At 57.9% G+C, this 115,343-nt stretch carries 104 protein-coding genes (1 of these 104 running past the window's edge); 72 read left to right on the forward strand and 32 right to left on the reverse strand.

The window, feature by feature from the left end; translation table 11 throughout:
- Positions 1–14: 14 nt before the first annotated feature.
- From ACN0TS_RS13835 to ACN0TS_RS13845, 3 genes are all read right to left on the reverse strand, one after another.
- Positions 15–1,541 carry an ABC transporter substrate-binding protein gene (locus ACN0TS_RS13835; RefSeq protein ID WP_417259952.1) on the reverse strand — a complete coding sequence of 509 codons (1,527 nt, stop codon included), beginning with the start codon at positions 1,539–1,541 and terminating at the stop codon, positions 15–17.
- A 409-nt stretch (positions 1,542–1,950) separates the two neighbouring features.
- The gene (locus tag ACN0TS_RS13840) at positions 1,951–3,411 is read right to left on the reverse strand and encodes an aminotransferase class V-fold PLP-dependent enzyme (RefSeq protein WP_417259953.1); all 1,461 of its coding nucleotides are present in this window, start codon (positions 3,409–3,411) and stop codon (positions 1,951–1,953) included.
- A gap of 179 nt (positions 3,412–3,590) precedes the next feature.
- Complete coding sequence (locus tag ACN0TS_RS13845) at positions 3,591–4,061, reverse strand: Lrp/AsnC family transcriptional regulator (protein WP_417259954.1); 471 nt, start codon at positions 4,059–4,061, stop codon at positions 3,591–3,593.
- 609 nt (positions 4,062–4,670) lie between these two features.
- Here ACN0TS_RS13845 and ACN0TS_RS13850 point away from each other — a divergent pair.
- The 9 genes from ACN0TS_RS13850 (at position 4,671) to ACN0TS_RS13890 (ending at position 17,097) form a co-directional block, all read left to right on the forward strand.
- Positions 4,671–5,255, forward strand: coding sequence for an ANTAR domain-containing response regulator (locus tag ACN0TS_RS13850; RefSeq protein ID WP_417259955.1), 585 nt, complete (start codon positions 4,671–4,673; stop codon positions 5,253–5,255).
- Complete coding sequence (locus tag ACN0TS_RS13855; protein ID WP_417259956.1) at positions 5,252–6,388, forward strand: CmpA/NrtA family ABC transporter substrate-binding protein; 1,137 nt, start codon at positions 5,252–5,254, stop codon at positions 6,386–6,388. Before ACN0TS_RS13850 ends, ACN0TS_RS13855 begins: the two co-directional genes overlap by 4 nt.
- A 256-nt stretch (positions 6,389–6,644) precedes the next feature.
- Complete coding sequence (locus ACN0TS_RS13860; protein WP_417259957.1) at positions 6,645–8,015, forward strand: CmpA/NrtA family ABC transporter substrate-binding protein; 1,371 nt, start codon at positions 6,645–6,647, stop codon at positions 8,013–8,015.
- A 76-nt stretch (positions 8,016–8,091) separates the two neighbouring features.
- Positions 8,092–9,165, forward strand: a complete 1,074-nt coding sequence (locus tag ACN0TS_RS13865) for an ABC transporter permease (protein WP_417259958.1) — start codon at positions 8,092–8,094, stop codon at positions 9,163–9,165.
- Positions 9,166–9,170: 5 nt separating this feature from the next.
- Positions 9,171–10,829 (forward strand): ABC transporter ATP-binding protein, encoded by a 1,659-nt coding sequence (locus tag ACN0TS_RS13870; RefSeq protein WP_417259959.1) that lies wholly within the window; start codon positions 9,171–9,173, stop codon positions 10,827–10,829.
- Between the two features lie 4 nt (positions 10,830–10,833).
- Entirely contained in the window at positions 10,834–13,260 is a 2,427-nt protein-coding gene (gene nirB / locus ACN0TS_RS13875) for a nitrite reductase large subunit NirB (protein WP_417259960.1), read from the forward strand.
- Entirely contained in the window at positions 13,257–13,592 is a 336-nt protein-coding gene (gene nirD, locus ACN0TS_RS13880; RefSeq protein WP_417259961.1) for a nitrite reductase small subunit NirD, read from the forward strand. The genes nirB and nirD overlap by 4 nt, the downstream gene beginning before the upstream one ends.
- Positions 13,589–16,165, forward strand: coding sequence for a molybdopterin-dependent oxidoreductase (locus tag ACN0TS_RS13885; protein ID WP_417259962.1), 2,577 nt, complete (start codon positions 13,589–13,591; stop codon positions 16,163–16,165). Before nirD ends, ACN0TS_RS13885 begins: the two co-directional genes overlap by 4 nt.
- The gene (locus ACN0TS_RS13890) at positions 16,162–17,097 is read left to right on the forward strand and encodes a glycosyl transferase family protein (RefSeq protein ID WP_417259963.1); all 936 of its coding nucleotides are present in this window, start codon (positions 16,162–16,164) and stop codon (positions 17,095–17,097) included. The genes ACN0TS_RS13885 and ACN0TS_RS13890 overlap by 4 nt, the downstream gene beginning before the upstream one ends.
- Before the next feature lie 177 nt (positions 17,098–17,274).
- On the opposite strand, the gene ACN0TS_RS13895 is transcribed toward ACN0TS_RS13890, so the two are convergent.
- Positions 17,275–18,144 carry a hypothetical protein gene (locus ACN0TS_RS13895; RefSeq protein WP_417259964.1) on the reverse strand — a complete coding sequence of 290 codons (870 nt, stop codon included), beginning with the start codon at positions 18,142–18,144 and terminating at the stop codon, positions 17,275–17,277.
- Positions 18,145–19,130: 986 nt separating this feature from the next.
- Here ACN0TS_RS13895 and ACN0TS_RS13900 point away from each other — a divergent pair.
- On the forward strand, positions 19,131–19,628 hold the full coding sequence (locus ACN0TS_RS13900) for a helix-turn-helix transcriptional regulator (protein ID WP_417259965.1): 498 nt from the start codon (positions 19,131–19,133) through the stop codon (positions 19,626–19,628).
- Between the two features lie 652 nt (positions 19,629–20,280).
- Positions 20,281–20,889 (forward strand): hypothetical protein, encoded by a 609-nt coding sequence (locus ACN0TS_RS13905; RefSeq protein ID WP_417259966.1) that lies wholly within the window; start codon positions 20,281–20,283, stop codon positions 20,887–20,889.
- 195 nt (positions 20,890–21,084) lie between these two features.
- Here ACN0TS_RS13905 and ACN0TS_RS13910 read toward each other — a convergent pair whose 3' ends face one another.
- Entirely contained in the window at positions 21,085–22,059 is a 975-nt protein-coding gene (locus ACN0TS_RS13910) for a sugar-binding transcriptional regulator (RefSeq protein ID WP_417259967.1), read from the reverse strand.
- Positions 22,060–22,217: 158 nt separating this feature from the next.
- Here ACN0TS_RS13910 and ACN0TS_RS13915 point away from each other — a divergent pair, with 158 nt between their 5' ends.
- The 16 genes from ACN0TS_RS13915 (at position 22,218) to ACN0TS_RS13990 (ending at position 41,661) form a co-directional block, all read left to right on the forward strand.
- Positions 22,218–23,174, forward strand: coding sequence for a sugar ABC transporter substrate-binding protein (locus ACN0TS_RS13915; RefSeq protein WP_417259968.1), 957 nt, complete (start codon positions 22,218–22,220; stop codon positions 23,172–23,174).
- A 104-nt stretch (positions 23,175–23,278) separates the two neighbouring features.
- Positions 23,279–24,799 (forward strand): sugar ABC transporter ATP-binding protein, encoded by a 1,521-nt coding sequence (locus tag ACN0TS_RS13920; RefSeq protein WP_417259969.1) that lies wholly within the window; start codon positions 23,279–23,281, stop codon positions 24,797–24,799.
- Positions 24,796–25,791 (forward strand): ABC transporter permease, encoded by a 996-nt coding sequence (locus ACN0TS_RS13925; RefSeq protein WP_417259970.1) that lies wholly within the window; start codon positions 24,796–24,798, stop codon positions 25,789–25,791. Before ACN0TS_RS13920 ends, ACN0TS_RS13925 begins: the two co-directional genes overlap by 4 nt.
- Positions 25,792–25,802: 11 nt before the next feature.
- A complete protein-coding gene (locus ACN0TS_RS13930; protein WP_417259971.1) occupies positions 25,803–26,858 on the forward strand; it encodes a thiamine pyrophosphate-dependent dehydrogenase E1 component subunit alpha in 1,056 nt (351 codons plus the stop codon).
- A gap of 4 nt (positions 26,859–26,862) precedes the next feature.
- Positions 26,863–27,852, forward strand: coding sequence for an alpha-ketoacid dehydrogenase subunit beta (locus ACN0TS_RS13935; RefSeq protein WP_417259972.1), 990 nt, complete (start codon positions 26,863–26,865; stop codon positions 27,850–27,852).
- A complete protein-coding gene (locus ACN0TS_RS13940; protein ID WP_417259973.1) occupies positions 27,849–29,396 on the forward strand; it encodes an alpha/beta fold hydrolase in 1,548 nt (515 codons plus the stop codon). Before ACN0TS_RS13935 ends, ACN0TS_RS13940 begins: the two co-directional genes overlap by 4 nt.
- Positions 29,389–29,727, forward strand: coding sequence for a carboxymuconolactone decarboxylase family protein (locus ACN0TS_RS13945; RefSeq protein WP_417259974.1), 339 nt, complete (start codon positions 29,389–29,391; stop codon positions 29,725–29,727). Before ACN0TS_RS13940 ends, ACN0TS_RS13945 begins: the two co-directional genes overlap by 8 nt.
- 45 nt (positions 29,728–29,772) lie before the next feature.
- Positions 29,773–31,260, forward strand: coding sequence for an FGGY-family carbohydrate kinase (locus ACN0TS_RS13950; protein WP_417259975.1), 1,488 nt, complete (start codon positions 29,773–29,775; stop codon positions 31,258–31,260).
- The gene (locus ACN0TS_RS13955) at positions 31,257–32,000 is read left to right on the forward strand and encodes an SDR family NAD(P)-dependent oxidoreductase (RefSeq protein ID WP_417259976.1); all 744 of its coding nucleotides are present in this window, start codon (positions 31,257–31,259) and stop codon (positions 31,998–32,000) included. The genes ACN0TS_RS13950 and ACN0TS_RS13955 overlap by 4 nt, the downstream gene beginning before the upstream one ends.
- Positions 32,001–32,014: 14 nt before the next feature.
- Positions 32,015–32,767 carry an SDR family NAD(P)-dependent oxidoreductase gene (locus ACN0TS_RS13960; protein WP_417259977.1) on the forward strand — a complete coding sequence of 251 codons (753 nt, stop codon included), beginning with the start codon at positions 32,015–32,017 and terminating at the stop codon, positions 32,765–32,767.
- Positions 32,768–32,988: 221 nt separating this feature from the next.
- Positions 32,989–34,653, forward strand: a complete 1,665-nt coding sequence (cydD, locus tag ACN0TS_RS13965) for a thiol reductant ABC exporter subunit CydD (RefSeq protein ID WP_417259978.1) — start codon at positions 32,989–32,991, stop codon at positions 34,651–34,653.
- Positions 34,650–36,293 carry an amino acid ABC transporter ATP-binding/permease protein gene (locus ACN0TS_RS13970; RefSeq protein WP_417259979.1) on the forward strand — a complete coding sequence of 548 codons (1,644 nt, stop codon included), beginning with the start codon at positions 34,650–34,652 and terminating at the stop codon, positions 36,291–36,293. The genes cydD and ACN0TS_RS13970 overlap by 4 nt, the downstream gene beginning before the upstream one ends.
- Before the next feature lie 136 nt (positions 36,294–36,429).
- Positions 36,430–38,040 carry a cytochrome ubiquinol oxidase subunit I gene (locus tag ACN0TS_RS13975; protein WP_417259980.1) on the forward strand — a complete coding sequence of 537 codons (1,611 nt, stop codon included), beginning with the start codon at positions 36,430–36,432 and terminating at the stop codon, positions 38,038–38,040.
- A 5-nt stretch (positions 38,041–38,045) separates the two neighbouring features.
- Positions 38,046–39,209 (forward strand): cytochrome d ubiquinol oxidase subunit II, encoded by a 1,164-nt coding sequence (gene cydB / locus ACN0TS_RS13980; protein ID WP_417259981.1) that lies wholly within the window; start codon positions 38,046–38,048, stop codon positions 39,207–39,209.
- A 14-nt stretch (positions 39,210–39,223) separates the two neighbouring features.
- The gene (gene cydX, locus ACN0TS_RS13985) at positions 39,224–39,343 is read left to right on the forward strand and encodes a cytochrome bd-I oxidase subunit CydX (RefSeq protein ID WP_417259982.1); all 120 of its coding nucleotides are present in this window, start codon (positions 39,224–39,226) and stop codon (positions 39,341–39,343) included.
- Between the two features lie 167 nt (positions 39,344–39,510).
- Complete coding sequence (locus tag ACN0TS_RS13990) at positions 39,511–41,661, forward strand: esterase-like activity of phytase family protein (protein ID WP_417259983.1); 2,151 nt, start codon at positions 39,511–39,513, stop codon at positions 41,659–41,661.
- Positions 41,662–41,732: 71 nt separating this feature from the next.
- On the opposite strand, the gene ACN0TS_RS13995 is transcribed toward ACN0TS_RS13990, so the two are convergent.
- A complete protein-coding gene (locus ACN0TS_RS13995; RefSeq protein WP_417259984.1) occupies positions 41,733–42,668 on the reverse strand; it encodes a LysR family transcriptional regulator in 936 nt (311 codons plus the stop codon).
- Positions 42,669–42,763: 95 nt separating this feature from the next.
- On the opposite strand from ACN0TS_RS13995, the gene ACN0TS_RS14000 reads away from it, so the two are divergent.
- Positions 42,764–43,141 (forward strand): DUF4260 domain-containing protein, encoded by a 378-nt coding sequence (locus ACN0TS_RS14000; RefSeq protein WP_417259985.1) that lies wholly within the window; start codon positions 42,764–42,766, stop codon positions 43,139–43,141.
- Positions 43,142–43,198: 57 nt separating this feature from the next.
- On the forward strand, positions 43,199–43,744 hold the full coding sequence (locus ACN0TS_RS14005) for a hypothetical protein (RefSeq protein ID WP_417259986.1): 546 nt from the start codon (positions 43,199–43,201) through the stop codon (positions 43,742–43,744).
- A 31-nt stretch (positions 43,745–43,775) separates the two neighbouring features.
- Here the strand turns inward: ACN0TS_RS14005 and ACN0TS_RS14010 are convergent, their stop codons facing one another.
- From ACN0TS_RS14010 to choX, 5 genes are all read right to left on the reverse strand, one after another.
- On the reverse strand, positions 43,776–47,507 hold the full coding sequence (locus tag ACN0TS_RS14010) for an AAA family ATPase (RefSeq protein WP_417259987.1): 3,732 nt from the start codon (positions 47,505–47,507) through the stop codon (positions 43,776–43,778).
- Positions 47,508–47,509: 2 nt separating this feature from the next.
- Positions 47,510–48,730 carry an exonuclease SbcCD subunit D gene (locus tag ACN0TS_RS14015; RefSeq protein ID WP_417259988.1) on the reverse strand — a complete coding sequence of 407 codons (1,221 nt, stop codon included), beginning with the start codon at positions 48,728–48,730 and terminating at the stop codon, positions 47,510–47,512.
- Between the two features lie 129 nt (positions 48,731–48,859).
- The gene (gene choV, locus ACN0TS_RS14020) at positions 48,860–49,879 is read right to left on the reverse strand and encodes a choline ABC transporter ATP-binding protein (protein WP_417259989.1); all 1,020 of its coding nucleotides are present in this window, start codon (positions 49,877–49,879) and stop codon (positions 48,860–48,862) included.
- On the reverse strand, positions 49,876–50,712 hold the full coding sequence (gene choW, locus ACN0TS_RS14025; protein WP_417259990.1) for a choline ABC transporter permease subunit: 837 nt from the start codon (positions 50,710–50,712) through the stop codon (positions 49,876–49,878). The genes choV and choW overlap by 4 nt, the downstream gene beginning before the upstream one ends.
- A gap of 80 nt (positions 50,713–50,792) precedes the next feature.
- Positions 50,793–51,713 carry a choline ABC transporter substrate-binding protein gene (gene choX / locus ACN0TS_RS14030; protein WP_417259991.1) on the reverse strand — a complete coding sequence of 307 codons (921 nt, stop codon included), beginning with the start codon at positions 51,711–51,713 and terminating at the stop codon, positions 50,793–50,795.
- 107 nt (positions 51,714–51,820) lie between these two features.
- Here choX and betI point away from each other — a divergent pair, with 107 nt between their 5' ends.
- The 4 genes from betI to ACN0TS_RS14050 all read left to right on the forward strand — a co-directional run bounded on the left by betI (position 51,821) and on the right by ACN0TS_RS14050 (position 56,383).
- On the forward strand, positions 51,821–52,498 hold the full coding sequence (gene betI / locus ACN0TS_RS14035) for a transcriptional regulator BetI (RefSeq protein ID WP_417259992.1): 678 nt from the start codon (positions 51,821–51,823) through the stop codon (positions 52,496–52,498).
- A 2-nt stretch (positions 52,499–52,500) separates the two neighbouring features.
- On the forward strand, positions 52,501–53,961 hold the full coding sequence (betB, locus tag ACN0TS_RS14040) for a betaine-aldehyde dehydrogenase (RefSeq protein ID WP_417259993.1): 1,461 nt from the start codon (positions 52,501–52,503) through the stop codon (positions 53,959–53,961).
- A 10-nt stretch (positions 53,962–53,971) separates the two neighbouring features.
- A complete protein-coding gene (gene betA / locus ACN0TS_RS14045) occupies positions 53,972–55,630 on the forward strand; it encodes a choline dehydrogenase (protein WP_417259994.1) in 1,659 nt (552 codons plus the stop codon).
- A 69-nt stretch (positions 55,631–55,699) separates the two neighbouring features.
- A complete protein-coding gene (locus ACN0TS_RS14050) occupies positions 55,700–56,383 on the forward strand; it encodes a haloacid dehalogenase type II (RefSeq protein WP_417259995.1) in 684 nt (227 codons plus the stop codon).
- Between the two features lie 54 nt (positions 56,384–56,437).
- Here the strand turns inward: ACN0TS_RS14050 and ACN0TS_RS14055 are convergent, their stop codons facing one another.
- Entirely contained in the window at positions 56,438–57,184 is a 747-nt protein-coding gene (locus ACN0TS_RS14055; RefSeq protein WP_417259996.1) for a ribonuclease activity regulator RraA, read from the reverse strand.
- 121 nt (positions 57,185–57,305) lie between these two features.
- On the opposite strand from ACN0TS_RS14055, the gene ACN0TS_RS14060 reads away from it, so the two are divergent.
- Positions 57,306–57,617, forward strand: coding sequence for a cupin domain-containing protein (locus ACN0TS_RS14060; RefSeq protein ID WP_417259997.1), 312 nt, complete (start codon positions 57,306–57,308; stop codon positions 57,615–57,617).
- Between the two features lie 61 nt (positions 57,618–57,678).
- Here ACN0TS_RS14060 and ACN0TS_RS14065 read toward each other — a convergent pair whose 3' ends face one another.
- A complete protein-coding gene (locus ACN0TS_RS14065; protein WP_417259998.1) occupies positions 57,679–58,422 on the reverse strand; it encodes an SDR family NAD(P)-dependent oxidoreductase in 744 nt (247 codons plus the stop codon).
- Positions 58,423–58,910: 488 nt separating this feature from the next.
- On the opposite strand from ACN0TS_RS14065, the gene ACN0TS_RS14070 reads away from it, so the two are divergent.
- The 12 genes from ACN0TS_RS14070 to ACN0TS_RS14125 all read left to right on the forward strand — a co-directional run bounded on the left by ACN0TS_RS14070 (position 58,911) and on the right by ACN0TS_RS14125 (position 70,530).
- Complete coding sequence (locus ACN0TS_RS14070; RefSeq protein ID WP_417259999.1) at positions 58,911–59,594, forward strand: GntR family transcriptional regulator; 684 nt, start codon at positions 58,911–58,913, stop codon at positions 59,592–59,594.
- Positions 59,595–59,950: 356 nt separating this feature from the next.
- Positions 59,951–60,937: a TRAP transporter substrate-binding protein gene (locus ACN0TS_RS14075; protein ID WP_417260000.1), complete on the forward strand. Its 987-nt coding sequence runs from the start codon at positions 59,951–59,953 to the stop codon at positions 60,935–60,937.
- 93 nt (positions 60,938–61,030) lie between these two features.
- Positions 61,031–61,561, forward strand: coding sequence for a TRAP transporter small permease (locus ACN0TS_RS14080; RefSeq protein ID WP_417260001.1), 531 nt, complete (start codon positions 61,031–61,033; stop codon positions 61,559–61,561).
- 1 nt (position 61,562) lies between these two features.
- A complete protein-coding gene (locus ACN0TS_RS14085; protein WP_417260002.1) occupies positions 61,563–62,843 on the forward strand; it encodes a TRAP transporter large permease in 1,281 nt (426 codons plus the stop codon).
- A 216-nt stretch (positions 62,844–63,059) separates the two neighbouring features.
- A complete protein-coding gene (locus tag ACN0TS_RS14090; protein ID WP_417260003.1) occupies positions 63,060–63,614 on the forward strand; it encodes a carboxymuconolactone decarboxylase family protein in 555 nt (184 codons plus the stop codon).
- Positions 63,615–63,729: 115 nt separating this feature from the next.
- A complete protein-coding gene (locus tag ACN0TS_RS14095; protein ID WP_417260004.1) occupies positions 63,730–64,395 on the forward strand; it encodes a DsbA family oxidoreductase in 666 nt (221 codons plus the stop codon).
- Positions 64,396–64,426: 31 nt separating this feature from the next.
- Positions 64,427–65,035 carry a TetR/AcrR family transcriptional regulator gene (locus tag ACN0TS_RS14100; protein WP_417260005.1) on the forward strand — a complete coding sequence of 203 codons (609 nt, stop codon included), beginning with the start codon at positions 64,427–64,429 and terminating at the stop codon, positions 65,033–65,035.
- A gap of 93 nt (positions 65,036–65,128) precedes the next feature.
- Complete coding sequence (locus tag ACN0TS_RS14105; RefSeq protein ID WP_417260006.1) at positions 65,129–66,112, forward strand: hypothetical protein; 984 nt, start codon at positions 65,129–65,131, stop codon at positions 66,110–66,112.
- Positions 66,113–66,261: 149 nt separating this feature from the next.
- Positions 66,262–67,392, forward strand: a complete 1,131-nt coding sequence (locus ACN0TS_RS14110) for a cytochrome-c peroxidase (protein WP_417260007.1) — start codon at positions 66,262–66,264, stop codon at positions 67,390–67,392.
- 169 nt (positions 67,393–67,561) lie between these two features.
- Positions 67,562–68,731 carry a pyridoxal phosphate-dependent aminotransferase gene (locus ACN0TS_RS14115; protein ID WP_417260008.1) on the forward strand — a complete coding sequence of 390 codons (1,170 nt, stop codon included), beginning with the start codon at positions 67,562–67,564 and terminating at the stop codon, positions 68,729–68,731.
- Positions 68,732–68,788: 57 nt separating this feature from the next.
- The gene (locus tag ACN0TS_RS14120) at positions 68,789–69,736 is read left to right on the forward strand and encodes a 2-hydroxyacid dehydrogenase (protein WP_417260009.1); all 948 of its coding nucleotides are present in this window, start codon (positions 68,789–68,791) and stop codon (positions 69,734–69,736) included.
- 11 nt (positions 69,737–69,747) lie between these two features.
- The gene (locus ACN0TS_RS14125; protein ID WP_417260010.1) at positions 69,748–70,530 is read left to right on the forward strand and encodes an HpcH/HpaI aldolase family protein; all 783 of its coding nucleotides are present in this window, start codon (positions 69,748–69,750) and stop codon (positions 70,528–70,530) included.
- Between the two features lie 58 nt (positions 70,531–70,588).
- On the opposite strand, the gene denD is transcribed toward ACN0TS_RS14125, so the two are convergent.
- The 4 genes from denD to ACN0TS_RS14145 form a co-directional block, all read right to left on the reverse strand.
- Positions 70,589–71,554, reverse strand: coding sequence for a D-erythronate dehydrogenase (gene denD / locus ACN0TS_RS14130; protein WP_417260011.1), 966 nt, complete (start codon positions 71,552–71,554; stop codon positions 70,589–70,591).
- Between the two features lie 79 nt (positions 71,555–71,633).
- Positions 71,634–72,785 carry a fumarylacetoacetate hydrolase family protein gene (locus tag ACN0TS_RS14135; protein ID WP_417260012.1) on the reverse strand — a complete coding sequence of 384 codons (1,152 nt, stop codon included), beginning with the start codon at positions 72,783–72,785 and terminating at the stop codon, positions 71,634–71,636.
- 9 nt (positions 72,786–72,794) lie between these two features.
- Positions 72,795–73,394 (reverse strand): LysE family translocator, encoded by a 600-nt coding sequence (locus tag ACN0TS_RS14140; RefSeq protein WP_417260013.1) that lies wholly within the window; start codon positions 73,392–73,394, stop codon positions 72,795–72,797.
- Entirely contained in the window at positions 73,394–74,425 is a 1,032-nt protein-coding gene (locus ACN0TS_RS14145) for an L-idonate 5-dehydrogenase (protein WP_417260014.1), read from the reverse strand. The genes ACN0TS_RS14140 and ACN0TS_RS14145 overlap by 1 nt, the downstream gene beginning before the upstream one ends.
- A 126-nt stretch (positions 74,426–74,551) precedes the next feature.
- Between ACN0TS_RS14145 and ACN0TS_RS14150 the strand changes: the two genes are divergently transcribed.
- Both ACN0TS_RS14150 and ACN0TS_RS14155 read left to right on the forward strand, forming a co-directional pair.
- On the forward strand, positions 74,552–75,313 hold the full coding sequence (locus tag ACN0TS_RS14150; protein WP_417260015.1) for an SDR family oxidoreductase: 762 nt from the start codon (positions 74,552–74,554) through the stop codon (positions 75,311–75,313).
- A gap of 24 nt (positions 75,314–75,337) precedes the next feature.
- Positions 75,338–76,261 (forward strand): NAD(P)-dependent oxidoreductase, encoded by a 924-nt coding sequence (locus ACN0TS_RS14155; protein ID WP_417260016.1) that lies wholly within the window; start codon positions 75,338–75,340, stop codon positions 76,259–76,261.
- 203 nt (positions 76,262–76,464) lie between these two features.
- On the opposite strand, the gene ACN0TS_RS14160 is transcribed toward ACN0TS_RS14155, so the two are convergent.
- Together ACN0TS_RS14160 and ACN0TS_RS14165 are read right to left on the reverse strand one after the other, a co-directional pair.
- Positions 76,465–77,166, reverse strand: coding sequence for an RraA family protein (locus ACN0TS_RS14160; RefSeq protein WP_417260017.1), 702 nt, complete (start codon positions 77,164–77,166; stop codon positions 76,465–76,467).
- 55 nt (positions 77,167–77,221) lie between these two features.
- Positions 77,222–77,704, reverse strand: a complete 483-nt coding sequence (locus ACN0TS_RS14165; protein ID WP_417260018.1) for a hypothetical protein — start codon at positions 77,702–77,704, stop codon at positions 77,222–77,224.
- Between the two features lie 173 nt (positions 77,705–77,877).
- Here ACN0TS_RS14165 and ACN0TS_RS14170 point away from each other — a divergent pair, with 173 nt between their 5' ends.
- Complete coding sequence (locus ACN0TS_RS14170; protein ID WP_417260019.1) at positions 77,878–79,650, forward strand: IlvD/Edd family dehydratase; 1,773 nt, start codon at positions 77,878–77,880, stop codon at positions 79,648–79,650.
- Complete coding sequence (locus tag ACN0TS_RS14175) at positions 79,650–80,387, forward strand: SDR family oxidoreductase (protein ID WP_417260020.1); 738 nt, start codon at positions 79,650–79,652, stop codon at positions 80,385–80,387. The genes ACN0TS_RS14170 and ACN0TS_RS14175 overlap by 1 nt, the downstream gene beginning before the upstream one ends.
- Positions 80,388–80,428: 41 nt before the next feature.
- Here the strand turns inward: ACN0TS_RS14175 and ACN0TS_RS14180 are convergent, their stop codons facing one another.
- The 5 genes from ACN0TS_RS14180 to ACN0TS_RS14200 form a co-directional block, all read right to left on the reverse strand.
- Positions 80,429–81,325, reverse strand: coding sequence for a DMT family transporter (locus ACN0TS_RS14180; RefSeq protein ID WP_417260021.1), 897 nt, complete (start codon positions 81,323–81,325; stop codon positions 80,429–80,431).
- Positions 81,326–81,353: 28 nt separating this feature from the next.
- Positions 81,354–82,844 carry a UxaA family hydrolase gene (locus ACN0TS_RS14185; protein WP_417260022.1) on the reverse strand — a complete coding sequence of 497 codons (1,491 nt, stop codon included), beginning with the start codon at positions 82,842–82,844 and terminating at the stop codon, positions 81,354–81,356.
- A 238-nt stretch (positions 82,845–83,082) separates the two neighbouring features.
- Positions 83,083–84,678 (reverse strand): TRAP transporter large permease, encoded by a 1,596-nt coding sequence (locus ACN0TS_RS14190; protein WP_417260023.1) that lies wholly within the window; start codon positions 84,676–84,678, stop codon positions 83,083–83,085.
- Positions 84,679–85,491, reverse strand: coding sequence for a TRAP transporter small permease subunit (locus tag ACN0TS_RS14195; RefSeq protein ID WP_417260024.1), 813 nt, complete (start codon positions 85,489–85,491; stop codon positions 84,679–84,681). It lies immediately after the preceding gene.
- A 118-nt stretch (positions 85,492–85,609) separates the two neighbouring features.
- Positions 85,610–86,635 carry a TRAP transporter substrate-binding protein gene (locus tag ACN0TS_RS14200; RefSeq protein WP_417260025.1) on the reverse strand — a complete coding sequence of 342 codons (1,026 nt, stop codon included), beginning with the start codon at positions 86,633–86,635 and terminating at the stop codon, positions 85,610–85,612.
- 262 nt (positions 86,636–86,897) lie between these two features.
- On the opposite strand from ACN0TS_RS14200, the gene ACN0TS_RS14205 reads away from it, so the two are divergent.
- Positions 86,898–87,626: a GntR family transcriptional regulator gene (locus tag ACN0TS_RS14205; protein WP_417260026.1), complete on the forward strand. Its 729-nt coding sequence runs from the start codon at positions 86,898–86,900 to the stop codon at positions 87,624–87,626.
- Between the two features lie 11 nt (positions 87,627–87,637).
- Complete coding sequence (locus tag ACN0TS_RS14210) at positions 87,638–88,624, forward strand: LysR substrate-binding domain-containing protein (protein WP_417260027.1); 987 nt, start codon at positions 87,638–87,640, stop codon at positions 88,622–88,624.
- Between the two features lie 87 nt (positions 88,625–88,711).
- On the opposite strand, the gene ACN0TS_RS14215 is transcribed toward ACN0TS_RS14210, so the two are convergent.
- From ACN0TS_RS14215 to ACN0TS_RS14225, 3 genes are read right to left on the reverse strand one after another with little or no spacing between them, the layout of a single operon-like run.
- The gene (locus ACN0TS_RS14215; RefSeq protein WP_417260028.1) at positions 88,712–89,464 is read right to left on the reverse strand and encodes an SDR family NAD(P)-dependent oxidoreductase; all 753 of its coding nucleotides are present in this window, start codon (positions 89,462–89,464) and stop codon (positions 88,712–88,714) included.
- An 8-nt stretch (positions 89,465–89,472) separates the two neighbouring features.
- Entirely contained in the window at positions 89,473–90,540 is a 1,068-nt protein-coding gene (locus ACN0TS_RS14220) for a transketolase family protein (protein WP_417260029.1), read from the reverse strand.
- Positions 90,537–91,409 (reverse strand): transketolase, encoded by an 873-nt coding sequence (locus tag ACN0TS_RS14225; RefSeq protein ID WP_417260030.1) that lies wholly within the window; start codon positions 91,407–91,409, stop codon positions 90,537–90,539. Before ACN0TS_RS14225 ends, ACN0TS_RS14220 begins: the two co-directional genes overlap by 4 nt.
- Positions 91,410–91,596: 187 nt before the next feature.
- On the opposite strand from ACN0TS_RS14225, the gene ACN0TS_RS14230 reads away from it, so the two are divergent.
- The 15 genes from ACN0TS_RS14230 (at position 91,597) to ACN0TS_RS14300 (ending at position 105,156) form a co-directional block, all read left to right on the forward strand.
- Positions 91,597–92,298: a TetR/AcrR family transcriptional regulator gene (locus tag ACN0TS_RS14230; RefSeq protein WP_417260031.1), complete on the forward strand. Its 702-nt coding sequence runs from the start codon at positions 91,597–91,599 to the stop codon at positions 92,296–92,298.
- Positions 92,291–93,256: an HlyD family secretion protein gene (locus ACN0TS_RS14235; protein ID WP_417260032.1), complete on the forward strand. Its 966-nt coding sequence runs from the start codon at positions 92,291–92,293 to the stop codon at positions 93,254–93,256. The genes ACN0TS_RS14230 and ACN0TS_RS14235 overlap by 8 nt, the downstream gene beginning before the upstream one ends.
- Before the next feature lies 1 nt (position 93,257).
- Entirely contained in the window at positions 93,258–94,214 is a 957-nt protein-coding gene (locus ACN0TS_RS14240) for an ABC transporter ATP-binding protein (RefSeq protein ID WP_417260033.1), read from the forward strand.
- Positions 94,211–95,356 (forward strand): ABC transporter permease, encoded by a 1,146-nt coding sequence (locus ACN0TS_RS14245; protein WP_417260034.1) that lies wholly within the window; start codon positions 94,211–94,213, stop codon positions 95,354–95,356. Before ACN0TS_RS14240 ends, ACN0TS_RS14245 begins: the two co-directional genes overlap by 4 nt.
- Before the next feature lie 166 nt (positions 95,357–95,522).
- Positions 95,523–96,788 carry an imelysin family protein gene (locus tag ACN0TS_RS14250; protein WP_417260035.1) on the forward strand — a complete coding sequence of 422 codons (1,266 nt, stop codon included), beginning with the start codon at positions 95,523–95,525 and terminating at the stop codon, positions 96,786–96,788.
- 10 nt (positions 96,789–96,798) lie between these two features.
- Entirely contained in the window at positions 96,799–98,364 is a 1,566-nt protein-coding gene (locus ACN0TS_RS14255; RefSeq protein WP_417260036.1) for a di-heme oxidoredictase family protein, read from the forward strand.
- A 16-nt stretch (positions 98,365–98,380) separates the two neighbouring features.
- Complete coding sequence (locus ACN0TS_RS14260) at positions 98,381–99,403, forward strand: imelysin family protein (RefSeq protein ID WP_417260037.1); 1,023 nt, start codon at positions 98,381–98,383, stop codon at positions 99,401–99,403.
- A 4-nt stretch (positions 99,404–99,407) separates the two neighbouring features.
- Entirely contained in the window at positions 99,408–100,496 is a 1,089-nt protein-coding gene (locus tag ACN0TS_RS14265; protein ID WP_417260038.1) for a DUF1513 domain-containing protein, read from the forward strand.
- A 10-nt stretch (positions 100,497–100,506) separates the two neighbouring features.
- Complete coding sequence (locus ACN0TS_RS14270) at positions 100,507–100,791, forward strand: hypothetical protein (RefSeq protein ID WP_417260039.1); 285 nt, start codon at positions 100,507–100,509, stop codon at positions 100,789–100,791.
- A 120-nt stretch (positions 100,792–100,911) separates the two neighbouring features.
- The gene (locus ACN0TS_RS14275; RefSeq protein ID WP_417260040.1) at positions 100,912–101,535 is read left to right on the forward strand and encodes an ATP-dependent Clp protease proteolytic subunit; all 624 of its coding nucleotides are present in this window, start codon (positions 100,912–100,914) and stop codon (positions 101,533–101,535) included.
- A 171-nt stretch (positions 101,536–101,706) separates the two neighbouring features.
- The gene (gene clpX, locus ACN0TS_RS14280; RefSeq protein ID WP_417260041.1) at positions 101,707–102,972 is read left to right on the forward strand and encodes an ATP-dependent Clp protease ATP-binding subunit ClpX; all 1,266 of its coding nucleotides are present in this window, start codon (positions 101,707–101,709) and stop codon (positions 102,970–102,972) included.
- 211 nt (positions 102,973–103,183) lie between these two features.
- Positions 103,184–103,576, forward strand: a complete 393-nt coding sequence (locus ACN0TS_RS14285; protein ID WP_417260042.1) for a RidA family protein — start codon at positions 103,184–103,186, stop codon at positions 103,574–103,576.
- A 166-nt stretch (positions 103,577–103,742) separates the two neighbouring features.
- On the forward strand, positions 103,743–104,126 hold the full coding sequence (locus ACN0TS_RS14290; RefSeq protein ID WP_417260043.1) for an NADH:ubiquinone oxidoreductase subunit NDUFA12: 384 nt from the start codon (positions 103,743–103,745) through the stop codon (positions 104,124–104,126).
- Between the two features lie 50 nt (positions 104,127–104,176).
- Positions 104,177–104,632 (forward strand): outer membrane lipid asymmetry maintenance protein MlaD, encoded by a 456-nt coding sequence (gene mlaD, locus ACN0TS_RS14295; protein ID WP_417260044.1) that lies wholly within the window; start codon positions 104,177–104,179, stop codon positions 104,630–104,632.
- Positions 104,629–105,156 (forward strand): DUF2155 domain-containing protein, encoded by a 528-nt coding sequence (locus ACN0TS_RS14300; protein WP_417260045.1) that lies wholly within the window; start codon positions 104,629–104,631, stop codon positions 105,154–105,156. Before mlaD ends, ACN0TS_RS14300 begins: the two co-directional genes overlap by 4 nt.
- On the opposite strand, the gene aat is transcribed toward ACN0TS_RS14300, so the two are convergent.
- The 3 genes from aat to accB all read right to left on the reverse strand — a co-directional run bounded on the left by aat (position 105,120) and on the right by accB (position 107,707).
- Positions 105,120–105,764 carry a leucyl/phenylalanyl-tRNA--protein transferase gene (aat, locus tag ACN0TS_RS14305; RefSeq protein WP_417260046.1) on the reverse strand — a complete coding sequence of 215 codons (645 nt, stop codon included), beginning with the start codon at positions 105,762–105,764 and terminating at the stop codon, positions 105,120–105,122. The two genes, ACN0TS_RS14300 and aat, sit on opposite strands and share 37 nt — an antisense overlap.
- A gap of 85 nt (positions 105,765–105,849) precedes the next feature.
- Positions 105,850–107,199 (reverse strand): acetyl-CoA carboxylase biotin carboxylase subunit, encoded by a 1,350-nt coding sequence (gene accC / locus ACN0TS_RS14310; RefSeq protein WP_417260047.1) that lies wholly within the window; start codon positions 107,197–107,199, stop codon positions 105,850–105,852.
- 16 nt (positions 107,200–107,215) lie between these two features.
- Positions 107,216–107,707 (reverse strand): acetyl-CoA carboxylase biotin carboxyl carrier protein, encoded by a 492-nt coding sequence (gene accB / locus ACN0TS_RS14315; protein ID WP_417260048.1) that lies wholly within the window; start codon positions 107,705–107,707, stop codon positions 107,216–107,218.
- 308 nt (positions 107,708–108,015) lie between these two features.
- Here accB and ACN0TS_RS14320 point away from each other — a divergent pair, with 308 nt between their 5' ends.
- Positions 108,016–109,356: an NAD(P)-dependent oxidoreductase gene (locus ACN0TS_RS14320; protein WP_417260049.1), complete on the forward strand. Its 1,341-nt coding sequence runs from the start codon at positions 108,016–108,018 to the stop codon at positions 109,354–109,356.
- Between the two features lie 3 nt (positions 109,357–109,359).
- Positions 109,360–110,658 carry an NAD-dependent dihydropyrimidine dehydrogenase subunit PreA gene (gene preA / locus ACN0TS_RS14325; protein WP_417260050.1) on the forward strand — a complete coding sequence of 433 codons (1,299 nt, stop codon included), beginning with the start codon at positions 109,360–109,362 and terminating at the stop codon, positions 110,656–110,658.
- A 214-nt stretch (positions 110,659–110,872) separates the two neighbouring features.
- Here preA and ACN0TS_RS14330 read toward each other — a convergent pair whose 3' ends face one another.
- Positions 110,873–111,451: a hypothetical protein gene (locus ACN0TS_RS14330; protein WP_417260051.1), complete on the reverse strand. Its 579-nt coding sequence runs from the start codon at positions 111,449–111,451 to the stop codon at positions 110,873–110,875.
- 136 nt (positions 111,452–111,587) lie between these two features.
- Positions 111,588–112,202: a TetR family transcriptional regulator C-terminal domain-containing protein gene (locus ACN0TS_RS14335; RefSeq protein ID WP_417260052.1), complete on the reverse strand. Its 615-nt coding sequence runs from the start codon at positions 112,200–112,202 to the stop codon at positions 111,588–111,590.
- Positions 112,203–112,468: 266 nt separating this feature from the next.
- Here ACN0TS_RS14335 and ACN0TS_RS14340 point away from each other — a divergent pair, with 266 nt between their 5' ends.
- The 3 genes from ACN0TS_RS14340 to hydA all read left to right on the forward strand — a co-directional run.
- Complete coding sequence (locus ACN0TS_RS14340; RefSeq protein ID WP_417260053.1) at positions 112,469–113,797, forward strand: aspartate aminotransferase family protein; 1,329 nt, start codon at positions 112,469–112,471, stop codon at positions 113,795–113,797.
- Between the two features lie 57 nt (positions 113,798–113,854).
- The gene (locus tag ACN0TS_RS14345) at positions 113,855–115,117 is read left to right on the forward strand and encodes a Zn-dependent hydrolase (RefSeq protein WP_417260054.1); all 1,263 of its coding nucleotides are present in this window, start codon (positions 113,855–113,857) and stop codon (positions 115,115–115,117) included.
- A gap of 64 nt (positions 115,118–115,181) precedes the next feature.
- On the forward strand, positions 115,182–115,343 hold the 5' portion of the coding sequence (hydA, locus tag ACN0TS_RS14350; protein WP_417260055.1) for a dihydropyrimidinase. 1,293 nt of this gene lie beyond the right edge of the window; 162 of the gene's 1,455 nt are visible here — the first part of the coding sequence; the start codon lies at positions 115,182–115,184; its stop codon lies beyond the right edge, outside the window.

A 115,343-nucleotide genomic window follows, 5' to 3' on the forward strand; every position in this document is an offset into this window, starting at 1 on the left:
CATGACAACCGACCTTAGTCGGCTTTCTTGATGTCGGAGACGAAGAACTGTGCGTTCAGCCCGTTCAGGGGATAGCCCGTCACGTTCGACTTGGACACGACGATCTGCGGGTAGAGGTAGAGCCACATGCTTGCAGCATCCTCGGCGATGATTTTGTTCGCCTCGGTCAGCATCGCGGTTTGCTCCTCAATCGAACTCGCACGTTCGGAGCCTGCGATCAGGTCTACAACCTCGGGGTTGTTGTAGCCCCAGTAGAAGTTGGGGTTGCCGTAGAAAACGATGTCGCGGTGGTTCACGTGTTCCTGCAAGGTCGCGTCAAAATCCTGAGACTTGTAGATTTTCGTGTACCACTCGTTGGCCGTGATGATGTTGATCTTCACGTCGACGCCGATCTTGGCCAGCTCGTTTTGAACGAATTGCGCAACCACGGGGTGGGGGTCGTAATCGGGCGTGTCGAGGGTGAAGGAGAACCCGTCGGGATATCCGGCATTCGCCAGCATTTCCTTTGCACTTTCAGGATCGTAGGCGTTCACATCCGTCAGATCGACATACCATGGGTCGGTGGGCGGAACGAAGGAGCCGATCAGGGTGCCGTAGTCGCCCCAGATCGCTTTCAGTAGCTTCTCATTGTCCACAGCACGCGCCAGAGCGGCACGCACTTCGACCTTGTTGAAGGGTTCGATGCGGTCGTTATAGGCCAACAGTTCCTTGGTCGTGGAGGCGCCTTCGGACACGGTAAAGTCGGGGTTGTCGGTGAACAGCGACAGGGCGTCGGGGCTTTGAACCGAAGTGATGATGTCGACAGCGCCAGTCAGAAGCGCGTTGTTCTGTGCGGTTGCGTCGGTGAAATACTGGAACATTACGCCGCCATTGCTGGGCGCCTCGTCCCAATAGTCCTCAAAGGGAACCATCGCGAGTGCGGAGCCGCGACGCCATTCCTGCAAGGTATAGGGGCCGGTGCCATCTTCGCTCGCCGTGATGTCGCCCGCTTCGTCGTTGACGATCCAGACATAGGAGAGGTTGTAGGGCAGGGAGATCGACGGCGTTGAGAGCGTGATCACAACCGTTTTGTCGTCGGGGGTCTCAATGCTTTCGATGTTGGCGAGCGTCCGCTTGCGCGAGCTGGCAGAGTCTTCAGCCGTAACACGCTCGATCGAGGTTTTGACATCAGCGGCCGTGAGCGGATCGCCCGAGTGGAAGGTCACACCATCCTTGAGCGTGAAGGTGTAGGTCAGTTTGTCGTCGCTGATCTCGTAGCCTTCGACGAGTTTCGGCTCGACGTCACCTGCATCGGTGAGCACGAACAGCCCTTCATAGACGTTGCCGTTGAAGGCTTCGTTGATGCCCTGACCAGCACCTGCGGTGTTGTCGAGGTTTTGAGGCTCGTAGAGCGAGCCGATATTGATGACCGCGTTCGGGTTGTAATCCTGCGCCAGAGCGGCAGAGGCCGAGAAGGTGAGAGCCGATGTAATGGTCAGCGCGGCAATGGCGGCACGCGAGCGCGAGGCGCGGCGGGGAAGAGTGCTGGTTTTGGAGTGCATGGGGGTCCCTATTCGTTTTTGTTGTTGATCCTGCCAATACGAAACAAGCGGGCAGCAATGGTGCAAACGCGTTTATCAAATCACGAGGTTAGTGTGAAAACAATGTGAGTAACAGCTGATAACCGTAGAGATTTTGGGTCAATCGCTCGCTAATTGGTTACTTTTCCGTGATTTTCTTTGCGACTGAGTTTGATGGTTCAAGCACAATGACATTAGGGCCGCAAGGGCGTGCCATTGTAATCGGGAATGTGACGTAGAAATCGTTGTAAAACAGGAATAGCCATTCGTTCTTTCCTCCATTGTCGGGGCGGATTTTCTGCCACTGTGCCGCCTTATCCTTTGTTTTGTCGCGGGGCAGGGCGGCTGTGTGCGAGAGGCAGGCCCGCCCCGTGCTGACACGAGAGTCGTGCTACACGACTTTATGTGAGAATCGCGCGGTGGCGGGGTCCACGTTGTAGTGACAGGCTGTGGGTTGCGGGTTTCTAGCCAACGCATCGACCGCGTGAATGATTTTTTCCACCTTTGCGTCGTCCATCAGCACGGAGAAGCCGAGGCGCGTCCAGCCCGGTTTTTCGATCTCGTGCCCGTTGCGGATCGCCGTGCGCATCCGCTCGGACTCCGATTGAGAGATTTCGAGCAGGCGGTGGCCGTAGGGGCCTGCGCAGGCGCATCCGCCGCGCGCCTGAATGCCGTAGTAGTCCGACAGCATCCGCGTGAACAATTGCTGGTGGACGGGTCGCCCCTGAGGATCGGTCACGAGGAAGGAGAAGATCGGTAGGACATGCGTGGCTTTGGGATTGCCCAAAATGCGCAGCCCCGGTGTTTCCTCCCATGTGCCTAGGGCCAGACGGCGCATGGATTGAAGGCGGTTGTGCATCCGCTCCTGTCCAATAGCTTCTTTCACCAGAAGGCAAAGCGCTGCGCGGATGTCGCCGACGACATTGGGCGTCCCCGCTTCCTCACGCGCCTCGACATTGCCCGAATAATCATGCCCCCAAGGCGAGACGAAGCTCACGGTCCCGCCACCCGGAGCCGTCGGGCGCGTCATCGCCACGGCTTCGCGCCGCACGAGCAAAAGCCCCGAAGCCCCAGGTCCGCCGATGAACTTGTGCGGCGAGACGACGATGGCGTCAATTTCTGCATCGGGCGCTGGGGTCATGTTGATCGGCAGGTAGGGGCCGCCCCCCGCATAGTCCCAGACACTGCGTGCGCCATAGGCATTGAGCAGCTTTGTTACCGCCACCACATCGCTCACAATGCCCGTCACATTCGAGGCCGCAGAGAAGGCGCCGACGACCAAGCGCCCTTTGGCAGCCTCAAGCATCCGTTCCAGTTCCGACAGATCGGGACCACCTGTCGCGGCCTCGGGCACTTCGACCACCTCGGCACCGGATTCGCGCCACGGCAGGATGTTGGAATGGTGTTCGTAGGGGCCGATGAGCACCAACGGGTTCTTGCCCGCCTGTGCGGCATCGCTCACACCGAGAAGTCGCGTCAGGCGGTTCAGGCCCGCCGTTGCTCCGGACCCCGTGAAAATCGCGGCATGTCGCGCGTCTCCGCCACAGATACGCAGTACCTCCCGACGTGCGGCGTTGCGTAATCGGGTTATGGTCTGGCCGCAAAAGGAGGCTTCGGTGTGGCTGTTGGCGTAATAGGGCAAGACCTCATTGGCGATGAAATCCTCGACCTGACGCAGGGCGCGTCCCGAGGCGACGTAGTCCGCGTAGATCATTTTATTCGGGCCGTTCGGACCGGGAACATCGGCATTCTCTCCGATCAGCCCTGCACGCAGGTGGTCAATCGGATCATCCTGACCCAACAGTGCGCGAAAATGGTCGAAAGCTGAAAGGTCGGGCAGGTGCTGATTCATCGTGATCTCCGGTAGGGTGTGGAGATAAATTAACTCGCCTGTGTTGCGATATTCTCCCAATCTCCTCCGAAATTGAGGAAGATATTGGGTCATATGACACATTGAAACGTCGAATTATGAGGTTTTTTAATTTGGTCTGACCGCAACGCGCGCGTATCTATCCATGCAAGGCCCCGTGGTCAGTAGATTTTTAACGGGCGCTGCTCGGCGATGGCTTCCATCGAGAAATATGAGGTCACGGAATCCAGTTCGACCGAGGCAATGAGGCGCTGATACACGGCGTCATAGGTGGTCATATTCTCGGTGATGACCTTGATCATGTAATCGTAATCGCCACCGATGCGAAAGAAATCGACGACATCGGGGATATTCAACACCGCCGCGCGGAAGGCCTTGAGCCATTCGGCCGAGTGGTGACGTGTCTTGACCATCATGAAAACGACAAGGCCGAGATCAAGCTTTTCGCGGTCCAGAAGGACAGTTGAGCCTTTGATAACGCCACTCTCGTTGAGCTTTTGCAGCCGCCGCCAACAGGCGTTTTGGGACAGGTTGACCTTCTCCGCGAGTTGCCGCTGCGAAAGCGAGCTGTCTTCCTGAAGGGCGGCGATAATCTTTTTGTCTCTCAGATCCATCTTTTTACCTTCTGTCATTCATATGCTCCGCTTACACGCAAAAATCGCGCAAAAACCCGGATTGTGAAACACAAAACTTGGAAAAGCGGTGTTGATTGCCATTCCACTGTAATCGGTTTGCTGTATCGCCAGATCTAGATGAGCCACAATCGCCTTTAAAATGGTGTGGTATGAAGATTGGTGTTTTTGATTTTTCTTTTTTTAAATTATTTATAATCGATACTTTACTTAAATATTTTGGTGACTGAGCTTCTGCCATTCCCGAACGAAAATGGGCCCCATTTGGGACAGGTGTTCCCTGAAGCTGATTTAGGGGTGCAGGATCGTTTGGCGGTTCTGGAGTTGTCGCATTTGTGTCCCGATCTCTTTCGAGCAGTGTTTGTTATGAAGGAGATAGAGACTGGTAAAGAGAGGCGCGGAGGAGTTCCGGCGTTTTGCCGTGTTCGTTTCCTTCAATGGTTGGGGCTAAATTCTATCCTGCTTTCCAGTTACCCGGGATCACATCTGCGCAGAAAAGATGGGCAGCTGTGCACTATGTGCTCAATTTGGTTGCAGGTTGCATAGGGAGGAGGCTCAAGCTGTGTTCCGGGAATTGACATTCCTTGGAGCGGCGCAAATGACGAGCCTATGAACCGTGACTTGCGCATCCTTGTTGTAGAGCCTGACCCCGAGCGCGTGCTGGGCATCATCAACGCTTTGACGGATGCGGGGTGGTCGGATGTGAAAGCCCTGGCTCAGATTTCAGGGCTGGATCGCATGGTAAAGGAGTTTATGCCGGACATTGTTCTGATTGATCTTGCCAACCCCGATCGAGACACGCTGGAACATATCTCTTTTGCGACAGAAACCACCAAGCGAGCTGTGGCGTTGTTTGTGGATCAGACCGATGAAAACCTGACGCAGGCGGCGTTGAACGCAGGCGTCAGTGCCTATGTCGTTAACGGCCTCAAGATGGAGCGGATCAAGGCGGTTCTTGAGACGGCAATTGCGCGTTTTAAAATCGTGAAGCAGATGCAATCGGAACTGGACGCGGCGAAACAGGCGCTAGAGGACCGCAAAACAATAGATCGCGCAAAGGGTATCCTAATGCGCCAACGCAATATATCCGAGGACGATGCCTATACGCTGCTGCGCAAGACGGCGATGGGGCAAAATCGCAAGGTTATTGACGTGGCTCATGCACTGGTCACTGCGGCGGACCTTTTGTCATGAGCGATATTGTCCTGAATTGCGGCTACGTTCCGCTGGTCGATTGCGCGCCCTTGGTGATTGCCAAAGACCTCGGATTTGCTGCCGAAGAGGGGCTTGCTCTCAATCTTGTGGCGCAGCCGTCATGGTCGGCGCTGCGCGATATGCTCGCTTTGGGCCATCTGGATGCGGCGCATATGCTGTCTCCTATGCCTGTTGCCATGTCGATCGGGCTGGGTGGATTGCCGGCGCGGATCGATACGCTGATGGTTTTGTCCGTGAATGGTACAGTTTTCGGGGTTTCAAATGCTGTAGCAGCCGAGTTGGGCGATCTGCCATTTGGTGATGCGCAGACATTGTTGGCGGCGCTTGCTGCGCGCCGGTCCGGCCCATTGCGCATTGGCGTTCCTTTTCATTATTCCATGCACCGCTTGCTGCTGAATTATTGGATATCGAGCGCCAAGGGCCTCGATGTCGAGGAAATCACCGTGCCGCCACCGCGCATGGCTGATGCGGTTGCTGACGGGTTCGTAGATGCGTTTTGGGTCGGAGAGCCTTGGGGCAGTGTGGCGGTTCAGCAAAACGTCGGCCAGTTGATGATGACGGGCAACGATGTTTGGCAATTCGCACCCGAAAAGGTGCTGGCCGTGCGGCATGATTGGGCCGAGACCAAAGATGATGCGGCGCGCAGGCTGATGCGGGCGATTTTTCGCGCCTCGGCATGGCTTGATGCGCTCAAAAACCGGACGCTTGCCGTTGAGATCCTTGCGCGTAGCGAGCATTTGAGCATGTCGCCCGATCTTATTGATCCCGCCTTGTCAGGTCAGATCACGCCCCGTCCGAACCATGCGCCCGAACAAGTGGCGCGTTTTGTGCAGTTCCACAAACATGCCGCATCTTTTCCGTGGCGCAGTCAGGCGGCATGGATCGCTCAACAACTGGGCGCAGACGCCTCAGGTATTCACAAGGCGAAGGCTTGCTTTCGTTCTGATTTGTACCGCCAGAACCTCAGTGGTATCGGGGCCGACTTGCCGGGAGCCTCCGAGAAAGTGGAAGGCGCGTTGCAGGCCGATACCGAAGTGGCCTCAAGCGAGGGCCATGTGATTCTTGCACAAGATGCTTTCTTTAACGGCAAAACCTTCGAATTTCCCGACTAAAAGCGATGAAATTTTACGCGCCTTCTGCATTGCAGCAAGAAAGAGCGCGGCAATGCAGCACTTCCATTGCAAAGGGCGCGGTGGTCTCGCCATCATGACAGCAAGGGGCAACGACGCCCATTAAAACGCGCAGGCCGATGTAGGTCGCGCAACATTCAAGAGCAAAGCCGCTCGTAGGGACCACGGACCTCCTCCCCGTGATCTTTACGTGCGGCTTTTTTGTTTTTGCCCTTCGTGGCCGTGAAAGGAACGGAATATGAAGAATACTCTCGCAATGCTATTGGCCTCTACTGGCCTATTGGCAACTTCGGCAACCGCCCAGTCCCTTGATCTGGAAAAAGAAGACCTGACTATTGGCTTTATCAAGCTGACGGATATGGCACCTTTAGCCGTGGCATATGAAATGGGCTTTTTCGAGGATGAGGGGCTTTTCGTGACGCTTGAGGCGCAGGCCAACTGGAAGGTCTTGCTCGATGGCGTCATTAGCGGCGAGCTTGACGGTGCGCATATGCTGGCAGGTCAGCCTCTGGCCGCGACAATCGGTTATGGCACAAAAGCCCATATCGTCACGCCCTTCTCTATGGACCTGAACGGCAATGCCATCACTGTTTCCAATGAGATCTGGGAAGAGATGAAACCAAACGTTCCGATGATGGAGGACGGGCGTCCTCAGCATCCGATCAGCGCCAGCGCGCTGGCCCCAGTGGTTGAGGACTATCTTGACCGTGGAGAGCCATTCAATATGGGCATGGTCTTTCCAGTCTCCACGCATAACTACGAAATCCGCTACTGGCTGGCCGCAGGTGGGTTGGAGCCGGGCTACTACAGCGCGCAAGACATCTCGGGCCAGATCGGTGCGGATGTACTCTTGTCGGTGACGCCACCGCCCCAGATGCCCGCAACAATGGAGGCCGGCACAATCTTTGGCTATGCCGTGGGCGAGCCGTGGAACCAACAGGCGGTGTTTAAGGACATCGGCGTTCCCGTCATCACCGATTATGACATGTGGAAAAACAACCCCGAGAAAGTCTTTGGCATCACTGCCGAATTCGCAGAGGAAAATCCCAACACAACATTGGCCCTCACCAAAGCCTTGATCCGCGCGGCTATCTGGCTGGACGAAAATGACAACGCCAACCGCCCTGAAGCGGTCGAGATTCTGTCGCGCTCGGAATATGTCGGTGCGGATTATGAGGTCATCGCCAACTCGATGACGGGGTTCTTTGAATTCGAGAAGGGGGATGTGCGCCCCGCGCCGGACTTCAACGTCTTCTTCCGTTACAACGCGACCTATCCCTTCTACTCCGATGCGATCTGGTATCTCACGCAGATGCGCCGCTGGGGGCAGATCACCGAAACCATGTCGGACGAGTGGTATTTCGAAACAGCCGCAGATGTCTATCGCCCCGACATCTACCTTGAGGCTGCACGCCTACTGGTTGATGAGGGCTTGGCGGATAAGGCAGGCTTCCCGTGGGAGAGCGATGGCTTCAAAGCCGCGACCCCAGCAGCGGATATCATCGATGGCATTCCCTTCGATGGACGCACGCCCAACGCCTACATCGATAGCCTGCCGATTGGCCTGAAGTCAGGACAGACCGTCATCGACGGCGAAATCCAAGGCTAAGCACTCCCCGCCCGCAAAAACATGCAGCGGGCGGCTCATTTCCCTTCTTTTCAAAAGCAGCAGTTGGACCCCCGATATGACCGCGATTGACCCCATCACACTTGACACAGAGGCCCGCCGCCAACGCCGGTTTGCCCGCATCAATAAGGCCGACGCATGGTTTCGCGTCTTCGGGCTGGCCTGGATGACGCCAATTCTCAAAGCTGCGGCAGGTGACAATCCGCGCGCGCAGGCAGGGGACATCTGGCGTCTTCTGGGTGTGCCGCTATTGGCTATTGCTTTGTTTATTGGTCTGTGGGCCTCGTTGGCGCCGAAGGTGCAGACCTCTCTTGGTGCGGTCCCCGGGCCGGCGCAGGTCTGGAAGCAGGTTGGCGAATTGCGTGCGGATGCTGTGCGCGAAGGGGAGCGCGAAATGGCGTTTTATGAGCGCCAGAGCGAGCGCAACGCCGAGCACATCGCCAATGGCGAGCCCGACAAGGTCCGTGACCGCGTCTACACTGGCAAGCCGACCTATTACGATCAGATTTGGACATCGATCAAAACCGTCTTTTTCGGGTTTCTGATCGCCTCCATCGTGGCCATTCCTCTCGGCATCGCCGCAGGTCTTTCTGTCACGGCCAATGCTGCCCTGAATCCGCTGATCCAGATTTTCAAACCCGTCTCGCCGCTGGCGTGGTTGCCGATTGTCACAATGATCGTTTCGGCCACCTATACCAACAGCGATGGGATGTTCTCAAAATCCTTCCTGATTTCGGCCATCACGGTGACGCTCTGCTCGCTTTGGCCCACGCTGATCAATACTGCCCTTGGCGTGGCCAGTATCGACAAAGACCTCGTCAGCGTCAGCCGCGTGTTGAAAATGAACACCTATACCAAGATCACCAAACTGGTGCTGCCTTCTGCCTTGCCGCTCATTTTCACCGGTTTGCGCCTGTCTCTTGGTGTTGGCTGGATGGTACTGATTGCCGCAGAAATGCTGGCCCAGAACCCCGGTCTTGGCAAATTCGTCTGGGATGAATTCCAGAACGGCAGCTCGCAATCGCTCGCACGCATCATGGTCGCGGTGTTCACCATCGGCATCATCGGCTTCCTTCTGGATCGCGTGATGTTTGCGCTCCAGTCCATGTTCACCTTTTCAAACAACCGGTGACCGATATGGGAATTCTTCAATTCAAAAACGTCTCGAAAAACTATGGCGAAACTTCGGTTCTCAAAGACATCACTCTTGATGTTGCTGAGGGTGAGTTCGTTGTCATCCTCGGCTTTTCGGGGACGGGAAAAACCACGCTGATCAATTTGATGGCGGGTCTGGAGCAGCCGACCTCGGGCGCTGTGACCTTTAAAGGCACGCCCGTGACCGAGCCGGGCCGTGAACGCGGTGTGATCTTTCAGAGTTATTCGCTGATGCCGTGGCTGACGGTGCAAGGCAATGTCGCACTTGCTGTCGACACAATGTTTCCCGAGCTCTCTAAAGTGGAGCGGGCTGCGAAGGTGGCTCATTACGTTGAAATGGTCGGCCTATCCCATGCCGCCACGCGCCGCCCTGCGGAGCTTTCTGGCGGGATGCGTCAACGGGTTAATGTGGCGCGTGCCTTGGCGATGGACCCTGAAATGCTGCTGCTTGATGAGCCGCTTTCGGCGCTCGATGCTTTGACCCGCGCCAATCTGGCAGATGAAATCGAGGCAATCTGGGACGAAGACAAAAAGACCTGTGTGCTGATCACCAATGATGTGGATGAGGCAATTATTCTTGCCGATCGCATTATTGCGCTTAATCCGGATGGTACGCTTGGCGATGAATTCAAGGTCGATATTGCGCGCCCGCGCGACCGTGTGGCCATGAACAACAATCCCGCATTCAAGTCCCTGCGTGCGCAGGTCACAACCTATCTGATGGATGTGGGTATTGCCGCCAATGTCGAAAAGTCGCGCCTATTGCCCAATGTGACGCCGATCCATTCCGTGCCTGCTGCGGTTGCCAAGGCGCAAGAGGGCGCGATTGAAGAGAAATTCCTGAATTTCTCGCAGCTCGATAAAGTCTATCCGACGCCGAAGGGGCCGCTGACCGTCGTCGAAAACTTCGATTTGAAAGTGAACAAAGGCGAATTTATCTCGCTCATCGGGCATTCCGGTTGCGGCAAATCCACCGTGCTGACGATGGCTGCGGGGCTGAACCCGATTTCCAAAGGCGCCATCCGTTTGGATGGTTGGAACGTCGAGGGCGCAGATCCCGAACGCGCCGTTGTCTTTCAATCTCCCAACTTGTTTCCGTGGCTTTCGGCCAAAGAGAATGTCGCAATCGGGGTGGACAAGGTTTACCCCAAAGCCTCTCAGGCCGAACGGCAGGATGTGGTAGAATACTATCTCGAACGGGTCGGGTTGGCCGATAGTATGGATAAGAATGCCGCCAGCCTGTCCAACGGGATGAAGCAACGCGTGGGCATTGCCCGCGCCTTTGCCCTCTCGCCCAAATTGCTGCTTTTGGATGAGCCTTTCGGGATGCTCGACAGCCTGACGCGCTGGGAGTTGCAGGACGTTCTGATGGAGGTCTGGTCGCGCACCAAGGTGACGGCGATTTGCGTCACCCATGACGTCGATGAGGCGATCCTGCTCGCGGATCGCGTGGTGATGATGACAAACGGACCACAGGCCACCATCGGCAAGATCACAGATGTGAAATTACCGCGCCCACGCACCCGCAAGGCGCTGCTCGAACACCCCGACTATTACACCTACCGCCAAGAGGTGCTCGATTTCCTTGAGGAATACGAGCACGGCGCGAAACCGAAACCCAAAGCAATGGCTGCGGAGTGAGATCATGAAAAAGAAACTTGTCGTTATCGGTGCCGGAATGGCGTCCGGGCGGGTGTTGGAACACCTTCTGGACCTAAATCGTGATGCATATGATATTGCCCTTTTCAATGCAGAGGCGCGCGGAAACTACAATCGCATCATGCTTTCGCCGGTGCTTTCCGGTGAAAAGACCTACGCTGACATCGTGACCCATGATGACAACTGGTATGCGGAAAATGGTATCACCTGCCGCTTTGGCGAACATGTGGTTGGGATTGATCGCGCGGCAAAGACGGTGACGGGACAGAACGGCAAGGTGTCGTACGACAAGCTGTTAATCGCCACGGGCTCCGCGCCCTTCATCATTCCGGTGCCGGGTAAGGATTTGAAGGGTGTCATCACCTATCGCGACCTTGATGACACCAATGCGATGATCAATGCAGCCGCCAAAGGGGGCAAGGCTGTCGTCATCGGTGGCGGGCTTTTAGGGTTGGAGGCCGCCGCAGGGCTGGCCGAACGCGGGATGGAGGTGACCGTTCTGCATCTGATGGGCCACCTGATGGAACGTCAGTTGGATGAAAGCGCAGGATTTCTTCTGCGCCGCGATTTGCAGAACAAGGGCGTCAATGTCATCTGCCAAGCCTCCACCGCTGCCATCCTCGGCGAGACCCATGTCGAGGCCGTATTGCTGGAAGATAAAACCGTGTTGGAGGCCGACTTGGTCGTCATGGCCGTTGGTATCCGTCCTGAAACACGACTGGCTATGGATGCAGGACTGGACGTTGCACGGGGGATAGAGGTGAACGCTCAATTGCAAACCTCGGACCCCGATATCTTTGCTGTTGGTGAGTGCGTTGAGTTTGATGGGCTGTTGTTCGGCCTAGTTGCACCGCTTTACGATCAGGCCAAAGTGGTGGCGAAATCGTTGCTGGGGATTGGTGATGCCTTCGTCGCGAAAGAACTGGCAACAAAGCTGAAGGTGACGGGCTGTGATCTGTTCAGCGCCGGAGATTTCTCCGAAGGGGAAGGGCGCGAGGATATCGTTTTCCGCGATCCCGCGCGCGGTGTTTATCGCCGTCTGGTGATTGAGGAAAATATGGTCGTCGGTGCGGTCATGTATGGCGATACCGCCGACAGCAATTGGTTCTTTGGCCTGATCCGCGACAAGACCGACATTTCGGATATGCGCGATACGCTGATCTTTGGCCCTGCTTTCCAAGGGGGGACCCCTCTCGACCCTTTAGCGGCTGTTGCAGCCTTACCGCGTGACGCGGAGATCTGTGGTTGCAACGGTATCTGCAAAGGTCAAATCGAAGACGCCATCGCGGCGGGCGCCTCTGATCTGGGCGCGATCAAAGCCACAACCAAGGCAAGCGCCTCTTGCGGAAGCTGCACGGGGTTGGTCGAGCAAGTGTTGGCCGTCACCTTGGGCGATGACTTCGTTATGCCGGCGGCCGCTTCGATCTGTGGCTGCACAGATATGAGCCATGAAGATGTGCGGCGAATGATCAAATCGCGAAAGCTGACATCCATGCCTGCGGTTTGGCAGGAATGCGGATGGAAGACACCCGATGGCTGCCATGTCTGTCGCCCCGCGCTGAATTTCTACCTGCTTGCGGATTGGCCACTGGAATATCGCGATGATCCGCAATCGCGCTTCATCAACGAGCGCAAACACGCCAACATCCAGAAAGACGGCACCTATAGCGTCGTGCCGCGCATGTGGGGCGGGATCACAACACCGCAAGAGCTGCGTGCCATAGCCGATGCTGCGGAGAAATATATGGTTCCGACCGTCAAGGTCACGGGCGGTCAGCGGATTGATCTGCTCGGCGTAAAAGGCGAAGACCTGCCCAACATCTGGGCCGATCTCAATGCCGCAGGCATGGTCTCGGGCTTTGCCTATTCCAAGGGCCTGCGCACAGTAAAAACCTGCGTTGGCACCGAACATTGCCGATTTGGCACGCAAGACAGCACGGGCCTCGGCATCAAGCTCGAGCAGACGCTACACGGCTCATGGACACCGCATAAACTGAAGCTTGCCGTATCGGGCTGCCCGCGCAATTGCGCCGAAGCGACCTGCAAGGACATCGGCGTTGTCTGCGTCGACTCTGGTTATCAAATCAGTATCGGCGGGGCTGCCGGCATGGATGTCAGGGAAACTGAATTTCTGATGCAGGTTGCCACGGAAGACGAGGCCATTCTTGTGATCAAGGCGATTACGCAGCTTTATCGCGAAAACGCCAAATACCTCGACCGTATCTACAAATGGATGGCCAAGGTCGGGTTGGATTGGATCAAGGAGCGCGTGGAAACCGAGCGAGATGCTCTGGTTGAACGGTTTGAGCTGAGCCAGACGATCTATCGCAAAGACCCTTGGGCCGAACATGCCACGACGCAAGCCGATCGTTACCGACCCCTCGCAAACCTGTCACTGGAGGCCGCAGAATGAACGACTGGATCGATATTGCCGCCCTCGATGACGTGCCTCGGCGCGGGGCGCGGGTCATCAAAACCGGCCTTGGCTGCGTCGCGGTTTTTCGCACGGCGCAGGATGAGGTCTTTGCGCTCGACAATGCGTGCCCGCATAAAGCGGGGCCGCTGGCGGAGGGGATTGTGCATGGAAAATCTGTTACCTGCCCGCTGCACAACTGGGTGATCTCGCTGGAAACAGGCGAGGCGCAAGGTGCGGACGAAGGGCGCGTTGCAACATTTCCTGCACGTATCGACGCCGGGCGCATCTTGTTGGAACGTGCCGTCTTGCAGGCTCGGAGCGCCGCATGAGCGCGATCCGCACAACTTGTCCATACTGCGGCGTGGGCTGCGGTGTGCTGGCCGATGCGGATGGCACCATCAAGGGCGATCCAGATCATCCTGCAAACTTCGGTCGGCTATGCTCCAAAGGGGCGGCTTTGGGCGAAACGATTGATCTTGAGGGTCGTTTGCTGCGCCCGATGGTACATGGCGAGGCGACCGATTGGGATACGGCTCTCGATCTGGTCGCTGAGAAGTTCAGCGCGGCCATAGCCGAGCACGGGCCGGATAGCGTTGCGTTTTATGCCTCGGGGCAACTTCTGACCGAAGACTATTATGTGGCGAACAAGCTGATGAAAGGCTTTATCGGCTCCGCCAATATCGACACCAATTCGCGCCTATGCATGGCCTCTTCCGTGGCGGGCCACAAACGCGCTTTCGGTACAGACACGGTGCCGGGGACGTATGAGGATCTCGAGCAAGCTGACCTGATTGTGCTCGTCGGCTCGAACCTTGCGTGGTGCCATCCCGTGCTCCACCAACGTATCGCCGCCGCGAAAGAGGCGCGGTCCTCCATGCGTATCGTCAATATCGATCCGCGCCGAACGGCCACTAGCGATCTGGCCGATCTGCATCTTTCCATCGCACCCGACGGGGATGTGGCGCTGTTCAATGGGGTGCTGGCGCATCTCGCAAAAACGGGACGGATAGATGCTGCTTATACATCCGCGCATGTAAACGGTTTGGCTGCCGCGCTTGAAACCGCGCAGGCCACAAACCTTGACGACACAGGCTTGAAGGCGCACGACCTCGCCGCTTTCTTCGAGCTTTGGGCAAGCACCGAGAAGGTCGTCACCGTTTATTCGCAAGGCGTAAATCAATCGCAAAGCGGCACTGATAAGGTCAACGCGATCCTGAATTGCCACCTCGCAACGGGGCGTATCGGGAAGGTCGGCATGGGGCCATTTTCCGTCACAGGACAGCCGAATGCCATGGGCGGGCGCGAAGTGGGCGGGCTGGCTAATATGCTGGCCAACCATCTCGATATTGAGAACGCGGGACACCGCGCCGCGGTACAGGGCTTTTGGGCCAGTCCCACGATCTGCACCAAACCTGGGCTCAAGGCTGTTGACCTTTTTCAGGCCTGCGCCGAAGGGAAAATCAAGGCGCTCTGGGTGATGTCCACAAACCCTGCTGTCTCTTTGCCCGATGCGGGCAGCGTGGCTGAGGCCATTGCGAGAGTGCCTTTTGTCGTTACCTCGGATATGATCGAAAAGACCGATACAAATGCCCTTGCCGATGTGCTGTTACCCGCGGCAGGATGGGGCGAGAAAAACGGCACTGTCACCAATTCCGAGCGTCGCATTTCCCGCCAGCGGGCGTTTTTGGAAGCGCCCGGAGAGGCGCGCCCCGATTGGCAGATCGTCAGTGATGTGGCCTCGCGGATGGGATTTGGCGAGGCCTTTGATTACCAATCCCCTGCCGAGATTTTTGCAGAATACGTGGCGCTTGATGGTGCTTTGTCACCCACTGGGCGTGACCTCGATTTGAGCATTTTTGCTGATGCGGATTATGCCGAAATGATCCCGACCCAATGGCCGCGTAATGGCCATCGTTTCTTTGCCGATGGGCGGTTCTATCATGCCGATGGCAAGGCGCGGATGATTGCCGTCAGCGCACCCAAGTTACCAAGATCACGTTTTGCGTTGAATACCGGCCGCAACCGCGATCAATGGCACACCATGACACGCACAGGAAAATCACGGCGGTTGGGCGCGCATCTGGCGGAGCCTTATGTTGAAGTTCACCCTGTTGATGCGGCCGAACTTGGCGCGGAGCATGGGGCGATCATTGAGGTCGAAAACGCGCATGGAACAGCGCTTTTGCGCGCCTTGATAACCGATCGCGGCCCTCAAGGGCAGCTTTTCGCGCCAATGCACTGGACGCGCCAGCGCACGCGAAACGGCGCGGTCAATGCCCTGACAGCACCTGTGGTCGATCCTGTTTCGGGCCAACCTGCGCTTAAATCAGGAGCCGTCACCGCGCAGGTGTACCGCGCGAAGTGGTATGGCTTTCTGGCCTGCCGCAGCGAGCCTGCGCCAAGCGCTCCCTATGCTGCTGTGGCCCGTACGGCCACTGGTTGGCAGATGGAATTGGCAGGGCGCAAACCGTCCGCCGATTGGGCTGCCGAGGCGCAGGATATCACCGGATTTCAACACGCAGATGTGTCAATTCAAACCGACCCGTCGAGCGGCACCACCCGTGTCGCCATCGCGGTGGACGGCGTGATCGAAGCGCTATTGTTTGTTGCGCCGCGCCCCGTCGTCGTTGCCCGAAACGCAATCATCAGCCTGATCGGAACCGAAGCATCGTCTCTTGAGGCGCTCGCAGGGCGTAGCGCCGCAAATCAGCCTGATGCCGGCGCGACGGTTTGCGCGTGTTTTAATGTCGGGCGTAACACGCTATTGTCGGCCATCGAGGGGGGCGCAACGTCTGTCGCGGCTCTCGGAGAGAAGACTTGTGCGGGCACGAATTGCGGCTCTTGCAAGCCCGAACTTAAGGCACTCATTTCGGAGGCTTCGATACGGATGGCAGCAGAATGAGCCTCGCGCCCTACGTGCGTATTGTTGCTCGCGGCAATAGCCGTGCGCGCCCGCTGTCTGTGCAAGAGGCACAAGAGGCGATGACGGTGATCCTGCGAGGAGACGCGGCACCTGAAGCCATTGGTGCGCTTTTGATGGTGTTGCGTTTGCGCGGCGAGACGCCGCAAGAGATCGCAGGATTTACCGCCGCCATGCGTACCCACATCTCGGGTAAAGTGCCCGAAGCGGACCTCGATTGGCCGTCCTATGCCGCAGGACGCAGTCGCGGGGCGCCGTTGTTCGTCTTGGCCGCGCGGCTCGTGTCTCATGCCGGATACCGAGTGTCGATGCACGGCTGGAACTCACATCAGGCGGAAGGCGCGTCGGTGCGCGAGGTCACTGATCTTGCAGGATCGGGCGTGACCTATACACCACTTGAGACGCTTAGCCCCGTGGGGTTTGAGTTGTTGAACCTGCGCGACACCTTCGGCCTGCGGTCTTGTATAAACACGGTGTTGCGCATGTGGAATCCCTCGCAAGCGCCGGTCAGCGTGCAAGGTGTATTCCACCCGTCTTACCGCAGTTTGCAGGCACAGGCCGCAGCACTATTGGGGCAACGTGATCTTGCGATTATCAAAGGCGGTGGGGGAGAGTTTGAACGCCACCCCTCAAAGGAGATTACCATTTTCGGGTTGCGCGACGGTGAGCATATTAAGCAATCCGCTGGCGCTTTGTTGGACGAGACCCGCCGCTTACACGAAGCGGGTGAGGACGTAGACCTACGCGGCCTCTGGAATGGGGCGGTGAAGGACGAATTTGCCGTATCGACAGTAACGGGTACCGCGGCTCTTGCGCTCTTTGCTCTTAAGGCTGTGCCGACCCTGAACGACGCCAATCACATGGCCCGCACTCTTTGGGATGCCCGCCATCAAGCTGAGACCCTTCCGCAGTGAAACCCTTGCTGCGGGTTAGCGGGGGGAGGCTATGGAGTTCTCAGGGACGGTAGGGGCGCAGAGAAGTATAGGTCTGGTCCGTCGAAGATGGGGCTCGCATGTAAGGCCCAACTAAAAATGCGCCCCGAGAAGGGCGCATTAGGTGTTTCATCCAGCAGGGAGCTAGGCTGGATCAGATTAGTTTGTGCTGCTGAAAATACGAGCTTGATCAACGGGCAGGATGATCGCGCCATTGGACGCCGTAATCGTGCCGCCGCGCAAGGTCAGGCAGCGACGCTTACCATTGACCTTTGCAGCGGTTTCAAAACGGACGGCCTGAATTTTCAGGTCGTTCGAAATTTGAGCGCCAACAACTCGACCAACGACGACGCTGTTGCTGTCGACTGCACTCAGGCCAGTGTAATTTGCCGAGTTACCGAACGTTTTACAGTTGCCAGAAAGGGTTCCGGCAGCACCGTTTGCCCAACCGTCGACGCCATTGCCGCCATTGGTTCCGTTATTGCCGTCGCCGTCGCCGTTGTTATTGTTGTTATTGTTGTTGCCGTTGTTGCCGTTGTTATTGTTGTTGCCGTTGTTGCCGTTGTTGCCGTTGTTGTTGTTGTTGTTGTTGTTGTTGTTGTTGTTGTTGTTGTTGTTGTTGTTGTTGTTGTTGTTGTCGTCGTCGCCATTGCCGCCGCTAGTGCCACCCAGCACATCGCCGACACTCGCTACGGCACCACCAACAGTGCTGCCGACTGTGTTGTCACCCGATTGACCTGTGACACTATCCACAACGCCACCGACTGCTCCGCCGACGCTGCCGACTGCGTCACCGGCTGTATCTGCGACATCGTCGACGGCTGACCCTACGGATGATACGGCGCCACCAACGGCACCACCAACGGCTCCGCCAACAGCTCCGGTCACGCCTTCGACCAAGTTACCTAGACCACCAGCACGTGCCGGGGTGGATAGGGCTGCAATTGAGGTTGCGCCGACCAGTAGCAGAAGGGCGGTTTTTTTTGTGAACAGGGATTGGGTTTTTTTGGGTTTTGTAAAATCAAGCATCTTGTGAATGACTCCATATTCGAACGCGATATTTTGCGCCCCATTTTGTTAAGAAGATCCATCACATTGCCGACCAAAAATACATCGAACACACTTTGATTAACAAACAAGCCAAAACGTTGCCCCCACAGACAATTTGGCAGTCAAAATGTATTTGATGCGATTCGGTTTGCGTGCATACGACCCTCGCTACCGCACCCACGCAACTGGAGGGTGCGTGTTGAGGTTCTTCCGCAACGTAAGGTAATGGCAATCGTACGACAGTGCGAAAAGACCAAGGTCTCAGTGGTGTAGTTCTAAAGTAGTATTTAATTTGCATCTTTTTTAGAGTTAGGTGCTGCTGTAGTTCGAGCGTAATTTCGGGGCGACGTCAGCCGGCCAACTTTCCGCAAAAAAGTGCTGGGTTTGGATTTAAGCATAGGGCGACAAGCGACCGGTTTGGTCCCTTAGTGCTATGGTTCCAATCTTTGATCGGTGGGTTTTAGACGTTCGGGGCGCTCACCCCCGATTGCTTCGCGCAACCAAAGCCCACAATTCTTTTGGGTTAATATAAGTAGTAGAAGCAATGTGTCAGATATCACTCAGGTTGAACCTCAAAACGCTGCGCACAACTGTGCGTGGAAATTTTATGTCTGGACAAAGTCAGTCATTCATAAGACGTTGCGCGTGTTTAATGTTGGTAATGACAGTTGCTATTTTCGCAGGCTCAACCGTTACCGCCGAACCCCTGCAATATGAGACGATCATCGTTGGAGACGGGGGTGAGCTTTATGGATTTTCTGAAGTTATTCACTCTCTTAGTGTAAGTGGTTTTTCAATTACGCTTATCGAGAACACGTTTTTGAATAGGGTGCGAATTCGTTCTCAAAAGGACGACCTGATTAGAGAAACCATTATCTCCAAGTCGACAGGTCTTATTCTACGAGACAGGACTTGGTCGAAGTAGGCCAGACCTAATCGGAAAGTGAGTTGGAATGAGGACGCGTATGAAGATTCCAGTGAAGTTCATTTTAACTGCGCAAGTCATTTTCACCTTTCTTTTTCTGTTCAAAATATTTGCAGATTATTTTGCTATCCCTCTTTGGTTCGTGCCTTGGACCGTTATGGAGGTCATTGAAGTCACTGCCAGTATCGGGATGCTTTTCGGCGTGTTTTCAACGTTTGCACTGGTCTCTCAGGAACAAGCCCGCATGAAAAACGTCGAGATGAAAGTCGACGCGGCCTCCGGCGAATTTAGCAAGTATCTCAAAAGCCAGTTTGAGGAGTGGGAGCTGAGCCCGACAGAAAAGAACATCACCATGTTGGTGATCAAAGGGTTCAGTAACCAGGAAATTGCAGACCTCCGCGGCACATCTGAATCCACGGTCAAATCCCAGATGTCGAATATTTTCCGCAAGTCCAACACGTCCAGTCGAAACCAGCTTGTGACTTGGATGTTGGAAGATGTGATTGACCGACTGTCCGCCGATCCCGCAGATATGTGATTTCAGGCGGTAACCTTGTTGGTCTGACGATCCGTTGGCAAAAGTGCAGTTGCGGTGCGCGAGCTGCGGCATAGTAACAAAACCTCAATACACGTTGCGCCTATCCTGTCTCATGCATTTTGTGTGTTGCGTTGATCCCATGGTCGCACGCGGAAGTGGCTTGGCAAGAAGCGCATATACTATGCTAGCACGCATGCGATTCTTTGGCGCATCTCCAAGTCTGACTTTTAATACCGGAGATGTGGCATGACTTGTTCCCGGTTGTGCGCCCCAAACAAGGGGAGCGGGCAGGGGAGTCCCTTTCGATCTGGTATCATTTTTAGAAGAGGGCGCAGGGTTGGTGGCATAGCTCATTTGCCCTGCGATGTTCTCTCAAGAGTGATCCGACTTGGGTTGTAAATCGCTCCCCCTAAGGGACTACAGAGGCAGAATTACGACCTTTCTCCGATATGGTGCGCGGTCTCGATGGGGCAAATTCAGTTTGTGATTGGCTTGGTTCAAGTAGTTCACAGTCTCGATCGCCCCCCAGGCTTTGGTTGAGATGACGCGCAAACCACGCTACCAGCAGATTTGAACCAAGCCAGTCGCATTTAATTCATCCTGTTTAAGAGGCGTTGCCTTTTAAGCCACAGGTTTTGCGAAAGGACACGAGATGTTTTATGAGCCCATGGACGCGACACAGCTCGACAACACAGTTGAGAAGTCCAAGGTATCTGTGTCCCGTATTCTGACAAAAGTGTTTGCAGGCAACACATCACGTGATGTCTCCGCGAAGCCCGTTCGGCGCGCCGCCCTTTTTGAAAGAGCCGACATGGAGGTGGATACACTTGCCAGAGATTTTGATCTCTTCAATACGCGTTCTCTCGAAGGCAGCGACATCATTCTCTATGGCAAGGAACGCGACGGGGGTATCGAGCGCTCAACCACCCAGTTCGTCTTCTCGCGGAAGGTCGTCTTGACCGAGGATCAAAGTATCGCTGAAAAGTTCTTGTTCGAAAGCGATGCGAAGGTGCGTCTTCTCGTTGTTGCGATTTCCGACATTGATGACGCCGTGGAGTGGTTGATCGAGTTGCGTCAAAAAGATCCCGAGATCGTCATTATCGTCACATCACCAGACTTCGCCAAAAGCGATTTGTCGATTGAGCGCGCCTGCATCTGTGATGCCTCCATTCGCGAGCCCGTCACACCGATTTCGGTGTCCATGGGGCTTCGGGCGGCACTCAACAATCGTCGCGAGGTTCTGCTGCGTCAGCTGAATTAGGTCGTGGCGTGAGCGGCCAATTGGGCCGTGCCCCGAAGTGGGCGTCGACGATACCAGATACACGCCGTAAGCATACCGCCCACCGTGCTCGTGTGTGTTGAAAGGCCCGTTTTCCGTGATCATGTGTTGTGCAGCCATGTCACGAAAAGCGGGTCTTTTTCTGTCCTTACCGAGCTGCCAAGCCAGATCAGACATTTAGCTCATCGCGTTGACAGCGCGGGCGGTGTCGCCGTCGATGATGAGCGTTTTGACCAGACCGTTTTTCAACAATGCAAAGGTCGCCTCTGCCTTTTCCACACCGCCGGCTAAAAGCACCGTATGGGTCTCGCGCAGGGCGTCAAAATCCACAGCGAGCGTGCGGCGGTTCAAGTCGTGGGAGACGGGACGGCCTTCGGCGTCGAAGAAAATGCCGTTGGTGTCCCCGACCGCGCCCACCGCATGAAGCTCCTCAAGCTCACGTTCCGAGATCATGCCCGAGCGTCGCAGCAGGGAGTTTTGCGTCAGCTCGCCAACCGAGATGATGGCCATGTCGGGTTTGCGTGCCATATCAAGAACGGCGCTGACTGTTGTTTGGGACAACAGGATGTCGCGATCTTCCGGCGAGTTGGCGATGAAGGGCACCGCGAGGAAATAGCCTTCCGCTTCTGTGGTGCTGGCCAGCGCCTGAACCACCTCGAACGGGTTGAAAGCACTGTTGGCGGTTAGCGATCCCATAAGGCTGACGAAGCGGGCTTTCGGCGCGGTTACGGAGGCCATGTTTTTTGTGATCTGGTCGAGCGTGCGCCCCCATCCCGTGCCGATGATCGATTCGGGGTTACGGGCCAACTGGTCGCGCAGTAGGGTCGCGGCCAGTGAGCCGACAGCGCGGCGCGGGTAATCGGCGAGATGTCCGGGAAGGGTGTCTTTTGCAGAGAGGCCAAGCTCGGGCGAGCAGATACAACGCTCCAGTCCGAAGCGGCTGCGCAGGGCGTCTTCGACATCTAAGAGACCGTTGCCACGGGCGTCGATGGAGATCGACACGATCCCTGCATCTTTTGCCAATTGTAACAGTTTGTTAACGCGCGCCCGGGTGGTTCCGAGACGGTTCGCGGTCTCTTCCTGATTGAGGCCGCCGACATAGTAGAGCCATGCGGCGCGGCTCATCAATTGCTGATCATCATTCTCTTTCATGGTCCGACCATATCCTTTGTGATGCGGTCTGACAATTGTATTGAAGTAGAAAAATTACAAATGTAATGAAGCTTGACAAAAGTAACAGACTCGCGCAACGTTCGGTGGTGGACGCGGTTCGGAGGACCGCCAGACGTTATTTGAATGGGAGGAAAGAAATGACAAATATGACAGTAAAATTCCGCACCAGCGTTATGGCTGCTGCACTTGTGGCGGGCTCTGCGTCGGCAGCATTTGCACAGGATGCACTCGACATCGCTTGGGTTCACTCCAACGCGGCGGCACAATCGGAGCAACGCGTGAAGGCGGGCTTTGAAGCGTGGTTGGACGAGACAGGTCACGATTGGAACGTGAGCTTCTTGGACAGCCAGGGGTCGGGCGAAGCAACAGCATCGAACTTGCAAGACGCTGTATCGCGCGGAGTAGATGCCATCATCATCACCATGTCGGACCTGCGGGCTTCGAAAGCAGCCATCGACGTCGCTTTGGATGCAGGCGTGCCTGTGTTCTCCGTCGATAGTGGCTTTGTCGAAGGTATTCAGGTTGACGTGACCACCAACAACTGGGCCATGTCCGCAGATGTGTCACCGTACCTGCTCGACCAGATCGGCGGTTCGGGCAATCTCGTCTTTTTCCGTATGGCTGAACACCACGGCACACGTAAGCGTGGCGACGTGATGGAGAAGGTGCTTCAGGAATACGGCGACGTGAACGTATTGGCCGAGCACAACATCGACTACACGGCCTTCTTCGAGGATACGACCTCGACGATGCAGGACTACGTGGCTCGCTTTGGCGAGGATATCGACGCGGTTTGGGCTCCTTGGGATGAGCCTGCTCAAGCCACGATTAACGTGATGAAGGCCGCAGGCCTGACCGACGTTAAAGTGATCGGTATTGACGGACACCCACAGGCTGTTGCGGAAGTCTGCAAACAGGACAGCATGATGATCGCAACGGTGAGCCAGCCGTTCGAAGGCATGGGCGCGCAGGTTGGTGACTGGATCCAGCAGATTGTGGGCGAGGGCATGGAGCGTGACTCCGTGATCCCGAGCGACATTGTCTACATGGATGCACCTCTGGTGACCAAGCAGAACTGCAAAGACTTCATGTAACGGACAAATCGCGTTCTCCCGCGGTGCGCGGGCCGCATTTTCGAACTCTGCGGCCCGCAATCCTTACATCTTTTCCGACAGCCACTCAAAAAGGGGGGTCACGAATGTCCGTGCAGCTCTCAGATATTATTATGGAATTCCCTGGTACGCGGGCTCTGGATCGGGTGAGCGTGTCCTTTCGTTTCGACGAAGTGCATGGCCTTGTCGGGGAGAATGGCGCGGGAAAAAGTACCTTCGTCAACGTCCTCGGTGGATCATTGCAGCCGACAGGTGGCACAATCCGCGTTGAGGGCAAGGATGTGGTTCTCTCGACACCGCGTGCCGCTCTTGGCTACGGAATTGCCCATGTGAGTCAGGAAGGAAGCCTTGTTCCCTCATTGACAGGGGCCGAGAATATTATGTTGGGGGCGGAACCGCGTCTGCCCTTCGGTATCATGCGGCGCGGTGCGCTGCGTAAGGCGGCGGAAGACTTGCTGGTCCAGTGGTTTCCGGGCCTTGAAATCGACCTTGATCGGCCTGTCATCGACCTACCGATGGCGGATCAAAAGGTCATTGAAATTGTACGCGCCTTGCGCGGGGATATCCGTTTGTTGATCCTCGACGAACCAACGGCAACGTTGGAAGCGCGCGAAAAGAAACAACTGTGGGACATCATCAGCCTCTTGCCTACGAAAGGCGTGGGGGTCGTTTTGATTTCCCACTTCCTGTCTGAGGTTGTGGTGCTATCCGACTGTATTACGGTCCTGCGGGACGGTCAGCATGTCGATACCTTGGCCCGCAAGGATGTGACGGAAGCGAAACTCACCGATCTGATGCTGCGCCGCGATGCGGTTGGCGGTGGTACGACGGCGGAAGCCGATGCGGGTGTGCGTCATGTCGAGGCGAGCGCGCCCGTCGTGCTTTCGGTTGAGAATTGGGCCGCTGGTGCTGTCTCGATGGACCATTTCCAATTGCGTGCTGGCGAGATCGTCGGCCTCATCGGCCTGACTGGCGCAGGGCATTTCGGCTTCGCACGCTCGCTCTACACACGCCAAGGCGTCACCTCTGGCAAGATCGAGATCGCTGGAACTCCCGTGACCGCCAAAGGGGTGCGTGCGATGCAACGTGCGGGCGTTGGCCTCGTGCCTGATCATCGAATGGAAAACGCATTGGCAGGGGACGGCACAGTCGTCGAGAACCTGACGATGGTGCATCCCGATTTCGCCGCCCGCGGCGGGATACTCGGTCTGCGTCGCGAGGCCCGAGAGGCCGATCGGGTGATCCAACTGCTCAACGTCAAAACACCAAGCCAACGCCAACTCATCCGCAATCTTTCGGGGGGTAACAAGCAAAAAGTCTCCATCGGAAAATGGCTGTATGGGGCGGGTGAGCGCTACAAGGTGTTGATCTTTATCGAACCGACCGAAGGCGTAGATATCGGCGCGAAAATGGAAATTTACGCCCATATGCGCCGCCTCGCAAAAGCGGGGGCCGCCATTCTGATCGCGTCTTCCGATCTGGGCGAAATCGCGCAGGTCTGTCACCGAGCTATTCCTTTTGTCCATGGTCTTCCTGGCGCCGAAATTCAGGCCGCTGATTTTTCCGAAGGCCATTTCATCCAAGCCATCACTGGAGATGCCGCATGAACACTCAATCCGCATCACCGTCCGGAACGGCAGCCGTCCCGCAGGGAAAGCCCGTCCGTTCGGACTTCATCCAACGCTATTCGACATTGGGTGTTTTGATCCTGATGTTTGTCGGCTTCTCTCTGTTCGTTGATCGTTTCCTGACACCGTTCAACCTGACGAATATCCTGCAACAAATTTCCATTCTGACCATCGTGGGCTCAGGCCTCACCTTTGGGTTTGCGGCCAAGGAAATTGACCTCTCTGTGGGATATAGCGTGGGTCTTGCGGGCATACTTGTTCCGACACTTCTGACATCGGGGACGCCGCTTGGCCTCGCGCTCTTGGCGGCATTGGCGGCGGGCATTGTCGTTGGTCTGATCAACGGTCTTCTCATCACGAAGGTCGGTATTCCCTCGCTTATCGCGACACTCGCGATGGGGTCGATCCTGTTCGGGGTGAACTTCCTGATGACTGGCGGGCGGGCGATCTATGGCGGCTTGCCTGATAGTTTCCTTGCTCTGGGGCAGGGGCGTATGCTGGGCATTCCCAATCTCGCCTACTTCATGATCATCTCCGTTGCCATTGCATGGTTCGTGATGGAGCGCACTCTCTTCGGGCGCTACGTCTACGCGGTGGGCGGCAATCAGAAGGCCGCCGAGCTGTCTGGCGTGCGCATCACCTTTTACCGTATGGCCGCGATTGTTCTGGTCTCTGTCTTCGCGGTCATCGCTGGCGCTTTGCTGTCCTCCCGTCTCGGATCGGGGCAACCCAATGTCGGGGAACGCTACCTTCTGGACGGTCTCGCAACGGTGTTCATCGGCATGACCATGTTCCGCCCCGGGACTGCGACGGTTCTGGGCACCTTCTGCGGCGCACTCTTTATCGGGGTGATCAATAACGGCCTCAACCTGATCGGGATGGATACCTACATCCAGAACATCGTGAAGGGCGTCATCATTCTGGTCGCGGTCGCCATCGTGTCGCGCACCACCAAACTCAATCTGCTCTAAGGATGCCAACCATGACCACATCTCAAGCGACAGCCGTGGCAGACACGGCACCCCGTACCAACACCGCTCTTTTGGAACTTTACCGCGATATGCGCCGTGTGCGCACCTTCGAAGAGCGGGTCGGCGAGCTTTTCGTGCGCGGCCAGTCCGCAGGCTCCATGTTGCACCTGTCCATCGGTGAGGAAAGTGCTGCCGTTGGTGTTGCCTCCCTTATGAAAGACGGCGACACCTTTACCACCCACCACCGCGGCCACGGTATCTTTCTGGCCCGTGGCGCCGATCCAAAACGGATGATGGCTGAAATCGGCGGCAAGGAAGAGGGCTATTGCCACGGTAAGGGCGGCTCCATGCACATCGCGGATATGGGCCTTGGCCACCTTGGCGCAAACGCCATTGTCGGGGGCGGCATTCCCGCAGTCGTCGGCGCAGGGCTCGCCTCAAAGCGCGAGGGCAAAGGCTCGATTTCCGTGGCCTTCTTCGGGGACGGCGCCATGCAGCAGGGCATCCTGTACGAGAGTATGAATATGGCCGCGCTCTGGGATCTTCCGGTTCTGTTTGTGTGCATCAATAACCAATACGGGATGGGCACACGGATCGAGCAGGCCACCAAGGGCCGCGCGCTCCATGAACGTGCTTTGGCCTTTGGGTTGAATGCGGAAACCGTGGACGGGCTTGATGTGCGCGAGGTGCGCGACACCGCGACGCGTTTGATTGATGCAGCGCGAGGCGGAAAGCCCGGCTTCCTGGCCATCGAATGCTATCGCTTTTTCGGCCACGCCCGCATGGACAAAAGCCCGTACCGTTCCGAAGAGGACGAGGCACAAGGTCGCGCAAAAGACCCTGTTTTGTTTGCCCGCACTGCCTTGATCGAAAGCGGCGAGAGTGCCGAGACCGAGCTTGACGGGATCGACGCAGATATCGGGGCTGAAATGGATGCGACCATTGATTTCGCTATTGCATCTAAAGAGCCCCAATTGGGTTCCATGTTCCGCGATGTCTACGCCCCCGACCAACCAGAACCCGAAGCGGTCGCCACGCGAATTGACCGAATTTTGGCAGGAGAATAATCCCATGACCGAGATGACTTACAGAGATGCGCTCAAACAGGCGCTGCGTGATTCAATGACCGAAGACGACAGCGTCGTGGTGATTGGTGAGGAAGTGGGCCGCTACGGTGGGGCCTACGGGGTCACGAAGGGCCTTTACGAGGAATTCGGTGCCGAGCGTATGATCGACACGCCGATTTCCGAACCTGCGATTGTGGGTGCGGCTGTCGGCGCGGCGATGTCCGGTCTGCGGCCAGTGGCCGAGCTGATGTATGTCGATTTTATCGGCATGACGATGGACCAGTTGGGCAACCAAGCCGCGAAAATCCGCTATATGTTCGGAGGCCAGATCGGTGTGCCAATGATCCTGCGCACCCAAGGTGGCACAGGGCGTTCCGCAGGGGCGCAACACTCGCAATCGCTTGAGGCCTATGTCATGCATACGCCGGGTTTGCGCCTTGTGATGCCTGCGACCGTATCGGACGCCTATCACCTGCTGCGTCAATCGCTCAAACAGCCTGATCCCGTTGTCTTTATCGAACATAAATCCCTCTACACGATGAAAGAGGACGTGGACCTGTCGGCTCCCGCTCCCGAATGGGGCAAGGCGGCAGTGCGTCGGACGGGCGATGATCTTGTGATCGTGACCTACTCGCGTCAGGTGCATAATGCACTCGCCGCAGCCGAAGAGATGTCAAAGGCGGGTATCGAGGCGACGGTGATTGATCTTCGCTCTCTCAACCCGCTCGACTTTGACACGGTGCGTGAGCATGTTGAACGGGTCGGGCGCGTTATGGTTGTCTCCGAAGGCGTGATGACGGCAGGCGTCGGCGCGGAACTGTCCGCCCGTATCCATGAGGAATGTTTTGATTTTCTTCAGGAACCTGTCATCCGCGTGTGCGGTGAGGACATTCCGATCTCTGTTTCGGTTGAGCTTGAGAAAAACTCCGTGCCGACAACGCCCTTCATCCGCGACGTCGCAGAACGCCTCGCGCGACTGGGGAGCGCGGCATGAGCGAGGTCAAGGACACCGTTATCCTGAAAATGCCCCGTCTCGGGGAGACGATGGAGGAGGGGACTGTCTCGGATTGGCTTTTGGCTGAGGGAGAGAGTTTCGAGCGCGGTGCGCCTCTGATCGAATTCGAGACGGATAAAACGGCTGTTGAATACCCTGCTTTGGGGCGCGGAAAACTTGTGCGCACTCTTGTGTCCAAGGGCGATATCGTCCGTCTGGGAGAGCCGATCGCTCAGATCGACCTTTTGGGTGGAGAGGACTGGGTGTCTGGCGAGGACGATAGCGCCGAACCCGCCGTTGACGAACCGCAGCAAAGCGATACCGTTGTGATCGACCTTCTCATGCCGCGTCTCGGTGAGACGATGGAAGAGGGCAAGATCATGGGCTGGATGGTCGAGGTCGGCGCACAGTATGAGCGCGGCGCTGCCATTCTCGAAGTGGAAACGGATAAGACCGTGGCCGAATTCCCGGCGCTTGTTGCGGGGCGGTTGGTTGAAACTTTGGTGGCATCCGGGGAGACGGTTAAGGTCGACACCCCGATTGCGCGTGTCGAAGTGGCGCGTGCAGATGCGCCGGACCTCGCGCCCGACACGCAAGAGGAACAGAGCACAACCGCGCAGATAGCCGCCGCCAAGGATCATGCGCCTGCGGTCGCGCGCGTAGGCTCCAATGTTCGTGCAACGCCTTTGGCCCGTCGTGCTGCACGCCGAGCCGGACTTGCCATCGAAAGCCTGAACGGCTCTGGGCGGCGTGGTCGGATCGAGCTTGTGGATGTGGAACGGGCGATTGCGCGGGGCGGCGTTGGCCTGCCTGCGCAAACATGGGGCCCAGCTGATGGCACTCCTGTGCTGCTCGTTCACGGCTTCGCAGGCGATAGCGTCACCTTCGATCAACTGGGCAAGGGGCTTGCTCGGGCAGGCTTGTCGGTGCGGGCTGTGGACCTTCCCGGACATGGTGCGAACACCGCGGAGGCGCAAAGGTTTGACGATCTGGTCGATGCGCTCGCCGCCGAACTTGATCCCGCGCGACCTGTTCATCTGGTCGGGCATTCCCTTGGGGCTGCTGCCGTAATCGCGGCGGTAGCGAAACAGGGCGGGGCGTTGTCCCTGTCGCTGATCGCGCCCGCGGGGCTTGGGCTGTCTATCGACGCCGAGTTTATCACGGGGATGGCCCATGCGGATAGTCGCGCGACGATCGGGCATCTTTTGCGCCGACTGTCGCGCCGTGCAGAGAGCTTTTCCGAGGACATCGTCAGCGAAATTTATGCGAGCCTGTCGACGGGACGTCTGGTGTCTTTGGCCGATGATATATGTCGGAACGGACATCAGACGGTAAACCTGCGGTCCGCGGTGATGCGTTTGGCCAGTGAGCTGCCTGTGCGTATCCTTCTGGGGCAACAGGATCAGATTCTCGATTGGCGCGATGCCATTGATGTGTCACCCGAGATTGCCCTGCATGTCTTCCCCGAGGCGGGCCACATGCCCCATTGGGACGAACCTGAGGTGGTTAAGGATATCTTGCAAAGAGGATTTAACAATGAGTGATGGAACCCCGAGCGATCAGTTGAAAGCTGCGAAAATGCGGATGGGGGCCTTTGCCAAATCCGCCCCTGATTTGATGAAAGGGTTTGCCGCTGTGTCCGCTGCTGCGACGAAGGCGGGACATTTCTCTGCTGCGGATCGCGAATTGCTTGCGGTCTCGATTGCGGTTGCAACCCGCTGCGAAGACTGCATTCTCTATCATGTTGAAGCGGCAAAGCGCCACGGCGCTGACGAGGCGTCTCTCATCGAAGCATTGGAAGTTGCTGTTGAAATGGGAGGCGGACCCGCAGTGATGTATGCGGGCAAGGCCCTTGAGGCATTTCGCGCCCTGTGAGTGACTGCTTTTTTCCGTGTTTCCCTATGATCTGAGGAGAGGATTATGGCCTATTTTCTAACCGCAGATGGCGGCACCGAGAGCCTGCGTGCGCGGGTTTATGATCTTGCAGGCGGCTGTCTCGGCACCTGTGCAGTGCCCTACAAAACGGATTTCAAACCCGGACGCGTTGAGCAAAACCCTGAGGATTGGTGGAGCAATTTCATCACTGCCGCTCGTGGTGCGATCCGCGAGGCGGGTGTCGATCCCGCGCAGATCGAGGCGATTTGCTATGCGACGACCTGTTGCACCGTGGTGGCGCTTGACGATAACGGACGGCCTTTGCGCCCTGCGATCATGTGGATGGACGTGCGTGCCCACGACGAAGCACAGGCGGTTCTGGACACGGGGGACGCTGCCCTCAAACTGAACGGTGCAGGGCAGGGGCCAGTGTCCGCGGAGTGGATGATCCCCAAGGCGCTCTGGCTCAAACGCAACGAGCCTGAGGTCTTTGCCAAGGCACACCGTATTTGCGAATATCAGGATTTCATTACTCATCGCCTGACGGGCGAATGGGCGGCAAGCCTCGATAATGCGGGGCTGCGGTGGCATTACCGCTCACGCGAAGGCGGATGGGCCAGTTCGCTTTTGGCGGCGCTTGATCTCTCCGAGCTTGAGGAAAAGTGGCCAGACCGCGTTGTGGCTCCCGGAGATGTTGTGGGTACGCTGACGGCGGCTGCGGCGAATGAACTGGGCCTATCAACCAAGGTTAAGGTCGTTCAGGGCGGTGCGGATGCTCTCATCGGAATGATCGGGCTCGGGGTATATAAACCCGGCCAACTCGCGATGATCACAGGCTCGTCGCATTTACAATTCGGTGTGACCAAAGCGCCGATTCATGCGCCGGGTGTCTGGGGCAGCTATGCCGATATCGTCTACCCCGACCGCTATATTGTCGAAGGCGGTCAGACATCGACAGGCTCCATCATCAACTGGTTGTCGCGCCTGACGGGCGGCCCGCTTGATTTCGACGAGTTGAATCGCAAGGCCCTCGCCCTTGAACCAGGATGCGAGGGGCTGATCGTTCAGGACCATTTCCAAGGGAACCGCACCCCCCATACCGACCCGCTGTCGCGTGGCGCATTGGTGGGACTGACGCTTGGGCATGAGTTGCACCATATTTTCCGCGCCGTGATGGAAGGGATCGGTTTTGGCACACGCTCCATTCTCGAGGCCTTCAAATCGGCGGGCTATGAGGGCACGGAAATGACTGTCGGGGGCGGGGCCACGGCATCCGACCTCTGGCTGCAAATCCATGCGGATACGGCGGGCATTCCCGTGCGGGTTCCTGCTTCCCCCGATGCGCCGTCGACCGGATCGGCCGTTCTGGCAGGTGTGGGTGCAGGGCATTTCGCGACCATCGACGAAGGGATTGGCGAAATGGTCCACGAGGGCCGTTTGATCGAACCGATTGCGGCGAATGTTGCGCAGTATGACGAGATTTATACCCGCTACGCAGCACTTTACCCTGCGCTCAAAAAGGTGCTGTCATGAGTGTCGCTGAGCGCTTTCGTCTCGACGGCAAGAGCGCCCTCATCACGGGGGGCGCCAAGGGGATCGGGGCTGCAATCGCCACAACGCTTGCCGAAGCAGGGGCCAAGGTGACGCTCGCGGATCTCGATCAGGATGCGGCGCAGACCTTGGCCGACAAGATTGGCGGGACGGCTGAAGTTCTCGATGTGACCGACTTTGCCGCCTGTGCAGCGCTTGCGGAAAAGATGACACCCGATGTGTTGATCGCGAATGCGGGGATCGTTCACAACGGTCCTACGGCCGAAATTGATCCAGCCGACTGGAACCGTGTGATTGATGTAAATCTTTCTGGCGTGTTCCACACCCTGCGTGCGTTCGGGCCTGGGATGGTGGCGCGTGGATCAGGCGCATGTGTCTGCACGTCGTCGATGTGTGGCGAGGTGCCTGTCTGGCCGCAACCACAAGCGGCCTATAACGCCGCCAAGGCTGGGGTGAACCTGTTGACCAAAAGCTGCGCCCTCGAATGGGCGACGTCAGGCGTGCGGGTCAATGCCGTGGCACCGGGTTACACCGCCACAGAACTCACGCTTGCAGGTCGGTCAAAGCCCGAGTGGTTCGATGTCTGGATGGACCGCACTCCGATGGGCCGATTGGGAGAGCCGCGCGAGATCGCGGACAGCGTTCTGTTTCTGGCCTCCGAGGCCGCCAGTTTCATCACCGGCACCGTGTTGACGGTCGATGGTGGATATACCGCAGTTTGAATGGGAGGACGGATATGAGCGACACAAGAACAGCATTGGTGACAGGGGCGAGCCGTGGCATCGGCGCGGCCATCGCCTTGGGATTGGCAAAGCGCGGCTATGACGTGGCGCTCAATGACATCGAACGTCAGAAAGACGATCTGGACGCCGTCGCGGCGCAAATCCGCGAGATGGGACAGCGCGCAGAGGTTCTCTTTGCCGATGTGAGTGACAAGGCGCAGGTCGAGGCAATGGCCCAACAGGCGCTTGAGGCCTTCGGTCAGATTGACGCGGTGGTGAACAATGCGGGCATATTGATCGCGGGAACTGTTGACGGTTTGCCTGAGACGACATGGGACGCCGTTATGGACGTGAATGCCAAAGGCTCTTTCATGGTCATTCAGGCGCTTTTGCCCGCTATGAAGGCCCGCGGCTACGGGCGAATTGTCAATATCGCCTCCATTGGCGGCAAGCACGGAGCGCCCGAACAGGCGCATTACTCCGCGTCCAAGGCTGCGGTTATGGGCTTCTCCCGTGTTCTTGCACAGGAAGTTGGCCCGTTGGGCATCACCGTTAACTGCGTCTGTCCCGGTATCATTATGACCGATATGGGACGGGTGAACCTTGAAGATCCACAGGTGAGCAATGCGTGGAAGGCCAAGACAGCAATGGCGCGGATCGGTGATCCCGAAGACGTTGTCGGCCCTGTCGCCTTTTTCGCCTCTGACGATTCCGCTTTTGTGACAGGACAAACCCTCAACGTGGATGGGGGAATAGTTTTCTCGTAAACGCATCCCACCGATAAAATCTATTCCCCCAACTTTGCCGCCCTAACGGGCGGCATTTTTTTGTTTGAGAGAGGTCAATGAAACGGGAGGGGTTTAGACCGTGGCCAATGGCCGCGTTGCCAAGCCTCGCGTGTCGCGTCATGTGATCCCTATTAGGTCGAAGCGCAGTCGGCCCTTATAAATCCTCTAAGAGGTCATGCGACTCATATTCAGAGGTTTTGATGGTGAGATCAAAACAACAGACCACGCCTAAGCCACGAAAGGCTTTGGACCTGTGGACCGCCCCCGAGCCGCGCCGCCGTAGACGTGCCAGTGCGCTATCTGTGGTTGCGAGTTTGATCTGGCCGCTGCAAGCCGCAATCGTCGCGTCCGCCTTGGGCGGCTTGTTGACGGGCGCGGATGTGTCGGCGTGGATGACGGGGGCCAGTTTTATTGCACTCGGGGCGCTGCGGGCGCTTTTGAGCCTGCTGTCCGAACAACAATCTGATGCGGCGGCGGAGGCGGTTTTGCGGGAGGCGCGGGCGCGGATTGTCGAGGCGGAAGCGCATCGTGCGGTCGAGAGCCCGTTTGGCGGCGCGGGCAGCATTTCGGCCTTGGCGAGCGAGAAACTGGACCTGCTTGCGCCCTATGTAACCCGCTACGCCCCCGCACAGGCGCGGGTTATGGTGTTGCCCATCGTGATCTTCGCCTTGGCCCTGTGGCAGTCATGGGCCGTGGCGATTGTGTTGCTCATTACAGGGCCGCTCATTCCCGTGTTCATGGCCTTGGTCGGCTTCGCGGCCAAAGAGGCCAGTGAACGCCAGATGTCAGAAATAGGCACGCTTAACGATGCCTTGGTCGACCGTCTGTCGGCTTTGGTTGATATCCGTCTTTTGGGCGCGCGCGACACTGTGATGACAGAGTTCGCGACCCAAGCGGGGGATTTGAGACAGCGCACGATGGCCGTTCTGCGCGTCGCTTTTCTATCCTCAACGGTGCTTGAGCTTTTCGCCGCAATCGGCGTTGCAATGGTGGCCGTTTATGTCGGGTTCTCCTTGCTCGGTGTTCTCGAGTTCGGGACGTGGGGGACGGCACTCACGCCGCAGGCGGGTATCTTCCTGCTGTTGCTTGCGCCTGAGTATTTCCAACCGCTGCGTGACCTGTCGGGGGCGTGGCATGACAAAGCCTCCGCCGATGCCGTGGCCAAAGAGCTGACAGAGTGGGAGGCGGGCGACACGCCCAGACTTCTTGGCGCGGGCGGTCCTGCGGTGGCGATGACTGGACCAGTCGATATCCGTTTGAAAGGATGCAGCCTCGCCAATGGACGCGCCCTTCCCGATATGACCATTACACAGGGCGAAACCATCGCTTTGGTGGGGCCAAGCGGCGCGGGAAAAACCACAACCTTGCGCCTCATCGCTGGACTTCTGACGCCGCCAACAGGTGAGGTGACGGTCGCGGGTGCGCCCTTGTCGTCGGACACCGCAGATGCGTGGCGTGCGCGGATCGGTTGGATGCCACAGGCTCCGCATTTTCTGAACGCGAGCCTGCGCCAGAACCTGACACTTGGCCGTGAAGGCGACCTAGATACGGCACTGGAGCAAGCCGCCGTGTCGCAAGTCGTGGCCGCTCTGCCGCAGGGGCTAAACACCCGTTTGGGCGAAACAGGTGGCGGGCTATCAGGCGGTGAAGCGCGGCGGCTCACCTTGGCGCGGGCCATTTATGGTGCGCCCGATGTGATCCTTGCGGACGAGCCGACCGCCGATCTGGATGCCGCCACCGCGCAAATTGTGACGGAGGGGTTGTTGGCGCAGGCCGAACGCGGTGCCACCCTGATCGTGGCGACCCATGACAGCCAACTGGCGGCACGGATGGACAGGATCATCACAATCGGAGAAGCCCTATGAAACCGCTGTGGCAAATATTCGTGATGATCGCGCGAGAACATCCCGTTGCCTTTTGGCGTGGGGCCGCGCTCAGCGTTATCGTTCTGATCATGGGCGTTGCCTTGCTGGGGCTGTCGGGGTGGTTCATCACCGCCGCCGCTGCCGCTGGGCTTGCGGGTTTGGGCACTGTTTTTGATGTGTTCCGCCCCTCCGCGATGGTGCGGTTTCTCGCACTTGGTCGCGCTGCGGCCCGTTATGGCGAGCGGATATTGACGCATGACGCCACACTGAAAGCCCTCGAAGCCTTACGCACACGCCTTTTGGGCGGGCTGCTGCGAGCGCCCTATGGGCGCATGGTGCGGCTGAGAGGGGCGCAGGCGGTGAACCGTTTGACTGCCGATGTGGATGCGCTTGACGGGGTTCCATTGCGTCTGGTGCTGCCTGTCTTGGCCGGTGTGGCGACACAGATCGTGGCCTTCGTGGCGTTGTGGGCGTTGGTTGGCCTGCCTGTCGCACTATGGGTTTTGCTCGGCTATCTGCTTGGTATGGCTGCGATCTTTTGGCAAACCATGCGCAAGGCTGCGCCGCTATCGCGCCGCGCAGAGGTCGCCGCACAGGCGTTTCGCGCTCGTTTGATCGATCTGATCCGCGCCCGTTCCGACCTGACGATCTATGGGCGTTTGAGCGCTCAGGCGCAAACTACACTGGCCGCCGAGACGCGCCGCATTGATCTGCGCCGCCAACAGGATCACGCCGAACGCTTTGCGGGTTTGGCGATCCAGATGCTTGGCGCCGTTGTGGCAGGGGGCAGTTTGTGGATCGGTATCTTGATGGTGCAGGCAGGGACCATCGCGCCTGCCTTTGCCGCCTTGGGCTTTTTTGCCACTCTGGCCTTGTCCGAGACCATCGCGCCGTTGCGCCGCGCCGCGAGCGAGATCGGGCGTATGACTGAGGCCGCGCGGCGCGTGTCGCGGGATTTGATTGTGCCTGAGGGGGGTGTGTCCACTGCGCCAGCCACCTCCGCTTTGCCCTTGGCTCTGGATCGCGTGACGTTACACCGTCCGCTGAGTGATACGCCAATCGTGTCGGACCTGAGCCTTCGCGTGGCGGCGGGCGAGACTGTTGCCCTGACGGGGCCAAGCGGTGTGGGTAAGTCGACGCTTCTATTGGCCGTCGCACAGCTACATCCCGTGGCGCAGGGGCAACTTACCTTAGGCGGGCAGGGCGTCGAGACATGGGACGAAGACGCACTGCGCCAGAAGGTGACGCTTCTGCCGCAACGCTCTGCGCTGATGTCCGGGACCGTGCGCGCGGCCTTACAACTTGTCGCGCCCAATAGTGACGATGCCGCGCTGTGGCAGGTTTTGGACAGTGTGCAACTGGCCGAAACGTTCAAAGCGCGTGACGGCCTCGACACGCAACTTGGTTTGCGCGGGGAAGGGGTGTCAGGCGGCGAAGCCCGCAGGCTCACCTTGGCCCGTGCCCTGCTCAAACGCCCACATGTGTTACTCTTGGATGAGCCGACGGAAGGATTGGACACCGAGACGGCACAGCGTGTTTTGCTCGGTATTCGTGATGCTCTTCCCGATGCGGCCATCGTGATTGCTGCGCATAGAACGGTGGAAATCACATTTGCCGATACATCGGTGTCGTTAGGATAGGAGGGAAAGAATTAAGGTATATCTTGGATGTATATTTATGACCTAGATCAAATCGTGGCCCCTGCTTTCAGGATATATGCAACTGTATGAATTTAATTAGAAGGGATTCACACCTTCTGTAAACGGAGCTGTAGATATGGAATTCGGTATTGTCGAACTGTCGCGCCTGCAATTTGCGACGACAGCCATGTATCACTTCCTCTTTGTGCCGCTAACGTTGGGTCTGTCGATCCTCGTGGCCATCATGGAGACGGTCTATGTCATGACCAACCGCCCGATCTGGCGGCAAATGACCAAGTTTTGGGGCATGTTATTCGGCATCAACTTTGCCCTCGGTGTCGCAACAGGCGTCACGATGGAGTTCCAGTTCGGGATGAACTGGAGCTATTATAGTCACTACGTTGGCGATATTTTCGGCGCCCCATTGGCACTCGAAGGGCTGATGGCCTTCTTCCTTGAGGCAACCTTTGTCGGGCTGTTCTTCTTTGGATGGGACAAGCTCAGCAAAGTCGCTCACTTGGTCGTCGCGTGGCTGGTAGCCATCGGCTCCAACTTCTCCGCACTCTGGATTTTGATCGCCAACGGCTGGATGCAAAACCCCGTTGGGGCCGAATTCAACCCGATGACCATGCGCATGGAGATGACGGACTTCTTTGAGGTGTTGTTCAACGAGGTGGCTCAAGCGAAATTCGTTCATACCGTGTCTGCGGGCTATGTGACCGCCTCGGTCTTCGTTTTGGGCGTGTCGGCATGGTATTTGCTGCGCGGACGTCATATCGAGTTGGCGCGTCGCTCGATCACCGTTGCCGCCGCATTTGGTCTGGCTTCGGCGTTTTCCGTTGTCCTGCTCGGCGATGAATCAGGCTATTCTGCAACCCACAGCCAGAAAATGAAACTCGCCGCAATCGAGGCGATGTGGGAAACACATGATGCGCCTGCACCGTTCAACTTGATCGGTTTTCCCGACCAGGAAGCGCGTGAAACCCATTACGCCATTGAAATTCCTTGGGTGATGGGGCTCATCGGCACGCGGTCGTTGACCACCGATATTCCGGGGATCAATGAGCTCGTCGCCACGGCAGAAGATCGTATCCGTTCGGGCCAGATCGCCTATGAGGCGCTGCTTGAGGTGCGCGAAAAACGTGAGGCCGTCGACCCCGCCATGACTGCGCAGTTCGAGGCGCATTCGGCGGATCTGGGCTTTGCCTATCTGCTGAAAAAATACGTCGATAACCCGCTTGATGCCACTGAGGAGCAGATCAAAGCCGCCGCGAATGATACCGTGCCGACCGTCTGGCCGTTGTTTTGGGCGTTCCGCTTTATGGTTGCGCTTGGCTTCGGGTTTATCGCGACGATGGGGTATTTCTTCTACCGCGCGTCCTTCAAAGGCATGAACTTCCCCCGTCCTGCTCTGCATTTGGCGGTCTGGATGATCCCTGCGCCGTGGATTGCAGCCGAACTGGGCTGGTTCGTTGCCGAATTTGGTCGCCAACCTTGGACGGTAGATGGCGTTCTGCCTACGGCAATGTCGGTGTCGGCGTTGTCGATGACTGAGGTCGCCATGACACTCGCGGGTTTCGTCATCTTCTACACCATCCTGTTCATCGTCGAGATGGGCTTGATGCTCAAATACATCCGTAAAGGCCCGTATCAGGATGTCGACGAAACCGATGCGTGGAACAAGCGTCACCAAGACCGATTGGCCGGACGGCGCAATGCCGACGCCATCGCAACACCTGCGGAGTAAAGCACATGATTTTGCATGAACTTATGAGTTATGAACTGCTGCGCGTGATCTGGTGGGGTCTGCTCGGCGTCCTGTTGATCGGCTTCGCGCTGACCGACGGGTTTGACATGGGCGTCGGGGCCTTGCTTCCCTTCGTCGGTAAAACCGATAGCGAACGCCGCGTGGCGATCAACACGGTCGGCCCCGTTTGGGAAGGCAACCAAGTCTGGTTTATCCTTGGCGGCGGGGCGATCTTTGCCGCCTGGCCGCCGCTGTATGCGGTGAGCTTCTCGGGGTTCTACCTCGCGATGTTTGTCATCCTGGCCGCCTTCATTGTGCGCCCTGTGGCCTTCAAATACCGCTCCAAGCGTGACGATGCGCGTTGGCGGGCCGCGTGGGACTGGTCGCTGTGCATCAGCGGTGCTGTGCCTGCGCTGCTCTTTGGTGTGGCCGTTGGCAACGTGATCCAAGGGGTGCCCTTCCACTTCACCGACGACCTACACACCATCTATGAGGGGGCGTGGTATATGAAGTTCATCGGCTTGCTTGATCCCTTCTCGATCCTTGCGGGTGTCGTGTCCTTGTCGATGTTGTTGATGCATGGCGCGGCGTGGCTGACGCTGAAGGCCGAAGGTGCGGTGCAATTGCGTGCGCGCGCTATTGGATCGGTCGCCGCACTGGTGGCTATGGGCGCTTATGCCTTGGCCGGTGTCTGGCTCGCTGTCGGGATCGAAGGTTACCGCATCGTGGGCGACTACGTCACGAACGGCCCCTCCAATCCGCTGCACTTTGACGTTGAACGCAGCGCCAGTTGGTTGTCGGCCTATGGTGAGCGCCCATGGATCACGATTGCGCCAATCATGGCCTTCCTCGGGGGTATCCTGACCTTCTTCGGCCTGCGGGCGGGTCGCGAAGTCTCGACATTGCTGTTTTCCAAAATGGCGATCTTCGGCGTTATCTCCTCGGTCGGGCTGACAATGTTCCCGTTCATCATGCCCTCGTCGAGTGATCCGCAATCGTCTCTGACGGTCTGGAATAGCTCCTCGTCGCATCTGACATTGTTCGTGATGTTGGTGGCCACCGTGATCTTTATGCCGCTGATCCTGATGTACACCGCTTGGGTCTACAAAGTGCTTTGGGGCAAGGTCACCGAGGCCGACGTCTCTGAAAACTCCCACTCTGTTTATTAAAGAAAGGACATCTAATGTGGTATTTCGCATGGATACTTGGTCTGCCGTTGGCCGCCATTTTCGCCGTGATGAACGCGATGTGGCTTGAGCTGAAAGAAGACGAACGCACCATCGCTCAAAATCAGGACAAATGACCTGACCCTCAGGCGCGGCGGACATTAAATCCGCCGCGCCTTTTTCGTTGTCTGGGCACGCGTGTCGATTAACGCACCGTGTCACAAAGCCATAATAGAACTGTCACAAAACCATCACTGCTCAAGGCATAGGGTCCGCGAAAGTACAACACTGAGGGACTCAAATAATGTCGGTAAAGCTACTTAGCATGACATCCGTGATCGCAATTGCGGCCACATCAGCCACCGCGGAGATGAATTTCAACAGGAGCAGCAGCTTTGCGACCTTCGCAAATAACGTCGATCCGAGCGCTGAATCCTCTTCGGAAATCATCAGCGCCTCCGCCGATGGTATGACGTTGGCATATTCCGACAGCCCTTTGGGCGTGGTCGGCTTTATTGACATCACAGACCCCACGGCTCCTGCCGCCAAAGGAAATATCAACGTGGGCGGCGAACCGACTGCGGTTTCGATTTGGGGTGACGTTGCTATGGTGGGTGTGAACACCTCCGAGAGCTATACCGCACCATCGGGCATGTTGAAGGCCTATGACATCAAGAGCATGTCAGAGGTCGCCTCATGCGATCTGGGTGGTCAGCCCGATAGCACCGCCATCGCGCCCGATGGTAGCTTCATCACCATCGCGATTGAGAACGAGCGTGACGAGGATGCAGGCGACGGGCGCACAGGGCAGTTGCCCGCGGGCTATGTCGTGACATTGGAGATTGCGGACGGTCTGCCGGTATGTGACAGCATGGTTAAAGTCGACGTCACAGGCTTGGCGGACATCTCTCCCGAAGATCCCGAACCAGAATTCGTTGATGTGAATGCGGCGGGCGAAATCGTTGTGACCTTGCAGGAAAACAACCACATCGTTGTGCTGAATAAAGACGGCGATATCCTCAATCACTTCTCTGCGGGAGCCGTCGATCTGGACGGGATTGATGCCACAGACGAGCGTGCTGCGTTGGTTTTCAACGAGTCCCAAATGGGTCGCCTGCGCGAACCTGACGGGGTGCAATGGATCGACGGGGACCACTTCGCAATTGCCAACGAAGGCGATATGGATGGTGGCGCCCGTGGGTGGACCATTTTCAATAAGGACGGCAGCGAAGTGTTCGAGGCAGGCAACAGCTTTGAATATGCGATCATCCAGTCGGGTCACTATCCCGACAAACGCTCCGACGCCAAAGGCGCAGAGCCCGAAGGCATGGAGTTTGCGACCTTCAATGGCACGCCATATGTGTTCATTCTGGCCGAGCGCGCGTCAATGGTCGGCGTCTATGATGTGACCGATCCGAGCGCGCCCGTTCTCAAACAGATGCTGCCCTCCGGTATTGCTCCCGAAGGTGCTATCGCGATCCCGTCACGCGGCTTGTTCGTCACCGCGAACGAGGCAGATCTGGTCGAAGATGGCGGCGTGCGCAGCCATGTGATGATCTACGAATACCAAGATGCACCTGCCAGCTATCCACAACTGACATCGGCTGGTGCAGACCAGTTGATCGGATGGGGCGCAATCTCAGGCATGGTCGCGGGTGATGACGGCATGGTCTACGCGGTCAACGACAGCTTTTATGGCTATCAGCCTACGATCTTTGCCATCGACACGAACGTTCAGCCCGCACAGATTACGTCCGCTTTGCCCGTCACACGTGGTGGTCATGCGGCGCAAAAACTGGACATGGAAGGTATCACACGGGACGGCGAAGGCGGTTTCTGGGTGGCATCCGAAGGGCGCACTGACCGTATGGTGCCGCACGGGTTGTACCATGTGAACAGCATGGGCGAGATCACCGAGGAAGTCGCGCTGCCCGCAGAGTTGCTTGCGGTCGAGAAGCGCTTCGGCTTTGAGGGTGTCACCCTGATCGGTAATACGCTGTGGATGGCGGTTCAGCGCGAATGGGGCGACGATCCTGAAAATCACGTCAAACTGGTTGCCTATAGCCTTGAGAGCAAAGAATGGGGCGCAGTGCTTTACCCCAAGGCGTCGCCAGATACGGGATGGGTTGGTCTGTCCGAAATCGTAGCGCATGACGGGTTTGTCTATGTGGTCGAGCGTGACAACCAGATTGGCGAAGCAGCCAAGATCAAGATGGTCTATCGTATTCCTGCCGATCAAATGGTGCCTGCGGCTCTTGGCTCTGAATTGCCTGTTGTCACCAAAGAGGCTGTGCGCGATTTGATCCCCGACCTGAAATCGAACAACGGTTATGTTGTTGATAAGGTCGAAGGATTGGCCATCTTTGACGATGGCACCGCTTGGGTCAGCACAGACAACGACGGTGTTGATGATAGCTCTGGCGAGACCTTCTTCTGGTCTATCGGTCAACTCTAAGACCTGCGAAAGAGTTGGAAAGATGCGCGGCGATTGCTGCGCATCTTTTGCGTTTTGTGGTCAGTATTGGATTAGATTTGGTGGATCGCGGCTTTGTCGGTATCGCTCGGCATCTGTCCCGTGCGCAGCAGGGTTGGAAGAATTGCCGACAGGTGGCCCGCCACCAGACGCACCATCGGCAATCTGCGCAGGTCGTCATGCAGCACAAGCCATGCTTCAAGGGTCCAGTGGACGTCTTCGGGCAGAACCGCCTCAAGGCTTTGATCCCGTGCCGCGATCCCTGCCTGCAACGGACCGATGCCAAGCCCCGCCCGTATACTGGCGATCTGGGCCGCCTCGCTGTCAGTGCGCAAACGAAGGTGCTGCCGTCCGAGTGCTTCCCCAAAAATGCCAAAGCCTGCAAGGGCGGCTTGATCTGTGTCGGGCCCGATCAATACTCGTGTTCTCAAGTCCGCAATGCATTCCGGCCGCCCAACGCGGTCAAGATAGCTGCGCAGTGCGAACAGGCCGAGCGGCACAGGCCCCAACTTGCGGGCGACGAGGCTGCCCTGAGAGGGACGCACCATGCGGATCGCCAGATCGGCCTCGCGCCGCAAAATGTCGGCGCTGGTGTTGGACAGGGCCAGTTCCACAACCAAACCGGGGTGAGAGGCAAGCAGCGGTGAGAGCGCAAGCGGCAGAACCTCGGACCCGACCACATGGCTCGCCGCGATCCGCACCGTGCCCACGCCCGCCTCAGGGGCGCTTGAGGCCCGTCGCGTGAGGCTTTCGGCGGTCAGTTGCATCGCCTGTGCTTCGGGCACCAGAGCGGCGGCGGTCTGCGTGACCGCCAGTCCCTGTGCCGTGCGCAGGAACAAGGTCTGACCCACAGCGGCTTCAAGCATGTCGATATGTCGCCCGATGGTGGGTTGGGTCAGGCCAAGCCGACGCGCTGCCGCCGATAGGCTGCCCGTGTCTGCCACTGCGAGAAAACTGCGCCAGAGCGCCCAATCAATTCCCTTGCTCATAAATTTACGTATATCATTTATTGAAATATAGACAATTACGTTTACCGAGAAGAGCGTGCAAAACAGGGCATCGTCAAATTTCAAGGAGCCCTGACATGCCCCAGACCATTGACCGCCCTGTTGTCGTTCTCCTGCGCCTGGAAGGGGTCGCAGCGTGCGCCGTGGGTCTCGCAGGTTATCTCGCGCTGTCCGACAGTTGGCTGATGTTCGCCCTTTTTGCGCTTGCGCCCGATCTCGCCATGCTTGGCTATGTCCTCGGTCCAAAGGTCGGTGCGCGCCTTTACAATGTGGCCCATACCTATGTCGTTCCCGTTAGTTTGGCCGCATTGGGCATTTGGGCAGTCCCTGAAATTCTCCCCATTGCCTGCGTTTGGCTCGTCCATATCGGTGTCGACCGTGCGTTGGGCTATGGGCTGAAGTCCGAGACCGCCTTTGGCCTCACGCATCTTGGGCCTGTCGGGCGCAGGGCGTGATGAGGCAGCATTGCTGCCGCCCGAACGTAACATCCGAAAGATAGGAAAGGATAGATCATGACACGTATCGCACAGGGCCTCGTGCCCACGACCTATGCAAGTTTTGGCCTGATCGCCGCCTTGCTCACCTTACCTGCTCAAAGCCTTATCGCAGAAGAGGCGGCAGAGGACGAAGACGCGCCATTAGCGGTCATTTCAATCCCCACACCACGCGAGGTGTCTTTGCTTAAATTGAACGATGTGGATGGGAAGGACACGGTGTTGATCAACCTTGATGGCGACTGTTACCGATTGCCTGTGCGCGTTGTCGCGGATGATTTCGATGGCAAGCATATCTCTATCAAACAGTCAGGCCCGATCGAAGTGCATATCACCGATTCAAAGACGGTGCGCGGATTGCATGAGGGCGACGATATGCCCAGCAATGGTGATGATCCCGCAGGCCATGACGCAGAAGCGGGCATTCACATCGAGGTTGATCCTTCGCTCGGCGCGGGGTTTGCGATCAGTCCGGGGTTGAGTGTCTTGGCGGATATCTTCGGTTCGCGATCCCGTCAAATTGCCTGTGCAGAAGAGATGGAGGAAGCTTCGGATCGTCAGTAATCAAGACCAAGGTGACGGGCGTGCCGAGCCCTTAGCGCAGGGCGAGCGTCACCTCACTGGCTCCACCGCCTGTTTTGGTGACTTGCAGTTGCACGGGAATGCGATCTTTCATAGCTTGCACATGGCTGATGACGCCTATGGTGCGTCCTTGTGCCTGAAGCCGTTCGAGCGCGTCTATGGCAAGGTCCAAACTGTCGGCGTCCAGAGAGCCAAACCCCTCGTCTATAAACAGCGTACCAGCCATCATGCCGCGGTTGCCCATCCCCGAGAGGGCCAAGGCCAAGGCCAATGAAACAAGAAAACGCTCGCCGCCCGACAGCAGCCGCGTGGGGCGTGCATCGCCCGCCATGTCACGGTCGATGATATGTAGCGCAAGGTCACTAGAGGCGACGCGCAATTGATAGCGGGGCTTGAGATCGTCAAGGTGCAGGTTCGCCCGCTCCACAAGCAACGCTAGGGTGACGGCCTGCGCGATCTGGGCGAACTTGTCTCCTTTGGCCGCACCCACCGCGTCATTGACTGCGGCCCATGTCTCCGCGGTTTTGCGGGCGGCGTCGATTTCGGCCTCCAAGCCTGACAATGTCTTTGCGGCCTGCGCATCCGCCTCTAACTGTTGGGAGAGGCGACCCAGCGTTTCGCCGCGCTCGCCCACCTTGGCCTCGATCTCGGCTTTGGTGGTTGTGAGGGTGTCTTTGCTCTGCGCGGGCACGCCCTTGGCAATCAGGGCTTCGTATTCCGTGGCCCGCTCCTTTTGAGCGCCCTCGGCTGCGGTATATTCCGCCTGTGCGGCTTTTATGGCGGCGCGGATGCTTTGCACCTTTTGAGCCTCGGCCCCATGAAGTTCTAGCACACGATCAAGGTGCAGCTTGGCTGCGGTACAGGCCTCAGACAGTGCGGTTTTGGCATCTTGCGCCTTTTGGGTGGCGCTGGCCTTTGCTGCCTGTGCTGCCTTGAGCGCACTGGTCAGTGCGGCGAGGGTGGCGGTTTTCTCGCTTGCGTTTGCCTGTGCTGCATCGACCTCATTATGTGCGGCCGTGCGCCAGTTGTTGTGCCGTGTGCGGTGCGTATTGGTATCTTCTCCGCCGAGTAACTTCTGGCGTTGGTCGCGCAACTCATGCAGTGCGTCTGCGCGCTCTTTTTCGACCGTTTCGGCCTGCGCACGGGAGCGTGTTGCACTCTTTAATGCCGCCTCGGATGTGGCCCGTGCTGCGTCGATTTCGGCGCGTTTCGCATTGGCCTCATCAATCTTCTGTTGCGTCGATCTGAGGGTAAATACAGTCTCGCGCAAGGCCTCAAGGCGCGGGGCGGCTTGCGCATCAAACATCTCGGCTCGCAACTCAGTGGGGGCCAAAACGGGGGCAAGGCGTAGATCAATGGCGGCGACGGTGTCGCGTGCCGTTTGTGCTTTTTGTTCAAGCGCAGAGATCGTTTTTTGTGTTGTCTCAATCGCGCTGTCGATGGTGCGGATGTGCTCTTCCCATGTCGCGATCTGCGCGGTCCGCTGTTCAATCGTTTCAGCGGCGTTTTGGTAATCTCGGTTGAGCGTTTCAAGCCGTTCTTGGTCGGCCTCCAGTTGGCGGCGCAGCGTTGAGAGCTGTTCGCCAATCGCATCAAATTGAGTGTCGTCCACGCGCGGATCGTCAGAAATGACTTTGGTGAAATTGTTTTTAATCAAATCATTACGGGGTGATGTGAATGTTGTTTCTAACTCGACTATTTGAGCGGTGAGAGCGGAGGCTTTGGCCGTTTCTGCGTCGATAATATCCGCTTCAACGGCGATTTTATTTGTGGCTTTGGCGACGTCGTTCCGAGCCTGATCGAAGGCGGTTTGTGCGGTTTCAAGCTGATCGCGCAGCTCTTTGGCCAAATGTGCCAGAGCCGCATTTTTCATGACAGGGTGGGCGGTGGATTGGCACACGGGACAGGGTTCGCCCTCAACAAGATGTTGGCGCAGATGGGCGGCTTCCTGCGACACGGCCGCCTCTGCCGATTGGACAGGAGAGCGCAGGGCGGCGATCCGATGCTCGGCCTGTTTTTGGCGTTCGCGGGCGCGTTCGGCAGTTTGTTTTAGATTGGACAGGCGCGCCTCGGCCGCCTCACGCTTTTTTTGAGATGTGGCCAAGGCGGTATCGGCCTCGCGCATATCCCGCGCGATCTGGCGTAAAGCCCGCAAACCGATGAGCGCCTGACCAAGGCGGTTGAGCTGCGCTGACGGGTCGGAGGCATTCAATTGATCCCGCTCGCCCTTTATCGCGTCTTGAACTGTGCGCGCCGCTTTGATCGCGTCGGTTGCCGCGTCGATCTCGGCGCGGCGCTTGGCGCGCGTTTCGGTGTCTGATGCGATGGTGGCCGTGAGGCGCGTCGCCTCGGTAGCGGAGTCGGTTGCCAGAACCAGCTGTGCGATGCGCCTCTCTAGGCGGTCTTCAATCATCGTCCAGTCGGACAGGAGCGTGTCGTGGCCAAGCGTGGCATCTCTTTGCCGCGTCAGATCGTCGATGGTCTGGGTGAGAGTGGCGACCTGCGCTACCAAACCGTCGCGCTCTTTGAGGCAAACCTCTTTCTGCGCTTTGCTTTGGTCCAGAGAGGTGAGGGCGCGTTTGTGTTCGTCTGCGGCCGTCATGATCTGACTGTCGAGACGGGCGGCGCGGTCCCAATCGGGACCAAAGGTCTTGAACGCTGCCTCGGCTTTGTCGCGATCCTCTTTGGCGCGGTTTAGACGATTTTGAGCGTCTGTCGCGGACTCTTGGTGGGCAGTGCGTTCTGTTGTGAGTCTGCGGCTTTCAACCTCGGCCTCTTCCACGGCACTGTTGGCTTCCGTCAGGGCGCGCACTTCGCTGCGCAACTCTTGGGCTCCCTCCCATTCTGTCAGCCAGTTTTGATCCTCCGCCAAAGCGTCGAGATTTTCTTTGGCCTGTGTCACGCGCAGTGTGGCGGCGGTCAGGTGGTGTTTGGCGGTTTCGATGGTTTTGTAGCGGTCCAGATCGGCCTGCATGGCGGCCAATTCCGTGGCGGCCTTGGTCTGCGCGGCGCGTAGATCAGTGATGGAGCTGGTTAGGGTTTCACGAGCCTCGGGCGTGAGCAGTTGATGCTCGCCGCGCCGTGTTTCAAGCGTTTTTAGTGCGGAGTTCACCTCGCGATGGCGCTCGAATATCCGCCGTGAAATGTCGCGGTAAATGCCTGTTCCCGTGACCTTTTCGAGGATTGCGGCGCGTTCGTCGGTTTTCGCACCGAGAAAGGCGTCAAAGTCGCCCTGCGCCAAAAGAACCGTGCGGCGAAACTCGTCGTAGGTCAGGCCGGTTAGCTCCACGATCTTGTCATTCACGCGCGATGATTGCGTCTCGATGACTTGATTGTCGGCAACGCGTAACAGGCTGCGATCGACGGATTGCAATCGTCCGTCGATCTTTTCACGGGCGCGGCGCGCCTGCCACGCGGCCGTGTAGATCGCGCCATCATTGGCCTGAAATGTCACCTCGGCGTAGCCCATAGCCGCGCCTCGCCGCAATGCCATGCGCGGGTCATTTGAGCGGAGCGCGTGCCCATCGATATCGGCAACCGTTTCGCGGGTGCCATCGCCGGACAGGCGGGGACAGTTGGCGTATAGCGCAAGGCACATGGCGTCGAGAAGGCTCGATTTGCCCGCTCCCGTTTCGCCCGTGATGGCAAATAATCCCGCTGATCGCAGCGGGTCTCGGTCGAGGCGGATCTCGAACGGTTTGGCCAGGCTGGCGATGTTTTGGCCGCGAATGGTGAGGATTTGCACGGTTAAATCCCTCCCGCCACATCGCGAAAGGCCGCAAGATGCCGCTCTTCGGGAGCAAACCCGTTTTGCGCCTCAAAGGCCTTGCAAAACAGGGTTTCGGGATCGGTCTCTTTTAGGGAGACGGTGGGCGCAGGCGTGTGTGTCTCGCCGTCTTGGACAGGGCGGTGAATGCGGATGCCTGCGGGGCGCACGGGTGCTGCGCGAAGGAGGTCTTCGGCCTTGCCCATCACGACAGAGGCCGCGTCCTCGGCCTCCAGTTCGACATAGACGAGGGGGCGCAAGTCGACCGGCGCGGTGTTGTCGAGCTCTGCAAGGGCAGCGGCCAACCCGTCTAGTGTGGTGGTGCCCGCTTTGGGCAGGCGCAGCACAGGGGCGGGCCATGGAATGTCGCGGTGTGTGGTGGTGATTTCACGTCCGTTGATGTCGAGGATTGTCACCCCGTGGTTGTAGCGAATTTCAGAAGCGGAGAGTGGAAAACAGCTGCCACTATAGCGCACCCGCCCACCGTCCAGATATTGCGGGCCATGCAGGTGGCCAAGCGCGACGTAGTCGATCCGCGGCGGGAAAATGTCGGGCGGCACCGCATGGGCACCGCCGATCAAAATGCGCCGCTCGGCCCCTTCGCTTTCCATCCCGCCGATACAATGCAAATGACTGGTTGCGATGAGAGGCAGGTCACCAATCCTCGCTTCGGCCGCTTTAGTGAGGTCGGCGTAGAAGACACGGGCGGCCTCAACCACGGAGAGGCCATTCTCGCTGTCCGAAAACGTAAGCCCCGTCAGGTCAGCGGCACGTAGAAACGGCACAGCGAGGACATAGGCGGCGGGAGTGCCGTCAGGGGCGAGGACGGCAATGAGGTGGCTGTCTATGTCAATCTTGCCATCTGTGCGTTGCACGGTGCCGACCGCATGGATGTCGAAGCCTTTGATCAGGTCGGCAGGGGCTTCCAACCGCAGCGCGGGGTCATGGTTTCCACCTGACATGATGATTGTCAGGTTGGGACGGCGACGTTTGAAATCGGCCAAGGCGGTATAGAGCATCCGTTGGCTTTCACCCGAGGGGTTTGTGTTGTCGAACACGTCTCCCGCAATGAGCAAAAGGTCGATCTCTTCGGCCTCCAACAGGGTGCCGATGGCCGCCAGAAAGGCGGCATGTTCCGCCTCGCGCGACCACCCGTTAAGCGTTTGGCCAATGTGCCAGTCGGCTGTGTGTAATGCCCGCATATCTCAAATTGTCCATCGTGACTAAAGCTCAACTGTCTACCGATCCGCGCAGGTATTCAAGAGCGCGTCACGTCATTTCGTGGCCCAATTTGTGCGTGATTGTTCAGTGCCATGCGGGCGCTCTTCGCCCTATTGCGCGACCAGTTTTTGCAGCAACGAGTCCGATGTCACCACACCAATCGGCGCACCGTTACGGGTTACGATGATCGGAGCGGTGTTGGTGGTCAGCTGTGTGGCGAACTCCAGAACGGGGGTGTTTTCATCTACTTCGATCTCACCCGCAAGCGCTGATGTCGTCATCACATCGCCCGCCCGCAAAAACGTTAGCGGGTTGGAGTGGGCGACAAACTCAGCGACATAGGCGTCGACGGGATTGTTGGCGATGCCATTGGGGGTGTCGCATTGCACGATGCGCCCGCCGTCCATAATCGCGATGCGGTTGCCGAGTTTGAACGCTTCGTCGAGGTCGTGACTGACAAAGATAATCGTGCGTTTGAGGCGCTCTTGCAGCTCCAGAAGCTCGTCTTGCAACTTGGTGCGGATGAGCGGGTCAAGGGCCGAAAACGGTTCGTCCATCAACAGGATCGGCGCTTCGGTGGCAAAGGCGCGGGCAAGGCCGACACGCTGTTGCATTCCGCCCGATAACTCGCTGACCTTATTGTCGGCCCATTCAGAAAGCCCAACGAGATCAAGCTGTTCCAACACGACCTTGCGGCGCTGTGCTTTGCCCATGCCGCCAAGCTCAAGGCCAAGACCGACGTTTTCGGCCACGCTGCGCCACGGCAAAAGACCGAACTGTTGAAACACCATTGCCACGCGTTCGCGGCGGATACGGCGCAGGTCGGTGGGGGAGGCCTCGGTGACGTTGACGAGCGTGTCGCCCTCGCGCACATGCACCGCACCGCGCACCACAGGCGTGAGGCCGTTCACGGCTCGCAGCAGCGTTGATTTCCCCGATCCCGACAGGCCCATCAACACGAGGATTTCCCCCTCGTTCACGTCGAGCGAACAATCGTGGACACCCAAGACCTGACCGCATTTTTCCTGCACTTCGGTGCGATCCAATCCTTCGTCCATAAGGGGTAGGGCGGTGGTTGGCGCATCGCCAAACACGATGGAGACATTTTCGATTTTGACGGCGGTGCTCATGTGTCTTTCCCCCAGTTCAACATGCGATCAAGCACGATGGCGACCACAACGATCACCATGCCGCTTTCAAACCCGAGCGCGGTGTTGACTTGGTTCAGGGCGCGCACAACTGGCACGCCAAGGCCGTCCGCGCCGACAAGGGCGGCGATCACGACCATCGACAGGGCGAGCATGATCGTCTGGTTGAGGCCCGCCATGATCTGCGGCAGGGCGTAGGGCAATTCGGCTTTGATCAACACATCGCGGTTGGTGCCGCCAAAGGCGCGAACGGCTTCAGTCAACCGCTCGGGCGTAGAGGCGACGCCAAGCTGTGTGAGGCGGATGGGGGCGGGCAGGACGAAAATCACCGTGGCAATCAATCCGGGCACCATGCCGATCCCGAAAAAGACAATCGCAGGGATCAGATAAACAAAGGTCGGCAGCGTCTGCATCAGGTCAAGAACTGGGCGCATCACCGCATAAAGACGCGGGCGGTGGGCCGCCGCGATGCCGATGGGAACGCCCACGGACATACAGACGACACAGGCCGAAATAACGAGGGTGAGACTTTCGGTGGTCTCTTCCCAGTAGTCTTGGTTGAGGATGAATAAAAAGCCCAAGCTCACCAAAGCGCAGGTTTTCCAACTGCGCTGCACCACCCACGTCAGGGCGACAAAGGCGGCAATGATGAAGAGCGGGTGAGGGGTCTGGAGAACCCATAGAAAGGCGTTGATCATCGCCTCCAACACGACGGACAACAGGTCAAGGCCTCCCTCTGCATGATCGCGAATCCATTCGAATATGGTGCTCGCAACCGCGCCAACGGGGATCTTATGAGACGTCAGCCAGTCCACTGGGGGCTCCTTCTTGAGCGCAATTTTAAAAAGTGAGGGCCCCGCGAGTCTCGCAGGGCCCGATATCTTAATAGCCGAATTTAGAGGCCGAGTGCAGTTTTAACCGCGGGCAAGGCGTCGCCGCCATCCATCGTGGTCACGCCGTCGAGCCATGCGTCCAGAACGGTCGGGTTCGCTGCGAGCCATGCTTTGGCCGCGTCCGTTGCCTCTACACCGTCATCAAGGATCGCGCCCATGATTTCGTTCTCCATTTCAAGGGAGAATTCGAGGTTTTTGAGCAAAGCACCAACATTGGGGCATTCGGTGACATAGCCTGCACGGGTGTTGGTGTGAACGGTCGCACCGCCATAGTCGGGGCCAAACCATTCATCGCCACCAGCCAAGTAGGTGATGTCGAAATTGGCGTTCATGGGATGTGGTGCCCAGCCGAGGAAAACGATTGGCTCGTCCTTTTTCGACAGGCGGGCCACTTGGGACAGCATGCCTTGCTCGGAGCTTTCTTTGATGTCGAAGTCTTTGAGGTCAAAGGCATTTGCTTCGATCATGTCAAGGATCAGGCGGTTGCCGTCATTGCCTGGTTCGATGCCGTAGATCGTCTCGTCTAGCGCATCGGCGTGGGCGGCGATGGAGGCGAAATCGGTGATGCCAAGTGCGGCCCCTGCGGCGTTGGTGGCAAGGGTGTATTTCGCGCCTTCAAGGTTTGCGCGAACCGAGTCTACTGTGCCATCCTCATGGTAGGGCGCAATATCCGCTTCCATCGTTGGCATCCAGTTGCCCAAGAAGACATCAACATCACCTTCAGCAAGGGAAACGTAGGTCACAGGCACGGACAAAACGCGGGTTTCGGTCTCGTAGCCCAAGGCTTCGATCACTGTTGTGGTGACGGCTGTGGTGGCGGTGATGTCGGTCCAGCCTACGTCGGAAAATGTGACGGTGGAACAATCAGCCATTGCCGAAGCGGCGCATAGCGCGAGAGCGGATGTCGTAAGAACAAGTTTCATAGGGTCCCCTTTTGAGGTGAGCGTGATGAAGGCAAAATGTTATTGATTGACGAGTCAATTAATAATGCCATATTTGAGAAAAGCAACAGCCAAACGCGAGAGCGCAGATGTCACGCAAATCAGAAAAAGAACGCCGTGCCGAGCTTATCGCGGCCACGATCCGTGAAATCGGCACGACTGGCACGCTTAATGTGACGACGAGTCAAATCGCCAAAAGTGCAGGCGTTTCTCCGGGATTGGCGTTTCATTACTTTCACGACAAAGAGGGGCTATTGCTCGCCGCGATGCGCTCGATCCTGAGCGAATATAGCGCCGATGTGCGTCAGGCCCTCAAAGGTGCGAAAACGTCAGATCAACGTCTTGAGGCTATCGCACTGGCCAGTTTTGGCATGACGAGCTTTCGCCGCGAAGCCATTTCGGCGTGGGTCAATTTCTACGCCCTGTCGCTGCGTTCCGAGCCTGCGCGGCGGTTGCTTTATGTCTATCAGCGCCGCCTGCATTCCAACCTTGTCTATGCGTTGCGGCCAAAGGTGGGAGAGCTTGCCCCCGATGTGGCCCGCCGTATCGCGGGTCTGATCGACGGGCTGTATCTTCGCTATGCCCTCGACACGCCCACAATCCGCGGGAGTGAAGCCCCGCCCATTGATCTCGACGGCTCGGAAGGCTCGCAACATGTGCTGCGGGCGATCGCCGCCGAATGCACCGAAGTTCACGAAAATGACGACCTTTCAACCGAAAGCGTCGACCCTGACCCCATGGCTCCCCTCGCGGGACCGCAGGAGTAAATATGACACCGACCTATCAACCCACCGCCAGTCATTTCATCAACGGCCACTACGTCGAAGATACCGCAGGAGAGATCATCGAGGTGATTTACCCGCACACTGGTGCGGTGATTGCCACTTTGCACGCCGCTACGCCCTCCATCATTGAGGAAGCTTTGGACAGCGCGAAAGCGGCCCAAGTCGCTTGGGCGGCGCTGTCGGGCTCTGAGCGCGGGCGGGTGTTGCGCAAGGCGGCAGACATCATGCGTGAGCGTAACCGCGCTCTGTCCGAGATCGAAACGCACGATACGGGTAAACCTTTGTCCGAAACGCTCGTGGCCGATGCCGCCTCTGGCGCGGATGCGCTTGAGTATTTCGGCGGATTGGCGGGAACTTTGACGGGCGAACATATCCCGATTGCGGGCGGTGATTTCGTCTACACACGCCGCGAGCCCTTGGGCGTTTGTGTCGGCATCGGCGCATGGAACTACCCCATTCAGATCGCCAGTTGGAAAGCGGCGCCCGCGTTGGCCTGCGGCAACGCAATGGTGTTCAAACCCTCCGAAATGACGCCGCTCTCGGCGCTCAAACTCGCGGAAATCCTCATTGAGGCTGGCGCGCCTGCGGGCCTGTTCAACGTGGTTCAAGGTTACGGCGCGGTTGGCGCGTCACTCGTCACAGATCCGCGCGTCGACAAAGTCTCGCTCACAGGCTCTGTGCCCACGGGTCGCAAGGTCTACGCCGCTGCTGCTGAGGGTATCCGCCATGTGACGATGGAGTTGGGCGGCAAATCCCCCATCGTGGTGTTTGATGATGCGCATTTAGAGAATGCTGTTTCCGCCGCAATCAACGGCAATTTCTACTCCACGGGACAGATTTGCTCCAACGGAACTCGGGTGTTTGTCCAAGACGCGATCTACGACCAATTTGTCGCCCGCGTCGCGGAGCGCATGGACGGCGCGGTGATCGGTGATCCGATGGATGAGGCCACCACCGTTGGTCCGATGGTCTCCGATAAACAACGCGCGATTGTCGCCAAATACATCCAGATTGGCCAAGACGAAGGGGCGCGTCTGGTCAAAGGTGGCAAGGTGATTGAGGGCAAGGGATTTTACATCGAGCCCACGCTATTTGCCGATGTCACGGACGAGATGACCATCGCCCGCGAAGAGATTTTCGGCCCTGTGATGTCGGTGCTGCGGTTCAGCGATGAGGCCGAGGCCATCGCCCGCGCCAATGACACCGAGTTTGGACTGGCGGCTGGGGTCTTTACCTCTGATCTTACCCGTGGGCACCGTGTGGCGGCTGCATTTGAGGCGGGCACCTGTTATATCAACGCCTACAATCTCACCCCTGTGGAAGCCCCCTTCGGGGGCGTGAAAGCCTCGGGTGTCGGTCGTGAAAACTCCAAAGCCGCGATTGAGCATTATAGCCAGATCAAGACCGTCTATGTCGGAATGAACGACACCGAAGCCGCGTTCTAAAGGAGCGATCATGCACGCTGATTACATCATCATCGGCGCAGGCTCTGCGGGCTGCGCCATCGCTTATCGTCTCTCTGAGGCAGGCAAAAAGGTCATCGTCATCGAGCATGGCGGCACCGATGCGGGGCCGTTCATCCAAATGCCAGGTGCGCTGTCCTATCCGATGGGGATGAAGCGCTATGACTGGGGATTTGAAAGTGCGCCCGAGCCGCATCTGGGCGGGCGTCGTTTGGCGACTCCGCGCGGCAAGGTCTTGGGCGGCTCGTCGTCGATCAACGGTATGGTCTATGTGCGCGGTCATGCGCGTGACTTTGACACGTGGGCCGAAATGGGGGCGCAAGGGTGGGCCTATGCTGATGTGCTGCCCTATTATAAACGCATGGAAAACTGGGATGATGGCGGCCACGGTGGTGATCCTGAGTGGCGCGGCCACGACGGCCCGTTGCATGTCTCACGCGGCAAGCGCGACAACCCGCTCGTCACCGCCTTTGTCGAGGCTGGCGTGCAGGCGGGCTACCCCAAAACGCCCGATTATAACGGCGCACAACAAGAGGGCTTTGGTCCCTTCGATGCGACGATTTACAAAGGCGAGCGGTGGTCGTCCTATAAAGCCTATCTCAAACCGGCTTTGGCCACAGGCAACGTGACGATTGTGCGGGCCTTGGCGCGTAAGATCGTCATTGAAAATGGTCGCGCCACGGGCGTTGAGGTGACGCGCAAAGGTAAGGTCGAGGTGATCCGCGCGGATGCCGAAGTGATCGTCTCGGCCTCGTCGATTAATTCGCCCAAGTTGTTGATGCTCTCGGGCATTGGCCCCGCCGCGCACCTGATGGAACACGGGATTGAGGTGGTCGCGGATCGCCAAGGGGTCGGGCAGAACCTGCAAGATCACCTTGAACTCTACATCCAACAGGCCGCAACCAAACCTGTGTCGCTGTTCAAATACTGGAACCTGTTGGGCAAGGCGTGGGTCGGGGCGCAATGGCTGTTCACCCGCACGGGCATCGGTGCGTCAAACCAGTTCGAAAGCACGGCCTTTATCCGTTCCAAAGCGGGCGTTGAGTATCCCGATATGCAGTATCACTTCCTGCCCATTGCTGTGCGCTACGATGGCAAAGCCGCCGCCGAGGGCCACGGCTACCAAGCTCACGTTGGCCCGATGCGCTCGAAATCACGCGGTGCGGTGACACTTGCCTCACGTGATCCTGATGAGGCTCCCAACATCACATTCAACTACATGTCGCACCCGGAGGACTGGAGCGATTTTCGCACCTGTATCCGTCTGACCCGCGAGATTTTCGGCCAAGATGCCTTTGCGCCATTTCGGGGCCATGAGATCCAACCGGGGGAGCAGGTGCAAACGGATGAGGCGCTTGATGAGTTCATTCGTGAACACGTCGAGAGCGCCTATCACCCCTGTGGTACCTGTCGCATGGGTGCGGTGGACGACCCGATGGCCGTGGTCGATCCTGAATGCCGTGTCATTGGCGTGGCAGGGCTGCGGGTGGCGGACAGTTCGATCTTTCCGCAGATCACCAATGGCAACCTGAACGCCCCCTCGATTATGACGGGGGAAAAGGCGGCGGATCATATCCTTGGCAAAGCGCCACTGCCGCGCGACGAGTCTACGCCGTGGATCGCGCCCGACTGGCAGCGCGCGCAACGATAGCATAGCGTCTGGTCTTGGCGGCAGTCCGTCTGTTAGGCTCGTCTTACGCCTCACGTGAAAGGAAACGTCATGCCGCTCAAAGCCATCGCATTCGACGCCTACGGGACGCTGTTCGATGTCTATTCTGTCGGGGCCTTGGCCGAGGAAATATTCCCCGCAAAGGGAGCGCAATTGGCGACGATCTGGCGCGACAAGCAGATCGAATACACCCGCCTGCGCACCTTATGCGATCAATACGCGGACTTCTGGCAGGTCACTGAGGACGCGCTTGTCTATGGTTGTGCGGCCTTGGGGCTGACGCTTGATGAACCTGCGCGGGCGCGGTTGATGGGGGCCTATGCCGAGCTGACGGCCTTTCCCGAGAATGCTCGTGAACTGACGCGCCTGAAAGAGGCGGGCGTGCCCTTATCGATCCTGTCAAACGGCACTCCGTGGATGTTGGAGCAGGCAGTGAGCGCATCGGGCCTGTCGGGATTCTTTGACCATGTGTTGAGCGTTGATCGTGTCAAAAAGTTCAAAACCGCCCCTGAGGCCTATCAAATGGGGCCAGATACGTTTGACTGTGCGGCCCGTGATATCCTGTTTGTCTCATCGAACTGTTGGGACATTTGCGGGGCGACGTGGTTCGGTTATCGCACGATATGGCTCAACCGCTATGGCCTTCCACTTGATCAACTCGGCGTCGAGCCGCATCGCATTGGAACGTCTCTGGCCGATGTGGCCGATTTCGCGTTGGAACTCGCGCATGAGTGACGATCTATCCCGCGAGGGATGAGGTCGTTGTCTTTTGACGAGAGCCAGCCAAAGTCAGCCGCGTGAGGTTGCGGCTTTCCATGCCTCGAACCGAACGAGCGTATCCGGGTCGGTTGGCGGGTAAAGCCCGATAACCGCAACGCCGCGCAGGATTTCTTCCAAAACAAAATCCTCGAACAGTTCCATCGGAGCGCCTTCTTCGGCGATGTCATCGGCGAGGTGGCGTGGGATGACCATCGTTCCATCCGCATCGCCCACGATGATGTCTCCCGGATAGACCGCGACACCGCCACAGCTAATGGGCACGTCAATGTCGATGGCGTGATGTTTGGTCAGGTTGGTGGGGGCGGAGGGTTTGGCCGCAAAGACGGGCATCTCCAATTTGGCGGCTCCCGCTGCATCACGAATGCCGCCGTCGGTGACAACGCCCGCGCCGCCGCGCACGTGCAGGCGCGTCAGTAGAATAGAGCCTGCTGAGGCCGCCGTTGCGTCTTGGCGGCAATCCATGACCAACACATGACCCGCAGGGCAGGTCTCAATCGCGACACGCTGCGGGTGATCGGGTTCACGAAAGGCCTCAATCGGATCGGTGTCCTCACGCGCCGCAATGTAGCGCAGGGTAAAGGCAGGACCGACCATACGCGGACCATCAGCGGCCAACGGTGAGACGCCTTGGATGTAACAGCTCTTGAACCCCTTTTTGTAGAGCAGGGTCGCAATGGTTGCGGTGCTGATCTCCTTGAGGCGGGGCAACGTATTCGGGTCGAGAGGGATGTCTGCGGCGGGGCGTGGGTTTGGCATGAGATATCCTATCCGTGGTGTGGCGGTGGAAAAGCAAGAGACAGCAAAGCGCCTTTTACGATCAATTTAATACTAGTATACAAGATTCGATAGCATTGGATCAGCACATGGAGACTTTAAGATGAGCAAATTTCCCGTCGTTAAAACTGGCGAAGACGTCACTCGACAGGTTTTGGCCGATCACCCCGAGTTGATGGTTGTGGCTTTTCGGTTCGGGGCTGTGGGGGCCGAAGGTGCATTGCATCACCATCCCCATGTTCAATCGACCTTTGTCGAAAGCGGACGGTTCCGGTTTACGGTGGGGGACGAAGTGACCGATGTCGGTCCGGGCGATAGCTTTGTAATCCCGAGTGAGGCCGTGCATGGCTGTGTTTGTCTGGAGCCGGGCACTTTGGTGGATTGTTTCACCCCACGGCGTGACGATTTTCTGTAATACGTTGAAGTCACTGACCTTAGGGTGAGACTCCGGCGCGCCTTAACGCGCCGGATTTCGTTTAGCTGAACAACATGCCGCCGTTGATATCGACATTCGCGCCTGTGATGAACGCGGATTGATCGCTGGCCAGATAGGTGACCAGATTTGCAATATCCATTGGAGTGCCTTGGCGTTTGAGCGGGGTTGCACCCTCAACGATCTTGCGCACTTCAGGCTTGGTAAAGACGTTGTGGAAATCGGTGTCGATCATACCAGGGCAGATCGCATTGACGCGCACATCGGGGCCAAGCTCCTTGGCAAGGCCGCGTGTCATGGTCATCACGGCCCCTTTGGATGTGGCATAGGCCACAGCGCCGCCGCCGCCGCCATCACGGCCTGCTTGGCTCGCAAGGTTGACGATGGCACCGCTTTTGAGGTGGGGCAGGCAGGCTTTGACCATCAAGAACGTGCTTGTAAGGTTGAGGTCCATCACCGCATTCCAATGCTCAAGCGACATCTCCGCGATGGTTTTGCGGGCGATCAAGCCGCCCGTGTTGTTGACCAGAATGTCGACGCCGCCAAATTCGGCAACGGCTTTGGCGACCAAGGCCTCTGCGCCCTCTTGGGTGTTGAGATCGCCCTGAAGTGCGAAGGCTTTTCCGCCTGCGGCTGTGATCTCGGCGACGGCACTGTCAGCGCCTTCGCTGCTCGAGAAATAGTTGAGGGCAACGTTTGCGCCCTCTTGGGCCAGTCGCATAGCGCATGCGCGCCCGATGTCACGGCCTGCGCCCGTTACGATGGCTGTTTTACCCTGAAGGTTCATACGTATTCTCCTAAATCTATGTGGTCAGACGCCCTTGTGACGTCGAAAGCGTTGGGCCGACACCGTGATTGTTTGGGCAGCGGCGGTGAGATGACTGGGTCACAATCGCCACCTTGGACATAGGGGCGCAGGACGGGTATTAGGACGCGGACAATGTAGGGATGAACCGCAAGTTGTGGTCGTAAATCGCCTCGTCATCATGGGATATTACGGTCATGGACCATAGAATCGTTTCTTTTCTCAAACTGGTATACTAGTAATTAAACTGGGATGCCAGAAATTTCTGCCCTCTTCTGGCAACCAGTGACGGTTCCCTAAGGTAAGTTTGAAGCGAAATTTGGATGTAGGACTGGCCTGAAAAGGGTGTGGCGTAGGTCACAGGTCGTCAAGGTTGAAGTCGTCCATTTGTGGCGTAAAATGATCCCGTTCGAGAACTAGCCGCCAGAACAGTATTGGGCTATGAACGGGCCAACGAGGAGACACGAAGCATGGATCAGATTACTCAGTCCCGTGATAGTCGCACGAATGTGGATATCATTTTTGACCATCTTTATGATGAGATTGCGTCTCTGCGCTTGCTGCCCGGCACCAAGTTGTCCGAGGCCGATGTCGCGGCCCGTTTTGGCGTGTCGCGCCAACCTGTTCGGGATGCTTTTAGCCGTCTCGAAAATCTCGATCTGCTGCTCATTCGCCGCCAAAAGGCGACCGAGGTGAGACGGTTTTCTCTGCAAGCTATTAAGAAGACACGATTTATCCGCTCCGCTGTCGAGGCTGAGGTGCTGCGTCGCGCGGCGCGTGAGTGCGGTGTTGCTGACGGTGAATTGCTTGATGCCTGTCTGGACCAACAGCGTGCGGCTGTTGCGGCCTTGGATCATGGCGCGTTTGGCAAATTGGATTATGAATTCCATCGCGCCCTTTGTGAAATCGCGGAAGTGCCTTTCGCCTTTGATGTGATTTCGGCGGAGAAGGCCAAAGTCGACCGCCTGTGTTTGTTAGGCCTGTCCAAGCAGGACAGAATGCCCATGTTGCTGGCGGATCATGAGGCAATTGCCGAGAAGGTCAAAGCGGGAGATGCCGAGGGCGCGGTCGAGGTCGGCATGGCGCATTTGGCGCGGCTCGACGACACGATTGAAGCCATCACCAAACAGCATAGCAATTACTTCGAAGCCTGACGTCAGCTTACATTTCGACCAATTTTAGTGGGAAGAGGCTAGGTTAGGGGGCGCGCTTTATGCGTGCTTTCCGGCGGAGCTATGTCGCCCTGATATCCACCAATTCCGCTTGGGCGCATAAGTGGCGGCGTTGCCTGTGTCGGGCGCGTTGCTCCAAGGCGCTAAAAAGAATCCCATTACTTTCAATGTGTTGTCTGAATTATCGGAGGAAATCGCCCGCTTTTGGCTACAAGTTTTTGACAGCCCAGATTCACTGGTATACTAGTATTAGTCGCAGGCCATGAGTCGAGCCAAGGGGAGAGCCTCACGGGTGCGGCGCGCTATGGATGCAGTCAAATTGATCAGGGAGGATCACTATGAGTTTTCTAAATGGATTTAAAAAAGCGGCATTGGGTGCCGTGTTCGTCGGGACAGCCGCAACGGCGGCAGGTGCCGTCGAGCTGCGTGGGTGGAACATCCACGTCGAGGAATACCCCGTGTCCATCGCAATGGATTCCTTTATGGCGGACGTCGCCGAGCGCACCAACGGCGAAGTGACAGGCAAGACCTATCACAACGGCGTTTTGGGCAGCCAGCCTGACGCCATCGAACAGATCCGCCTCGGCGTGATCGACTTTGGTGAATTCAGCCTCGGGCCAATGGGGCAGTCGATCCCAGAGACCAACGTGGTCTCCTTGCCCTTCATCTTCAAAAGCATCCCGCAGATGTACGAATTGATGGACGGCGAAGTCGGTGAAGCCATCGGCGAAGGCATGAAAGCCAAAGGCATCGTTCCTCTCGGTTGGTATGACGCCGGTGCGCGTTCCTTCTACAACTCGGTGCGCCCGATCAACACGCCCGCCGATGTCGAAGGTCTTAAAGTTCGCGTGATGAGCAACGATCTCTTCGTCAAAATGGTTGAATCCATGGACGGGAACGCGACACCGATGGCCTTCGCCGAGGTTTATCAGTCGATCAAAACCGGTGTTGTGGACGGTGCGGAAAACAACCCGCCATCCTATGAGTCCACCAACCACTATGAAGTTGCGAAATACTACTCTCTGACCGAGCACCTGATCATTCCCGAGTGCCTCTGCATGAGCCTGAAAACTTGGGAAAAACTGACCCCAGAGCAGCAGGAAATCCTCAAGGATGCAGGTCACAAGAGTGCGCTTCTCCAGCGTGAGCTTTGGGCCGAGCGTGAAGCTGCAAGTATGGCAACAGTTCAAGCTGGTGGTACTGTCGTCAACAAGATCGCTGACAAAGCACCGTTTCAGGCCGCTATGGCACCTGTCTACGAGAGCTTTCTCGCCGACAATCCTGACCTGACCGATCTGGTCAACATGATCCGCAACGCGGACTAATCCGGCGTTGATGTCTAAGGGGCCCGTTTGACTTGGTGCAGGCGGGCCTTTTGGGTCTCATACGGTTCGCTCCATCGCTATGCGGAGGTTCTGATGTCGCATACATCCCCATTCCTTGCGTTTCTTGAACGGGCGTTAGATTTCATTCGCGCTACGTGTCTTGTGATCGCTTCCGTCTCTCTCGTTGTTCTGATTGTCACCTTCGGGTGGCTCGTCTTCGGGCGCTATGTTCTCAACGTCACGCCGACGTGGGTTGAACAGCTCGCGCTCTTGCTAATCTGTTATATCGCCTTTCTGGGTGCCGCTGCGGGGGTCAAGGAAGACACCCACATCGGTGTGACCCTGTTTCGTGACATGTTACCCTTTGGTCCTCAAAAGGTGATTATGATTTTCATCGATATTGCCTTGGCCATTTTTGGCGCAGTGATGTTGATTGCGGGTATCTCGTTGATGAAGTTTGGTTGGGCAACCTTGCTGCCAATGCTCGACATTCCTGAAAGCTTCCGGACCTTGGCGATCACCTCGTGTGGCGCTCTGATCCTGTTGTTCTCCGGAACCCGCGCACTCGTCCGCATCTTGAAATTCGGGGCGTGGTCGCCCACTGACGCATATAAGGAAAACTGATATGGGATTGGCCATTTTGCTCGGCGTTTTTGGCGTCGGCGTTGTGATCGGATTTCCGGTCGCCTTTGCTATGGGTATTGCTGCGGCCTCCGCGTTTTGGTTCGAGGGCTTTCCAATGCTCATCACGTTCCAACGCGCGACAGCAGGTGTCACGGTGTTTTCCTTGCTCGCGATTCCGTTCTTTGTCTTTGCAGGTGAGATCATGCTGCACGGGGGCATTGCCTCGCGGTTGGTCAAATTGGCCTCCGCTTTGGTCGGGCACCTGAAGGGGGGATTGGCGATGGTCAATATCTTCTCCAGCATGTTGTTCGGGGGGATTTCCGGCTCTGCTGTTGCGGATATTTCGGCCCTCGGATCGCTCTTGGTTCCTGTGATGAAAGAGCGCGGGTATCGCCCTGATTTCGCGGTCAACGTCACTGTGACCTCATCCATTGCGGGCATCGTGATCCCGCCAAGCCATAACATGATCATTTTTGCTGTGGCCGCGGGTGGGGGCATTTCGGTGTCCAAACTGTTCCTCGCAGGTGTGATCCCGGGCATTCTGATGTGCGTGAGCTTGGCAATTGCGGCCTATATCCTGTCGATCAAGCACAACTACCCTTCCGAGCCGTTCCCTGGTTGGCGTGCTGTGGCGGCTGCTTCTGCCGATGCTATTCCAGGCTTTATGACGGCTGTGATCATCGTTGGCGGCACGCTCTCAGGTGTGTTTACCGTCACCGAGTCCGGCGCGTTCGGGGCGCTCTATGCGGTGCTTTTGACAACCCTCTATTACCGCAGCTTGAGCTGGGCTTCGTTCAAACTCGCCGTTATGGGCGCCGTGCGTACCACAGCGATGGTGATGATCCTGATCGCCTTTGCCAGCTCGTTTGCCTACCTGTTGGCGCTCTATCAAGTGCCGTCGAAGCTGAGCTACCTGTTGGTGTCGATCTCGGACAATCCGATTGTGATCTTGTTGATGATCAACGTGATTTTGTTGATCCTCGGGATGATCATGGACATGGCCGCGTTGATCCTGATCTGTACGCCGATCTTCCTGCCAATTGCGGTTGGTCTTGGCATGGACCCGATCCAGTTCGGTATTATGATGCTGATCAACCTCGGTCTCGGCCTGTGTACGCCACCTGTTGGGACATGCCTGTTTGTGGGCTGTGCCGTTGGGCGGATCAAGATGGAAGAGGCGCTTAAATCAATCTGGCCATTCTATCTGGCTATTTTGGTTGCTCTGCTCTTGGTCACTTATATCCCAGGCATCTCGCTCTGGTTGCCATCACTGTATGACTAAACGAGGGAGGGCGGGTTTCCCGCCCCCTTTATCCCATCTTTACGAGTGCTGCCCTGCGTCACATCTGTGCGCAGGGCTTTTTCGTCATGCGGTATGTGATGCGCGCGACCTCACGTTTGAGTGATCACTCAACTTTAGGTATTGAGCAATCACTCAAACACCTCTAGCTCTGTGTTCAACGACAAATGAACGCACACCCAAGGAGCTAAAAACACCATGACTGATTTCACCATTCACACCATCGAAAGCGCCCCCGAAGAGTCCAAGGCAGGCCTCGAAGCCTCGTTCAAAGCCAATGGCCGCGTCCCCGGCTTGCACGGCGTCATGGCCGAGGCTCCCGGCCTCTTGGCGACTTACCATTTCGCCCATGCACAATTCATGGCGACGAGCCTTGATGACGAAGAAAAAACCGTTGTCTGGCAGACCGTGAACGTCGAGCAAAACTGCCACTACTGCGTTCCGGCCCACACGGGCATCGCCAAAATGATGAAGGTGGATGACGCCATCACCGAGGCGCTGCGCAATGAAACGCCGCTGCCCACTGCCAAATTGGAAGCCCTACGCGACTTTACCCTCAATGTGGTGCGTAACCGCGGGTTCGTCGATGAGGCCGCCACACAGGCGTTCCTCGATGCGGGCTACACACAGCGCCAAATTCTTGAGGTGATCTTGGGCGTGGCTCAAAAGGTGATGTCGAACTACACCAACCACTTTGCCCAGACCCCGATTGACCAAGTGTTCCAGAAGTTCGCTTGGCAAAAAGCCGAGTGAGTGCTGACTAAATAACGGCGTGGCCCGCTTATCCGAGCGGGCCGCCCCCTTGTGTGAGGGCGATGGTTTCGTTTAACCGTGCCCCGATGAGCCGCATTGTGCCGTAGGAGGCGATATGACCGACCAAACATCTTCTCAAGCAACCCCGTTGCGCATTGATATCATCTCCGATGTGATGTGCCCGTGGTGCATTATCGGTTATCGGCAACTCGCAACGGCCCTTGTGGTCAAAGGCGTGGATCACGACATCCATTGGCATCCCTTCGAGTTAAACCCGAATATGCCGCCCGAGGGGCAGGATATGCGTGAGCATCTGGCCGAGAAATACGGTACTACCCCCGCGCAGTCCGATGAAAACCGTAAGCACCTGACAGCCCTTGGTGCTGACCTCGGGTTCGAGTTCGGCTTTGACGACGGCTTTAGGATGCACAACACATTCAATGCCCATCAGCTTTTGCATTGGGCGGACGGGCAGGGGCGCAAGCACGACCTTAAGCAAGCCCTGTTTGCCGCGCATTTCACCAATGGCCGCAATTTGTCGGATGTTGCCGTACTTGCTGACGTCGCCGCCGAGACCGGCTTGGACCGTGACGAGGCGCTCGCCGTGCTACGAGATCAGCGCTTTGCCAAGGCCGTGCGCGAGGAACAACGGTTCTGGACTGAGCAAGGCATCCAAGGCGTTCCCGCGATTGTGTTTGATCGCAAACATCTGGTGACAGGGGCGCAAGGCGTTGATAGCTATATCAGCATCCTTGATCAGCTCGCTCAAATGCGCAGCTGAGGAGCCCCAAACGCGTCGAGAGGACAACCCTATGGCCCGTGCCGCCCCCTATGATCGCGACGCTGCATTAGATGCGGCGATGACGCTGTTCTGGGACAAAGGCTATCATGCGACGTCGCTCAAAGACCTTGAGGCGACGCTCGGGATGAAGCCCGGCAGCATCTATGCCGCTTTCACCAGCAAGGAAAATCTCTACCTGTTGGCGTTGGAGCGTTATTTCGAGGCCTCTCGTTCGTCCGTTCGTCGCGCAATGGCGCAGGCTGCGAGCCCGCTTGCGGGGCTTGCAGATCATTTGCGTGGTTTTGCGAAATTGCCGCCCCATGACAAAGCCCGCCAAGCCTGCATGATGACAAAGACACTGATCGACACGCGCACCACCGACCCCGCGATTGTGGAGAAAGCCCGTGCCTATCTGAGTGCGATGCAACAGGAATTCAGCGCCTGTTTTGCGCGGGCTGTGGCGCAGGGGGAATTGCCCGAGACGGCGGACCCTGATCGCCTCGCAAGGCGCTATCTGGCCAATATTTCGGCCCTGCGCCTTGAGCTCGCCCGTGGAGCACCGTCTGAGGATGTTCACGCCCTCGCCGAGGATATGGCACTCGAAATTGAGGGGATGCGCATCGCCGCGCCTGCGCCCTGATCGGAGAAGATCGCAGGCATCTGTCGCAATTGTATAAAATGCATGCGCAAACTTGCACCGAGTTTTTACGCCTTTACTCTACACCTGCGCCCCATGACACATTCAAAGCGTAAAACCCTGTTCGTTCACTTGGGCACCGAGAAAACCGGCACTACATCTGTGCAATCCGTCCTGACCCGTCATGAGGCGACGGTGCGAGCGGCGGGTGTCAGCTATATCAAGGCGTTTCGGCGTGGTGTGTGCCACAACAGTCTGACGCGCATGATGCGTGACGATCACAACGACGATCTCATCCGCGAAAAGATTTCGCGTGAAATGAGGTATACACAGCAAAAAAATCTGTTGATTTCCACCGAGACGGCCTTTGGGAAATACTCAACAAAAAAGATGATAAATGTCTTTCAAGGTATTGAAAGTTTGGAAATAAAGCCGTTTTTCTATTTTAGGCGACAGGATCTATTCCTCGAAAGCCTAGCCAAGCAACGCGGCAAAACGGGCAATCTGGCGGGGGACTATCTGCCCTTCATTCTCGCCCGCCGTGAGAAAGCCGACTACGCTGATTTTTTGCGCAGCATGCGCAGGCAGTTCCAAGACATCAATTGGGCGGCGCATTTGTATGACCGAGCGCACCTGCGCCAACAAGATGCGGTGAGCGATCTGTTCCATCAGATTGGTTTGGACCGGTTGGCCGTGGCGAAAGACACCAAAATGACGGCCAATCGCACGCCTTCATTGCCGTTTATTGCGGCCTTATCGGAATGCGCGTTTTCCGATCCGTCCGAGCGCCGCGCCTTGTTGCGCTGCGCCATGGATCAGTCTCCTGCGGCGTTCTTTAAATCGGGCGATGTGTTGACCGCCGAACAGCGCGAAGAATTGATGGATGGGTATCGGGACTGCAATGCCTATATGTCGGAGGAAGTCGGCGTTGATCTGACCAAGCTGTTTCATGACGATGTGTCATGGGCAGGTGCATCTCATGCCATTACCGACCCTGAAGAATGGGCGTGGGCCGTTCAGGCCGCCCGCCTAGAGATCGAACGCTTGACCAGGATGGTGAGACACGCATCTGCGGCTTAACAACCGCGTCCCAACATGGCTTGTGTGGGGCACACGTCGGTGGCGCATTGTTTTTGCGGGTTTGACATGCGTCAAATCGCACCCCCTCTTTCTATTTTAAAGGGAGGGCGCTATATCCGACAAAAGAACTCTGAAATTAGGTTACTCACATGGCATCCCTGACACGTCTCGCCGCGATTGGTCTGTTCTCTACGCTTGCGACAGGCGGACAAGCTCAGAGCATTGAAACGCTCGATGACTTGGGGGAGGCTTTGTTTTTCGATGTGAACCTGTCGCAAAACCGCACGCAGTCCTGTGCCTCGTGCCATGATCCCGATCACGGGTTTGCTGATCCGCGTGGCGCGGCGTCCATTGGGGATGATGGTGAGTCTTTGGGTGACCGAAACGCGCCGACCGTGACTTACGCCGCGCTCACGCCGGTTTTTCATCACAATGAGGATGGAAATTGGGTCGGCGGACAATTCCTTGATGGCCGGGCTTCTACATTAGAGGAACAGGCGGGTGGGCCGCCATTGAACCCGATTGAGATGGGCATACCTGATGAGGCATCTGTTGTGGCGCGGTTGCGCGAGAATGCGGACTACGTAGAGGCTTTCGAGAGCCAGTTCGGGGCAGGTGTCTTGGATGATGTGGACATGGGATTTGACGCCATGACCAATGCCATTGCCGCCTTCGAGCGCCGCGATAGCTTTTTCCCCTTTGACAGCAAATATGACCGCTACCTGCGTGGCGAGGTGGACTTGACGCGCGAAGAGTTGCTCGGCGAGACGCTATTCTTTTCGCAGCAGTTCACCAACTGCAACCTGTGCCACCAGCTTCAGCCACGCCCCGGAATGGAGCGGGAGACATTCACGAACTATGAATATTTCAACATCGGCGTGCCAAATAACATCGAATTACGCGAGATGAATGGCCTAGAGTTGGACAAAACGGACAATGGTCTCGCCGATACGCCCGAGGCGAAGGCCCCCGAAAATTATGGTAAATTCAAAGTGCCAACCCTGCGCAATGTGGCCGTCACAGGCCCATATATGCACAACGGCGTGTTTGAGGATTTGCGCACGGTGGTGCTGTTTTATAATCGGTACAACTCCAAAGCCGCTGAGCGGCAGATCAATCCCGAAACAGGGAAGGTATTCGGACCTGCGCCCGTGATGCAGACTTTGGCTGTGCAGGAGTTGACCGAGGGGGATGCGCTCAAAGACGCTGAAATCGATGCGCTCGTGGCCTTTATGAAGACCTTGACGGACGCACGATACGAGTATTTGCTCGACGATTAACCCGGCAGTTTCTGACGACAACTCTCTTGTATGGCATGGGCTGCGCAATCGCTTTGCTGGCCCTGTGCGCATTCGCGGGATTTGCGGACTTCCTTTCACTTTTTGTTTGGTATACCAAAACTGAAAGAGCCTGCGGCAATCGTGGGGATGGCGGTAGGGAGGAGCCTTTATGTCCGATTTGATCTTTGCAGATAGTCTGTCCCGTTTGGGAACTGAGAGCGCATTTATGGTGTTGGCCCGCGCGGGAAAACTTGCCGCTGAAGGCCGAGACATCATCAACCTCGGAATCGGTCAGCCCGATTTCCAAACCCCCGATCACATCGTCGAAGCGGGTATTAAGGCCCTCAAAGACGGTCATCACGGCTATACGCCCGCCAACGGATTGCCCGTGTTGCGCGAAGCTGTGGCCGCCGATTTGCACCGTCGCCACGGCGTCGAGGTGAACCCCGATAATGTTGTCGTTGTCCCCGGTGGTAAGCCGACAATGTTCTTTGCGGTGCTGATGTTTGGCCAACCCGGCACGGAGATCATGTACCCCAACCCCGGTTTTCCGATCTATGAAAGCGTCATCAAATATTCGGGCGCCACACCTGTGCCGATCGGATTGAACGAGGAAAACGGTTTTGCGTTCAAGGCCGAGGATGTTCTGTCCAAAATCACGGATAAGACGCGCCTGATCATCATCAATAGCCCCGCAAACCCGACAGGTGGCGTGACGCCGAAGGAAGAAATCGACAAACTCGTCAAAGGCTTGTTGGATCATCCCCATGTCGCACTTTTGTCCGACGAGATTTATTCCCAGATGCTCTATGGCGGACGTGAACACGTCTCTCTGTTGCAGTATCCCGAAATCCGTGACCGTCTTATCATGTTGGACGGATGGTCGAAAACCTATGCCATGACGGGCTGGCGGTTGGGCTATGCGGTGTGGCCCGATGCGGCGGTGGATCACGTGACACGCCTGTGCATCAACGACCATTCCTGCGTCAATGCCTCCGCGCAATATGCGGGTCTTGCGGCGCTGACAGGACCACAAGATGCGGTAACGTCGATGGTGGCGCAGTTCGACAAGCGGCGAGAGGCGATTGTCGCGATACTCAACGATCTCCCCGGAGTGCGCTGTGCCGATGCAGGCGGCGCGTTTTATGCCTTCCCTAATATCGAGGGCACAGGCCTGAGCGCGATGGACGCGCAAAACAAGTTTCTCGACGAAGCGGGTGTCGCAACCGTTGCGGGCACTTCCTTTGGCGCATGGGGGGAAGGCTATCTGCGGTTCTCCTATGCCAACTCACTCGACAATATCGAAGAGGCTATTTCACGCATTCGCAAGCTGCTTTGAGCGTGATTTGAGCGTTAAACTTGCACAAATCGAACAATTTTTCCGAAAGGACGACCTATGACTGATACACCTCTCCTGATCGTCGGCGCCCCTGTAACTGACGAGGAACGCGCCCGTTTGGACGCCGCATACCCGTCGGTTTTTGTCGCCACAAATGCAGACATGGCAGCCCTGGATGCCGCCACCCGTCAGGGTATAAAGGCGATGGCTTACAAAGGCCACGATCCGCTCGGCGGAGATCAAATGGACCTGTTTGAAAACCTTGGCGTGATTGCGAATTTTGGTGTCGGCTATGACGCCATTGACGTTGATGCCGCCACCGCGCGCGGGATCAAAGTCACCAATACCCCCGACGTTCTCAATGATGACGTTGCCGATTTGACCGTGGGCATGATGCTCGCCTATGCGCGTGATCTTGTACGTGGCGACGCGTGGGTGCGCGACGGGACGTGGGCTTCGGGCAAGCCGCTTCCGCTCAATCGTAAAATGTCCGGAGCCTCTGTTGGTATCGTTGGCATGGGGCGCATCGGGCGTGACATTGCGGACCGATTGGCGGCGTTCAAAATGGACATCCACTATCATGCTCGCTCCGAAAAAGAGACGCCGAACTGGACCTATCACGCTGATGTTGTCGAGATGGCAAAAGCCGTCGATTGGCTCGTGATCGCGATTGTTGGCGGGGAATCCACCCGCAATTACGTGAGCAAAGAGTGCATCGAGGCGCTTGGGCCTCGCGGTGTTGTGGTCAATATTTCGCGCGGCACAACCGTGGACGAGGGCGCGCTTTTGGATGCTCTGGAACAAGGCGCGATCGAAGGTGCTGCTTTGGATGTGTTCCTTGGCGAGCCTAAAATTAATGAGCGTTTCTATGCGCTTAAGAATGTTCACCTGCAACCGCACCAAGGCTCCGCAACGGTGGAAACACGCCGCGCAATGGCCGAAGTGCAGCTGTCAAACGTTGTGGCATTTCTCGAAGGGCGTGACCTCGTCACGCCTGTGAACTAAGGAGTGTCGCGATGTCGATGGATCTTATCGCCAACCCGTTCAAACGCGCCATCTTGGCGGGCCAACAACAGATTGGCCTGTGGAATACGATCCGTGATCCCTACATCGGTGAGATGCTTGCGGGAACGGGCTATGATTGGATTTTGATCGACTGTGAACACACGCCGCGTGACCTCGATAACGTGTTGCACATGATGCAGGCTATGGGGCGGTGCGATGTGTCCCCCGTGGTCCGTATCACCCATGTGGATGCCGCAGAGATCAAGCGGGTGCTCGATATCGGGGCACAGAATATTCTCGTTCCATACGTGCGCGATGTGGCCGAAGCGGAGGCAGCGGCGCAGGCCGTGGCCTACCCGCCAAGGGGCATTCGCGGCATGGGCGGATCGACACGGGCCAATTTGTTTGGTGATGTGGAGGGGTATTTTGCCCACGCCCGCGACGAGATTTGTCTGATGATCCAGATCGAGACCAAAGAGGCTCTTGAGGATTTGGAGGCGATTGCCGCCGTTGACGGTATCGACGCGATTTTCATCGGGCCTGCGGACCTGGCGGCCTCGCTTGGCTATCCGGGACAGCTAGACCACCCTGCGGTGGTTGATGCGGTTACGAGCGGTCTGCGGCGCATTCGGGCAGCGGGTAAACCTGCGGGATTCCTCTCCGCAGATCAGGGGATGCTCGATCTCGCGGTCGAGGCGGGCAGCCTGTTCACGGCAATTGATATTGACAGTCTGCTGTTGAAAAAGGCCGTGAAATCACGCCTTGCAGATGTTCAAAAATGGAAAAAGGGCTAAGGCGTTTCCACCTTTACCCTTTGACGAAAATTGTAATATTTGATCGAAGCCGTGTCCGTTAGGACGCGGCTTTGTCGTCTTCGATGAAGTAGCGGATGTTGTCCTCAAAGCTCTCATCCGCCTCAAGGCCAAGCGAGAGCGCCTTATCGGCGTGAATGTCGAAGCGCCATCCTTTTACGATCTCCCAGATCTCTGGCTGCTCCTCGAACTTGATGCGGGTTTCGGCTTCTGGACCTGTCACGGCGGTCATGGCGTCGATCATCTGGCCGATGGTCCATGTGCGTCCGGGCATGGTCATGGCGCGGTTTTGACCAAGGTTCTCGGCGGGAATTTCCGCGCCTTTGATCAGGTTTTCGATGCACTTGCGCGGGCTGAGGTAGTAGTGCGGGAAATCGCGCGACACCGGGCAGACGGCCTCTTGGCCCTGCAATGGCTCGCGGAAAATCGACGACATGAACCCGCTCGCGGCGCGGTTCGGCTTGCCGGGGCGCACCGTGATGGTGGGCAGGCGGAAAGCGCGACCATCAACAAACCCCTTGCGCGAATAGTCGTTGATCATCAACTCGCCCGCGGCCTTTTGCGCCCCGTAGGAGGTCTGCGGATTGAGGTAGGAATTGTCGGTGATCGGATCGGGCACGTCGCCACCGAACACGGCAATGGATGAGGTAAAGACAACGGTGGCCTTGGTGCCCAAGCTCCGAACGCGTTCAAGCACATTCATGGTGCCAAACATGTTGATGCTATAGCCCAGATCAAACTCTTCCTCGGCCTGTCCCGACACGATGGCGGCGAGCAGGTAAATCACGTCTGTGTCTGCGTCGATCACCGTGGCCACAGAGGCGGTGTCGGTGATGTCGCAAGTGACGCGTTCGACGGCAAAGGGCGCGTCGATCGGGGCGGGATTGACCACATCGGCAAGCACGAGGGTGTCGATGCTTTGGCCCTTGAGGGTGCCGCGTTTGGCCAGTGCTGTGGCGAGTTTCTGGCCGACAAGGCCGCCACCGCCGATGATACAGATTTTCATGGAAAACTCCTTAAGCGTTCCGAATGGGGGAGGGACGCGGGGGACGGTCACGCCAAACGGGTGCGCCGTCCCTCACGTGTTATATGAGATCGCGAGAGGCGAGGTTGCGCATGAGGGCACTGGCGCCGAAGGTCCACGGTGGACAGTCGGGCGACAGGCGCACGGTGTTGGTCAGTTTGCCCAAGTTCGGCTCGGAAATGTCGACGACATCGCCGATGTGGTGGGTGAACCCTTGCCCCTTGGCGTCGCGGTCTTTGACGGGAGCAAAGAGCGTGCCCAGAAACAGAAAGAACCCGTCAGGATACTGGTGATGCGGGCCGCAGGTTTGCGCCGCGAGATCCGCAGGGGCGCGTGAAATTTTGGTCATGGACGAATGACCGTCGAGGACAAATCCGTCTGTCCCTGTCACCTTGAGAGTCAATTCGGCATTCTCTACGTCGTTTATTGTATAGGTTTCATCAAACAGGCGCAGAAACGGGCCGATAGAGCAGGAGGCGTTGTTGTCCTTGGCCTTGCCCAAAAGCAGCGCCGAGCGTCCCTCGACATCGCGCAGGTTCACGTCATTGCCAAGGGTCGCGCCCTTGATCTTTCCACGCGAATTGACGGCAATGACAATCTCGGGTTCGGGGTTGTTCCATTTGGAGACGGGGTGCAGACCCACGGCGGCTCCATAGCCCACGGAGGACAGCGGCTGCCCTTTGGTGAACACTTCGGCGTCGGGGCCAATGCCCACTTCGAGATATTGCGACCACAGGCCCTCGGCTTGCAAGACGGCCTTGACCTCCATCGCTTTGGCAGAACCGGGGATGATGCCCGATAGGCTGTCGCCGATCTTGTCTTTGACGCGGGCGCGGATGGCATCGGCGGCGGCAAAATCGCCTGCTGCTTGTTCCTCGATGACGCGCTCGACCATGCTCTCGGCAAAGGTCACGCCGCAGGCTTTGACCGCTTGCAAATCGCAGGGGGGCAACAGGCGCAGCGCATCGGCGGCGGTGTCAGGTTTGGACTGTGTTGTCAGCTCTGACAGCGTGCCGATGTCCTCTCCCTTGGCGGCTTTGACGTAGCCCGCAGGGTCGTCCATTTCCAACAGATCGCGCATGGTGGGCGCGTCTTTGGAGGTGATGTCGACAAGCGTGTCGCCGCGTAGGGTCACAAGGCTTGGGCCCGCGCCCTCGCGCCAAATTCGACCGACAAAAGTGCCCTCGGGGGCGTGGTTGGAAAGGGGAAGCATGTGCGGCTCCTATGCAGTTTTAATGGTCGCAAACAGGGCCAAGATCACCACGGTGAGCATCGCGCCCGCCATAGCGTAATTGATCCGTCGCTGTGCGATTTCAGACAGGTTGAGTTTATGCAAGGACGCGCCCGCATAGGCCCATCCAAGGTGAAGCGGAATCCAGATCGCATTCATGATGAGCAACTTCATCGCGACCTCGAATGTGTAGTTGTCAGGCGCAAAGGAGAAGCCCGAATACAGTGCGGTATTGACGGCGTAGACTTTCGGGTTGATGGCTTGCAGTAAAAGCCCTGCGCCGATCCCCGGTCCGCGTTTGTTTTCGATAAAGGCGATTTTTGCCCCTGCGAAGGCGATTTTCGCGGCCAGATAGACGAGATAGGCAAGCGATGCGGCCATCAGGACTGTGCGGATCGCGGGTGTAGCGAGGATCACAGCGGCCAATCCCGAAATGACGGCGGCCGCCACTAAGTTTGAGCCAATGAACAACCCCGTCACGTAGCGCAATGCTTGGCGAAAACCGAAGGCGGAGCCAACGCCAGCCGCCGACAAAACGCCGGGGCCAGGGGTGATGACGAGAAAGAAGACAGCGACAGCGTATGTAAGCATCAGCCGAACACCAGTTGGACTTTCATCGCCTTTTCTCGGTCCGTCGCGGTGTCAAACGCCTCTTGGAAGTCTGCAAGGGGGAAGCTGTGGGTAATCAGTGGTGTCACGTCAATCAACTTTTGCTGCATGAGGGAAATGGCCGTGGCAAATTCGGGATGAAAGCGGAACGAGCCCTTGAGGCTCAACTCTTTGACGGTGATTTGCTGCATCGGAAGGGTCATATCGCCTGACATGCCGACCTGTACGATGGTGCCGCGCGGACGGATCGTGGGGATCGCTCCTGCCAGTGCCACCTGTGCGCCAGAACACTCGAATAAGACATCTAGCGCGCCTTTTCCCGTGGCATAGGGAGCTAGCCCTTCTGCGTGGGTCAGGGTGTTAACGGTGACGTTGGCGCGTGCATTGCGGGCAAACTCCAAACCACGATCAGAAATGTCGGTGGCGATGATTTCGGCGGCGCCTGCACGACGGGCCGCGAGGATGGCGAGCAACCCGATCGGGCCGCAACCCGTCACCAAAACGCGCTTGCCCAAAAGGTCGCCCGCTTGGTGCATGGCGTGCAAAACAACGGCCAGAGGTTCGGCGGTGGCCGCTTCGGCGGCGGTTAGCCCCTCGGCCTTGACGCATTGGCTTTGCAGCACGGTAAGGTCGTCGCGAAACGCGCCTTGGATATGGGGGAAGGGCATTGCGGAGCCATAGAATCGCATGTTGGCGCAATGGTTGGGATTGCCGCGGGCGCATTCGGGGCAATCTCCGCAGGGGCGTGACGGGGAAATCGCGACAAGATCGCCCACGGCCAAGCCCTCAACACCGTCGCCAAGCGCGGTGACATGGCCCGAAACCTCATGGCCGAGAACCATCGGTTCACGCAGGCGCACCGTGCCGAATCCGCCGTGCAGATAGTAATGCAGGTCCGATCCGCAGATTCCCCCGCGTGCCATTTTGATGCGCACCTCGCCTGCCTGTGGGGCGTGAGTTTCGCAGTCCCCGAGCTGTAAATCTCGTGGTCCGTGGGCGTAAAGCGCCGTCATTGTGGTGTCCTCCAGACAGTCTTCATCGTCGCTATTTGCAACGGGGTAAAAATGGTATACCAAAATTATCAACGCGATTTCGACCCTGATTGTCAATGGTCGGCGCAGTGCATTTTTGGAGGACCCATGCAGCTATTCGATCTCACAGGCAAACGCGCTCTCATTACTGGATCATCTATGGGCATCGGCTATGCCTTGGCCAAAGGACTGGCCGAAGCAGGCGCGCATCTGGTGCTCAACGCGCGCAATACCGAGCGTCTTGAGGAGGCGGCAAAACGGCTGCGCGATGAGGGGTTTAACGTTGATACATTGGCCTTTGATGTCACCGACGCCGAGGCGGCAGTGGCGGCGGTGGACGGCTATGAGCAGGCGCATGGCCCCATTGATATCCTCATCAATAACGCAGGGATGCAGCACCGCGCAGCACTCGAAGAATTCCCTGCCGAGGCCTTCGACACGTTAATGCGCACCAACGTCAATTCGGTGTTTTACGTCTCCAAAGCCGTCGCGCGTCACATGATCGAGCGCGGGGAAGGGCGCATCATCAACATCGCGTCGGTGCAATCCGCCCTCGCACGGCCTTCAATCGCGCCCTACACCGCCTCCAAAGGGGCAGTGACCAACCTGACCAAGGGCATGGCGACCGATTGGGCCAAGCACGGGTTGAACTGTAACGCCATCGCGCCGGGCTATTTCGACACGCCGCTCAATGCCGCCCTTGTCGCGGATGCGGATTTCTCGGCATGGCTCGAAAAACGCACACCCGCTGGTCGCTGGGGACGGGTAGAGGAACTCGTCGGCGCTGCTATCTTCTTGTCGTCTGCGGCGTCAACTTTTGTGAATGGCCATACGCTTTTCGTCGATGGCGGAATTACCGCAAGTCTTTAAAATCATCTTTGGGAGGAGATCCAAATGACTACGAAACCAACCGTCGGCTTTATCGGCGTGGGCTTTATGGGCCACGGCATGGCCAAGAATATCCTTCAGGGCGGCTATCCGCTCTGGGTGAAGGGCAATCGCAACCGCACTCCAGTCGAGAGCCTTGTGGGCATGGGCGCCACGGAGGCGAAAACCCCACGTGAAATGGCGGAAAATTGCGATGTGATCCACATCTGCCTGTCCAATTCGCCGCAGGTCGAGGCGGTGTTCCACGGTCCCGATGGCATCCTTGCGGGGATGCGTGACGGCTTGACCGTGATCGACACCACCACCGCAGACCCGACCTCGACCGAGGCGCTTGCGGCGGCATTGGCGGAGAAGGGCGGCGTGATGATCGACGCGCCACTGGGCCGCACCCCGAAAGAGGCCGAGGCAGGCACGCTCGACGCGATGGTCGGTGCAGATGATGCTGTTTTCAAACAGGTTTTGCCGATCATCGAGTGTTGGGCGGGGAATATCAATCACGTCGGTCCAACGGGTGCGGGCCACAAGATGAAGCTCTTGATGAACTTCACGTCGATGGGCATGGCATCGCTCTACGCCGAGGCGCTCGCAGTGGCGACCAAAGCGGGGCTGCCGCCACAGGTTTATGCCAAGGTGATCGGTGACAGTCGTCTGTCCAACGGGTTCTTTGATACCTTTATGGCCTATGCGATTGATCGCGATGCGGAAATTCATAAGTTCTCCATCACCAACGCCACCAAAGACCTGCGCTATTTCAACGCGATGGCGTCCGAGGTGGGCGCGGTCAATGTCATGGGGGCGGCGTCCAAACACTATTTCACCCACGCCGAAGCCATTGGCAAAGGCGAGGATTTCATCATCACGCTGTCGGATATTGTGGGCGACCTCAACGGCCTCAATATGGCCGACGAAGTGGCCAAGGGCAAAGCGTAACTCCGTGTCATCGGTAAAACTGGCTAAAACGGTTTGTGCGTTGAAATCATAGGAAAAACCGCGTCTGCTCTGCGTCGGACTTTTGTCGGACACCTGTCGGGCAAAACCTGACTGACGGACACGCAGGGCTGCCATCGCGATAGCCACAAAACGGGCCGCAGGATCATCTCCTTGCGGCCCGTTCTCTTGTCTGGAAAGGCCTGTTAGTCGGCAAAGACCGCGCGGCCATCCGCGAGCATCTCGTCGAGATCGAGGAAGCTTGATTGCGCGCCTGATTGCACTTGCACCTCAAATTCGGCCTCTGCGTTCTTGACCGCATGGGCGGCGTCGGCCACGGCGTCGATTTTGTCAAACGGAACGACCACAACGCCGTTGCTGTCACAAACCAAAAGATCGCCTGTTTCGATCCGCACACCATCAACAACAGCGCCCGCGCCCACGGTTCCGGGGCCATTGCCATAGGGCGAATTTGCGTTCAGGCCAGTGCAATAGGCGGGCAGGCCCACGGCCACGATGCCCTCGTAATCGCGCATCGGTCCGTCCGTAACGAAGCCCGCTGCACCTGCGTTTTTCATCATGCCCATGACGAGATCACCCGCCGCTGCGCTGCCTTGATAACCATCCACAGTCGCGACCACGATGTCGCCTTTTTGAAGGATGTTGAGCGCTGCCCCTGTGGCCAGAAGATCCCCCGCGCTATTGTCTGCGACAAGGGCGGGACCGACCACGTTGCAGGGGTAATCGCGTCCGCCACCGATGGGGCCGATGGGGGTGGCAAGGCATCCACGCCCGCTCATGGCATCGGCGACAAAGGCGCTCGGCATGTCTTTGAACCGCGCGATTTGCGCCGCTGTCGGGCGACGGGTGTTGCGGTGAATGGTCAGTAGGGCGGGGGCTTCGATCATGGGGCGCTCCTTTGAGTTTGGCTGTTCTGTGTTGTGTCTGTATTACGTGTGCGCGTTATGGCAGTTGGCGCGAGCGCCATGCCAGTTTGGTATAGGCCAACCCGCTGGCCGTCGCGGCACAGGCCGTTTTCTGACGCAGGATTTCTTCGTCTGTGACGCCCTCGCGCAGGCTGTTGAGTTCTTCCATGCGGTCGCACTGGACGAGCGCGGACAGCAGGTCATATTTCACCTCGATACCTGCGATGGTGGCGATTTCTGGCGCGGCCTTTGCCTTGATGTCCTCCATCCGCGCGGTGATTCCTTGTGACCACATGTCCTTGGCTTGGGTGAAGCACAGCGCCGCCGAGGAGTTCATGTCGTCGGGAAATTCGGTGCATTCCGTGTGGGCGAGTTCAACACAGGCGGTGGGGGCGGTGCCTTCGTCAATGGACGTGGCGATGCAGGCGTCGACATCCGCGATGGTGCTCTCGGCCCAAAGGGGCAGGGCGGTCCCTATAGCGAGGGCAAGGCCCGTCGTAAGGCGCGTGATTTTGAGCATGACAATCTCCCGTTTATCCGTGGCTTAGGTGCAAACATTTGGTCAAAAAAATTTGGTATACCAAATTCCGCTTGTCTTGGTATACCAAATCAGATCATCTTTAGGCATGCAGGTAAATACAAGAATCGCCATGCCTCGCACTCAATAATTCTCATGCCTTCGGGGAGGAACGCATGTCTCACGATACCCGCGCCAATAAACGTTTCCGTAGCCAAGAATGGTTCGACAACCCCAACAATCCGGGGATGACCGCGCTCTATCTCGAACGCTATCTCAATCAGGCCTTTACGCGCGAGGAATTGCAGGCGGGCAAGCCGATCATCGGCATCGCGAATTCTGGCTCCGATCTGAGCCCCTGCAATAAAATCCACGTCTTTTTGATGGATCGGATCAAGGCGGGTATCCGTGATGCGGGCGGTATTCCGATGGAATTTCCTGTGCATCCGATTTTTGAAAACGCCAAGCGTCCCACGGCGGCGCTCGACCGCAATCTGGCCTATTTGGGTCTTGTGGAATTGCTTTACGGTTATCCGATTGATGCTGTGGTGATGACCACGGGCTGTGACAAAACCACGCCGTCGCAACTGATGGCCGCCTGCACCATGGACATCCCCGCCATTGGTCTGAACGGCGGGCCGATGTTGGACGGGCATTGGAAGGGCAAACTCGTCGGCTCTGGTACAGTGATCTGGGAAAGCCGTCGCTTGTTGGCGGATGGCAAGATCGGCTGGGACGAATTTATGGACCGCGCCTGTGCTTCGGCCCCGTCGCTTGGTCACTGTAATTCGATGGGCACGGCCTCGACGATGAACGCCATGTCGGAGGCTTTGGGCATGACCCTGACAGGCAATTCCGCGATACCTGCGCCGTTCCAGGAACGCATGGCGATGGCCTATAAAACGGGTCAGCGCATTGTGGAAATGGCTTACGAAGACCTCAAGCCGTCGGACATTTTGAGCCGCGAGAGCTTTGAGAACGCGATCCGCGTGTGTTCTGCCATTGGCGGGTCCACAAACGCGCCGCCACACCTACAGGCGATTGCGCGCCACGCGGGCATTCCCTTTGATGTGAAGGACTGGGAAACCGTCGGCTATGACATTCCTCTGCTCGTCAATATGCAGCCTGCGGGTGAATACCTTGGCGAGGCGTTCTACCGCGCGGGCGGTGTTCCTGCGGTGATGGCCGAGCTGAACGGCGCGGGCAAATTGCACGCAGGGGCGATGAGTGCCACGGGCAAAACCATGGGCGAAAACCTCGACGGTGTTGAGGTGACGGATCGCCGTGTGATCTTTGCCTACGACAAACCGATGCGCGAGAAGGCGGGGTTCCTTGTGCTCTCGGGCAACCTGTTTGACAGCGCGTTGATGAAATCCTCGGTGATCTCCGATGACTTCCGCGACCGCTTTCTCAAGGATGGAATTTACGAGGCCCGCGCGATCGTGTTCGAGGGGCCGGAGGATTATCACGAGCGGATTAATGATCCCGCACTCGAGATTGACGAGACCTGTATGCTGTTCATCCGCAATGTCGGCTGTGTCGGCTATCCGGGATCGGCGGAGGTGGTCAATATGCAGCCGCCTGATGCGATGATCCATGCGGGGATCAACCACATGCCCACCGTGGGCGATGGGCGTCAATCGGGCACCTCCGAAAGCCCGTCGGTGCTGAATGCCTCGCCCGAGGCCGTGGTCGGTGGTGGCTTGGCCTATCTCAAAACGGGCGACATGGTGCGCCTCGATATCAATACCTCGTCGATGAATGCGCTTGTGGATGAGGCTGAATGGGAGGCCCGCAAAGCTGCGTGGACGCCTCCCGACATCAAAAGCCACACCCCGTGGCAGGAAATTTACCGTCAACATGTGGGCCAACTGGCTCAAGGCGGCTGTCTGGAACTCGCCACGGCCTATCAGCGTGTGGCCAAGACCTTACCGAGGGATAATCACTAATGACAAAATCAATCATCATCACTGGCGGTGCGCGTGGCATCGGCAAAGCCACCGCGAACGCCTTTCTTGACGCAGGGTGGCGCGTGGGGATCGTCGGGCGCACCGCCGCGTCGGTGCAGGAGATGGCGGACAGCCATGAAAACGCGCTCGCCATTCCCGCTGATGTGACCGATGAGGCGCAAGTCGGCGCGGCGTTCGAGACAGCCTATGAGACATGGGGGCGCGTTGATGCCTTGTTCAATAACGCAGGCGTGTCGATGCCGGGTGGCATGATCGACGAGGCGGACGTGGATGCGATCCGCAATCTGATGAATATCAACGTCATCGGTTCGTTTATTGCCGCACGCGCGGCCTTTGGCATCATGCGCCGCCAAGATCCCCAAGGCGGGCGCATCATCAACAACGGGTCGGTGTCGGCCTATGTGCCGCGCTGGGGCTCGGCACCTTATACCGCGTCTAAACATGCGATCACGGGTCTGACGCGCTCTTTGTCACTCGACGGGCGGGCGTTCAACATTGCCTGTGGTCAGATCGACATCGGCAACGCCATGTCCGATATGGCCGCACAGATGACCGCGGGCGTGCCGCAGGCGGATGGCTCCATCGCGATTGAACCCGTTATGGATGTGAACAATGTCGCCAAGTCGGTGCTTCACATGGCGTCGCTGCCGCTTGAGGCCAATGTGCAGTTCATGACGGTGATGGCGACAAACATGCCCTACATCGGACGCGGCTAAACCTCGCGCCTCGAAAGTTACCTCCCGAGAAAAGGGCAGGCCTAGTCTGGGGTCTGCCCTTTTTTTGTCCGCTCACGGTTCCAGATGTAGAGGCCCGATCCGATGATGATGATCGCCCCGATCAGGGTCCAGATGGTTGGCCATGTGCCAAACACAACAATTCCGGCAAGTGTCGCGGACACCAGTTGGGTATAGATCATCGGTGAGAGAACCGAGGCATCCGCCCAGCGGTGCGCCGTCGTGGCAAAGACATGTCCCGTCATGCCAAAGGTGCCAATGGCAAAGAACACGATCCATCCAGTGATATCATGCGGCCAGATCCAATGCTGAAGCGCGAGCGGCAACATCGCTGCGGTGGCCAGACCGCTCGACCACAGTTGCATGGTCGAATTGCGCTCCTCACCCGCAATCATGCGCGTCATGACATAATAGAAGGACGCAGCAAACAGGGTGCAAAGCGAGATGAAGACCGCAGGATGAAAGCCCGCGCCCCACGGCTGTACCACGACCAGAACGCCGATAAAGCCGACGCAAACCGCGATGACACGGCGCAACCCGACTTGTTCGCGGAGCAAGGGAATAGCCAAGAGCGTCACCACAATGGGGGTGGCAAAGGCAATGGAAATGGTCAGCGATAGCGGCAGGTAACTGAGCGCCAGAAAGTTGAGAAACGTCCCCACCAACAGCGCGGTTGAGCGTAGAAGTTGTTTCTTGGGGACGTTGGATTTGAACGCAGAGAGGCCTTCTTGCGGAACAAAAACCACCACCGACAGCAGGAAATGCATGGCATAGCGGGCAAAGACGATCTGCATGACGGGCATACCGTAGTTCGACAGCCATTTGGCCGAGGTGTCGATCCCTGTGAAACAGGTGACGGCCAAAACCATGATGAGCATTCCCGCGGTCAGGCGCTCTTCTCTCGGGCGCAGAGCCCCCATTATATGTGTCCTGAGTTGGTCATTATCACTACATCACCGCGCCGACTTGCCATGGCACGAACTCGTAGTCGCCAAGGCCGATTTCCTCGGATTTTGTTTTCTCCCCAGAGGCCATGCGCAGCCACATCTCGTAAATTTCGCGGCCTACGTCCTCGACGCGCTTGCCGTCCGAGATGATCGTGCCTGCGTTGATGTCCATGTCTTCGTGGAGACGGTTGAACATCTCGGTGTTGGTGGCGACTTTCATTGATGGAGATGGCTTCGCGCCAAAGGCCGACCCGCGCCCCGTGGTGAAGCACACAAGGTTGCAGCCCGAGGCGATCTGCCCCGTGACCGATGCGGGGTCATAGCCGGGGCTGTCCATAAAGGTGAAACCTTTCGCGGTGACTTGCTCGGCATATTTGTAGACGCCGTTGAGCGGTGTCGTGCCGCCCTTGGCTGCTGCGCCCAGAGACTTTTCGAGGATCGTGGTCAGCCCGCCCGCCTTGTTGCCAGGGGAGGGGTTGTTGTCCATCGAACCGCGATTTCGGGTGGTGTAGTCTTCCCACCATTTGATCAGGTCGAGGAGTTTCTCACCAATTTCGGGCGTGGCGGCGCGTGCGGTCAACAGGTGCTCGGCCCCGTAAATCTCGGGCGTTTCGGCCAAGACACCCGTGCCGCCTTGGGCCACGAGCAGGTCGCAAGCATAGCCCACGGCAGGGTTGGCGGTGATGCCCGACCACGCGTCCGAGCCGCCACATTGCAGGGCCACCATGAGCTCGGACGCCGGAACCTCTTCGCGGGTGGATTGGTTGACCACGGGTAGCATGGCTTCGATCTTTTTGATGCCGAGGGCCACGGTTTTGCGCAACCCGCCGACATCTTGGATATTCATGGTCTGAAAGGTCGGACCGGATTTGAGGCCGTAGGCTTCGATCAGCCAGTCGATCTGCATCATCTCACAGCCAAGACCCGCAAGCAGCACGCCGCCCACGTTGGGGTTTTTGGCGTATCCCCAGAGGGTGCGTTGCAGCATTTCGAACCCCGTCCCGTCACCGCCCATGGCGCAGCCTGTGCCGTGGACAAAGGCCACGACGCCATCGACGTTGGGGTAGGCGGCAAGGATGTCGGGGGTGAAGTGCTGTGCAATCATCCGCGCGGCGGTGGCCGAGCAGTTTACTGACGTCAGCACCGCGATATAGTTGCGCGTTCCGACGCGGCCCGTGGGGCGTTTGTAGCCCATGAAGGTGTCTTGTGTGGTCGCGGGGGTAACGGGGCGCAGGTTGGTGCCGAATTCGTAGCTTGCGTCTACATTGCGGAACTCAAGGTTATGGGTGTGGATATGTGCGCCCTTCGCGATGTCTTGCGCCGCGTAGCCGATGACCTGTGCATATTTGAGAACAGGTGCGCCTTTGGCGATGTCGCAGGTGGCCATCTTGTGGCCGCGCGGAATGATGTCGATGGCGCCCTCATCGCCAATAGCGAGTTGGGTTTTGGCGGTGACAACGTTGTCGACGTCTGACAGGCGAACGGTGGTCATGGCGATCCTCTGGGTCAATATGTGGTGGGCCGTTAGCGGCCGTTTGACCGCTTTTTGCATCTTATATGTTAGAATGTCACGCTAGGAGTTTCGGCGTAATGCGCGTTTTTATCTCCGATGCCGCGTGTGGGTGCGTGGCATGGGGGAGAAAAACGGAGCGGGGCGGCGGACGTCCCGCCGCCCCGCAGCCCCGCAGCCCCGCAGCAGTGATAGGGTTAGATCGATCTCTACGTGATCCCTAGAGGAAGATCGAGACGATCGGAGGCCAGATCAGCAGAACCGACAGGGCGATCAACTGGATGGCGATAAAGGGCAGGAAGCCTTTAAAGATATCCGTGAGCGAGATGTGCGGTGGAGCCACTGATTTGAGGTAGAAGGCCGCAGGACCAAAGGGCGGTGACAGGAACGAAACCTGCATGTTCATACAGAACACAACACCGAACCAGACCGCCACATGGCGCGGGTCCAATTCCCCAAGGAGACCGATTTCCTCGACAGGAAGGCGCAGCACGATGGGCAGGAACACGGGCATAATCAGCAACACGATGCCAACCCAGTCCATGAACATCCCCATGATCAGGAAGATGAACATCATCACGAGGATGATCCCCATCGTCGGCAGGTCTGCCGATACGATCATATTGGCCACATAGGTCGGACCACCTGCGAGCGTATAGGCCGCCGCAAGAGCGGCTGCACCGATTGTCACCCAGATGATCGTGCCTGTGGAGCGCAGTGTGCGCAACAGGCTGTCCCAGACGATGTCAAAGGTCATTTCCCCACGGACCAAGCTGATGACGAACACAGCCACAACGCCCATGCCAGCCGCCTCGGTGATGCCCGTGATGCCGCCATAGATGGAGCCAAGAACCACACCGATCACCACGGTCGGTGCGATAAGCCCTTTGCCCATGTCCCACCCTATTGCGGTGCGCTCTTTGCCGACGATGAAGATCATCGTGACGGAAAACAGAAGGAATGCACCAACCAGGTAGGGGATGTCTGCGACCATGCCGAGCATGATCGGCTCAACGCCCTCGACAATTTTGTTCATGCCAAGCACGGTCAGGAACAGGTTGCGCGCCAACAGCACAGCCGTAACCCACATGCCGAAGCGTGACAGGAAGCCGAGGAACATCAGGCCTTTTTCGGAGCCGCGTGGATCATCAGGGTTGTCCTCGGGCAGGGGAGCCAGCTCGGGGCTGATCCGTGTCCGCACAAAGATATAGATGATGAAGAACGACGCCAACATAAAGCCGGGCAGGAAGGAGGCCGTGAACAGCGCTTTGATCGAGGTCTCGGTGACGAGGCCGTAGAAAATCAAAACGATGGACGGCGGGATCATCGTGCCAAGCGAGCCAGAGGCACAGATCGTGCCGATCGCGAGGTTTTGGTCGTAGCCAAGTCGCAGCATCTGAGGCAGGGCGATGAGGCCCAGAAGAACCACTTCGCCGCCGATGATCCCCGACATAGCCGCCATAATAACGGCCATGATGGAGGTGACAAAGGCGATACCGCCACGGGTGCGTGACAGCCACAGATTGAGCGAGGAATACATGTCTTTGGCGATGCCCGTCCTCTCCAGTAGAGAGGCCATAAATATGAAGAGGGGCACCGAGATGAGCACATAGTTGACCATCTGTCGGTAAACCGCTTGCCCCAATACGGCGAAGGGACCGCGTCCAAAAGTTTTGAACAGAATGTCCACGTCGAATTTGAGAACAAGCGTGACAACAGCGAGAAAGGCCGATGCAAAGCCCAAGGGCATACCGATTGCAAGCAGGGCAAACATGCCCAGCAAGACGATGAGAGAGAGGGTGCCGATATCGACCATTTAGAGGTCCTCCCCGAGCGTTTTACGCAGCATTTCAATTTCGTCTTCGTCGATTTCGTCCGCAGGCGAGTGATGTTCGGGCGCTTTGTGCCAATCTGCGATGAGGTTGGACAGCGATTGAATAGCCACGAGAACGATGATGAACAGGATGGCGGGTTTGATCGTCCCCGGAATGGGCGGATCCCACGCGGTGCCGAAGGTCTCCATGCGCAACATCCGTGTCCACGCATCATTGAACCCGCCCCAAACGAGGGCGAAACAGAACACCCAGATCAGGAAAACGGAGATCACGTCGGAGGCTTTTTTCATCCAACGCGGCATGAGATCGTAGATCACATAGATGCGGATGTGGGAGCGTTGCTGCATGGCGTATTGGCCCGCGAGCAAGAACACAAAGGCCGCGATCCAGAGCGACAATTCGTTGGCCCATAGGGTGGGTTTGTTGAACGCATAGCGCGACACAACTTCGTAGAACATCACGACCACGATCATAACGATTGCGATCATGGCAATGCGCGATGTGACCAACGACAGGTAGTCGAAAAAGCCGTGAGGTTTGTCTTCGATGGAGCCAATGGTGTCCGACAAATAGATCGAGGCGAACAATATGGAGCCGGCGAGTGAGCCGAGCATCAACTTGCCCCAAATGCCGCCGGTAGAGCGGATCATTTCGTGCATGCCGAGGGCGTCAGCCGAGAAGATTTTGTTAATGGCGAGCCATGCGAAAACCGCGAGTGCAAACGCGGTAAAGCCGATGGCCAATTTCTTGACCGGACCTCGCAAGGGGCCGAGCCAGACACTGTCCTGAATCATCTTGCCTCCCTTATTTTAATTGGGGTTGTGCCGATACAAGCGGCAGGCGCTTTGGAAAAAAATGGCGGGCCCGCTTGGGCCCGCCTGGGCATGTTACCCATGTGTCACGAGACGCGCTTTATTCTTGACCCGAGATTAGGCCAAGCTGAGCGAGGTAGGCGCGGTGGCTTTCGACCAGTGCGGCTGCCTCAGGTGTTTTAGCGGCCCAGCCATCCCATGCACGCTGTGCACCGGCGCGGAATTTCGCTTTGTCCTCGTCGGACCATGCGTAGAGGGTCACACCTTGCTCGCGCAGGGCTGCTGCGGCTTCGTTGTTGGCTTTCTCGTTGGAGATCGCGGTGTGCAGGGAGAGTTTCTGCATTGCGGTGTCCATGATGCGCTGCTGTGCTTCTGTCAGGCCATCCCAAACGTCTTTGTTACACGCAAGGTGGTCAGACGGCATCGAGTGGAAGCCAGGGTAGTTGGCGTGCTTGGCGATATCGTAAAGGCCAAGACCGACGTTGTTGGCCAGACCGGAGGCGTCAGCGCCGTCGATGATGCCAGTTTCAAGCGCGGTAAAGATCTCGGTGAAATCCATAACGATCGGGGTTGCGCCCAGCTCGGTGAAGATTTCGGTTTCAAGACCTGGAGGCGAACGGAATTTCCAACCTTTGAGGTCGTCAAAGCCTGCGAGTGGCTTGGTCGAGGCAAAGGATTCCTGGCCGTAGAGCCACCAACCGACAAGCTGCATGCCGTACTCGTTATAGAGCGACTGTGCTGCTTCGTAGCCGCCGCCATAGTAGAGCCATGAGAGCTGTTGGTAGGGGGTGTCATAACCGCCCATGATGTCGCCCACGAATTGGAACGCAGGGTTTTTACCGGTTTGGTAAGCGCCGCCGGTCATGTCGCAATCGAGGATGCCGTTGACGGCTGCGTCCCAAGTCTCGGTCGTGGCCACCACGGACGAGGAGTAGAACATCTCGATGTCGATCGAGCCGCCAGACATGGTTTCGACGTCGTCGGCAAACTGTGCGGCGAGCTTACCCGATGGGTGCTCGGTCGCGTAGTGTGTCTGAATACGCAGAGTAACGGTGTCGTCCGCGATTGCAGGTACGGCAATCACGGCACCAAGTGCTGCGGTTTTAAGAGCTGAAGTCAGTTTCATAAGTATCCTCCCTAGGTGGCTGCGTGACCGCAGCCGAAGACATTGGTGTCTTTCGTTTTGAATTCCGCGCACCCCTCCCGGGTGAATGCGAGCCCTTTCGGATTCGCCGCGAAACAAGATGGTATACCATCACAACTAAGACGCTAAACCGAACCCGTATCGACAATCAACAACTTTTGGTATACCAAATTAAAAAAGACGCTAAGGTTGCTGCATGCGGGAGGAGTTTGCGGATGCCGAATGAAAATGTGGAACGATTAAGATGAATGAATTTAACGCTTTAGGGGAGGGATTTCACGGAGACAATCTTCCCGAGAAGATCGCATATTCATTGCGGCGTGACATCCTTCGTGGGCGTCTGAATCCCGGAGATGCGATCAAAGAACGCGATAACGCCGAAGAGCTCGGCGTGAGCCGGACACCTATGCGCGAAGCGATCCGAATCCTTGCGCAAGAGGGGTTGGTGATTCTCCGTCGCGCCCGCTCCCCCATCGTCGCTCAACCCAGCTTCAAGACCCTCGCAGATCAGGTCGAAGTGATGCTGAATCTCGAAAAACTGTCGGCTGAAATCGCCTGTCGTGCGGCGAGCGAGGAGGAGATTGAGGAGGTCGTTGAACTGACCGATCTCATGGAAGACACCTTTGATCAAAGCGACCCGCTCGACATGTTCGAGCTTGATATGAAATTTCACGCGATGATCGCACGGATGTCGCACAATGAAACGCTTGCCGATATGCACACCTCTTTGTTGCAGCGCCTGTGGCGGGCGCGGTATTTGACCGCGATGGAAAAGCGCAATCGCCAACGCGTCATCACCCAGCACACGGCTATTATAGATGCGCTCCGCGCCCGCAATCCACTACAGGCTGCCGCGGCGATTCAGGTCCACTTGGGTCATTTGAGCGAGGATCTTAAGGATGTCATGGAGCATGACGCGGCGTTGAAAGCACGGGCTAAATCGCAAGGCTCAGACGCCGAAACTTCGGAGTGATCTGATCCCATATGGCACGCGGCAATAACCTCAATGCGATCCTACATTTCGAGGCCGTGGCCCGTCGGGGATCGCTAACCGTTGCCGCCGAGGAATTGTCAGTGTCGCCCTCCGCCGTCAGCCAACAGATCAAACTGTTGGAGCAGCAACTCGGCATCAAATTGTTTCGCCGCAAGGGGCGCAATCTGACGTTGACCTTGGAAGGCGAGCAGCTGTTTCAAACCTCCGCCACCGCGCTGCGGATGCTGTCGGAGGCGCGCAAGAATTTGGGCAAAGCCCGCGAAACCCGTCGACTCAATCTGCGGGTGACGCCGAGTTTCGGGGTGCGGTGGCTTGGCCCGCGCCTGTCGGAGTTCATTGATCAATGTCCCGACTTTGACCTGCGGGTTGATGCAGCACCCGATCCTACGGATTTTGAACGTGAGCTGATGGATATTGATATCCGTTACGGGTCAGGGAATTGGCCCGCGTTTCACTGTGCGCCTGTCTTGCCAGATCAGGTGTTGCCCTTGGCCAGTCCCGAGTATTTGGCCTCGCTTGGCGGGCTAGAGGTCGATCCCGTCACACGGCTGAATGCGGCCCGTTTGATCGATAGTGCGCGGGCGATGTGCCAATGGGATTTTTGGTTGTGGCGCAATGGGTTGGAGGTGACTTCTAACACCAAATCCGTGCTGATGGATCGCTCGTCTCTGGCGTTGCAACTCGCCGTCGATGGGCGGGGTGTGGTGCTCGAAAGTCTGGCGCTTGCTGCTCCTGAAGTGGCCTCGGGGCGGCTTGTGCCCGTGACACCCGATCTGCCCGTTTTCACTTTTCCCGCCTATTGGCTTGTCTGCCCGCCGCGCCATCTCAATCGCCGCGCTGTGCGCCTGTTTACCGATTGGATTGCGGGGCAGGCGGCGGATCACACCGACGCCGTTGCCGCGTTGAAAACGCAGTTCGGGTTGCATGCTCTGGAGATCGACGCAGGGACGGAACTGGCCTACGGCGCACCCGACTAAGCGACAGACCCGCAATAAAAAGACACGCTCCACCGTGCAAATGGAGCGTGCCTTCAGGTGTCCATAGGGAGGTATGGACGGGGGGGGTTAGTGAATGAGGGAGCCGCCGTTCACATCGACTTCGGAGCCTGTCACGTAGGCGGATAAATCAGAGGCCAGAAAGAGAGCGCAGCCCGCAACGTCAGAGGCTTCGCCCACGCGGCCCATCGGGATGCCGGCGAGGACTTGCGCTTTCATCTCGGCGGTCAGTTTGCCTGCGGTGATGTCGGTGGCGATGAAGCCCGGACAAATGGCGTTGGAGCGCACCCCGTCGGGGGCCAATTCGCGGGCCATGGCTTTGGTCAGGCCCAAAACGCCCGCTTTTGCTGCTGAATAATGTGGCCCGCCAAAGATGCCGCCGCCGCGCTGCGCGGAGACTGACGACATATTGACGATGGAGCCCGATTTTTGCGCCCGCAGGGTCGGGATGACAGCCTGCGACATGTAAAGCGTGCCGCGCAGGGAGACATCCGTGACGGCATCGTAATTCTCGGCCTCGATCTCCATCAGTTTGAGCGGCTGTGTGATGCCCGCGTTGTTGATCAGAATGTCGATCCCCCCAAGCGCGGCGAGAACAGCGTTCGCCGCTGCGATGCAATCGTCCTTCTTGGTGACATCGCAAGGCAATCCAATGTGTCCCGCGCCGAGATCGGCGGCGGCCGCCGCTGCGTGATCCGCGTCGAGATCGAGAATGGCGACCGTTGCGCCGTGATCGGCAAACAACTGAGCGGTGGCTTTGCCGAGGCCGCGCGGGGAGGCGCCCCCCGTGATGATCGCGATTTTTCCGTCGAGTAGTTTCATGAGGTCTCTCACATCCAGGATTTGATTTTGGCGACCACAGCATCGGTGCTGAGGCCGTATTGATCGTGCAACGTGGGCAGCGCGCCCGCGTCGAGAAATTCGTCGGGCAGGGCGATGGATTTGAACGGCACGAATACGCCTGATCGCATCAATTCGGCGGCAACGGCCTCGCCCAATCCGCCCACGATGGTGTGGTTTTCTGCCGTCACCACAAGGCGACCAGACTTTGCGGCTTCCGTTTTGATCGTCTCCACATCAAGCGGTTTGATGGTCGGGCAATGCAGCACGGCGCAGTCGATCCCGTCGGATTTGAGCCGTTTGGCGGCGTCGATCGCCCGCATGGTCATCAGGCCCGTGGAGATGAACAAGACGTCGCGCCCGTCATGGATCATCTGCGCTTTGCCGAGTTTGAACTCATAGCCGTATTCGCCCAACACATTCGCCACATTGCCGCGTGGCAGGCGCATGTAAACGGGGCCGTTGTGGTCGGCAATCGCATGGGTTGCCTGCGCCGTGTCCACCGCATCGCAGGGATCGACGATGGTCAGGTTTGGCAAGCCGCGAAAGATGGCGAGATCTTCGGTGGCTTGGTGGCTCGGGCCGTAGCCCGTGGTCAATCCGGGCAGGGCGCAGACGATTTTGACGGGAAGGTTGTCTTCGGCAATTGCCATGCAGATGAAGTCATAAGCGCGGCGCGAGGCGAAGACGGCGTAGGTGGTGGCAAAGGGGGTAAACCCCTCGCGGGCCAGTCCGGCCGCAGCCGAGATCATCACCTGTTCGGCCATGCCCATTTGGTAAAAGCGATCGGGGTATTTTTCAGCAAAAACATGCATGTCCGTGTATTTGCTCAAGTCCGCCGACAGCCCGACAATGTCCTCGCGCAAGGCGGCCAATTCGCATAGCGCGTGACCAAAGGGGGCAGCAATCGTCTCGCGGCCTTCGGCGTCCAGAGAGGCGATCATGGCGGAGGTGGCGCTGCGCACTGCGGGGGCTGTGCGGGGCGCGTATTTGGAGGCGCGGCGCGAATGAGCGCCGAAGGGCACGTCGCCGGTGTGGGCTGTGATCTTGGGACTCATGCGGGGCACTCCGCGTCGAGATGGGCGAGGGCGGCGGCCCACTCATCGGGTTCAAACCGAATGAAATGGGTTTTGTCGCGGGCCTCCAAAAACGGCACGCCCTTGCACATCTGTGTGTTGCAAATGATCACGCGGGGTTTGGGATCTGTGAGCGTGCGGGCGATGTCGAACGCGGCAACAAGCGCGTCCAGATCGTTGCCGTCGACCTCTTGGGCGTGCCATCCGAAGGCCTCCCATTTGGGGGCTTCGGTGTAGCGCGGCGTGGCCAGTGCTTTGGTGCTTGGCCCGTCGGCTTGTTGATCGTTGAAATCGACGATGCAAATGAGGTTGTCCAACTGCCACTGGGCCGCGGACATCACCGCCTCCCATGTCGAGCCTTCGCCCAATTCGCCGTCCGATATCAGGTTGTAAACAAAGGCGTTTGAGGCTTTGCGCTTCAGGCCCAAACAGGCGCCAACGGCGATGCCAAGCCCGTGGCCGAGCGAGCCGCCCGTGATCTCCATTCCGGGGGTGTAGGAGGCCATGCCCGACATGGGCAGGCGGCTGTCGTCCATGCCGTAGGTGTCAATCTCGGCCTCGGGTAAAATCCCTGCTTCGATCATCGCGGCATAGGCGGCAATCGCGTAGTGGCCGATGGAGAGATAGAACCTGTCGCGCCCCTCCCATTCGGGATCAGCGGCGCGGTAGGTCATGGCGTGGAAATGGGTGACGGCAAGCACGTCAGCAACGCCGAGGGCTTGACCGATGTAGCCCTGTCCTTGGACCTCACCCATGCGCAGCGCGGTGCGGCGGATGTTCCATGCACGGCGCGCGAGCGAAGTGTTCGAGGCGGCCTGAGCGTTGGATGTGTCGGTATATGATGCAGCCACCCGTGCCTCCCGCGCTTGGTGTTCAAGGACAGGATTTCATGCGGGGCAGGGATCAACAATTAAGTTTTCCTAAAGGGATGAGCGGTGTTTTTCTAATCCGATAAAGGGTGCCATCTTTTCTCTTACTAACTGACTGGTCATTTAGTAAAGTGAGGGCGACTCAGGCCCCATTTAGGGAAATGCTCCAATGTCGCAGACCGATGCGCCCAAAGACCCAGAAGCAAGCAACGACACGCCAAAGTTTCGCCGCCGCAAAGAAGACCGCCCCAACGAATTGCTCGACGCAGCGATTGACCTGTTCACCGAGAAGGGGTTTGACCGCACGCGGGTGGCCGACATTGCCGAACGGGCAGGGCTGTCAAAGGGGGCGGTCTATCTCTACTTTTCATCCAAAACCGCCATCATCGAAGCACTGGTCGAGCGCGCCGTGGGTGGGATGGCCGACGAGATGGCCGCGACATTCGCTGACTTCAATGGCGATCCGCGCCTGCTCTTGGGGCAGGTTGCCCTGCATATCGAGGCGAAAATCAGTGATCCGCGTATCTTTGCGGTCCCCAAATTGGTCGTGCGCGAGGCCGCGACCCATCCGCAATTGGCTGCGCTCTATCGCACCCGTGTGCTTGAAAAGGTGCTGCCCGCCGCCACGGCGATGTTTGCCCGTGCAATGGATGCAGGGCTGATCCGTCGCACTGATCCGGAGATGTTGGTCCGATGCGTGTTCGGGCCTGTCATCATGCACATTCTGCTCGACGAAGTCTTTGCCGTCAGGCCTGCCCAAGGGCGCGATTTGCGTGGTCTGATTGAGACCCATCTGATGCTGCTGTCCGAAGGACTTGCCCCGCTTTCCCCCTCCGAATCCCTCCCCGAAAAGGAGCCACACAATGGCTGATCTTCCCTCATGGCTCGTCTCGATCATTGCTGCCGTTTATCCCGGGATCAATCCACCGCCGCCCTATATGTATGACGGCTATGTCGAGGCGGATTTTGTCTATGCCGCCCCTGCGGCCACAGGGCGTATCGTGACTTTGGAGGTGTCTGAGGGGGAGGCGGTGAGCGAAGGGGCGCTGCTCTTTGCCCTTGATGACGGTAAACAGCAAGCCACATTGCGTAGCGCACAGGCAGGGTTGGCACAGGCGAAGGCCCAGTTGGAGAACCTTGCCACGGGCGCACGCGAAGCTGAGGCCGAAGTGCTGCGGGCGTCGCTTGAACAAGCGCGGGTGGCGTTGAACATTGCGCAGACGCGATTGGAGCGCTCAGAAGCGCTGTTTGAGCGCGGCTCGGTTGCAACGGCCACCGTGGAGGATCAACGCGCCGCCGTGGATGAGGCGGCGGCCAATGTGATGCGCCTTGAGGCCGAATTGCGCGTGGCGGAACTGCCTGCGCGGGATGCCCAACGCCTTGCCGCCGAAGCGGCCGTGGACGCGGCTGCCGCGCAGGTCGATCTGGCGCAATCCGCCTTGGATGACCGTCGGGTCTATGCGCCTGTGAGCGGACAGGTGGAACGGGTCTATTACGAAACGGGCGAAGTCGCGGGGGCCGCGGCGCCCGTGGTGTCCTTGCTGCAAGTGGACGCGATGACGGCGTTGTTCTTTGTGCCTGAGGCCGATCGTGCGGACCTGTCGGCGGGGGATGTGGTTGCGGTGTCCTGTGAGGGCTGCGCCGAGGGTCTGACCGCGACGATCACGCGAATGGCCTCCGATCCGCAATACACGCCGCCGATCTTGTATACGGCCGAGCAACGCGGGCGACTTGTCTACCGCGTCGAGGCAGAGATCGAAGCGGGCGCGGCCCTGCGCCCCGGTCAGCCGATCTCGGTGGACGCGACACAGGCGGGAACAGGTGAGTAAGATGGCGCAGCAACAAGAGATTGCCATTTTCGTCAAAGGGTTGACCAAGATTTTTGGTGACAGAACCGTGGTTGACGATTTTGATATGGAGGTCAAACGCGGCGCGATTTACGGCTTTCTTGGCCCCAACGGGTCAGGCAAGACCACCACCATTCGCATGATGTGCGGGTTGCTCACGCCTGATGGCGGCACGGGTCAGTGCCTTGGCTTTGATATCCAGACACAAGCCCGCGAGATCAAGAAGCGCGTGGGCTATATGACACAGAAATTCTCGCTCTATGGTGATCTGACCATTCGCGAAAACCTTGATTTCACCGCCCGTATGTTCGGGATGGAGGATCGCAAAACCCGCGTGGCGCAGGCGATTTCCGATCTGGGCCTTGAGGGGCGCGGCGAGCAACTGGCGGGAACGCTGTCGGGCGGGTGGAAGCAACGCTTGGCGCTTGCCGCCTGTATGATCCACGACCCCGATCTGTTGTTGCTCGACGAGCCGACAGCGGGGGTTGATCCTAAGGCGCGGCGTGAGTTTTGGGACGAGATCAGGCGGCTGTCGGCGCGGGGCGTCACGGTGCTTGTCTCGACCCACTACATGGACGAGGCGGTGCAATGCGACCACATCGCCTATATCGCCTATGGCAAGAAGCTGATCGACGGTGTGGCGGGGGCGATCCCGCAAGAAATCGGCCTGTCAACTTACGTGGTCACGGGGCCGGATTTGGCCATTTTGGAGGACCGCCTCAAGCATGACGACCGCGCAGGGCAGGTGATCCGCTTTGGTGACAAATTGCACGTCTCTGGCACCGATGAGGCCGCATTGAATGCACTGGCGCGCGAAGAGCGGCGCGCCAAGGTCCACACATGGACGGCGAAGGATGCGGGGTTGGAAGAGGCCTTCATCTATCTCATGGCAGGGGCCAAGGATAACTTTGGTGGCTTGCCACAGGAGGCCGCGCAATGAGTATGATCCGCGATGCGTTCTCATGGGCGCGGTTTCGGGCCGTGTTGGTCAAAGAGTTCATCCAGATGAAGCGCGACCGCGTGACCTTTGGCATGATGATCGGCATTCCTGTGATGCAGCTTTTGATGTTTGGCTATGCGATAGACACCGACCCGCACCACCTGCCGACCTTGGTCGAGATGGGCGACGAAAGCCCGATGGCGCGGGCGGTTCTGGCGGGGATGGAAAGCTCCGAGTATTATGATTTCGTTGGGATTTCCACGTCCGAGGCGCAAAGCGAACTGGCGCTGCGTGACGGTACGGCGACGGTGATCCTGACCATTCCACCGGGGTTTCAACGCGACGCGATGCGGGGTCAGTCACCCGAGCTGTTATTGACCGTGGATGCGTCCGACCCTGTGGCGGCGGCGGGGGCCATCGGGGCGATTGGCGGCGTGGTCGATGTGGCGATGGGGCAAACCCTGTCAGGGCCGCTGTCCTTTGCCGCCTCTGCGCCGCCACCGTTTTCGGTCACGGTACACCGCGCGTTTAACCCAGAGGGCGAGACCTCGACCAATATCGTGCCGGGTCTGTTGGCGGTGATCCTGTCAATGACGATGGTGATGATCACGGCAGTGGCGATTGTGCGCGAGACCGAGCGCGGCACGATGGAGAGCCTGATGGCCAGTCCCGTGCGTCCAACCGAGGTGATGTTGGGCAAGGTGCTGCCCTATGTCTTTGTCGGCTATGTGCAAACCATCGTCTTTCTCGTCGCGGCGCGGGCCTTGTTTGATGTGCCGTTTACGGGGTCCTTTCTGGCGTTCTTCCTTGGGTTTAACCTCTATATCATCGTCAATCTGGCCCTTGGGTTTTTGGTGTCGACACTGGCGCGCAACCAGATACAGGCGATGCAAATCTCCTTTTTTACCATCCTGCCGACGATCCTTCTGTCGGGGTTCATGTTCCCCTATGCCGCGATGCCCGCATGGGCGCAGACCATCGGCACCGCGATCCCTGCCACGCATTTCCTGCGCCTTGTGCGCAAGGTGATGCTCAAGGGAGCGGGCGTGGCTGAGGTGGCGGGCGATATGGGCGCGATTGCGATCATTTTGGTGGTGATCACGGCGATTGCCTTGCGCCGTTACCGTCAGACTCTTGATTAAAAACCTATCAGCTATAGAGAGTTACATGGTGATATATACCTTATTAAAAGAATAGGGATTGACCTATCTTAGTGAAATTGTCAGATAAAGGCCTATCGAAAATAGCTCTCATCTGCGGCCCCAACGTGGTGCCGCGTTCTGATACGTCACAGGGACACACACCGACATGAAACGTACATCTACTGCCATCGCTGCGGCCTCTTTTGCCGCGTTCTTGCCTCTCGCCGCCTTTGCGGGCGCAGCAGAAGTTGTGGAGACCTATGCGGACATCGCCGAGGCCGCCTATGGCGACAGCCTTGAAACGGCCCGTGCGCTCGACGCCGCAATCGACGCGTTGATTGCCAATCCGTCGGCAGAAACACTGGCCGCGGCCAAAACCGCATGGATCCGTGCGCGTGTGCCCTATCAGCAAACCGAGGTCTACCGTTTCGGCAACCCGATCGTTGATGACTGGGAAGGCAAAGTGAACGCATGGCCACTCGACGAAGGCCTGATCGACTACGTTGACGCTTCCTATGGCGGGGCAGGCGACGAGAATGAATTCCGCGCCCTCAACGTGATTGCCAACCCGACTTTTACCCTGTCGGGCGAAGAGATCGACGCGACCGAGATCACACCCGAATTGATCGGCGAGACGCTGCATGAGGCCGACGAGATCGAAGCCAACGTGGCATCGGGCTATCACGCCATCGAATTCCTGCTCTGGGGTCAAGACCTCAACGGCACCGAGCATGGTGCGGGCAACCGTCCGTGGACCGATTATGCCCAAGGCGACGCCTGCACCAATGGCAACTGTGACCGCCGTGCAGCTTACCTCGCTGCGGCCTCCGATCTTTTGGTCTCCGATCTGGAATACATCACCGCCGCATGGGCGGACGGGGGCGAGGCGCGCGACGCTGTCACCTCTGATCCGAATGCAGGGATCACCGCAATGCTCACAGGCATGGGGTCGCTCTCCTACGGTGAGCAGGCGGGCGAGCGGATGAAGCTTGGCCTGATGCTCAACGATCCTGAGGAAGAGCATGATTGCTTCTCCGACAACACCCACAACTCGCACTATTACGACGGTTTGGGCATTCGCAACGTCTATGTCGGTCAATATGTTCGTGCCAATGGCGAGATCGTCAAAGGGGAAAGCCTGCAAGACCTCTTGGCCGCCGCTGACGCAGATCTGGCCGCCGATCTTGGTGCAGCATTGGATCACTCCGTGGCTCAGCTTGGCACATTGAAAGCAGCGGCTGAAGCAGGCTTCTCCTACGACCAGATGCTTGCACGTGGTGACGAAGCAGGTGAAGCTCTTATCATGGGGGCTGTTGACGCTTTGGTCGCGCAAACCCGCGACATTGAACGCGCAGTCACGGTTCTGACCTCGGCGGCGATTGAGGTCGAAGGCTCCGACAGCCTCGACAACCCCGACGCTGTGTTCGAGTAAGGTCAAACTGATGATCCGCCGCCCTTTTGTTGCACCCCTTGCGACCTGCCTTGTGCTTGCGCAAGGGGCGGGGGCGGCGGATGACCTCACACACGACGTCCATCTGTCTGCCTTAGAGCGGACGGCGCAGGAGGCCGCGCGGGTGATCGCGATCACCGCGCCTACACAAGATTTCACAACCCCCGAGCCGTTCGAGTCCAATCAGGGGGGCGCAGCAACGGTGCCGGCCCGTGCCGACGAGGACGCCTTTTCGCGCCCATCTGCGACACTCACGCCTGACCAAGAGCTGACCTTCACCCTTGGTCGCGCGATGTTCAAAAAGCTCTGGGTGTCATCACCGTCCTCGACAAAAGCCTCCGACGGGCTTGGCCCGCTTTACAATGCCCGCTCCTGTTTGCGGTGCCATGTGAACAACGGGCGCGGCCATCCCCCTGAACAGGGGGGCGAGGCCTCCGTGTCGATGTTCCTGCGCATTTCTGTGCCTGCCGCTCCCGATGTGCCGATGAGCGAGATCGAGGCCTATTTGGCAGAGCGGGACGGGGAAGCGGCCACTCCGGTGACGCGCCCCGATCCTACTTACGGCTCACAGCTTCAGACGTTTGCCATTCAGGGGCATGCCGCCGAGGGACGGATGGCGATCCAGTATGAGGACATCTCGGTGTCGCTTGCAGGGGGCGAGACCGTGACCCTGCGCGCGCCGACCTATAGCGTCGAGGGGGCGGCCTATGGGGCATTGTCGCCTGACGCGTTGTTCTCGCCACGTGTCGCCAACCCGATGATCGGCCTTGGATTGCTTGAGGCGATTCCTGCCGCAGATATTCTGGCCCATGCCGATCCCGATGATGCGGATGGCGATGGGATTTCGGGGCGGCCCCAGATCGTTTGGTCAGCCGCGCATGAGCGCCCCGTTTTGGGACGCTTCGGGTGGAAGGCGGGCAATCCGACTGTAGAGGCGCAATCGGCGGCGGCTTTTTCGAGCGATATAGGCCTATCAACGCCGCTTGCTCCCAATGCGGCGGGGGATTGTACCGCGATGCAGCAGGCCTGTGTGATGGCGGAGCATGGTGACGGTGATGTGCGCGGCACGGAGGTGGATCAGGCGGGCTTGGATCTTGTGAGCTTTTATGCCGCCAATCTGGCTGTGCCTGCGCGGCGTGATGTCGATGAGCCAGAGGTGCTACGGGGCAAGGCGCTGTTCTATGAGAGCGGATGTGCGGCCTGCCATGTGCCGAAATATGTCACCGCCCGGCTTGAGGATGCACAAGACGCGCCGCAGTCGTTCCAACTGATCTGGCCCTATACCGATTTGCTGTTGCACGACATGGGGGATGGTCTGGCCGATGGGCGTCCTGAGGGGCGGGCAACAGGTCGCGAATGGCGCACACCGCCCTTGTGGGGGATCGGTTTGACGGCGCAGGTTTCCGGGCATACCTATCTCCTCCATGATGGACGTGCGCGTTCCGTGTTGGAAGCTGTGCTGTGGCATGGCGGTGAGGCCCAAGCGGCCCGTGATGCTGTCGTGCAGATGCCAAAGACCGACCGTGACGCGCTTTTGCGGTTCTTAGAGAGCCTATGACAGAACAGGATACCCCATGCGATATGTCTCCCTTGCTTTCGCCCTCGTTTCCAGTGTGACCGCAGCGCTGCCTGCCGCCGCCGATCCGCTGCATGACGCGGTGAGCCGAGTGGTAGCGGACTATATCACGCCCGCCGTGGCAGGGTTTTCGGAGCAGGCGCAGTCCTTGGCTGAGGCGGCAGGTGCCGATTGCACCGCGTCCAATCTTGTCGCGCCCTATCACGAGGCATTTGATGCCTGGCTGCGTGTCGAGCCTTTTGCACTGTCCTCATTTGATGCGGGCGGTCATGCGAAGGCGATTTCATTCTGGCCTGATAAAAAGGGCATGATCCCGCGCGCTCTGGCCATGATGATCGACGACCAAGATCCTGTGGTCTCCGATGCGACGGAATTTGCGGATGTGTCCATTGCGGCGCGGGGTCTGTTTGCGCTTGAATACATGCTGTTTGATCCCGCCTTCGCCGCGTATTCGCAAGACAGCTATTCGTGTGATTTGGTGCAGGCCCAGACCGCCGATCTGGCCGCGATGGCGCAGGATGTTCATCAGGCGTGGTTCGGGCTGGGCGGTTTTGCGGAGTTGCTTGAAACAGCAGGCGAGGAGGGCAATCCGCGCTATTTTACCCCGCGCGAAGCGGTGCAGGCGCTTTACACCACGGTCACGGCAAGTTTGGAGCATGATCGTGATGTCCGTCTTGGCCGTCCGATGGGGTCTTTCGACAAGCCCCGTCCGATACGGGCCGAGGCCCGCCGCTCCGAGCGCTCTGCGCGCAACCTGATCGGATCGCTACATGCGATTGGCGAATTGGCTGATACGCTGGCCCCGAATGGCGCGCCGCAAACTGTGGCCGCACTGGATGAAGCGGTCGCGCAGATCACCGCGCTTGATGATCCGAGCTTTGCCCGTTCTGACGATTTGGGGCAGCGGTTTAAAATGGAAGTGATTCAACAGCGGATTAAAGCGGCTGAACACGCGGCAGCCAATGAAATCGGTGTCGCGCTTGGCGTCTCGGCGGGCTTTAACGCGGGTGATGGGGACTAATGCGATGACCTCTCGTCGCAGATTTCTGGCGGGGATCACCGCCGCCACCCTTATGCCGCGTGTCACTTGGGCCGATGCGGGCAGTCCCGCCTTTCTCGGCGCGGCCAAAGACAGCCAAGGGGCGTATGGTCTGTATGGGTTGGACGAGAACGCCCAGATCATATTCCGTGTGCCGTTGCCCGCGCGTGGTCACGCCGCAGCCGCCCATCCGACCGTCCCCGAGGCCGTGGGCTTTGCGCGTCGTCCCGGGACATTTGCGGTGGTGGTCAACTGTGTGGATGGCACGGTGATGCACCGATTGGATGCGCCGCAGGGGCGTCATTTCATGGGACATGGCGTGTTCGTGAACGGCGGCGATCTGCTTGTGACGCCTGAGAACAATTACGCCAAGCGCAAAGGTGTGCTTGGCCTGTGGGATCGGCGTCGTGGCTATGCGCGTGTGGGTGAGGTTGCGACGGGTGGCATTGGCCCCCATGACATCAAACGCCTCGCGGATGGTGCGCTCGTGGTCGCCAATGGCGGCATTTTCACCCATCCCGATCATGGCGCGGGCCGCGACAAGCTCAACATCGACACGATGCAGCCCTCGCTCACCTATATGTCACGCGATTTTGAGATCACCGAACAGGTGACGCTCGACGCCGCATTGCACCACAGCTCGATCCGCCATTTGTCGATTGGCGCGGACGGGCAGGTGGCCTTTGCGATGCAGTGGGAGGGCGATGCGGATGAAACCGTGCCGCTCTTGGGGCTGCACCGCCGTGGCGAAGCGCCTCTGTTGGCCTCAGCGCCCGATATGGATCAGGCCCGCATGAAAAACTATGCGGGCTCCGTTGCCTTTTCCGGCGATGGGCGGGAGGTAGCGATCACCTCGCCCAAGGGCGGATTGATGCAGCGGTATGCGCCTGACGGGCAGTATTTGGGCGCTGTGACGCGCATGGATATTTGCGGATTGGCCCCGCGTGGCGCGGGGTGGCTCGGCTCGGACGGGCTTGGCGGGTTGATGGAGATCGGGCAGGGCCTGCGTCCGCTCATGGTTGCCGAAGGGTTAATGTGGGACAATCACCTTGTATCTCTCGCCGCCTTGGTGTGAGATCGTCGCTATGAAAAATTTTCTAGATGTTCGCACCCGTTTCATGTTGCCGCTTTGGCGGCGGCTCCTGTTTTCTGGCCTTACGCTCTTTTGGGGCGCGATGGAGTTCTTTTCGGGCTCGGCGGGGTTCGGCATCCTGTTTCTCGCGGCAGGGGGCTATCTCGTTCATCAGTTCTTCATCGTTTACGACGCCGATGCATGGCAGGCGTATTTTGATGAACAAGATGCGGCAGAAGCGGCCAAGCGCGGCGAGATAGGCGCAGTAAAACCAACAAAATCAGACGGCGGTGAATAAATTTTTAATAGAATTGTGTGAAGCTGGTCTCCGCACCTTGCAGGTCCCCAGTTCCGAAACTAAGATTCGAGTAACAATTCAGCGCTAATCATCCCAATGAGTTCCAGAGGCAGGCCGAAGATGAAAGATCCGATTGATACCTACATGAATACGCTCGTTCCTATGGTCGTTGAGCAAACGAGCCGTGGCGAACGCGCCTATGATATTTTCTCGCGTCTGCTCAAAGAGCGGATTATTTTCCTGAACGGTCCTGTGCATGACGGCATGTCGAGCCTCATCTGTGCGCAGTTGCTGTTTCTCGAAGCCGAGAACCCGACCAAAGAAATCGCCATGTACATCAATAGCCCCGGTGGCGTCGTCACCTCCGGCCTGTCGATCTACGACACGATGCAATACATCCGTCCCAAGGTCTCAACCCTTGTGATGGGTCAAGCCGCCTCTATGGGCTCGCTGCTGTTGACCGCTGGTGAAAAGGGGATGCGTTTCGCACTGCCCAACAGCCGCGTCATGGTGCACCAACCCTCTGGTGGCTATCAGGGGCAGGCGACGGACATCATGATCCACGCTCAGGAAACCCAGAAGCTGAAGGACCGTTTGAATGGCATTTACGTCAAACACACGGGCCGCAAGATGAAAGAAATCGTCGAGGCACTCGAGCGTGACAATTTCATGTCGTCAGAAGAAGCCAAAGACTTCGGGCTGATTGATGAGATCGTCGAAAGCCGCGGCGATATCGAAGGATAACGCGGGCGGGACACCACGCGCAGGCGCTGAAATCGACATGGGGTAACACATGGGTTTTGGCATTGTACCTGCGAATTGGCTGTCCTACACTCGCATGTAACACAACATTCAGGCGGCAAACTGCGTCGCCTGATCGACCAAACAAAGGCCAGTTGGTCTTAGGGGTATGCAATGTCGAATTCGTCCGGTGGTGACAGCAAGAACACGCTCTACTGTTCCTTTTGCGGTAAGAGCCAGCATGAGGTGCGAAAGCTGATCGCGGGTCCAACCGTTTTCATATGTGATGAATGTGTTGAGCTTTGCATGGACATCATTCGTGAGGAAACCAAGTCTTCGGGCCTGAAGTCCTCCGAAGGGGTGCCTTCGCCCAAAGAAATCTGTGCTGTTCTCGATGATTACGTGATCGGTCAGGCCACTGCCAAACGCGTTCTCTCTGTGGCTGTTCACAACCATTACAAACGCCTCAACCACGCCTCTAGCGGGGCGGGCGATATCGAACTGGCAAAATCCAACATCTTGCTCGTTGGCCCGACGGGATGCGGTAAAACTTTGTTGGCACAGACACTTGCCCGCATTCTCGATGTGCCCTTCACCATGGCGGATGCCACCACATTGACCGAAGCCGGCTATGTCGGTGAGGACGTGGAAAACATCATCCTCAAACTGCTTCAGGCGTCCGAATATAATGTTGAACGCGCACAGCGCGGCATCGTCTACATCGACGAGGTCGACAAGATCACGCGCAAATCCGACAATCCGTCCATTACCCGCGATGTGTCGGGTGAGGGCGTCCAACAGGCTCTGTTGAAAATCATGGAAGGCACCGTGGCCTCCGTGCCGCCGCAAGGTGGACGCAAGCACCCGCAGCAGGAATTCCTGCAAGTGGATACCACCAACATTCTGTTTGTCTGTGGTGGCGCATTTGCGGGTCTTGATCGGATCATCGCGCAACGCGGCAAAGGCTCTGCCATCGGCTTTGGCGCCGATGTGAAAGAGGAAAATGCCAAGGGCATCGGTGAGCTGTTCTCCGAGCTTGAGCCCGAAGATCTGTTGAAATTCGGTCTTATCCCCGAGTTCGTCGGCCGTCTTCCCGTGCTTGCCACGCTCGAAGACCTCGACGAAGATGCGCTTGTCACCATCCTGTCCGAGCCCAAAAACGCACTGGTCAAACAGTATCAGCGCCTGTTCGAGCTTGAAGATGTGGTGCTGACCTTTACCGACGAGGCTCTGACCGCAATCGCCAAACGTGCGATCCAACGCAAAACAGGGGCCCGTGGCCTGCGCTCCATTCTTGAGGACATCTTGCTCGACACGATGTTCGAACTGCCAGGGACGGAAAATGTCACCGAGGTTGTGGTCAATGAAGAGGCCGTCAATTCCGACGCCAAACCGTTGATTATCTACGGCGAGGCCGAAAAAGAAGCGACGGTCGGCTAACCGCCCTCCGCGTCAAACCCAAAAGTGAGCGCCGCCCTTCGGGGCGGCGTTTCGCGTTTGAGCCTGCGTGATGGGGTGTCTTAGGCGCAGATGCGTAGACGTCGATCCGTGTCTGGGGCACATGAGACTTGCGCACGGAACAGGCTTGCGTAACGTGGCGTAAGGCCCGCGCTCATACGGTGCTTCATCCTCGGCTCAGAAAGGCTCCACCATGTCACGCACACTCATTTCCTCCGGCTCTCCGTTTGAGGAGAAAATCGCTTATTCCCGCGCGGTTGTCGTGGATGGATGGGTCTTTGTGTCGGGCACCACGGGCTATGACTACGCGACGATGCGCATGCCCGAAAGCGTCGCAGACCAGTGTCGCAACACGCTTGCCACCATCGCCAAGGCCTTGGGCGAGGCGGGGGCCTCGATGGCTGATGTCGTCCGTGTACGCTATATCCTGCCTGACGGGGCAGATTTCGAAGCCTGTTGGCCTGTCCTGCAAGAGGTGTTCGGCGCAGTGCGCCCCGCTGCTACGATGATCGAGGCCCGTTTGCTTGATCCGGCGATGAAGATCGAAATTGAAGTAACCGCAAAGCTGCCAGATCCCGTGTCCTGAGGGCGGCTATGTAGCACGGCCATGCGTTGCGTGTGGCCGTCAAACCCGTTCGGGACGGCGAACACGTGCCAATTGCCCTGATTTGACTGTGATTAGCACACGGAAACTCTGGACCTTGCGCCCTCATTAGGTCATATCAGGAACCAACATTTTCGGAGGTTGTCCTATGGGTATCTTGAATACAGTATTGCGCTCGGTTGTGTGGTGGAAAGACCAGACGATTGGCATGCAGCTTTTCACATGGCGCCACGGCGTCAAACTGGGTGAAGACAGCCAAGGCAACACCTTTTACCGCAACGAAGACGACACGCGCCGTTGGGTGATTTACAATGGTGATGTCGAAGCCTCGCGGATTGATCCCGAATGGCATGGTTGGTTGCACCACACCTTTGATAACCACCCTGGCCATCTCCCTCTTGAGCATAAAGAGTGGGAAAAGCCGCACATGGTCAATATGACAGGAACCGCGGCAGCTCATGCGCCCGCAGGCTCCATCCGTCAGGCGCACCCCGTTGCGCGCACCGACTATGAGGCGTGGCAGCCCGAATAAGGCCATCCAAGGTTTTGGGTGAGGACCGTTTAAGGTTTAGGGGCAAGCACATGGCAGAAAACACAACAGAAGTTGCTGTAGGCGCGGGCGTTTTGGCGCTCGCTTTGGGCTTTCTCATCTACGCGGGTCAAGCTACGGGATTCGCGGGAGGCTCCTCTGACCTCTATCACCTGACCGCCTCGTTCCGCTCCGCTGAGGGTGTAACCGTGGGCAGCGATGTGCGACTTGCAGGGGTGAAGATCGGCACGGTGACGGACTTGTCCCTGAACACCGAGAGTTTTCGCGCCGAGGCTGAATTGAGCCTTGATCGCGATGTGGTTCTCCCTGACGACACGGCGGCTTTGGTCGCCTCAGAAGGACTGTTGGGTGGCAACTTTATTGAACTGATTCCCGGTGGGTCGATGTTCAATTTCGAAGACGGACAAGTGATCGCCGACACCCAAGGCGCTGTGAGCCTGATCAACCTCTTGTTGAAGTTCGTCACGGGTGACGGAGGCGCAGAATGATGCGGCGTGGTTGGTGTCTTGCGGGTGTGATTGCCGTGGCTGCGGGCGCAGGCTCCGCACAGGACACCGGATTTTCCGACGATTTGCAAACGGGCATCGGTTCGATCATCGAGACGCCTTTGGATAACGGCGATATTGGCGGCTTGTCCTTGGAGGAGCTGCAATCGCTTCCCGACGAGGGATTTCAACGCGAATTGTTTGATATTACGACAGAAACGCAAGAAAGCGTGGCCAGTGGCACAGGCGCGTTGATCCGTGTTCTGGACAAGCTGACGGGCCGCGTAGAGGATATCCAGATCGCTATCGGCCAGACCGCGACATGGGGCTATCTGGCGGCGCAACTCACGGATTGTCGCTATCCTGTCGGCAACCCTTCGGGGGACGCCTACGCCTATCTGGTCATTAACGTTGACGGCATCGACGATCCTGTTTTCCAAGGATGGATGATCGAAAGCAGCCCCGCGCTCAATGCGATGGACCACCCGCGTTATGACGCTTGGGTTCTCAGCTGTAGCACCTCCTGAGCCGAAGGTGGCGCAGCGATCTCTCTAAAATCAGCGTCCCGTTCCAAGGCGGCATCAAGGCGTGTGTGATACTCCGCACGGTCGATCTCGATGGCACCGAGCGAGGCCAGATGCGGCGTGATGAACTGCGTGTCCAAGAGGGTGAACCCCGTGCGTTTCAGGTGCGCGATGAGGTAGGCAAGCGCCACTTTGGAGGCGTCGGTCTTGTGCGAGAACATGCTCTCCCCAAAAAACGCGGCTCCTAATGTGATTCCATACAGCCCGCCGACGAGACGCGAGCTGTCCCAGACCTCGACCGATTGGGCAAAGCCAAGCGCGTGGACCTGTGAGTAGAGGTCAAAGATCGTGGCGTTGATCCATGTCTCCTCGCGGTTGGCGCATTGTCGGACGACATCCGCGAAGGCGTGATTGAAGGTCACGGTGAAGCGTTCACGACGGATCACACGGGCGAGCGAGTTGGAGAGGTGAAACTGATCAAGCGGGAAAATACCGCGCCGGTCGGGATCAACCCAGAACACCTCGTCGTCCTCCGCGCTCTCGGCCATGGGAAAGACCCCATTCGCATAGGCATTGAGCAGAAGTTCGGGGGTGAGGTCAGGGGTATCCATGCGAGCAAAATGGCGCGTTTCGCGGCAAATGAAAAGGCCCGCCAGTGACGGCGGACCTTTGAATTCAATACGTTGTCTGCCTGTATTAGGCGGGCAGATTGGCGTCGAGCCATTTTTCGAGCCAGTGGATGTTGTAGTCGCCAGAGATTACGTCAGGCTCCCTGAGCAACATGTCAAACAGCGGCACGGTGGTGTCGACGCCGTCCACGATCAGCTCGCCAAGGGCACGTTTGAGACGGGCCAAAGCTTCGGGGCGGTCACGTCCGTGAACGATGAGTTTACCGATCAAGCTGTCGTAATAGGGCGGGATCGAATAGCCGTCATAGAGCGCACTATCCATGCGAACGCCCAACCCACCTGGCGCATGGTATTGCGTAATCTTACCAGGGCAGGGAGAGAAGTTCGGCAGACGCTCGGCGTTGATGCGCACTTCGATGGCGTGACCGTCAAGGATCAGATCCTCTTGGGTGAAGGAGAGCTTCTCGCCTGCCGCAACGCGGATTTGCTCGCGCACGAGATCTTGGCGGAAGATCGCCTCGGTGACAGGGTGTTCCACCTGTAGACGGGTGTTCATCTCGATGAAGAAGAATTGACCATCCTCATAGAGGAATTCGATGGTGCCTGCGCCTTTATAGCCCATCTTTGCGATGGCATTGGCACAGATGCCGCCAATATAGGCGCGTTCTTCGGGGCTGATGGAGGGGCCGGGGGCTTCCTCAAAGACCTTTTGGTGACGGCGTTGCAGCGAGCAATCGCGTTCGCCCAAATGGACGCCGCCGCCCTGTCCGTCGCCGAAAACCTGCACTTCGATATGGCGCGGTTTCTGGAGATACTTCTCCATATAAACCTCGTCATTGCCAAAGGCGGCTTTGGATTCGGAGCGGGCAGTGCGGAAGGCGGTTTCGAGAACCTCTTCGCTTTCGGCCACTTTCATGCCGCGTCCGCCGCCACCGGCGGTGGCTTTGATGATGACGGGGTAGCCCATTTCCGCGGCCAGTTTCTTGGCCGTTTCCACGTCAGGCACGCCACCGGGAGAGCCGGGCACCACGGGAATCCCGAGGATTTTGGCGGTCTCTTTGGCGGTGATCTTGTCGCCCATCTGACGGATGTGTTCGGCAGAGGGGCCGATAAAGGCCAGATCGTGATCTTCGACGATTTGCACAAAGGCGGCGTTTTCGGACAAAAATCCGTATCCGGGGTGGATCGCCTGTGCGCCCGTAATCTCACAGGCCGCGATGATCGCGGGGAAGGAGAGGTAGGACAGTGTCGAGGAATTGGGGCCGATACACACGGCTTCGTCGGCCATGCGCACGTGCATCGCATCGGCGTCTGCCTCGGAATGGACCGCCACGGAGGCGATGCCCATTTCGCGACACGCGCGGATCACGCGAAGCGCGATTTCGCCACGGTTGGCAATGAGGATTTTATCGAACATACGGAAAACCTGTCCTTTATTCGATGATCATCAAGGGCGCGCCGAACTCGACGGGGGTGCCGTCATCGACCAGAATGCGTTTGATGGTGCCGGATTTCGGCGAGGGGATGTGGTTCATCGTTTTCATCGCCTCAATGATCATCAGCGTCTGACCCTCTTCGACACTGTCGCCCACCTTTACAAAGGTGGCGGCACCGGGTTCTGCGGACAGATAGGCGGTTCCGACCATTGGGGACGGGACGGCGTTCGGATCATTGTGCGGATCCGCGGGTGCCGCAGAGTCCGCTGCAACAGGAGCCGCCGCAGCAGGTGCTGCCGCCGGAGCCGCAGCTACAGGAGCAGGGGCGGCAACGGTTTGCACAATGTCTTGTGCCTTGGATACGCGCACGTTCAGGCGGTCGTTCTCGCCATACTCACGTTTGACTTCCACCTCGGTGAGGTCATTGGTGTTGAGCAACTCGGCAAGCGCCTGAATGAAGGCCACATCGGCGTCATTTTGTTTTGTCATGTTTTCCAACTCGTTCTGCCACCCGTCTGGTGCGGGTTCATGTCAATCAGCTTTCCCGCTTATACGTCACGTCAGGGTCCGTGAAAACCCGCGAAAAACGCGTTGGCTCTGCGCATCGCGCCAGAATGCACATGAATTAGGCGTTCGGGACGCAATATTTGCCTATTAAGGGGTGAAAAGAGAGAAAATTGCGGACTTATTAAAATTTACCACTTGATCAAAAATGGGTTTATCGGTCACGCTGTCCCTAAGACCATAACTAGCCACGCCTAAGAAATAGGATGCGCAGCAAAGCAGGACGAGGATAAATGCCCAATACAGTATTTACATCAGGGATCGCCGCAGGGCGGCTTGACCCTGACGCCTATACCGATAATTTCACCGACCTTCACCCGCCGCTTGACGACCATGAGGCGATGGTCGCGGCCGACAGATGCTACTTTTGCCATGACGCGCCATGTATGACGGCCTGTCCCACGTCGATCGACGTGCCCATGTTCATTCGCCAGATCGCCACGGGAACACCCGAAGCGGCGGCGCAAACCATCTTTGAGGCCAATATCCTTGGCGGAATGTGCGCACGGGTCTGTCCCACGGAGACACTTTGCGAAGAGGTCTGTGTGCGCGAAGTGGCCGAAGGCAAGCCCGTCGAAATCGGACGGTTGCAGCGCTACGCCACAGATACACTGATGGAGAAGGGCACGCACCCGTTCACCCGTGCTCCCGAGACAGGTAAGAGCGTCGCGGTTGTTGGCGCGGGGCCTGCGGGCCTGTCGGCGGCGCACCGTTTGGCCCGTTACGGTCATACGGTCACGATTTATGATTCTCGCGCCAAAGCGGGCGGTTTGAACGAATATGGTATCGCCTCCTATAAATCCCCCGATAATTTCGCACAGGCCGAGGTGGACTGGCTGCTGAAAATCGGCGGGATCACCATTGAGACAGGAAAATCGCTCGGCGTGGACCTGACGCTTGACGCATTGAAAACGGAATTCGACGCCGTCTTCCTCGCCATCGGTTTGAGCGGTGTGAACGCGCTCAAGGCGGAAGGTGTCGATAAATCCGGCGTTCTTGACGCGGTTGATTTCATTTCTGACTTGCGCCAGTCCACCGACCTGTCGACGCTGCCCATCGGGCGAAATGTCGTGGTGATTGGTGGTGGCATGACGGCGGTGGATGCTGCCGTGCAAGCCAAGCTCCTTGGGGCGCAAAACGTCACGATTGCCTATCGCCGTGGTCGCGACCGCATGAGTGCCTCCGAGTTTGAACAAGACCTCGCAACCTCCAAAGGCGTGCAAATTCTCTATAATGCGCAGCCCGTGGCCGTGCATGGCAATGGTGCCTGTGCAGAGGTGGAGTTTGAGTTTACTGCCGAGAGCGATAGCGGACTGTCGGGCACTGGCGAGACGGTGCGCATTCCTGCGGATCAGGTCTTTATGGCCATTGGTCAAACGCTTGACGGGGTGCCGGACGGTATCGAACTGGAGCGCGGCAAGATCGCCGTCGACACGCTTGGCCGCACCTCTGTGGCGGGCGTTTGGGCAGGGGGCGACTGTGCCCTCGGCGGTGAGGATCTCACCGTGACGGCCGTGGCCGAAGGGCGCGATAGTGCTGAAAACATGCATAAATTCTTGATGGGAGAGGGCTAAGACATGGCTGATCTAACAACAACATTCTGTGGCATTACCTCTCCCAACCCGTTCTGGCTCGCCTCGGCGCCCCCCACGGACAAAGAGTACAACGTGCGCCGCGCCTTTGAGGCGGGGTGGGGCGGTGTCGTGTGGAAAACGCTCGGCGAGGAAGGCCCGCCCGTGGTCAACGTCAACGGGCCACGCTACGGCGCAATCTTTGGCGCGGATCGCCGCCTGTTGGGTCTCAACAACATCGAATTGATCACCGACCGCGCGTTGGAGGTGAATTTGGAGGAAATGACCCGCGTCAAAAAGGACTACCCAGATCGCGCCTTGATCGCTTCTGTGATGGTGCCGTGTGACGCGGAAAGCTGGAAAACCATCATCCCGCGCATCGCCGAGACAGGCTGTGACGGGTTCGAGCTGAACTTCGGCTGTCCGCACGGCATGGCCGAGCGCGGCATGGGTGCGGCAGTGGGTCAAGTGCCCGAATATATCGAGATGGTGACGCGGTGGTGTAAGGAGGCGACGGGCCTGCCCGTGATCGTCAAACTCACGCCCAATATCACCAACATCATCCTGCCAGCCGAGGCCGCGTTGCGCGGTGGTGCGGATGCGGTGTCATTGATCAATACCATCAATTCGATCACCTCTGTGAACCTCGATGCGTTCTCGCCCGAGCCGATGATTGACGGCAAGGGCACTCACGGCGGCTATTGCGGCCCTGCAGTGAAACCGATTGCGCTCAACATGGTGGCCGAAATTGCCCGCAACCCTGCGACGGCAAACCTGCCGATCTCGGGCATTGGCGGCGTGACCACTTGGCGCGATGCCGCCGAGTTCATGGCCCTTGGCGCAGGCAACGTTCAGGTCTGCACCGCCGTGATGACCTATGGATTCAAGATCGTCGAAGAGATGATTTCGGGGCTGAGCCAGTATCTCGACGAGAAAGAGATGAGCGTGTCCGATCTGGTCGGCAAAGCCACACCCAACGTCACGGATTGGCAATATCTCAACCTCAACCACGTCACAAAAGCGGTCATCAACCAAGATGATTGCATCAGCTGTGGACGCTGTTACGCGGCGTGTGAGGACACCTCGCACCAAGCGATTGAGATGTCCGCAGATCGCGTGTTCACCGTCAAAGATGACGAATGCGTGGCCTGTAACCTCTGTGTGAATGTCTGTCCTGTTGAAGGGTGTATCACTATGAAAACACTCGAAAAAGGCGAGGTGGACGAGCGCACGGGGCAGGTTGTCGGTGATTACGCCAACTGGACGCAGCACCCCAATAACGTGGCAGCTGTCGCGGGCGAATAGAGCGGTCTTTCCGCACGCAAATTTACTTTGTCCGCGCTGAATGCTGCGGGCAAAGGCATAGACCCTCCCAGCCTCCCGTGTCCATTTGTGGTCGCGGGGGGCTATGGGGGTCCTTCACGCGCAGCCGTCTCTAAGGCTGTGCGGGGGGCGGTTTTCAAACTGCAATGAGGCCCGCGTCTTCCTGACACGGGGGAATGATACGATCCGCGTGGCGTCAGCTTTGCGGGTCGTATGGCGTATTCTGAGTCGCCGCAGGTCCGCTATGTGCGGCTTCTGGGTCCACGGGTTCAGCTGGAGCTGTCACCATTTGTGCGACGGGCAGCGCGGGCTGCTCAGCGGGCGGTTCCATCGCCTCTGTGGAGGCCAAGGGGGTGACTGGCGGGACGGTCGCCTGTGCATCCTGCGCGGCAGGAATGGACATTTCGACCGCTCGCGGTGCAATCGCGGCCTCATCGGCCTGTTGCGTGCGTTTTGCCTCGATCCGTGCGATCACATTGCGCAGGTCGCGTTCGAAATCAAGAATACTGGCTTGGAACGCTGGCGTCGGGCCCGTTAAAACGGTCTCGTCGCGCACTGCATCGCGCCGCTTTTGATCTGCGTCGCTGCTGTCGTGGTTCGATTGATTGTACGTGCCATTCTGGCCAAGCAGGGTCTCGCCCTGCGACTGTGCTGCCGAACCGTTTGTCGTTGCGGGTTCTGCAACTTCACGTACAACTGGTTCCGGAGTGTCGGGCGCTTGTCTCTCGACAAATCCGCCTCCTCCGAACGCAGGCACGCCTGAGATATCGGTCATGCTTGTGCTCCTTCCTTCAAAAGGAGCCCCCACCACAAATCTTTCTAAAGTGTTACCCTTGCCAAGAGGTTAATATCCCCAAGTTTCTTAGGCTTTGGTTAACGCATCATCGGTGAAAAGAGGGGCGGAACAGATGTCAAAGAGCCAACATGCGGCGGTACATTGTTTCCAGAAATGTGCGGGCATCGTCAAAATGGCTGTCGCCGACAGGGGATATGATACCACGAATTTGTGCATCAAAATCAGCGTAGTGCTGTGTTGTGGCCCAAATTGAGAAGATCAGATGATAGGGGTCAACCGCCCGCACATGGCCTGTTTCGACCCAATGTGCGATGACGGCGGCCTTCTCGTTGACGAGATCTTTCAGCTCGCCCTCAATTTTATCCATAATGTTCGGCGCGCCTTGGACGATTTCATTGGCGAACAGGCGGCTCTCTCGCGGAAACTCACGAGCCATGTCCAATTTGCGCAAAACATAGGCAACGATCTCCTCGACGGGATCGCCATCCGCATCCATTTCGCGCAGCGGATCAAGCCAGTTGGCCATCAATGCGTCGATCAAGGCGCGGTGCATGGAGACTTTCGAGGGGAAATAATACAGCAGATTCGGCTTGGACAGCCCCGCTTCCTTTGCGATCTGATCGAGAGTGGCCCCTCGAAATCCGTTGCGGGAAAAGACATCCAATGCGGCGTCCAGAATGGTCTCTGAGTTGCGTTTTTGGATTCTTGTTCGCGGTTTGAGACCTGACATACGGACTATGATTCCTTCGCTGATATCTGTGCGGTTTACCTCTTTTTCTTCATAGTTGCCAAAAAATGCGTCAAACCGAAGAGGGAATCGCCTTAAATCCGATCTTATATACAATATGCACAGTTTTTCGGCATCCGAGCGGCTTTAGATTGTGCGCATACGGGGATGAGGTTGATACGGTACTCTTGACCAAATGGTCAAACCCGTCGCAGGGTGATGCAAGGCACACATGAATTTGCCGGCACAATTAGGGATAAGAGGGAATTATGGCGATGGATGGAGACACACGTCCGAACGATCTTTCAGCGTTCTGGATGCCGTTTACGGCAAACCGTCAGTTTAAAAAAGAGCCACGGATGTTCGTCTCCGCCGACCGGATGCATTATCGCACCTCCGATGGGCGCGAGGTCTTGGACGGGACGGCGGGACTGTGGTGTTGTAACGCGGGGCACAACCGCCCCAAGATTGTCGAAGCGGTCCAAAAGCAGGTTGCCGAATTGGATTACGCACCTGCGTTCCAGATGGGCCACCCGAAAGCCTTCGAACTGGCCACCAAATTGGTCGACATGGCGCCTGAACCATTTGAACATGCCTTCTTCACAAACTCCGGATCGGAAAGTGTCGAGACCGCGCTTAAAATCGCGCTCGCCTATCATCGTTCCAAGGGCCATGGCGAACGCACCCGTTTGATTGGCCGTGAGCGCGGCTATCACGGGGTGAACTTTGGCGGTATTTCCGTGGGGGGCATTGTGACCAACCGCAAAATGTTTGGCTCGCTGCTGACTGGCGTTGATCACCTGCCGCATACCCATCTGCCAGATCGCAACCGCTTTGTGCGCGGACAGCCCGAGCATGGCGCGGAACTGGCCGACGAGTTGGAGCGCATCGTTGCGCTGCATGGTGGCGAAACCATCGCCGCCGTGATTGTCGAGCCGATGGCAGGGTCCACGGGTGTGCTTTTGCCGCCCAAAGGCTACCTGAAACGTCTGCGCGACATCTGTACCAAACACGGTATTTTGTTGATCTTTGACGAGGTTATTACGGGCTTTGGCCGTTTGGGATCGTCCTTTGCCGCCGAACACTATGGCGTCATGCCCGATCTCATCACCTGTGCCAAAGGTCTCACCAACGGTGTGATCCCGATGGGTGCGGTGTTGGCGACCAAAGAGATCTACGAGACCTTTATGCAAGGCCCCGAGCATGTGATCGAGCTGTTCCACGGCTACACCTATTCGGGCAACCCGATTGCCGCCGCCGCAGGTCTGGCAACCCTCGACACCTATGCCGAGGAAGGCTTGTTCGAACGCGCGGCTGGGATGTCGGAGTATTGGCAAGACGCAATCCACAGCCTCAAAGGTCTGCCGCATGTGGTGGATATTCGCGGCGAAGGATTGATCGGCGCGGTCGAGTTGGAGCCGATTGCAAATGAGCCGACCAAACGCGCCTTCTCCGCCTTCCTCAAAGGTTACGAGAAGGGCATTTTGGTGCGCACCACTGGCGACATCATCGCCATGTCTCCACCATTGATTATCGAAAAAGAACATGTCGACACCTTGATCGGAACTTTGTCCGACGTGCTCAAAACACTGGATTGAACGACAAAGCAGGCCGTTCGCGGCCTGCGCATACATTAGACGACGAAAGGAACGCCAATGGCCCCCGTAACTTCCGCACCCGGTGAAAACCTCAAAATCAACTCTGCCCGTCTTTGGGATAGCCTCATGGAGATGGCTAAAATCGGGCCGGGTGTGGCGGGGGGCAATAACCGCCAAACCTTGACCGACGCCGATGCCGAGGGCCGCGCGTTGTTCCAATCATGGTGCGAAGCGGCGGGGATGACGATGGGCGTCGATACGATGGGCAATATGTTCGCCACTCGTGCGGGCGAAGATCCCGATGCACTTCCCGTTTACATGGGCAGCCACCTCGATACCCAGCCAACGGGCGGGAAATACGATGGCGTTCTGGGTGTGCTCGGCGCACTTGAGGCCATTCGCACCATGAATGACCTCGGCATTAAAACCAAACACCCGATCGTTGTGACCAACTGGACCAACGAAGAGGGCACACGCTTTGCCCCTGCCATGCTGGCTTCTGGCGTCTTTGCCGGAAAACATACACAGGATTGGGCCTATGAGCGCGAGGATGCGGAAGGCAAGAAATTCGGCGACGAACTCAAACGCATCGGTTGGGTTGGCGACGAGGAAGTCGGCGCGCGCAAAATGCACGCGATGTTCGAGTTGCACATCGAGCAGGGGCCGATTTTGGAAGCCGAAGGCAAAGACATCGGCGTTGTCACCCACGGTCAGGGGCTGCGCTGGATCGAATGCACAGTGACAGGCAAGGATAGCCACACGGGGTCTACGCCGATGCACATGCGTAAAAACGCGGGACGCGGCTTGGCGTTGATCACCGAATTGGTCCACGAAATCGCGATGAAACACCAACCTGGTGCGGTGGGCGCGATTGGTCATATTGATGTTTACCCGAATTCTCGCAATGTCATCCCCGGAAAGGTTGTATTCACCGTCGATATCCGTTCTCATCTGCCTGAGAAACTCGACGCGATGGAGGCGGAGCTGATGGAGCGTGCGCCAAAGTTGTGCGAAGAGATCGGTGTGAGTTTTGAGTCCAAGATTTCGGGTCAATTCGAGCCACCAGCGTTCGACGAGACCCTTGTGAATGCTGTACGAGGAGCCGCTGAGCGGTTGGGGTATTCCCATATGGATATCATTTCGGGCGCGGGTCACGATGCCTGTTGGATCAACGATGTCGCGCCAACGGCGATGATCATGTGTCCTTGCGTCGATGGTCTGAGCCACAACGAGGCCGAGGAAATCAGCCCCGAATGGGCAGCTGCAGGGGCCGATGTGTTGATGCACGCCGTATTGGAGATCGCGCAAATCGTTGAATGATATACAAAACTAATACGGCAGGTGCGCGATAGACGCACCGCCGAAACGACAAGGAGAGAGAAGAATGACCAAGGTGATCAAGGGCGGCACGGTCGTGACAGCCGATCTTAGCTACAAAGCCGACGTGAAAATCGACGGCGGCAAGATTGTCGAGATCGGGCCTGATTTGACAGGTGACGAGGTTCTGGACGCAACAGGGTGCTATGTGATGCCGGGTGGAATTGAC

This window comes from Celeribacter sp., assembly GCF_048266405.1.
Lineage (GTDB): Bacteria > Pseudomonadota > Alphaproteobacteria > Rhodobacterales > Rhodobacteraceae > Celeribacter.

Bases quoted from the DNA above. Each gene is read 5' to 3' on its own strand.
- ACN0TS_RS13835 (WP_417259952.1), bottom strand. From the start codon at position 1,541: ATGCACTCCAAAACCAGCACTCTTCCCCGCCGCGCCTCGCGCTCGCGT.
- ACN0TS_RS13840 (WP_417259953.1), bottom strand. From the start codon at position 3,411: ATGAATCAGCACCTGCCCGACCTTTCAGCTTTCGACCATTTTCGCGCA.
- ACN0TS_RS13845 (WP_417259954.1), bottom strand. From the start codon at position 4,061: ATGACAGAAGGTAAAAAGATGGATCTGAGAGACAAAAAGATTATCGCC.
- ACN0TS_RS13850 (WP_417259955.1), top strand. From the start codon at position 4,671: ATGAACCGTGACTTGCGCATCCTTGTTGTAGAGCCTGACCCCGAGCGC.
- ACN0TS_RS13855 (WP_417259956.1), top strand. From the start codon at position 5,252: ATGAGCGATATTGTCCTGAATTGCGGCTACGTTCCGCTGGTCGATTGC.
- ACN0TS_RS13860 (WP_417259957.1), top strand. From the start codon at position 6,645: ATGAAGAATACTCTCGCAATGCTATTGGCCTCTACTGGCCTATTGGCA.
- ACN0TS_RS13865 (WP_417259958.1), top strand. From the start codon at position 8,092: ATGACCGCGATTGACCCCATCACACTTGACACAGAGGCCCGCCGCCAA.
- ACN0TS_RS13870 (WP_417259959.1), top strand. From the start codon at position 9,171: ATGGGAATTCTTCAATTCAAAAACGTCTCGAAAAACTATGGCGAAACT.
- nirB (WP_417259960.1), top strand. From the start codon at position 10,834: ATGAAAAAGAAACTTGTCGTTATCGGTGCCGGAATGGCGTCCGGGCGG.
- nirD (WP_417259961.1), top strand. From the start codon at position 13,257: ATGAACGACTGGATCGATATTGCCGCCCTCGATGACGTGCCTCGGCGC.
- ACN0TS_RS13885 (WP_417259962.1), top strand. From the start codon at position 13,589: ATGAGCGCGATCCGCACAACTTGTCCATACTGCGGCGTGGGCTGCGGT.
- ACN0TS_RS13890 (WP_417259963.1), top strand. From the start codon at position 16,162: ATGAGCCTCGCGCCCTACGTGCGTATTGTTGCTCGCGGCAATAGCCGT.
- ACN0TS_RS13895 (WP_417259964.1), bottom strand. From the start codon at position 18,144: ATGCTTGATTTTACAAAACCCAAAAAAACCCAATCCCTGTTCACAAAA.
- ACN0TS_RS13900 (WP_417259965.1), top strand. From the start codon at position 19,131: ATGAAGATTCCAGTGAAGTTCATTTTAACTGCGCAAGTCATTTTCACC.
- ACN0TS_RS13905 (WP_417259966.1), top strand. From the start codon at position 20,281: ATGTTTTATGAGCCCATGGACGCGACACAGCTCGACAACACAGTTGAG.
- ACN0TS_RS13910 (WP_417259967.1), bottom strand. From the start codon at position 22,059: ATGAAAGAGAATGATGATCAGCAATTGATGAGCCGCGCCGCATGGCTC.
- ACN0TS_RS13915 (WP_417259968.1), top strand. From the start codon at position 22,218: ATGACAAATATGACAGTAAAATTCCGCACCAGCGTTATGGCTGCTGCA.
- ACN0TS_RS13920 (WP_417259969.1), top strand. From the start codon at position 23,279: ATGTCCGTGCAGCTCTCAGATATTATTATGGAATTCCCTGGTACGCGG.
- ACN0TS_RS13925 (WP_417259970.1), top strand. From the start codon at position 24,796: ATGAACACTCAATCCGCATCACCGTCCGGAACGGCAGCCGTCCCGCAG.
- ACN0TS_RS13930 (WP_417259971.1), top strand. From the start codon at position 25,803: ATGACCACATCTCAAGCGACAGCCGTGGCAGACACGGCACCCCGTACC.
- ACN0TS_RS13935 (WP_417259972.1), top strand. From the start codon at position 26,863: ATGACCGAGATGACTTACAGAGATGCGCTCAAACAGGCGCTGCGTGAT.
- ACN0TS_RS13940 (WP_417259973.1), top strand. From the start codon at position 27,849: ATGAGCGAGGTCAAGGACACCGTTATCCTGAAAATGCCCCGTCTCGGG.
- ACN0TS_RS13945 (WP_417259974.1), top strand. From the start codon at position 29,389: ATGAGTGATGGAACCCCGAGCGATCAGTTGAAAGCTGCGAAAATGCGG.
- ACN0TS_RS13950 (WP_417259975.1), top strand. From the start codon at position 29,773: ATGGCCTATTTTCTAACCGCAGATGGCGGCACCGAGAGCCTGCGTGCG.
- ACN0TS_RS13955 (WP_417259976.1), top strand. From the start codon at position 31,257: ATGAGTGTCGCTGAGCGCTTTCGTCTCGACGGCAAGAGCGCCCTCATC.
- ACN0TS_RS13960 (WP_417259977.1), top strand. From the start codon at position 32,015: ATGAGCGACACAAGAACAGCATTGGTGACAGGGGCGAGCCGTGGCATC.
- cydD (WP_417259978.1), top strand. From the start codon at position 32,989: ATGGTGAGATCAAAACAACAGACCACGCCTAAGCCACGAAAGGCTTTG.
- ACN0TS_RS13970 (WP_417259979.1), top strand. From the start codon at position 34,650: ATGAAACCGCTGTGGCAAATATTCGTGATGATCGCGCGAGAACATCCC.
- ACN0TS_RS13975 (WP_417259980.1), top strand. From the start codon at position 36,430: ATGGAATTCGGTATTGTCGAACTGTCGCGCCTGCAATTTGCGACGACA.
- cydB (WP_417259981.1), top strand. From the start codon at position 38,046: ATGATTTTGCATGAACTTATGAGTTATGAACTGCTGCGCGTGATCTGG.
- cydX (WP_417259982.1), top strand. From the start codon at position 39,224: ATGTGGTATTTCGCATGGATACTTGGTCTGCCGTTGGCCGCCATTTTC.
- ACN0TS_RS13990 (WP_417259983.1), top strand. From the start codon at position 39,511: ATGTCGGTAAAGCTACTTAGCATGACATCCGTGATCGCAATTGCGGCC.
- ACN0TS_RS13995 (WP_417259984.1), bottom strand. From the start codon at position 42,668: ATGAGCAAGGGAATTGATTGGGCGCTCTGGCGCAGTTTTCTCGCAGTG.
- ACN0TS_RS14000 (WP_417259985.1), top strand. From the start codon at position 42,764: ATGCCCCAGACCATTGACCGCCCTGTTGTCGTTCTCCTGCGCCTGGAA.
- ACN0TS_RS14005 (WP_417259986.1), top strand. From the start codon at position 43,199: ATGACACGTATCGCACAGGGCCTCGTGCCCACGACCTATGCAAGTTTT.
- ACN0TS_RS14015 (WP_417259988.1), bottom strand. From the start codon at position 48,730: ATGCGGGCATTACACACAGCCGACTGGCACATTGGCCAAACGCTTAAC.
- choV (WP_417259989.1), bottom strand. From the start codon at position 49,879: ATGAGCACCGCCGTCAAAATCGAAAATGTCTCCATCGTGTTTGGCGAT.
- choX (WP_417259991.1), bottom strand. From the start codon at position 51,713: ATGAAACTTGTTCTTACGACATCCGCTCTCGCGCTATGCGCCGCTTCG.
- betI (WP_417259992.1), top strand. From the start codon at position 51,821: ATGTCACGCAAATCAGAAAAAGAACGCCGTGCCGAGCTTATCGCGGCC.
- betB (WP_417259993.1), top strand. From the start codon at position 52,501: ATGACACCGACCTATCAACCCACCGCCAGTCATTTCATCAACGGCCAC.
- betA (WP_417259994.1), top strand. From the start codon at position 53,972: ATGCACGCTGATTACATCATCATCGGCGCAGGCTCTGCGGGCTGCGCC.
- ACN0TS_RS14050 (WP_417259995.1), top strand. From the start codon at position 55,700: ATGCCGCTCAAAGCCATCGCATTCGACGCCTACGGGACGCTGTTCGAT.
- ACN0TS_RS14055 (WP_417259996.1), bottom strand. From the start codon at position 57,184: ATGCCAAACCCACGCCCCGCCGCAGACATCCCTCTCGACCCGAATACG.
- ACN0TS_RS14060 (WP_417259997.1), top strand. From the start codon at position 57,306: ATGAGCAAATTTCCCGTCGTTAAAACTGGCGAAGACGTCACTCGACAG.
- ACN0TS_RS14065 (WP_417259998.1), bottom strand. From the start codon at position 58,422: ATGAACCTTCAGGGTAAAACAGCCATCGTAACGGGCGCAGGCCGTGAC.
- ACN0TS_RS14070 (WP_417259999.1), top strand. From the start codon at position 58,911: ATGGATCAGATTACTCAGTCCCGTGATAGTCGCACGAATGTGGATATC.
- ACN0TS_RS14075 (WP_417260000.1), top strand. From the start codon at position 59,951: ATGAGTTTTCTAAATGGATTTAAAAAAGCGGCATTGGGTGCCGTGTTC.
- ACN0TS_RS14080 (WP_417260001.1), top strand. From the start codon at position 61,031: ATGTCGCATACATCCCCATTCCTTGCGTTTCTTGAACGGGCGTTAGAT.
- ACN0TS_RS14085 (WP_417260002.1), top strand. From the start codon at position 61,563: ATGGGATTGGCCATTTTGCTCGGCGTTTTTGGCGTCGGCGTTGTGATC.
- ACN0TS_RS14090 (WP_417260003.1), top strand. From the start codon at position 63,060: ATGACTGATTTCACCATTCACACCATCGAAAGCGCCCCCGAAGAGTCC.
- ACN0TS_RS14095 (WP_417260004.1), top strand. From the start codon at position 63,730: ATGACCGACCAAACATCTTCTCAAGCAACCCCGTTGCGCATTGATATC.
- ACN0TS_RS14100 (WP_417260005.1), top strand. From the start codon at position 64,427: ATGGCCCGTGCCGCCCCCTATGATCGCGACGCTGCATTAGATGCGGCG.
- ACN0TS_RS14105 (WP_417260006.1), top strand. From the start codon at position 65,129: ATGACACATTCAAAGCGTAAAACCCTGTTCGTTCACTTGGGCACCGAG.
- ACN0TS_RS14110 (WP_417260007.1), top strand. From the start codon at position 66,262: ATGGCATCCCTGACACGTCTCGCCGCGATTGGTCTGTTCTCTACGCTT.
- ACN0TS_RS14115 (WP_417260008.1), top strand. From the start codon at position 67,562: ATGTCCGATTTGATCTTTGCAGATAGTCTGTCCCGTTTGGGAACTGAG.
- ACN0TS_RS14120 (WP_417260009.1), top strand. From the start codon at position 68,789: ATGACTGATACACCTCTCCTGATCGTCGGCGCCCCTGTAACTGACGAG.
- ACN0TS_RS14125 (WP_417260010.1), top strand. From the start codon at position 69,748: ATGTCGATGGATCTTATCGCCAACCCGTTCAAACGCGCCATCTTGGCG.
- denD (WP_417260011.1), bottom strand. From the start codon at position 71,554: ATGAAAATCTGTATCATCGGCGGTGGCGGCCTTGTCGGCCAGAAACTC.
- ACN0TS_RS14135 (WP_417260012.1), bottom strand. From the start codon at position 72,785: ATGCTTCCCCTTTCCAACCACGCCCCCGAGGGCACTTTTGTCGGTCGA.
- ACN0TS_RS14140 (WP_417260013.1), bottom strand. From the start codon at position 73,394: ATGCTTACATACGCTGTCGCTGTCTTCTTTCTCGTCATCACCCCTGGC.
- ACN0TS_RS14145 (WP_417260014.1), bottom strand. From the start codon at position 74,425: ATGACGGCGCTTTACGCCCACGGACCACGAGATTTACAGCTCGGGGAC.
- ACN0TS_RS14150 (WP_417260015.1), top strand. From the start codon at position 74,552: ATGCAGCTATTCGATCTCACAGGCAAACGCGCTCTCATTACTGGATCA.
- ACN0TS_RS14155 (WP_417260016.1), top strand. From the start codon at position 75,338: ATGACTACGAAACCAACCGTCGGCTTTATCGGCGTGGGCTTTATGGGC.
- ACN0TS_RS14160 (WP_417260017.1), bottom strand. From the start codon at position 77,166: ATGATCGAAGCCCCCGCCCTACTGACCATTCACCGCAACACCCGTCGC.
- ACN0TS_RS14165 (WP_417260018.1), bottom strand. From the start codon at position 77,704: ATGCTCAAAATCACGCGCCTTACGACGGGCCTTGCCCTCGCTATAGGG.
- ACN0TS_RS14170 (WP_417260019.1), top strand. From the start codon at position 77,878: ATGTCTCACGATACCCGCGCCAATAAACGTTTCCGTAGCCAAGAATGG.
- ACN0TS_RS14175 (WP_417260020.1), top strand. From the start codon at position 79,650: ATGACAAAATCAATCATCATCACTGGCGGTGCGCGTGGCATCGGCAAA.
- ACN0TS_RS14180 (WP_417260021.1), bottom strand. From the start codon at position 81,325: ATGGGGGCTCTGCGCCCGAGAGAAGAGCGCCTGACCGCGGGAATGCTC.
- ACN0TS_RS14185 (WP_417260022.1), bottom strand. From the start codon at position 82,844: ATGACCACCGTTCGCCTGTCAGACGTCGACAACGTTGTCACCGCCAAA.
- ACN0TS_RS14190 (WP_417260023.1), bottom strand. From the start codon at position 84,678: ATGGTCGATATCGGCACCCTCTCTCTCATCGTCTTGCTGGGCATGTTT.
- ACN0TS_RS14195 (WP_417260024.1), bottom strand. From the start codon at position 85,491: ATGATTCAGGACAGTGTCTGGCTCGGCCCCTTGCGAGGTCCGGTCAAG.
- ACN0TS_RS14200 (WP_417260025.1), bottom strand. From the start codon at position 86,635: ATGAAACTGACTTCAGCTCTTAAAACCGCAGCACTTGGTGCCGTGATT.
- ACN0TS_RS14205 (WP_417260026.1), top strand. From the start codon at position 86,898: ATGAATGAATTTAACGCTTTAGGGGAGGGATTTCACGGAGACAATCTT.
- ACN0TS_RS14210 (WP_417260027.1), top strand. From the start codon at position 87,638: ATGGCACGCGGCAATAACCTCAATGCGATCCTACATTTCGAGGCCGTG.
- ACN0TS_RS14215 (WP_417260028.1), bottom strand. From the start codon at position 89,464: ATGAAACTACTCGACGGAAAAATCGCGATCATCACGGGGGGCGCCTCC.
- ACN0TS_RS14220 (WP_417260029.1), bottom strand. From the start codon at position 90,540: ATGAGTCCCAAGATCACAGCCCACACCGGCGACGTGCCCTTCGGCGCT.
- ACN0TS_RS14230 (WP_417260031.1), top strand. From the start codon at position 91,597: ATGTCGCAGACCGATGCGCCCAAAGACCCAGAAGCAAGCAACGACACG.
- ACN0TS_RS14235 (WP_417260032.1), top strand. From the start codon at position 92,291: ATGGCTGATCTTCCCTCATGGCTCGTCTCGATCATTGCTGCCGTTTAT.
- ACN0TS_RS14240 (WP_417260033.1), top strand. From the start codon at position 93,258: ATGGCGCAGCAACAAGAGATTGCCATTTTCGTCAAAGGGTTGACCAAG.
- ACN0TS_RS14245 (WP_417260034.1), top strand. From the start codon at position 94,211: ATGAGTATGATCCGCGATGCGTTCTCATGGGCGCGGTTTCGGGCCGTG.
- ACN0TS_RS14250 (WP_417260035.1), top strand. From the start codon at position 95,523: ATGAAACGTACATCTACTGCCATCGCTGCGGCCTCTTTTGCCGCGTTC.
- ACN0TS_RS14255 (WP_417260036.1), top strand. From the start codon at position 96,799: ATGATCCGCCGCCCTTTTGTTGCACCCCTTGCGACCTGCCTTGTGCTT.
- ACN0TS_RS14260 (WP_417260037.1), top strand. From the start codon at position 98,381: ATGCGATATGTCTCCCTTGCTTTCGCCCTCGTTTCCAGTGTGACCGCA.
- ACN0TS_RS14265 (WP_417260038.1), top strand. From the start codon at position 99,408: ATGACCTCTCGTCGCAGATTTCTGGCGGGGATCACCGCCGCCACCCTT.
- ACN0TS_RS14270 (WP_417260039.1), top strand. From the start codon at position 100,507: ATGAAAAATTTTCTAGATGTTCGCACCCGTTTCATGTTGCCGCTTTGG.
- ACN0TS_RS14275 (WP_417260040.1), top strand. From the start codon at position 100,912: ATGAAAGATCCGATTGATACCTACATGAATACGCTCGTTCCTATGGTC.
- clpX (WP_417260041.1), top strand. From the start codon at position 101,707: ATGTCGAATTCGTCCGGTGGTGACAGCAAGAACACGCTCTACTGTTCC.
- ACN0TS_RS14285 (WP_417260042.1), top strand. From the start codon at position 103,184: ATGTCACGCACACTCATTTCCTCCGGCTCTCCGTTTGAGGAGAAAATC.
- ACN0TS_RS14290 (WP_417260043.1), top strand. From the start codon at position 103,743: ATGGGTATCTTGAATACAGTATTGCGCTCGGTTGTGTGGTGGAAAGAC.
- mlaD (WP_417260044.1), top strand. From the start codon at position 104,177: ATGGCAGAAAACACAACAGAAGTTGCTGTAGGCGCGGGCGTTTTGGCG.
- ACN0TS_RS14300 (WP_417260045.1), top strand. From the start codon at position 104,629: ATGATGCGGCGTGGTTGGTGTCTTGCGGGTGTGATTGCCGTGGCTGCG.
- aat (WP_417260046.1), bottom strand. From the start codon at position 105,764: ATGGATACCCCTGACCTCACCCCCGAACTTCTGCTCAATGCCTATGCG.
- accC (WP_417260047.1), bottom strand. From the start codon at position 107,199: ATGTTCGATAAAATCCTCATTGCCAACCGTGGCGAAATCGCGCTTCGC.
- accB (WP_417260048.1), bottom strand. From the start codon at position 107,707: ATGACAAAACAAAATGACGCCGATGTGGCCTTCATTCAGGCGCTTGCC.
- ACN0TS_RS14320 (WP_417260049.1), top strand. From the start codon at position 108,016: ATGCCCAATACAGTATTTACATCAGGGATCGCCGCAGGGCGGCTTGAC.
- preA (WP_417260050.1), top strand. From the start codon at position 109,360: ATGGCTGATCTAACAACAACATTCTGTGGCATTACCTCTCCCAACCCG.
- ACN0TS_RS14330 (WP_417260051.1), bottom strand. From the start codon at position 111,451: ATGACCGATATCTCAGGCGTGCCTGCGTTCGGAGGAGGCGGATTTGTC.
- ACN0TS_RS14335 (WP_417260052.1), bottom strand. From the start codon at position 112,202: ATGTCAGGTCTCAAACCGCGAACAAGAATCCAAAAACGCAACTCAGAG.
- ACN0TS_RS14340 (WP_417260053.1), top strand. From the start codon at position 112,469: ATGGCGATGGATGGAGACACACGTCCGAACGATCTTTCAGCGTTCTGG.
- ACN0TS_RS14345 (WP_417260054.1), top strand. From the start codon at position 113,855: ATGGCCCCCGTAACTTCCGCACCCGGTGAAAACCTCAAAATCAACTCT.